Below are 111,458 nucleotides of genomic sequence, written 5' to 3'. Positions count from 1 at the left end.
CTGGGAAAAGGCGATGAACATCATTGGCGATTCCGTCCGCGTGATCGCGTCGAGGGAATATGCCCGGTTCCACGTGATCGACAAGGAAACCGGCAGTGAAACGCCGATCCGTCTCGATCTGGCGAACGCCTAAACGAATAGGGGATGCGGCATGAGCTACGATTACATTCGAAGCTATTACGGAATTGACGTCCCCGTCGGTCACATTGTCCAGCACGAGGTGACGGGCCGTTTCGGCACCATCCGCCCCGAGGGGCGCGAGAACCGGCACTATGTCCGTGTCCAGTTCGATGGCGACAAGTTCTGCCTGAACTGCCATCCGCAGGAACTGGTTTTCGATCCGGTCGGTGTTCGGGCAGGTGTGGCATGACGGATGCCCTGAAGAAGCGCATTTCGGCCCTGCGCGAAATGACCGTTGGCCGCGGTTGTACCGAGGCGGAGGCGCTTTCCGCCGCCGCCAAGGCTGCCGATCTGATGCGCGAACATGGCATCCGGCAAAGCGATCTGGCATTCGATCAAAAGTCGGTTTCGCGCAAGACCGAGGGACAGTCGCCACGCGATGCCCTCTGGCGACGGATCGCCTATTGCACCAACACCGCCAGCATCATGACCGTTGACGAAAATCGCCGCGCGGTTCGCGCCTATGTGGGCCGGGAGCCTGGTCCCGAGATCGCGACATATCTCTATATCGTTCTCGACCGGGCCATTGACAGGGCAATCGCGGACTTCAAGGCAGGCGAATACTACCGCCGCCGCAGGAACCTGAAGACGAGGCGGGCTGCCGTAGCCGAGTTCACGCAAACGATGGTGCGGAAGCTCGAAATTCGCCTGATCGGGCTGTTCCAGGCGTCCATTTCCCCTGAAGCGACCGCAGCGGCTAATGCCGTGCTTGAGGAACGGTTTCCGCATTCGGTGACCGTCACGCCCCGCACTCAGGCGACCGGAAAGGTCACCGCCGCGTCGATCGAGGGCTATCTTGCAGGGGAAGCGGTGACGCTCTCCCACGGCGTTTCCGGCGCGGGCGTCGCCGGCCTGATTGGGGGCGGGCAATGAACACGACCGCCATTATCAACATTGCCCGCCAGCAGCTCGGCCTGGACGAGGACGTCTATCGTGCGCTCCTCGTCCGCGTCACCGGGGAAAGCTCGCTCCGCCGTATGACGGTCCGCCAGAAGATCGCGGTGGTCGATGAGCTGAAGCGGAAGGGGTTCCGCGTTACGGCGGGCAACAAGAAGCTACCTGTCGCGGCCAAGCCGTATATCCGCATGATCCACGCGCTGTGGAAATCCTGCCACCGTTCCGGCATCATCGACAACGGGTCTCGGGAGGCTCTGCGCGTGTTCTGCCGCAATCTCCTCTTTCCGGGCAACTCATCGGTGGCAGTCGATCCGGACACGCTGTCGTTCGATCAGGCCAGCCCGATCATCGACGCCCTGAAGGCGATGGAAAAGAGGGGGCGTCACGCATGAGCGAGCGCCCGCCCGTACCCGCTGCCATAGAGGAGATTGCCGAGACCATTGGTGTCCGCCTCGCCCTGCGGATCGTTCAGACGTATGGCGGGTTGGAGATCAAATTTCCTAAACATCCGCATGACGATCACCCGGTCATTCTGGCTCTTGGCAAAGAGGACGGCTATGCGATATGCAAATATATGGGCGGATCGTTTCTATCGGTGCCACACTGCCGGCCGCCACGGAATGCAAGGGCCGCGATTGCGAGGCTTGAGGCCGAGGGGCTGTCACGAGGAGAGATCGCCCGCCGGCTCGGCCTGACGCAACGGCATGTGCGGCGAATGGCCAACGCCCCTCCGACATCTCAACTCAGCCTGTTTCCCGATGAATGACCGGACCTTATGTCCGGTCATTTTGTTTTTGTGCCCGCGCAATGGTCTCGCAGCATTCAATCCGCTCGCGAGGCACCATGTCACCGATCAAGAACCCCACGACTTTTTTCGCCTATATTCGCCGCGCGCCATTCGGCGGTCGTCTGACCCAGGGGCAGATTGACGGCATCAACGCCATTCTCGATGCGTGGGAGTATTTCAAGCTTACGGATCGCCGCTGGCTGGCGAACATCCTCGCGCAGGTTTTCCACGAGACTGGTGGCCGGATGCTGCCGGTGCGCGAGACCTTCGCCAGTTCGGACAAGGCCGCGATCGCCAACCTGGAAAAAGCCTGGAAGGCCGGCCGGCTGTCGTCCGTCAAAACGCCATACTGGCGCGATGGTTGGTTCGGGCGCGGTCCGATCCAGATCACCCATCAGCGGAATTACCAGAAGCTCGGCGACCGCTTGGGGGTCGATCTGGTGAAAATCCCGTCGAAGGCGCTCGATCCCGTCATCGGTGCGCGGATCGCCATCGTCGGCATGGCCGAAGGGCTCTTCAGCGGGCGGAAGCTCGGCGACTATTTCAGCCACAGTGTTGACGATCCGGTCGGCGCTCGTGCGATCGTCAATGGCACGAACAAGGCGAAGCTGATCGCCGGCTATCACAAGAATTTCCTCGACGCGATCGATGCCGCGCGTGAAGCCGTCGAGGCGGACGATGCGGTGCCCGAGGCCGCGACCGCCGACGACGTGAAGCCGGCCGAGAGTTCGACGGTTGTGAGTCTGCTCGGCGGCACCGTGGGCACGGCGGGTGCCTCTGCCCTTCTCGGCGTCAACAATCCGTGGGCGTTCGGTGTCGCGGCTCTCGTCCTGCTTCTCGGCGCGGGCGCGGGCTACATGTTCCTGTCCGGTCGCTGGTCGGTCAACCGCATCAAGGCTGCCGTATGATCGCTGCCTTGATACGTTGGTTGACCGGTGACCTGACCACCGCCCTAACGCGCGCTTACGAGCTGAAGTTGGCGGCGGAGACCGATCAGGCGCGTCTGGTCGCGGACGCCGCCATTGCCGACATCAACCGCCAGATCGACGCCGCCCGGAACGCGAAAGAGATTCGGACGGCCTCGGCCGGTTTCTGGGAAATGCGGCTGGTCACGGCCGTCATCGCCGGCTGCTTCACCATGCATCTGCTGCTGGTGACGCTCGATACCTGTTTTCAGCTCGGTTGGCGCATCCCGAAGTTTCCCCCGCCGTTTGATGAATGGCAGGGGGCAATCCTGCTTTCATTCTTCGGCATCCAGGCGGTCGGCAACGGTATCGCCGCCATTGCCGCCGCCATCAGAGGACGCCGATGACCGGACCGGAAACTATCTTTGGCCTGAAGGTCGCAACGCTGATTTCGTCCGGTGTCGCGGCCGTCATTTCGGTTGCGCTGGACTGGCGGTCCCACGACGCATTGACGGCGGTGGGCTCGATCGTCGCGGGCGTCTTCGTGGCGACCGTGGCGACGGAACTGACCCTCGGCCTGATAGGCGTCGCGGACAATCCCGGTTCGTGGGGTTATGCGGTGGCCGCCGCCTACGGGATCACCGGCCGCAATCTCATCCTCTGGCTCAAGCAGGCGTCGGCCAATCCGCCGCAGCTCATCAAAGACATATTCGGAATCGGAAAGGGCCCCGGCGCGAATGGCAAGTGATGCAGAAACCCGCCGTAAGGCCCGGTCCGACTATGTTTATCGCCGCATGTCGATGGCGACCATCGCCCTGACGCACAACGTCAGTCAGGCAACGATCGGTCGCTGGAAGAAGGCGAGCAAGGAGGCCGGCGACGATTGGGACATGGCCCGGTCCGCCGCGACCATCGCGGGCGAAGGTCTCGATGTCGTGGTCTCGTCCGTTACCGAGGATTTCGTGCTGCTCGCGCAGGCGCTGCTGGACGAGGTGAAGAACAATGCTGGCCTGACGCTGGATCAAAAGATCAAACACATGGTTGCACTCGGCGACGCCATGGTGAAGGTCACTGCGAGCGCGGGTAAACTTGCCCCGAAGATCAGTGAGCTTGGTGTCGCGCAAAGTGTCGTGCAGCACCTCATTGCGTTCGTCCAGGCGCAATTCCCGCAGCATATTTCCGTCGTGCAGGAAATCTTGGTTCCGTTCGGTGACCGGATCGCTACGGCGTTCGCTCCATGAGACGACCGGTACTGAAGGCCAAGGTTTCCGAACGGGACTTCCGCGAGTGGATCGAGGCGGAAGCGGACAAGCTTGCCCGATGGGTAGACTTGTCGGTTTCCGCGTTTCCGGCCGATCCGAAGGCCAAGGCCGAACGCCTGGCTAAACTGCGCGATTCCGCGACAGGCTTTCAGTTCTTCCTTGAAACGTACCTGCCGCACTATGTGAAGGGTGAACACAGCCTGTTTCACAAGACGGTTTTCGGCCGCGTTCCCGAAATTCTCGAAAGCAACAAGGGCGTTAGAGACCTGTTCATCGCGCCCCGAGGATCGTCCAAATCAACGCATCTTTCCCTTGGCTTTGCGCTCTATTGCATCTGCCTGGGCAAGAAGCGCTACATTCTCGAGGTCACCGACGTTTACGCACAGGCCGCGCTGCTGATCGAGGCGATCAAGGCCGAACTGACCGAAAACCCCCGATTGGCTACCGACTTCCCCGAGGCGACCGGACAGGGCCGCGTCTGGCGCGAGGGCGAGATCGTCACGGCGAACAACATCCGTGTCGAGGGCCTGGGCGCGCTGCAGAAGCTTCGCGGTCGTCGCCATGGTCCCTACCGTCCCGACCTGATGTTCTTCGACGATTTGGAGAACGACGAGGCCGTCCGCTCGCCCGAGCAGCGCAAGAAGCTCGAAACGTGGATCAAACGCGCGGCGCTGAAGGTCGGCCCGCCCGACGGCACCATGGATGTGGTTTGGGTCGGAACTGTCTTGCACTATGACGCCGTGCTGGTCCGCGCTGCCAAGTCGCCGGTGTGGCGGGTATTCGAATTCCAGGCCATCATGAAATGGCCCGACCGGATGGACCTCTGGGAACAGTTCGAAGAGGCGTTTCATAACGACGGCGAGGAAGCCGCCCGCGCGTTCTACGAGGCGAACCGGCCGGCGATGGATGTCGGGGCAGTTGTCAACTGGCCCGCGATACAGCCGCTTGTCTGGCTGATGCTGGAACGCGCGGCCGATCATGACAGCTTTGCCACCGAATACCAGAACAAGCCGATCAGCGCCGGAAGCCCGTTCGCCTCGCTGACCTTCTGGACCTTGCGTATTCCCGACCTGATCACGTTCGGCGCGGTCGACCCGTCGCTTGGCAAGAAGTCTCAGGGCCGCGACCCCTCGGCAATTCTGATCGGCGGGTTCAACCGGCTGCATGGCACGATGGACGTTCTGGAGGCGTCAATCCGTCGCCGACTGCCCGATATCATCATTTCCGACATCATCGCCCTGCAGCGCGAATATCGTTGCCTGCTCTGGTTTGTTGAGGCCGTGCAGTTTCAGGAGTTCCTGCGCACAACGCTGATGACCGCCGCCGCAAAGGTTGGCGTCGGCATTTCCGCCGTGCCGATCATTCCTCATTCGGACAAGGATCTCCGCATCGAGCGCCTTCAGCCGCCGATCGCGGCCGGCCTGATCCGGCTCAACCCGACCCAAACCACCCTGATTGACCAGTTGCAGCAGTGGCCGGACGCCGACCATGACGACGGTCCCGATACGCTCGACATGCTCTGGCAAAACACCCTGCATTATGGCGGTGGCCGTGCCGGATCGGCCGGCGCTGGCATCCAGACCGCCGCAGCAAGTGGCAGTGACCGACTTGGAGACTACCGCCTATGAGCCGCCGCAAGAACAAGAAGACATCATTTGCCGCCGCCACGGTTTCGGATCGCAAGAACCTGCCGGCCGAGGCCCGCACGCTGATCGCCGACGTTAGAAACGACATCACCATACCGTTTTACAGCGGGGCGCTTCAGCATGCCGACGACACGCTGATCCAGCGCGGCGGCGGCAAGGGCCTCAAGATTTATGATGAGATCAGGCGCGACACCTGGGCGGGGCCGTGCCTCGACAAACGCAACAAACACCTCGTCGCCCGCGAATGGGAAGTTGAGGCGGGCGGCGATCGTCCCATCGATGTCGAAGCAGGCGACTTCGTTCGGGAGGTTTTTAACGGCCTGCCGTTTGACCGGATTTGCGAAGACCTTTCCGGCGGTGCGATCCTGAAAGGGTTTGCGGTCTCGGAAGTGGTATGGATGCGCGACGGAAACCGGATCAAGCCGGAAAGGATCGTCGGGCATGACCAGCGGCGGTTCGCCTTCGGCTCCGATGGCAAGCCGCGCCTGCGCACCTGGGCAAACATGAATGACGGCATCGAGCTTCCGGACCGGAAGTTCATCGTTCATCGTCATGGCGTCGTGGGCAACAATCCGTATGGTCTTGGCCTCGGCAGCTCGCTCTTCTGGGCAGTGTTGTTCAAGCGGGAAGGCGTGGCCTTCTGGTTGCATTTTCTCGACAAGTTCGCGGGTCCGACGGCGGTAGCTGAAACGCCGTATGGCATGCTGACCGAGGAGCAAACCAAGTTGCTCAATCAGTTGGCGGAGATCCGGACCTCGTCAGCGATGACGGTGCCGGTCGGGACCAACGTCAAGTTCTTGGAAGCGGCTCGCGCCGGGCAGGTCTCCTACAAGGAGTGGGTCGAATATTGGGACAAGCAGATTGCGGTCTGCATCCTGGGCGAGAGCCTGACCACGGATATCGGGTCTGCCGGGTCCCGCGCCGCCGCCGAGACCCATGCCGGCATGCTGGATCTGCTCGTGGACAGCGACGCCGATCACCTGTCCGATACGTTGCATGAGCAGCTTGTGACTTGGCTGATCGAGTACAATTTCCCCGGCGCGGCGATCCCGCGCGTCTGGCGGGTCCGCCCCTCTAACGAAAAGGACAAGGCCGAGACCCGGAAGGCGCGAGCGGAGGCGGCAAGCTCGGAGCATGCCGCCCTGGTCGAGATCGTATCGACGGCAGCCATGTTCGATGATGATGATGCGGCCCGTGAGTTCATCGTTTCCTTCGCGCTGACGCATGCCCTGTCGGAGACCACGATCGACAGGATGGTGGAAGCCCGTTTCGCCTTCATGGAAGGCAGAAAGCGTGGCCGAGACATGCGCCAGTTGGCGAATGACAATCCCGCTTTCGCCGCCCTCTTCGGGCCGCTCGGCTCAAAAAAAAACTCTATGACACCGTAAGCTTCGCTAATGATCCCGATCCGGCCGCCGATCTGGTGGACCGTGTCGAGGAACTGACGGCCGGATATTTCACGCGGCGGATGAATGCGGTGCGCGCCGCGATCGACGGTGCGGCCGACCTGCCGGCTGCCGCCCGCGCCGTGCTCCAGCTCGCCGCGAAATGGGCTCCCGACACGTTAGGAAAGTTGCTCGGTGATGCGCTGGAGCTGGCGTCCCTGCAGGGACGTGAAGCGGCATTTCTCGACGGTGACGAGGAAGCGAGCTTCGCCGACGCGGACGTCTTCAATCAGCCATTCAAGGAACAGATCGAGTTTTTCCGGCAAAAGCGGCCGAAGGAGACCGTGAAATGGACCGACGCTATTCGCGGTGTTCATGATCGCGCCTTTGTCATTGCCGGCGCGACTGACACGGCCATGCTTTCGGATTTCCAGACGGCCATTGCCGACGCCATGGATAACGGCCACACGCTGGACCGGTTCCGCGAGGATTTCGACCGGATCGCTGCAAAATACGGCTGGTCCTACAAGGGAGAACGTGGTTGGCGCTCGCGGGTGATTTTCGAGACCAACATGCGGAACAGCTATATGGCCGGCCGCCTGAAGCAGATGCGCGATCCGGACGTGCTGAAGTTGCGCCCGATCTGGCAATACCGCCATGGCGAGACCAGGACACCGCGCCGTGCTCGCCCTCAACATAAACGCTGGCATGGGTTGTGCCTTGCCCATGACGACCCTTTCTGGCGGACACATTTTCCGCCGAACGGCTGGTTTTGCTCTTGTGGGGTCCGCTCGCTTTCGTGGCGCGACATGAAGAGGCTGGGCAAGGATAGGCTGGACGAGGCACCCGGCGACTTGATGGTGCCGGTGATCGATCCTGCCTCCGGAAAGCTTGTCGAGCACCCGCAGGGGATCGGGATCGGATGGGATTATATGCCGGGCGATCTCTGGGAACGCGGCCTGACGCCGTCGACGCTGATGGACGAGGGCCGCGAGCTGCTGGACAATCCCCGGATGGCAGTCGCGATAGACCAGGCGGAGCCCATGGCCGACCTCCTAAAGGCGGCGAAGCCGTTCCAGGCTAAGGCGATGGAGGATGGGCTCGAACCGGAGGAATATGTGCGGGCCTTCCTTCAGCCGTTCGGCGCGGACATTGGCAAGGCGGTGCTGTTTGAGGACGTAACGGGGACGCGCGTTCCGGTATCCGACCTGTTCTTCCGAAACCGTGATGGCGAATTCAAGCTGTTCAAGCGGGGTCGACACCGTCACCTCGCCATGATGGCCGAAACGTTGATAGACCCCGACGAAATCTGGATTGGTGTCGCGCGCAAGGCCGAAAGCGGCGACCTGGTCGTGGACCGCCGTTACATCCGCGTCGATCCGACGACTGCCGTGCAGATCGTGTTCGAGATCGGGGAACGGTTGTGGGAGGAGGTCACCAGCTTTGTGCCGACCGACAAGCGCGGCAATACCGATTTCGCCCAAATCGACAAACGCCGCGTCGGGAAGCTCGTCTATCAGCGTCCGAAAAAATGAATGGCCGGGAGCGATCCGGCCTTTCCGTCTCCGGGCTCGCTGGACCATCGCTCGGTCGCGCCCTTCAACTGGTCACAATATAGGCCCGACCACGGGAAAAGTCCAATGACAGGCATCAGCTACAAGACCACGATCAACGACGCCGACATGCGGCGGAAAACGGCTGATATCATCGACCGGATGGAACGGCCGCGCGGGTTTTACAAGAGTGTCGGCGAACACTTGCTGATCTCGGTGGATGAGCGCTTCGAAAAGGAGCAGGCACCGGACGGGACGCCGTGGAAGGAGCTGTCGGCCGTGACGGTCGAACGCCGCGAGGCGGCCGGCTACGGGCCGAGGCCGATCCTGCGCGTGACGGGCGCATTTCGCGGATCGTTCAACTATGAGGCCAGTGACGCTGACGTTAGGGTGGGCACGGCAGCCGTCCAGGGCGCGATGATGCATTTCGGCGGAGAATCGAAAGGCTACATGAAGGGGAAGATCGAGGCCCGCCCAATCCTTGGCCTTTCGCCCAATGATGAGACCGAGATATTTGCCATCGCCGAGGAGTGGTTGACGGTTGAATGAGCCTGCTCGAAATCCCGGCCGCTGGCGCGCGCGATGCGTCCGCAGGTCCGACGATAGCGAATTTTCGGGCGAGCCGCGTTAGACCCCCGTTAGAAATCGGCTGTGGGGCGGTCTCGGCGTCGTCGGGCGTTTTGGAATGCATCCGGGCTTGAAACTGCCGCGTGCCTGACGCATGTTGCAGCCATAGACCTCCTTGCTCTGACCGGACCTCATGTCCGGTCATTTTGTTTTCAGACGTGCCACATGGTCGCTCCAGATCAATTCCGGAGCAGACATGACCGCCTCTTCCGCTACCGCTCGCATCGAAGTTTTCCGCACCGGCACGTTCACGCCGATGGAGGGCGGGTCGCTGACCTACTCGGCGGCCGACCTGAAGGCGATCGCCGACGCTTACGACCCGGAAACCGCTCCGGCTCCCGTCGTGGTCGGTCATCCGAAGACAGACGCACCGGCTTATGCCTGGGCGCAGTCGTTTGACTATGACGCTAGCAATGACCGGCTCTATGCGACGGTCGGCGAAATCGACCCGGCATTCTCCGAAGCGGTGAAGAAGGGCCGCTACAAGAAGGTCTCTTTGTCCTTCTTCCGGCCGGAGGATGCCGCAAACCCGGTTCCGGGCCAGTGGTATCCGCGTCATATCGGTTTTCTGGGCGCGGCTGCTCCCGCCGTCGCCGGCCTGAAGAACGTCCAGTTCGCCGCGCAGAACGTTGTCACCTTCTCTGCCGATTTCGGTGATCGCGGTTTCGAGGAGACCGCCAGCCTTCTGCGCGGCTTGCGCGATTTCCTGATCGAGAAGTTCGGACTGGAGACGGCCGACAAGACCTTGCCGGCCTACCGGATCGACTGGCTGTCCGAAACCGAGATCACGCCACCTGAAGCGCGGCCGACCTTTTCTCTCCCTCTCAAAACCACCGAACCACCGAAACCCGCTGAACCCAAGGAGCCCGTAGTGACCCAGCCCAATGCCGACTTCGCCGCGCGCGAAGCCGAGTTTGCCGCCCGTGAGGAGCGGCTGAAGAAGCGCGAACTCGACATCGCGCATGAAGGTAATGTGTCCTTTGCTGAAGGCCTTGTGACCGAGGGCAAGCTTCTGCCCGCCATGAAGGATCGGCTCGTTTCGATCCTCGACGCCGTACCCGCCGAAACCGCCGTGTCGTTCGCAGCCGGCGAAGCGGCCGTTCCCGTTGCCAAGGCCCTGCGCGACCTGCTTGCCGCGCAGCCGAAGGCGGTGTCGTTCGGGGCGCTCGATCTTGGTGCCGATCCCGGTGCGGATGGCCGGTCGGCCTCGTTCGCCGCCGATGGCAAGGCTGTCGATCCGGCCGGCATGGAGCTGCACGCCAAGGCCGAAGCCTATCAGCGGCAGCATCCCGGCACGGAGTATCTCACCGCCGTGCATGCGGTTTCCTGATCGAAGGGGCGTATCATGCAGTTTTACCACTCGCTCTACAGCACTACCCTGACGGCGACCTCCGTTTTCGACGCCTTCGACCTCATCGACTTCAGCGACGGGAAAATCACCGCTGACGACGCCGCCGTGAAAGCGGTGGCGCTTCATCCGGCCACAGAAGTGGGCCTGGACGTCGCCGGCATGGTGATCGGCGAAGTCCGCGTCCGCGCGCGGGGCGCGATCGCCAAGGGGCAGAAGGTCATTTCGGCCGCAGCCGGGGGCGTCAAGGCAGCCGCTGTCGGCTCCGTCAACATGTTCGCCGTGGCGCTGACCGACGCTGCCGACGGCGAGTTCATCACCATCTTCGTAAAGTAAGGACCGGCCCCCATGACCACTCGCGCCTTGAACCAGCGTACCGCCGCCGTTGTCGACCCGATCCTGTCGACGCATGCGCGCGGGTATCGCAACTCCACCTTCATTTCCTACGCGCTGTTTCCGCGCGTCTCGATCCCGAACCGCTCGATGCTGACCATCAAGTTCGGCAAGGAAGCATTCCGCAAGCTGAATACGCGGCGCGCTCCCGGCACTCAGGTCAAGCGGGTGCAGTACGGCTATGCCGCCGATGCCGTGGCGCTCGTCCAGGACTCGCTGGAGGGCATCGTCCCGAGTGAGCATCAGCAGGAGGCCGAGAAGGTGCCTGGCATCGATCTAGGCGCTGGCGCCGTCAACATGGTGCTCGACGTTCTTGACCTCAATCTGGAGATCGATACGGCGAATATCGCTCGCAATTCCGCCAATTACGATGCAAACCACAAGCTGGTTCTCGCCGGTGGCGACCGCTGGGCCGATCCCGACAGCGATCCGAAGGCGGACGTGGATGCGGCCAAGGAGGCGATCCGCCGGTCGATCGGCCGCTATCCCAACACGTTCGCACTTGGTCCGAACTCGGGCAATGCCCTGAAAAACCACCCGAAGATCAAGGAGCAGTTCAAGTACACGTCGAAAGATAGTGTCACAGTCGAAATGCTCGCGGCGTATTTCGATCTCAAGCGCGTGGTGATCGGGTCGGCGGTCTACTTGCCGGAAACGGCTGCGGACGCTGAACTGGCGAACGATGTGTGGGGTGACGACGCCATCCTCTCCTACGTGCCGGAAACCGGCGACAATTTTCAGGTGCCGTCCTACGCCTATACCTATGAACTGTCCGGCTACCCCATGGTCGAGCAGCCCTATTACGACCGCTCCATCAAGTCGTGGGTGTATCCGACGACGGTCGAGCGCCGCCCGATCCTGACCGGCGCGGAAGGCGGTTTCCTCTTCCAGAACGCCGGCGCGGCTCCGGCCTGATAGGAGGCGACGATGGACGACAAAGTCAATGTCACGCTCACGGGGCCGGCCAAGGTCAACGGCGTTAGAGAACCGGCCGGCAAAACCGTGACCGTCAGCACTACGCTCGCCCTGCAGCTCGCGGCCTCCGGCGTCATCAATCCCGAGGCGGCGAAGGCCCTGTCCGTGGCGATTGCGGAACCCCCCCCGCTCGGATCGGACTTCGATGCGGCGGTGCGCGCGGCCGTCGCCGATCGCGAGGCGAACTGGGCCACGGCCATGGATCATTTCGAGACCATGGCTGAGGACACCCTGAATGCGGCGCTCGCGGATCTCCAGAACAAAAACGGCCTTCTGACTGAGGTCGAGGCCAAGGCCGACACCCTACAGGCTCTGCTTGCAGACGCGGAAACCAAGTTCTCCGATCTGGAAGCGAGGCTTACCGCCGAGGCCGCCCGTGCCGATGCAGCTGAGAAGGCCCTGATGGAGAAGCCGGCGACCGCAAAGCCAGCCAAGACCCCGAAATAAGGCCCGTTCCGAAGTCTCCCAAGCCGGGCCTTTCGGGCGGGGCAGTTTTTAACTCCGGGCTGCCCCGCCCGTTTCTCTCTCTCAATCGGATGCTTCCATGCCTCGCTTTCTAACGGTTGACGAATTTACCAACATGTTCGGCGTGGCCGAGGTCTCTCAGGTCGCCGGTATCGGCAACCTCAATGATCCGGCTGGCCGTACCATCGACGTTGCGAAGGTCGAGGCGGCGATCATGTTCGCGGAAGACCTGCTGATTGGCTACGGCCGCGCCCGTTATCCGGTGATCGAGATCCTGACGCCGGAGGCCACACCTCCCCTGGTCAAGGGGCTGGTCGGCGATGTTGCGCGCTATCGTATCCGTGACAAGTCGGCCGGGCAGGGGCAAGTTTCCGACATCGTCAAGGAGCGCCACGACGCGGCGCTGACGAACATCAAGGCTGTCGCCATCGGCAAGTTTGAGCTGCCGATCACGGGTGAGCCCGTGAACGGCGAGGCCGGTTCTGTCCGTGTCGACGCCATCATTCCGCCGTCCCGCGTGCCCGGCATGCTGCAGGGGTGGCGCTGATGTCCGAAGTTCTGCGCAACGCCCGTCCCCCTCTGGTTATCGAGCAGGTCGAAGATGCGCTTCTCGCCGTACTTAAGGCCGACGTTTCGGGTCAGTGCAAGGTTGAGGCCTTCCCGAACGATCCGACGTTGTACGATTTCGCCAACCTGCCGGCCGCACTGCTGATCCACTATGCGGGATCGCGCTATTCGGCCGCCAAGGGGCCGGCCAACACCGCGCAGCCCCGCGCGATGGAATGGGCATTGGTGCTGCTCTGCCGGTCGCTACGTGGGCAAGGCGGCGCGTATCTCCACCTCGAAGACATTCGTCTTGCCGTCCAGGGCCGCGCCTTCGCCGGTGCCGGTCCCGCGTCATTGGTGCGCGACCAGCTCATGGACGAGAAGGATGGCGTCTGGCGCTGGGAAATCCGGCTTTCCATGCCAATCCCGGCCGTCGCCCGTCATTACCAGACACCCGCGCCGCTGACACGGCCGGCGATTTCAACCACCTGAAGGAAGAGGACATGGCAAAGCAGCCCACCAAACAGGCCTATCTCTACAGCGGTCCGGTGACATCGTTCGATGTCGAGCCGGGAAAGTCGAAAATCCTCTTTCCGGGCAAGCCGTATACGGACCTGCCGGCGGACAATCCCATCATCGCCAATCTGATCGCCCGAAAGCTGCTGGTTCCCGAGACCAACGCAGCGGCGGACGAAACGGCCACGACATTGGCCGAAACTGCGGGAGCCTGACATGGCAGCAACCTTCCATCACGGCCCCGAGGTCGTAGAGCACAAGGACGGCGTAACCGTCGTTCGCGACGTGAAATCCGCCGTTACCTACATTTCCGGCACGGCTCCCATTCAGGACGTGCATGACACGGCCGAAAAGCGGGAGGCCTATATCAATGAACGCGTCATCATTCGTTCGCGGGCAGAGGGTGCCGCCGCGTTCGGTGCACACAGGGCCGGCTACACGATCCCGGCCGCACTGGATGCAATCTTTGACCAGGGCGACGGCGGGACCATCATCGTCAACAACGTGTTTGATCCTGACACCCACAAGGAAGGTGCCGTGCCCGATCCGTCCAAGGTGACGACGACGGAAATCAACGGTACGATCGACGCGACGGGCAAGGCAACCGGCTTCTCAGGCGCTTACGAGTGCTACAACCGTTTCGGCTATTTCCCGAAGCTGTTGCTGGCGCCTGGCTATTCACCCGTCTCGACGGTCCGCGCGGAAATGGATGTCGTGGCGTCACGCCTGCATGCCATGGCGATCTGCGATCTTCCGCTCGGCCTCACGAAACAGCAGGCCGTCGAAGCCCGCGGCGCAACCGGTTCGGCGAACACGTCAAGTGCGCGCACGGTGCTCTGCTATCCGCATGTCACCATTGAGGACACGACGGGTGCCGCAGAAACCCGGCTCGATCCGCTGTCCTCGCGTCTCGCCGGTCTCATCATCGCCACGGACCTGAACGAGGGCTGGCACAACTCGCCGTCCAACCGCGAGCTGAAGGGCGTCGTCGATACGGAGGTCGCGATCAATTTCTATCCGTCCGACTACCAGAACGACACCAATTTCCTCAACGAGGCCGGTATCGTCACCTGCATGAGGTCTTTTGCGACCGGTTTCCGTGCCTTCGGCAACCGGTCGGCTGCGTTCCCGACGTCGAGCCACGTCGAGAATTTCATCCATGCGCGCCGCATCCTCGACATGATCCACGAGGCCATCATCTTCTTCACGATGAATTATGTGGACCGGCTCGGCTCGGCTGCGAACATCGAGGCGGCCGAGGAGGGCGTGAACGCCTATTTGCGCTCGAAGACCGGGGAGGCCATTTACGGCGGCATCTTCCGCTTCGATCGCGAGAAGAACACGGCCGAGCAGATCGCGGACGGCCGGTTCTACTACAAGCTCTCCTGCCATCCGATGTCGGTCATGGAGCGCATCACCGTCGATTCCTATGTCGACACGGCTTTCATCACCGACGCCCTGTCGCTGGCGGCATAAGGAGGTATCGCAATGGCACGCAAAATTGGTCAGATCACGGCCGGCGACGTATACATCAACGAGGTCGACGTGGCCGGCCGTGTCGCCGAACTGGACATGGGCGAGATCGGCCATGCGGAGGTCGAACACCAGACGCTCGGCATGATCGCCGTGCTGAAACTGCCCGGTCGTCCCGTCCAGGCGATCGAAGGCAAGATCACCTTCGAATGGCTGGATGAGGAAGTCTCGCGCACCATCCTTAATCCGACGAAGGTGCACAAGCTACAGATCCATTCCTATGTCGATGTGTTCGACGCCGAGGGCAGGAATTCGGATCAGTCTCACACGCTGATTACCCATATCGGGTTCCAGACGATGAAAAAGGGCGGTTCCACGGCGAAGCTCGGCGAGAACGTGGGTGAAGAACTGGATATCTCCATCAGCTCGTTCAAGCAGAACGTCTATGGCGGCGAAACGCCGATCATCGAGTTCGATGCCTGGAACAACATCTACAACATCAACGGCGAAGCGGTCTGGCCGCGTTAGACGCGGCCCGATCACCACTCTTTTCTAACGTAGCAACGGAGTTTGAAACATGACCGAACTGACGGGCGTTCGCGCCAAGCTGAAAGCCAACAAGGAAGCAAAGGCCGGCATGCGCGATGTCACCCTCACGGAGAGCGGCGTGGTTTGCGCCGTGCCCAACTGGATTAATCATGGTGCCTGGATGAAGGCTCAGCGCATTGCCAAGGGTGATACCGCCAAGGCGCAGGCTGCGTTCGTTTGTGAAACAGTGCTTTTCGAAGGCGAAAAGCTGACGATCGCCGATCTGTCCGAACTGGTGGAGGCCGGTGACGTGCTTCAGCTGATCGGAGAAGTCTTCGGTAAGGACGATGCGAGCGACGACGCGGGAAACGGACAACCGACGAGCCATTGACGCTTTCCGCGCCCCCCCAGCATCTCTTCATGATCGGACAGGGCTGGACAGCGGACGCGCTCGATGCGATGACTGAGCAAGAATTCGGCTTCTGGTACTCAGAAGCCATAGCACTGGAAGAGGCGAAAGCGGAGGCGATCCGCGCTGCCTCGGGAAAATGAAACGACCGGACCTTGTGTCCGGTCATTTTGTTTTGTGCCGCCCGGCATGCTCGCCCTGACGTTTCGTGTGGGGCCATGCCATGAAGTTCATGATGATTTTCGAGGGGGTCGACCGGGCCTCCAAAGTCATGAACAAGATCATGGCGGCTGAAAAGAAGGTTGCCGCCTCCGCGAAAGCCGGCGCGCAGGCCTCTGATCGGGCCAATTCCGCCGCTGCACGTACTGCCGACAAACTCGCCTCGGCTTATGCCAAGGTCTCGGGTGGCACTCGCGCTGCCTTCAGTGCTGTTGTGTCTGGTGCTCAGGCGGCAGGACGCGCTACCGCTGCGCTTCATCGGCAAACAGTCCTGTTGGCGAAGGCAGGTATTGGGCAGGTGGGGAGCGGAGCCGGAAAGGTGCTTCGCGGCTTCACACTAGCGGCCGGCGTCGCCACTGCGGCTTTCGGTACGTCGGCACTGGCGGCCGGGCATCTCCTCGGCACGGCCACCGCCTTCGAGAGCTACAATATCCAGCTTGAGACGCTCGAAGGGTCCGCGACAAAGGGTCGAAAGGCCATGGAGTGGATCACGCAATTTGCTGTGCAAACTCCCTTGGAACTCGATCAGGTCGTTGAGAGCTACCGCAACCTGAAGACGTTTGGTCTCGACCCCACCAATGGCACACTTCAGGCGCTCGTTGATACCATGGCCGCGTCGGGCAAGGGTACTGAGCAACTGGAAGGACTGACGCTTGCCCTTGGGCAAGCCTGGACCAAAGGCAAGCTTCAGGGCGAAGAGGCCCTTCAGCTCCTCGAGCGGGGCGTTCCCGTGTGGGATGTCCTGTCCAAAAAATATGGGAAGAATGCCGCGCAGCTACAGGAAATGGCCTCAAAGGGAAAGCTAGGGCGTGAGGCGATCACCTTTCTGATCGAGGAAATGGGCCGGATGAACGGCGGGGCTTCGGAGAAGATGGCCCGTACATGGGACGGCATGCTCTCGAATATTAGTGACGTTTGGGGGCAGTTCCAGCTATCCATAATGAATGCTGGCCTTTTCGACTGGATGAAGGGCAAGCTTCAGATGGTGCTCGACACGATCAACCAGATGAAGGCCAATGGTACTCTGGACCAGTGGGCCAAGGTCATCTCCGATCGCATCATCTTTGTTCTCGACAACGCCTGGAAGTTCGCAACCGGCGTCTGGCAGATCATGGAAAAACTCGGCGTCTATCTCCAGATGGCGGCCGACTATGTAGGCGGATGGGAAAACCTCGCCATGGTGTTGGCCGGCCTTGCGTTCGCGCCCGCGCTGATCTCGACGGCTGCCGGCATCGTCCAGATCGCCATGGGTATTTCGATGCTGTCCGCCGCCCTGGTAGCAAACCCCATCGTCCTTATCATCGCCGCGATCGTGGCCGGCGCTGCGGCGATCTATATGAATTGGGGACCGATCAAGGCCTTTTTCATCGACCTGTGGAACGGCATTTCCTCGGCAGCAGCCGCTGCCTGGAACGGCGTCAAGTCGGCTACGACGGCAGCATGGGAAGGCGTTCGATCCGCAGTGAGCAATGCCGTTTCCGCTATCCCCGCTCTCGTGACGGAAGCATGGGAGCGGATCAAGACCGTATTCGCATGGCATCCGGCCGTCATTATCGTGCAGAACTGGGGGGCGATCTCCGGCGCAGCCGGCGACGCGATCGGCCGCGCTTTTGCTGCCGTCGATGCGGTGTGGTCGCGCATGAAGGCGCTGTTTGACTGGTCGCCGATCGAGGCGATCAAGCAGGCGTGGGCGGGCGTTTCCGACGCGGTCGGCGGGTTTATCGATGACGCGGCCGCCCGCGCCAGCGCCGCATGGAACCGGGTGAAGTCCGTGTTTTCCTTCGGCGGCGACGGAACAGCCACCGCGCCGGTCATGCCTGATCCCGTCAGCGTCCAGGCCGAAGCCGATGCGGCCATGGCCAAACTCGCCGCCCTCGATGCCGCCGCGCAGAAGATCGTCCCGTCCGTCACCGGCGCAGTCCGGGCTGCGCAAACCTTCCTTGCCGGTATTTCCTTCTACGACCAGGGCGCGGCTCTGATGGACACCATGGCGGCCGGAATGCGCGCGCGCGCCTTCGTCGTCATTCAGGAAATCCAGAAAATGGCGCAGGCGGTGCGCGATCACCTTCCGTCATCGCCTGCGAAAGTCGGTCCGCTTTCGGATATTCACCGCCTCAAGTTCGGGGAGACCATCGCGCAATCGATCCGGGCCGAGCCGATGGTCAAGGCTATGCGTGCCGCCTCGGCTGCCACTTTGGCTGCCGCCGCGATCGGCGCGCCGCAGGTCGCCGCAGCGAGCACCGGTACCGACGCCGCCAGGGCGCAGATTGCTAATGCTTCCGCGCATACCTCCGGCGCTGGAGGTGTGATGCTGAATTTCAACCCCTCCGTGACCGTGCCTCCTGGCGCGGCCGGCAATCCAGCCGACATCAAGGCGGCGGTGCTCCAGGCGCTTCGCGAGAGCGCCCGCGAGATGGCGGCAATGATGGCCGAGGAACAACGCCGTCAGGGAAGAAAGGAGTTCTGATGTATTGCACCTACTGCGGATCGCGCGCGCATCCATACGAGTATTGCCCCAAGACGTGGGGCGGCAGTTCGGCGCGGCTGCATCTCCGCTGCGCCTATTGCGGTTCCAATCGCCATAATTACGAGGCCTGCCCGAAGCTCCATGGAAGTCGTCCGGATGAGGGCGGCGTTCTGCTGAAGGACTGACGATGATCTATCTTCTCGGCTCCATCCCGTTAGGAATAGCGCCACTCACCGGGCCGACCGCGCATGATTTCAGCTACGCGAACACCTTCGCGCAGCATGCGACCACGCGGGGCAAGCCGGCGCTGCAAGAGATTGGCGAGGAGCTGGATGCCCGCAATATCACCTTCTTTTTCTCCGAGGAGTTCTGCACGCCTGCCACCGAGCTGGCGAAGCTCAAGGCGGCATTCCTGCTGAAGACGCCGTTGCCACTTGTCCTGGGCACCGGCGAGTATGATGGAAAGCGCTACGTTGTCGAAACCATGTCCGGGGCGATCCTAAAGACAAACAAGTCGGGCGCTGTGGTGCGCGTGGAGGCGACTATCGGCCTGCTGGAAGATCCTGTCGTCGGGGGTGTTGCTTCCCTGATTTCGTCGCTGGCTAAAACGCGGGCGGCCGGGCTGTCGGGTAATTCCTCTTCCAATCCCGAGGTGCGGAAATGACAACGCTGACCGGGGAGTACTTCGAATACGTGACGATTGCCGGCGATCGGTGGGACCTGCTCGCCTATCGCTACTATGGCGACCAGCACAAGCAGACGGTCATTCTGGAAGCCAATCGCCACCTGATCCTTGATGACCTCGGTGTGCCGCCGCTGATCCTGCCGCAAGGCGTGACGCTCAAAATCCCCGTCATTGAGGAAGAAGCCGGCAATATCGACCTGTTGCCGCCGTGGAAGCGCAGCAACCCTGACTATGGAGCGTGACGTGGCGTCCAGTCCGTATTTTTCACTCATTTATCAGGGCGTCGACATTTCCTCTGAATTGGACCCCATGACCACCTCCGTCACCTATACCGATCAGGCGCATGGCAAGGCCGATGAAATCGACGTGACCGTGCAGGACAAGGACGGACGCTGGAAAGGGGAATGGAAGCCGGAGCCAGGGGACATCATGTCCCTGACCATCTACGACGGCCTGGGCGGCAAGTTGAATTGCGGTGAGTTCGAACTGGATGAACCGGACGCGTCCGGAGACCGGGGCGGTGACATCATGACCATGCGCGGGCTGGCCGCGCCGATCTCAAAGCCGCTGCGCACGGAGAAGACGCGGGCTTTCGAAAAGCAGAACCTCCGCCAGATCGTGCAGAAGGTGGCCGGCGAAAACGGGCTGTCGGTCGAGGGGGACATTGAGGACCAGCGTTTCGAGCGGGTCACGCAACGCAAGGAACGCGATCTGGAGTTTCTAACGCGGCTGGCCGAGGACACGGGACATTATTTCAGTGTGCGGGGCAAGCGCGCGGTGTTCACGTCGTTCAAGTCGATGGATGGTCGCGCGGCGGCGCTGACGGTCTCCTACACGCAGCTGGGCACGCAACTGGTTTCGTATCGACTGACGCAGCAGACGGCCGAGACCTACTCGAAGGCGAAGGTGACGGCGTGGGACGAAAACGAAAAGCAGATGATCGAGGTGGAAGAGGAGGACGCCGACGTGAAAACGGGCGATACGCTGCGGATCTCGGGCGAGCGCGTCGAGAACGCGGCGCAGGCGAAAGCCTTGGCGAAAAGCCGCCTCCATTACGCCAACCGGAAATCAACCTACGGCTCGATTTCCATGGTCGGGACCGTGAGCCTGGTCGCCGGCATCGTCGTTGATATGGCCGGTTTCGGGAAGTATTCCGGCCCGCTGCTGGTCGATCGTTCCAATCATTCCATGTCGCGCGGCGGCTACACAACGGGGGCGGACCTTGTCAAAGCGAAGCAGTAGCGAGTACCGGCAGAACGCCACCAACCGGCGGGGCGTCGTGGTCGATCGCGACCCGAAAGCGATGCGGGTAAAGGTGCGGTTTGAGGACGAGGACGATGTTGTCACCCAGTGGATTGACGTCACGGGCGGGTCATCGAACGGCGTTTCGTTCTTCAGCATGCCCGGTATGGATGATGAAGTCTGGTGCGCCATGGACGCGCGAGGCGAAAGCGGATGCGTGCTCGGCTCGCGTTACAATGCGAAGGAGAAGCCGCCGCATGACACAAACGAGGACATCGCGATCCAGTTTCCGGGTGGCTTTATCCATCTGAACACGGGCAACGGTAGCCTGTCCGTGAAAACACCCGGTGATGCTGTTATCGAGGCGGGCGGCGACATTGACCTGAAGAGCGGTCGCCTCCTGCATAATGGCAAGAACGTCGGCTACGATCACAAGCACGGCGGCGTCATTCGAGGAGGTAATCTGACGGATGATCCCGTTTGAAGCCCTCCGTTTTGTGTGTGAGAGCAGGCTTTAGCTCATCAATTTTCATCGCGAGATGGTTTACTCCCAAGCCGTCTAGTTTCAGGTGGTATTTGGCGGAGAGACCGCGGCTGTCATTTGTAACCTTACGTAAGAGTTCCCGCAGCTTTGTGAGTCTCTCTAGATTCCAATGTGTTATTTCAAATTTTGTTTGGTATGCGTCGTGCGAGAGCATAACTCGATCAATGTTTCGAGCTACGAGGTGCATAATGTGCGGAATTTCGTCGGAACGCAGTTGCAAAGGGTCGCGGGTTAACAACTCAAACTCTTCGCCATTCGCCAGTTCGAGTAAAGTCTCATTAGTCGGGTCGGTCTTCGATTGTGGTACCAGATAGCCCCAGGCCAGGAGCGAAACGCCCCCCAACTGAGCCAAAGTGATCATCAGATTTTCGAGCCTCTGGTCGAATTCCTCATCGGCCTGTTTTTCGTCACGCTGTTTTTGCTCTTTCTCCAGTATTGAAGTTTGCTGTCTGAAGAGAGTAGTGGACGCTTCTGTCTCTTTCACCTGCTGCTTGGCTACCTCTAGCTGCTGTCTCATCACTTCTTGCGTCTCATTCAACTCCTCCCTCTGGGCTTCCAATTCCTTCGACTGGATAAACACCGCTCCGGCGAGCCAAAGAAAAGCGATCGGGGCAAAGGCTCCAGCGAGCGCGTCTCCCAACTCGTTAACGGACCGGCAGCCGAGGTAGCGATCCCAAAAGCCGTGGAACCAATGGTTCTGGATAGCGACGTCCTCGCAGACTTTCGTTTCCACGATCAGTAGGTAATACACCACGAAATATGCAATCGTGATGCCTGACAGCCACCAGAAAGCCTTCACCTTCCTGACTCTATTGCTTCGTCCCATCGCTTGCCTTGCCCTTTCCCCGATTTCCCGTTATGCGTTATCTCAATGGATAGCAGAAAAAGCTGATACCTTGCGATGACCGGACATCATGTCCGGTCATTTTCGTTTGTGCCGCGCCATAACTTGGCGGCATGATCGACAAGGACAAAATCACTCACCGCCATTGGTCCATGCTGGTCGGCCGCGCCGATCCGGAGACGGGCGTTTCGCCTGATACCTACGGCGCGATCGTCACTGCGATCGACGACCTATCGCAGTCGATCACCAACCTTATCCTGACCCCGAAAGCTTCGGTTCCCACTGAGCCGGAAAAGGGCGTCGATGTGCTCGGCGCGATCGACAAGCATCCCGACATCGGCATTCCCTACCTCACGCGCGAGATCTGGGATCAGATCACGATGTGGGAACCGCGCGCCACGGTGGAAAAGGTTGAGGTCACCACGCTCGCTTTCTCGCATTTCCAGACGCAGGTGTTCTGGAAGCCGGTCCAGTCGGTAATTGACGATATCTACGTGACGGAGGTCACCTATAATGGCTGATCCCGTCAAGCGCACCATTGAGGAACTGCGGGCGGCCGGTGCGCCGGAGTTTTTCGAGCGCGATCCGAGCGTGTTGAAGGCGTGGTTCAAGGCGAAGTTTGAGGCCGTCTCCGGGCGCACCCTCTATCCGGCGCAGACGGAAATGTTCCTGATAGAAGTTGCGGCCTATGCCATTTCGGTTCTGAACGAAGCGGCGCAAAACGGCGTCCTGCAAAACACCGTGGTTTTCTCCGAGGACATCCACCTGGAGAACCGCGCCGCCAATGTCTCGACCTTCAAACTGCTCGCGCAGGCCGCCGTTACCACGCTGGAATTCCGGCTGTCGGCCATCCGCCTGATCGACACGGTCATTCCGGCCGGAACCCGCGTCGGCGCGGGCAGTGCCGTGACGTTTGCGACCGATGCGGATCTCGTCATTCCGGCCGGCATGCTGGCGGCGACCGTTTCGGCCACGGCTGAGGAGACCGGCGCGGCCTGGAATGGTCTCAGCATCGGCGCGGTCACCGATATCCTCGATCCGATCGCCTATGTCACCTCCGCATCCAACACCACGGAAGTTGGCGGCGGCACCGACATCGAGGAGCAGGAGCGCTTTCGCCTTCGCGCCGCCAATGCCCTGCACACGATCAGCAAGGCGGGACCGCGCGACGGCTACCGGGAACATGTGAAGGCGGTCAATCCGGAGATCGTCGATGTCGAAGCGATTAAGCCGGAGCCCGGTTTTATCGAGATTTACCCGCTGATGAAGACGGGTCAGCCATCCGCCGAGCTGAAGGCGGAAATCCTCGCCTATCTCGACCCGAACACGCGCCGGCCGATGGGCGACCATGTCACCGTCCTTTCGCCGGAGCCGGTCGAATTCTCCATGGTTCTAACGGTTCGCGTCCGCGAGGCGGCGGCCGGCCAGCAGGCGTTGTTCGAGCAGACGGCCGCCGACGCCTTCTATCCCTGGACGCAGGAGCTTGGTGCGCAGATCGCACCGTCTGTTATCACCTCGGCGCTAAAGGCGCTGCCCCGCGTTGCCGACGCCGCGCTGGACGGCTTTGCCTTCACCGATCTGGAGAAGCATCAATATCCCGTTCTCATATCGTTGGTCGTAAACATCGTGGTGGTGCCGAATGAGTGATTTCATTGCCCCGATCCTCATCCCGCCCGGCGTCAACGATCAGCGCGACCGAGATTTCATCGCCGCGTTGTCTGCGGTGCTAGCGGAGTTCACGCCCTCGGCACTCGTGGTTCAGGACGCGTTTACGGCTCCGGCCGCGCTGCTGCCGATCATGGTCATAGAGGCGGGCCTGATGGATTTCGTGTCCGCTGACATGCGCGAAGACCTGTTGCGGACGATGATCGACGCCGCGCCAGAAATTCATGCCACGCGCGGAACCGTGGCGGGTGTGAAAAAAGCGTTAGAAACCATCGGCGTTTCGGCGCGCTGGACGCAATGGTGGCAGGAAGAACCGAAGGCCCATCACGACACGCACAAGGTCGTACTGTTCGTCAATGACACCGTCATCAACGGCCACGCGCCGCTCGATTTGCCGAACCAGCGGGCAGCGGCGCGGATCATTGCCGCCGCGAAACGGTGGAGCCAGGACATCGCCATCCAATACGGCGTTCGCGGCGAAGCGACGATCCGGCTCGGCGCTGCCAGCAGGCGCGGCCGAACGGTGAGGATCATGGCTCCGCAGCTCGGCGATGAGGCGTTCACCATCCCCTCCTACGCGGGCACGGGGGCATATGCCCTTCGGTCGATCCGCATCAACGCAAAGGCAGCCTGACCCATGGCGCAATCGTATTTCTCGCTCGTCACCACAGCTGGCAAGATCAAGCTTGCGGAAAGCGCCGCTGGCGGCTCTGCCGTCGTCATCACGCATTTTGCCGTGGGTGACGGCAATGGGGCGGAGACCAACCCGACTGCGGCAAGCACCGCGCTCGTTCACGAGGTGTGGCGCACGGCCGTCGAGAGCGTCGAGACCGATCCTGATAATCCGGCTGCTGTGCTTGTCACCGCCATCATCCCGACGAATAGCGGGGGTTGGTGGATGCGCGAGTTTGGCATTTTTGCCGACGACGGTACGATGATCGCGGTCGCCAAGCCCGTCAGCCAGTACAAGCCGACCGCGCAAGAAGGGCAGCTCGAAGACATTCGCTATGAGTTCCAGATCATCATTGGCGAAAACGCCAATGTGACGCTGCTGGTCGATCCCTCATTGATCTTTGCCACGCGTGAGTGGGTGTCGACGCGGAAGATCCCCATGGCGCAGATGATGCGCCTGCCTTGGTTGCCTGTCGTGTCCATGACGGTGACAGCGCCTCCGGCAGCACCGGCGCAGGGCGATACCTATCTCGTGCCGGCCGGAGCGACGGGCGTGTGGGCCGGGAATGTCGGAAGCATCGCGGAATGGACGGGGTCGGCCTGGTCATATGTTGCGCCTCCTAACGGTCACGGCATTGGCCTGCCGGACGGTCGCCTTTTCGAGCGGGTCGGCGGCGCCTATGTCGAGAAGGTCGCGAAGGATGCACAGTCCGGAAAATGGACGTACGCCGAGGCGGGCGGTACCGCAAACGCCCTGACGGCGGCGATTGCCCCGGTGCCGGATGCGCTCGTTGCCGGGATGGAGGTGTCGTTGAAAGTGTCGGCGGCCAACACCGCGTCGGCCGTGACGCTGAATGTAAACGGCTTCGGCACGAAAACGGTCTACCGGCCCTTTGAGGACGCGCTCAAGCCGGGCGATATCGGCATCGGCATCAACACATTCCGATATGACGGAGTATATTGGCGGCTCATATCTCCGGCGAATGTCATTTCAGGTGCGCCGGCATCCGGATGGACCAAGCTCTCCAACGGCTTGCTGATGCAGTGGGGGACAGTGACCACGTCGGCGAGCAACGTGGTGACAGTGACATTCCCCGTCACGTTCCCGACCGCGGTGGCATCCCTGGTTATCACCGATACGTCCGCGCCTGTGCTGGTCAGCCAGCTATCCGTATTTACGGCCGGCAGCATTACAACGTCATCATTCCAGGTTGTTTCTACGCGAGATTTTTCGATGGCGGACGCCGACGTCGGCAACTGGATAGCGATCGGATACTGAGGGATACTGACATGGACGGCTATTTCTTTTCCCCTTCGACAAATGGGTTTTACCATCGCGACATCAACGCTGACATTCCGGCAGATGCTGTTCCGATCACAGCGGCGGAACACGCAGCATTTCTTTCCGCACAGGCAGCCGGAGCGGAGATTGCCGCGGGAGATGGCGGTGCGCCGATAGTCGCAGTGCCGCATGTCGATCTCGACACACTCAAGACGACGGTCAAGCGCGCAATCGATGCCGCAGCCGAGAGGGAGCGGATGCGGCACGTCACCAGCGGCGCTGGACAGGCCATGACCTACCAGCGCAAGGCCGAGGAGGCCCGCGCTTGTCTGGTAGCAACCAATCCCGTGCCGGCCGAATATCCGATGCTCGCCGCCGAGATCGGCATTACGGCCGCCACGCTCGAAGGTGTCGCCCAGGTGGTCAATGCCGCATATGAGGTCTGGCTATCGATCGGTGCGCAGATCGAGGCTGCGCGCCTCAGCGCAAAGAATGCGATCAATGCGGCGCAAACCGCTGAGGAGGCCAAGGCAGCTGCCGAGGCCGTCGTTTGGCCGGAAAATTGAGGAAAAAACATGAGCGAACGCATCAACACTACAGCGGCTGAAGAGCATTGCGACGCATTCAGCCCGGAAGGAGATTTCGCTGTCCAGGCGCAATTTCCGATTAGGTCGCGAGCCCGCCTCTATATCGAGGGCCGTGTGGACCCGGCCGCCGAGTGGGAGGTGCTGGGCTCGATATCGCCGCGTGACAGGCCGTCGATCGCGCGGTTTGCCAAGTGTCCGCAAGTGCGGTTGCGCGTGAGTGACAATAAAGCTGGCGATAACGTGAAAGCGTGGAGCGGCGAGTAATGGCGAATCCGTTCAGCAAGCCGCTTCGGTTGTCGTCGCGAGGCTTGCTTTCGTTGTCCCTCGTCAATCCCGTGTCTGGCAGTGGCGGCAGATTGATGCTGTCCGGCGGCGCGGTCGATGACGACGCCGAGGCTGGGAGCGTCGTCGGGACACTGTCGGTTGTCGGGGCCGGCGAGGGTCCATGGGCCTATTCCCTGCTCGACGATGGAGGCGGCATGTTCGCCGTCACAGGCAGCGACATCGTGGCCGGGCTGACCCCGTTAGACCACGCGACCGCTCCAGCGCCGGTGGTAACGGTTGCCGCCACCAACGGCCGCCGCACGCTCCGTAAATCATTCGCCCTCAACGTCCGCCGTCCCCTGCCGGCGCTGCCTCTGGCGGCCGGAGCGAAGGTGGTCGGCCTCGGGCATTCCTTCATCCAGCGTGCGGGCTGGGGGATCATATCGGGCGGCAAACCGAAGGACCTCGCCACAAGCATCGTACGCGGCGTGCTCCCCTGGATCAGGATGCGCGACAATCGCTTCAATCTCGATGCATGGGCTGACATCACCCACTATCTCGGCGGCGACAATTACATCACCGGCGCATATCAGGGGTATGGCGGCGACCACATCGTCGCCGAGGGCGGGGCACCGGGCGTGATCGAGCGACTGCCCTACGTCATCGGACTGGAGCCCGGCATCGTCTACCTCGACATCGGCACCAACGACATCTCATCCGCACCCGGAGCGTCAACCGCCCTCGTCACTGCACGCCTCGACCGGCTGCTCGCGCTACTGCGCAACGAGGGCATCTGGGCGGTCATCCAGACCATCACCGACCGTGGATCGTGGGCGGAGGGCAGCGAGAAAGCGGCGATCGTCGCCGGTGTCAACGAGTGGATCAAGGCGCAGGCGACGCGGGACGGCGTGCGGGTCTGCGACCTGACGGAACTGGGCTTCAACCGGCCGGCATTCGATACGACCCTCTTCGGCGGCGACGTGCTGCACCCCAATCCCAAGGGGGCGGAGCGGATGGCGGACGTGCTGCTGCCGATCCTGCAGGACATGGTGGCGGCCGGCGACCATATGGATGTGACGCCGGCAGCGACCTATCTCTCGGCGTCCAATCTGTGGACCGATTCCCCATTCGCCGCGACGGCAGCGGCGGGCGGCACTGGTGCCTCGGGCACGCGGGTCAGCACACTCTCCATATCCCGCGCCAGCGGCGACAGCACGGCCGTCTGCTCGGTCGAGGCGGCCGGGGATCATCAAAGGCAGGTGGTCACGATCACGCCATCCGGCACGCTGACAGGCAACCGCTACGAAGAGTGGCGCATCGCCAAGACCGCAGCCTTGACGCTGTCTACGGTCGGGATCGTGCCCGGCACCGATTGGCTGGAATCCGGCGTCTATGTGGAACTGAACGCCTGGGAGGGCTGGCTCTCCGCCTATTGGCAGATGGAGTTCTACAACAGCTCAAACGCCCAGGCCTTCATCGCGCGCGGCGGCCTGCAGAACGCGGACTATACGACGCAGGACTTGCCGCTCACCACCGAGGGTTTCGCCGGCTGGCTGAAGATCCCGCCTTTCCAGGTGCCGGCGGGCATCGATGCGACGACGCTGCGCATCGCAACCCGCCCGCTGGTGGTCAACATCAATCGTCGGGTTTCGGGACAGGGCATCATCAAGATCTCGAAGCCGTTCCTGCGCAAATGCGCCGATCCGCGGCCGGCTTGGAACTTGGCGGGGTAATCATGGCAGTTATCTGGAATGAAGACGGGAAAAACCACAGTGTGGCCGGGTCGACGATATTTCAAAGGGGCATCATTGCCCCTTTGAAGGCAGTCTTGACATCGTGTCTCGATCGATGGGAGTGCATTCGCATTTGCTATTTTGTCTCATCTTCAGCGCGGGCCGCGATGCCGCACCCGTCATTGGCAAACTAAAGGGCTGCCCGATGAAACGTATGCTCATTCTCTGTTCGGCATTGATATTGATGACGCCAGCGCTTGCGGCGGAAGGTTCGCAAATGGACACACTTCTTGCATCGGTGCAAAGGGCCAGCGACAATGCGGCGGCAGCTACTTATCCGTCCGATATGCTGTCATCTACGTGGCAGGCTGGTGACGCGGCGGGCGAGCCTTATCGGTGGATGACCACAGGGCCGGGCAAACCCACCAGAATCGTGCTTTATCTCCACTCGTGGTCCGGCGACGAAGACCAGGTAACCCTGTTTCCCGATCTCCTTTCCATTCGGAATGCTATCATCATTGCCCCAAATTTTGGCGGCCCGAACAATACGACCGACGCGCTCGGCAGTCCTGACAGCACAGACCGCATAGCGCGAGTCGTCAAGGAGATCCGGTATAAGACCGGCTTGACGCGCATTTATCTCATCGGCGCGTCCGGTGGCGGCATGGCCGCGCTTCTACTGCTGGGGCGTTATCCCGATGTGGTCTACCGGGCATCGATTTGGGTTCCGATTTACGATCTCGCTGCGCTGTATGGCGAGACCAGTAACAATGATCTGAAGGCGGATATGGTGACGGTACTGGGGAGTGCGCCGACCGATCCGGATGACACGCGATATCTCGGGCGCTCGCCACGATCTGCGCTTCCCGACTTCAATGGCAGCGCGAGCAAGATCATTATCAATGTCGGCGCACTCGACACCGAGGTGCCGAAACATCACGGATACGAGGCGCAGGCCGCTATGCTGGCTGCCTCGCCGAGCGCTGACGTCACCGTCATCGAGTGGGCCACTATGGGGCATGAGTTCCGGGCTCTTGAGGCCGTTAAGCAGATCGCCCTGGAATAGATCTGAGGCATCCCGTGAGGTGTCATTCAATTTTGCCCTCTGCAGATCCTCAATTGACGAGCTTTCAAAGGGACAATGGTGCCGCTTTGAAATGGTTGTTCGACATCGTTGAAAGACCTATCCCATGACGGCCGCGATAATGCTCACCAGCGTGAGAACCGTTAGAAGCAACATCAGGGTTATGGCTACGATGCGCATCATCGCGGTGCAAACCGGTATGCTAGAAAGTTGCCTTTGGTGTTCTTGCAGCGCCGGCATCGGAGCAAGGCATTTGCTGTTGCCGTGGTTATCCCGGGATGCATTATCGCCAACCTCCTCACATCGACCGGCCGCCGCCAACCGCAGGGGCAAAAGCCGCTGACCTCATAGTATTGGGGAATATTAGCCAAGGATACGTCATCCAGGCGATAGGTGCCAACTGGCAGGCGGACCGGCTTTGGTGCACCGGAATCGGGGAGGTCGGTAAAAGACCTTCGGGCGAGATAGGCCATATTGCAGGCCTTCCATTTGTCTAGGCAGTCGACACGTTTGCAGCCTAGCCGACGGGCGACTATAGACGGAAACGATCGGACCGATACATCTCCCTCGCGCTCCAGAGCATCGTCAACCCTGAAGGCCTTTATCAATCGGCACCGGCTGCAATGTAGTTGGACGGCCTTGCCACGGTGGGCGGATAGCCATTCGACGTGGCTGGTCCAATGCGGGTACTGTTCATCCATGTCGTTCTCACGAGGATGACCGGCCGCACGCGGTCTAGTAAATTGCCACGCCCCACCGCCGAGGGACGTTAGATCAATTGTCGCGGCACGCCGCCGCCGTCAAGTTTTTTTGTTTTTGTGTGCCAAAGCTAGCGCTAATTTGTGCCAAAGGAAGCGCCGCGCCACAAGAATGAAAGCCGGGGGTGGCGCGTCTGCGGCATGGCGCGCACGGAGGCATGGCTGGTGAGCCGTCACGATGGCGGTCCGGCCTATGGCGGCACGCCCGACGATATGAGCGTGGTCGAGGCGATCCGGGATCTGAAGGCGCGCGGTCTGAAGGTGACGCTCTATCCATTCCTGATGATGGACGTACCGGTTGGCAACGGCTTGCCGGACCCCCATGGCGGCGCGGAACAGGCGCCCTATCCCTGGCGCGGGCGTATCACCTGCCATCCGGCGCCGGGGCGGGCAGGCTCGCCTGACAGGACGGCAGCCGCGCGGAATGCCGTTGCGGCATTTTGCGGTTCGGCTGAGGCTGGCGATTTCACGGTTTCGGGAACTTCCGTTGCCTATGCCTGCGAGGACGAGGGCTATCGGCGGCTGGTGCTGCACTATGCGCTGCTGGCAAAGGCGGCGGGCGGTGTCGACGGCTTCCTGATCGGATCGGAACTGAGAGGGCTGACGACGCTAAGGGACGGGGTGGACGCCTTTCCCTTCGTAGAGGCGCTGGTGGAACTGGCGACAGATGTCAGGGCGATCCTCGGGGCCGGCACGAAGATCACCTATGGCGCGGACTGGAGCGAATATTTCGGCCATCATCCGCAGGACGGGACGGGAAACGTCCATTTCCACCTCGATCCGCTCTGGGCCAGCCCCGCGATCGATGCGGTCGGCATCGACAATTACATGCCGCTCTCCGACTGGCGCGATGGCGATCTGGAGGCCGGCAATCCCGATGGTTTTGCCACGCCCGACGATGCATCGGCGATGGCCGTGCAGATAGCGGGCGGAGAGGGGTTCGACTGGTATTATGCGAGCGATGCCGACCGGGCCGCGCGCATCCGCACGCCTATTACCGACGGGTTGGCCGGCAAGCCCTGGGTCTTCCGCTACAAGGATATCGCCGGCTGGTGGGCGAACCGGCACTATGACAGGGTGAACGGTGCGGAGAAAGCTTTGCCGACGGCATGGACGCCGGGGATGAAGCCGGTCTGGTTCACCGAACTCGGCTGTCCGGCAATCGACAAGGGCGCGAACCAGCCGAATGTCTTCGTCGATCCGAAATCGGCGGAAAGCGCCTTGCCGTATTTTTCGGGAGGGCTGAGGGCCGACAGCCAGCAGCGGCGTTTTCTGGAGGCGCATCTTGGCCATTGGCAAAGCGCTGGCGTGCCGGCCGGCATGGTCGATCCCGACAAGCTTTTTCTCTGGTGCTGGGATGCACGGCCGCAGCCGGCCTTTCCGCTCGACACCGGGCTCTGGGCCGATGGCGGCAACTGGCGGACGGGCCACTGGCTGAACGGGCGGCTGGGCACGGCGACACTTGCCGATACGCTTGCCGCAATCCTCGACGACCACGGTTTTTACGACTACGACGTGTCGGAAGTGGCAGGCGATCTCGGCGGCTATGTGCAGGGTGATCTCGCTTCCGCCCGCGGCCTGATCGAGCCGCTGGCCGAGGACTTCCTGATCGACGTGATCGAGGACGGCGCTGTCCTGCGTTTCCGTTCGCGGGCGGCCGCCGGGCTGGCCGCAACGGCAATGCCGGTTCTTGCCGATATCGAGGGCGAACCGCTTTGGCGGGAAACGCGCGGCCATGACAGCGATTTCGCCGCCGAAGCGATGCTGACCTTCTACGACCCGGCGGCCGATTACGCCGAGGCGAGCGTTCGCTCGCGCCGGGTGGAAGCAGCGACGACGCGCCAGCTCGCCCGCGATCTCGCGGCCGTCATTCCCGAGGAAACGGCGCTCGCGGCAGCGGAATCCATGCTGCGCGACCACCGTATCGGGCGTCGGCGGCTGGAACTTTCACTCGGACCGGGCGAAATCGAGGTGCAGCCAGGGGACATCCTGGCCTTTCCCGAGGGACCTACACGACGCTTCCTTGTCGAAGAAATCGACGACGGTGCGGCTCGGCGGCTGACGCTGCGGGAGGTGGCGGCGGCGACATCCGCGCTCAGGGTCTCGGCGGCGGACGGGCGCGTTCCGGACAATCCGGCATCGGCGGGCTTTGCACCGCTTCTCGCCTTCATGGACCTGCCGCAATACGCGGCGGGAGAGGCGTCGGGCTTCGCGCGGGTCGCGGGCTTCTGCCGGCCATGGCGGAGCATCGCGATATCCGCTTCCGCCGAGGCGGAAGGCTATGGGCTGCGCACCGTTCTCGAACGCCCGGCGACCATGGGCGTGCTGGCCGCTCCGCTGCTGCCCGGGGTCTCGGGGCGCTTCGATATGGCGCGGACGCTGGAAGTGACGCTTTCCTTCGGCGGTCTTTCCTCGGCAAGCCGGCTCGCAGTGCTGAACGGCGCGAACCGGCTGGCGGTGCGTTCGAACGACGGGAGCTGGGAAGTCCTCGCCTTTGCCGACGCAAAAGAGGTTGCTCCGGGACGCTGGCGACTGACTGCCCTGCTATGCGGTCTTGCCGGCACGGAGGATGCGATGGCGGCGGGGGCCGAGGAAGGCGCGGCGGTCGTGCTGCTGGACGAGGCGGTGAAGCCGGTCGGCCTTGCCGGAGAGGAGGCGGGGCTGGCGCTCAACTATATCGCGGAAGCCGTGGGCGGAGCGGGACCGGCCAGGGGACCGTTCGTCTTTGCCGGCGGCACGAGGGCGCAAACGCCTCTCGCGCCGGTGCACCTTCGGGCCGCGAGAGCGCCGGAGGGCGATATCGCACTCGGCTGGGTGCGTCGCGGTCGCGTCGACGCCGACAACTGGTTGGGTGCCGACATTCCGCTCGATGAGGCGGAGGAGGCCTATCGGATCGAAATCCTCGACGGGGGTGCAGTGGTGCGCACCGCGGAGGCCGATGAGGCGCGCTGGATCTATCCACGGGCACTGGAACTTGCCGATTTCGGGGTGGCGCAGACGTCGCTCAGGTTTCGCGTCCGGCAGATCGGGCGGCTGGCGGCAGGTGTCGCTGCCGAGGCGGCGGTGACGGTTGGGTGATGCCCATGCAGCCGTCATGCCGGATCAAGTCCGGCATGACGGAGGTCGGGCGGGCCTTTCTCGATGGAGCGGCCCGATAGCGAACAACCGAAAACAATCAACCAAGCAGCAAAAAGGAGCATGGCATGAACGACCTGAAACAATGGTATCAGTCGAAGACGGTGTGGGGCGCGCTGATCGCAATCGGGGCTTCGACGCTTCGGCTCGCCGGCTTCGAACTCACTGCCGCCGACCAGTTGCAGCTTGCCGATATCGCGGTTTCCGCCGCCGGCGCGCTCGGCGGCCTGCTTGCGATCTACGGGCGCTTGAAGGCCACGCAGGGCATCGAAACACGCAAGATGAACTGATCGTAACCAGCATTCATTTGCCATTCAGACGTCATGCGATACATAATCGGGCAACAGTAAAAGTAGTCCGGAAGAATTAGCTATGGCATCACTGATGGTCATCACGGGTCTGGCGGCGGGCCTCGCGGTTCCCTCGTGGCCCTATTTCGCGTCCGATGCCACGACGCCGGCCCCCGTGCTCGTTCAGTCACAGGACGACAACAACCGCGCAAGAACCGATTGCCGTGCGGCGGCCGCAAGGGCGGTCTCCGAGATCGGCGGGCAGCTTCTTTCCGTCCGCCAGTCCGGTGGCCAGTGCATCATCACCGTGCTCGTGCCCGGCAACGGCAACGAGCGTCCACGCAAGGTCACGATGCAGGTTTCGGAATAACCGAGCTTTCGAACAATGGACCGTCCCGGCGCAGGACCGTGCCGGGACGGATGCAGGCAGGCAGGGGGCAAATCTGATGCGCATTCTCGTCGTCGAGGACGATGTCAATCTCAACCGGCAGCTCGTCGAGGCGCTGCAGGAAGCAGGCTACGTTGTCGACAAGGCCATGGACGGCGAGGAGGGGCATTTTCTCGGCGATACCGAGCCCTACGACGCCGTCATCCTCGATATCGGCCTGCCGGAAATGGACGGCATTACCGTTCTCGAAAAATGGCGGGCGGCGGGCCGGGTCATGCCGGTGCTGATCCTGACCGCGCGCGACCGCTGGAGCGACAAGGTGGCCGGCATCGACGCCGGCGCCGACGATTATGTCGCCAAGCCCTTCCATGTCGAGGAAGTGCTGGCACGCATCCGCGCGCTGATCCGCCGGGCGGCGGGTCACGCCTCCTCGGAAATCGTCTGCGGCCCGATCCGCCTCGACACCAAGAGTTCCAAGGCAACCGTCAACGGCGTGGCGCTGAAGCTGACCTCGCACGAATACAGGCTGCTCTCCTACCTGATGCATCACATGGGCGAGGTCGTATCGCGCACCGAACTCGTCGAGCATCTCTACGACCAGGATTTCGACCGCGATTCCAACACCATCGAGGTCTTTGTCGGACGGCTGCGCAAGAAGATCGGCATCGACATGATTGAGACGGTGCGGGGTCTCGGCTACCGCATCCAAGCGCCCTGACATGGCGCTGAAATCCCTCACGGCAAGGGTTCTCCTGCTGGCGACGCTCTGGTCGGCGGCGGCGCTCGTCACCATTGCCGTGGTGATCTCGGCCCTTTATCGGCAGGGTGTCGAACGCGGTTTCAACAACCTGCTGCGCGCCCAACTCTACAACGTCATCAACTCGGTCTCCGTGAGCGACGGCAACAGCCTCGCCGGCAGTCCGGCACTCGGTGACCTGCGCTTTTCCCAGCCGGAAAGCGGCTGGTACTGGCTGGTCGAGCCGCTCGGCAGCTATGGCGCGGCCCCGCTCGCCTCCACCTCGCTCGGCATGGCCAACCTGCCGGTGCCGGGGCTGGAGGAATATCCCTTCGACGAGCATTACGAGCGCTTCTATCCGATGGAGGACGCCGCCGGAAACCGGCTGAGGGTGGCCGAGACCGAGGTCGTGCTCGACGGCGAGGGGCGCGCGGCGCGTTTTCGCGTTTCCGGCAATCTCGAAGTGGTCGAGGAGGAAATTTCCTTCTTCTCGACCAGGCTCTATGCAGCTCTCGCTCTGTTCGGCTTCGGCGGGCTCGTGGTCAACGGCCTTGCCATTCTCTACGGCCTGAAACCGCTCGACCGGGCGCGGCGGGCGCTGGAAAAGATCCGCGGCGGCGAGGCGGAGCGCATCGAAGGCGAGTTTCCGCGCGAGATCCAGCCGCTCGCCAACGAGATCAACGCGCTGATCGACAGCAACCGGCGCATCGTCGAGCGCGCCCGCATGCAGGTCGGCAATCTCGCCCATTCGCTGAAGACGCCGATCGCCGTCCTGCTCAACGAGGCGAGGACGCTCGACAAGACCCATGGCGAGGTGGTGGTAAGCCAGGCCGAGGCCATGCAGGGCCAGGTGACCTCCTATCTCAACCGTGCCCGCATCGCCGCCCAGAGGGACTCGGTGCTTGCCCGTACCGAGGCGGAGCCGGTGCTCGAACGCCTCGTCAGGGTCATGCGGCGGCTCAATCCCGAGACCGAATTCCGCCTCAGCGTCGCTCCGGGGCTGACCTTCGCGATGGAGCAGCAGGATGTCGAGGAAACCGTGGGCAACCTTCTCGAAAACGCGGCGCGCTTCGCCAAGAAGCTGGTCACAGTGCGCGCCGTGCATACCGATTCCGGCGCGGGCGGAACCGACGCCTCCCGGCGCAATTGGATCGAGGTCACCGTGGACGACGACGGGCCGGGGCTGAAGCCGGACCAGATCGGCGAGGCATTGAAGCGCGGCAAGCGGCTGGACGAGAGCAAGCCGGGAACCGGACTCGGCCTTTCGATCGTCAAGGAGATTTCCAGCGAATATCAGGGGGCTTTCGGCCTCTCCCGTGCGGAAATCGGCGGATTGAAGGCGAGACTTGTGCTGCCGGCCGTGACAAGAGACACTGCATGATCGATATTTTCCATGAAAAAACAATGCCGGCCATAAAGATGCCATGTGCATGCCGCAGCAGAGCGAGGATTGACGTGACAATCGGATGTTTCGACGAGACCTGGGCTGGATCGATGGGAGATACGCGCATTCGTTCGGTGGCGCTGGCGGCGCTGACGGCGCTGGCATTGACCGGCTGCTCCACCACAGGGGGATCGCGCGGCGGCCTCGTGTCGTCGGGCAAGGCGGACGCCTCGGCCCTTTATATCTCCGCGCTGCAGGGCGGCATTGTGTCGCGGTCTGGCGTCAAGCTTTCCAATAGCGAGCGTCAGCGGGCGCTCGAAGCCGAATACCGCGCGCTGGAGGCGGCTCCCGGCGGCCAGCCGGTGGCCTGGACGAGCGACGGCGTCAGCGGGCAGGTGGTCGCGGCGGCGCCCTATCAGGTCGGCCAGCAGAACTGCCGTCAATATACCCACAAGCTGGTGGACAACGGCAAGCAGATCGAGGCGAGGGGCGCGGCCTGCCGCAACAGCGACGGCACCTGGACGCCCTTGACATAAGTCAAGGCTTGCTGGCGTTCTCTCCCTTACTGCTCGGCTTGCGGCCAAACGCCTCAACTTTGCGTCATCGGCCGTTTGTCTGTTGGAATGAGCTTCGGCTTGAAGTAATTGGGCGCCATGCTGTACTGGATCATTTCCGCTCTCCTGACGGTTGCCGTCGCCGTCGTCCTGCTGCTGCCCCTGCTCAAGGAGTCGGTCGCGGAGCCGGATGACGACAGCGGAGAAGCGGCCGTTTACCGCGACCAGTTGCGAGAACTCGAGCGCGACAAGGGCCTTGGGCTGATCTCCACCGAAGACGCCGACTATGCTCGCGCCGAGATCGGACGCCGGTTGCTGTCGGTGTCCGCGGGCAAGCCGCAGGCCGACGCTGCGAAGGCCGTTCGAAAGAGCCACCATCCGCTGGCGCAAGCCTTCGTCATCCTCTGTCTTCCCGCGATCGGGCTCGGGCTCTATCTGCTGACCGGCAGCCCCGGCACGCCTTCGGCACCGCTTGCCGAGCGTCTGGAAAACCCCGGCAACAATCTCGAGCTTCTGGTCGCCAAGGCCGAGCGTCACCTGGCGGAAAATCCCAATGACGGGGCGGGCTGGGACGTGCTGGCGCCGATCTATTTCAAGAGCGAACGCATCGGCGACGCCGAACTCGCCTACCGCAATGCAATCCGGTTTCTCGGGCCGAACCCGGCGAGGATGAGCGGTCTCGGCGAAGTGCTTGTGGCGGGCAATGGCGGTATCGTCACCGAGGATGCCCGCTCGGCTTTCGAGGAGGCGCTGCGCCTCGATGCCAACAATCCGCGCGCCGAATTCTATCTTGCGCTGGCGCTCGAACAGGGGGGCAAGCGGGCGGAGGCGAAGGCCGCCTTCGAAAAGCTTCTGGCTGCCTCGCCCAAGCAGGCGCCGTGGGTGCCTCTGGTCAGCCAGCACATCGCCGCCAACAGCGGCGAAGTACCCGCAGCCGCACCGGCGGCGCCCGGAAATCCGACGGAGGCCGAAGTGGCGGCCGCCCAGGACATGTCCGCCGGCGACCGCATGGCGATGATCCGCGGCATGGTGGAAAGCCTGGACGCCAAGCTCAAGCAAGACCCGAAGAACTTCGAGGGATGGATGCGCCTCGTGCGCTCCTATGCGATGCTCAAGGAACCGGAACGCGCGGTCGGCGCATTGAAGGACGGACTTGCCACCTTCCCCGCCGACGGGGCGGAAGGCAAGCAACTGATCGCCATGGCCCGGGAACTCGGCCTGCCGGTTGAGGAGGCACTGAAATGACCCGCAAGCAGAAGAGACTGGCCGTGATTGCCGGCGGCATGAGCTTCATCATCGCAGCCGTGCTGCTGATGATGTTCGCCTTCGGCCAGTCGGTCGCCTATTTCTACATGCCCGCGGACCTCGAAAAAACGGCCGTCGGCCCGGGCACCCGCATCCGTCTCGGCGGCCTCGTGGCCGAGGGATCGGTGGTCCGCGGGGAAGGCTCGACCGTCAAGTTCTCCGTCACCGACGGGACCGGCACGGTGCCCGTCACCTATACTGGCATCCTCCCGGACCTCTTCCGCGAGGGACAGGGCGTGGTGACCGAAGGCGTCTTCGACACCTCCGGCGGTTTCGTCGCCGACAGCGTGCTTGCCAAGCATGACGAGAACTACATGCCGAAGGAAGTCGCCGACCGGCTCAAGAAGGACGGCGTCTGGGAAGGCGAGGGGAAGACCCAATGATTATCGAACTCGGACACTATGCCCTGGTGCTGACGCTGGCGACGGCGCTGATCGTGTCCGTGCTTCCGGTGATCGGCGCGCGAAAGGGCGACAAGGCGCTGATGTCGGTCGCCGTCACCGGCACGCTGGCGGAATTCGCGCTGGTCGTCTTCTCCTTCGGCGTATTGACCTGGGCCTATATGGTCTCCGACTTTTCGCTGCAGAACGTATGGGAGAATTCCCATTCGCTGATGCCGGCGATCTACCGTTTCTCGGGCGTCTGGGGCAATCATGAAGGCTCGATGATGCTCTGGCTGCTGATCCTGAGCCTGTTCAGCGCCCTCGTCGCCTTCTTCGGGCGGAACCTGCCGGAACGACTGAAGGCCAATGTGCTGGCCGTGCAGGGCTGGATTACAACGGCCTTCACCCTGTTCATCCTTTTGACCTCGAACCCGTTCATCCGCATTTCGCCGGTGCCGGCGGAAGGCAAGGATCTGAACCCCGTGCTGCAGGATGTCGGCCTCGCCATCCATCCGCCGCTCCTCTATCTCGGCTATGTCGGCTTCTCGGTCTGTTTCTCCTTCGCCATCGCCGCCCTGATCGACGGACGGATCGATGCGGCCTGGGCCCGCTGGGTGCGGCCGTGGACACTCGCCGCCTGGACTTTCCTCACCGCCGGCATCGCCATGGGTTCCTACTGGGCCTATTACGAACTCGGCTGGGGCGGCTGGTGGTTCTGGGACCCGGTCGAAAACGCCTCCTTCATGCCCTGGCTTGCTGGCACGGCGCTTCTGCATTCGGCGCTGGTCATGGAAAAGCGCGATGCGCTGAAGATCTGGACCGTACTGCTTGCCATCCTGACATTCTCGCTGTCTCTGCTCGGAACCTTCCTCGTGCGCTCGGGCGTTCTGACCTCGGTGCATGCCTTCGCCACCGATCCGAGCCGCGGCATCTTCATTCTCTGTATCCTGACGCTCTTCATCGGCGGGGCTTTCACGCTGTTTGCGCTTCGCGCGCCGATGCTGAAGGCGGGCGGCCTGTTCCAGCCCATTTCGCGCGAAGGGGCGCTCGTTCTCAACAACCTCATCCTGACGGTCTCGACCGCCACGGTGCTGATCGGCACGCTCTATCCGCTGCTGCTCGAAACGCTGACGGGCGAGAAGATTTCGGTCGGCGCGCCGTTCTTCAACCTGACCTTCGGCCTTCTGATGACGCCGCTTCTGGTGGCCGTGCCGTTTGGGCCGCTCCTGGCGTGGAAGCGTGGCGATCTGCTCGGCGCCATGCAGCGGCTGTTCGCGGCCGCTGTCATCGCCTTCCTGTTCGCCATCCTCGTCTACTACGTCGAAAACGGCGGGCCGGTGCTGGCCGTGTTCGGGCTTGCCGCCGGTTTCTTCCTGGTTTTCGGGGCGCTTTCCGATCTCTGGTATCGCTCAGCCTTCGGCAAGGTGCCGTTCAAGGTCGCCCTTGGCCGCCTGAACGGCCTGCCGCGCTCGGCGATCGGCACGGCGCTCGCCCATCTCGGCTTCGGCGTCACCGTGCTCGGCATCGTCGCCGTCACCACCTTCGAGACCGAAACCGTCCTCGAGATGAAGCCCGGCATGACGGCCGAGGCCGGCGGCTACACCATTACCTTCGACGGCATGAAGCAGGCGGTCGGGCCGAACTACACCGAGGATCGCGGCCACTTCACCATCCGCCAGGGCGGCGTCGACAAGGGCGATTTCTGGTCCTCCAAGCGGCTCTACACGGCGCGGCGCATGCCGACGACGGAAGCCGGCATCCGCACCTTCAACCTCGTCAGCCAGCTCTATGTTTCGCTCGGCGATCCGATGGACGACGGCGGCATCGTCGTCCGCGTCTGGTGGAAGCCCTATATTCTCTGCATCTGGTACGGCGCGCTCATCATGATGGTCGGTGGCTTCGTCTCGCTCTCCGACCGCCGCCTGCGGGTCGGTGTGCCGAAGCGGGCAGCCAAGGTCGTGGCGCCTGCGGCGCTGGGAGCGGCGGAATGAGGACGGTAGCTTCTTCTCGGATAAACCCCTCTCCAACCCCTTCCCACAAGCGGGAGGGGCTTAACCGCCTCACTTGGCTGTCAGGGTGGGCGCAAGACCTTGCCGCGCGTTTTCTCCCCCCTCGTGGGGGAGAGGGCCGGCAGGCCAGAGGGGGACTTGCTTCATTCCTTCTGATTTTTCTCCTCCTAGCCCCCCTTCCGGCGCTGGCCGTCAATCCGGACGAAATTCTGCCCGACCCGAAGCTCGAGCAGCGGGCGAGGGATCTTTCGGCGCAATTGCGCTGCATGGTCTGCCAGAACCAGTCGATCGATGATTCGAATGCCGAGCTTGCCCGCGACCTGCGGCTCCTCGTGCGCGAGCGGATCGTCAACGGCGACAGCGACCAGCAGGTGATCGACTACGTCGTGTCGCGCTATGGCGAATTCGTGCTGCTGAAACCGCGCCTGTCCATGCACACGCTGCTGCTCTGGGGGCTTCCCGGAGTGCTCTTCGTCATCGGTCTCGGCGTTGCTTTCGGTTATGCCCGCGGCCGGGCAAAACCCGTTCCGCAGAAGCTTTCCGCCGACGAGGAAGCGCGTCTCGGCAAGCTGCTCGACGAGTGACGGAGGCCGTCCGGCCCGCGCGTACATCGCGTTTTCGGGCCTTTCGGAAAGATTACCAAGTTTTCATCCTCCGTACAGTTCGCAGTAAGGTGACGCGGCCTATATCTCCTTCATCCACCGCTTCCCGCCGGGTTCTCCCGGTCTCCAGCAAGAAGAACAGATGAAGGTAACATCCATGTCTGAAAAGAACGGTCGCTCCAACCTCAAGACGATCCTGAAGAACTCGACCGCAGCCGGCCTTGCCGCGCTGATGTTGGCCGGCGCTCTTCCGGTCGCCGTCAATTCGGCCTATGCGGAAGCCGTCAGGGTTCAGGCCGCACAGGTTCCGAGCTTCGCCGACGTCGTGGCCGCCGTTTCGCCGGCCGTCGTTTCCGTCCGCGTTCAGTCCAACGTCCAGAACACTTCCGACGAGAGCAACTTCTCGTTCAACTTCGGCGGTCGCGGCTTCGACGATCTTCCCGACGACCATCCGCTGAAGCGCTTCTTCAAGGAATTCGGCATGCCGGGCCCGGACGGCAGGGACCGCGGTCCGAATGCCGACCCGCGTGAACACCGGGAAGGCAAGGGCCGCCTGCGCCCGACCTCGCAGGGCTCCGGCTTCTTCATCTCCGAAGACGGCTACATCGTCACCAACAACCACGTCGTCGACGACGGCGCCGCCTTCACCATCGTGATGAACGACGGCAAGGAACTCGATGCCAAGCTGGTCGGTAAGGACAGCCGCACCGACCTCGCGCTGCTCAAGGTCGACAATCCCAAGCAGAAATTCACCTATGTCGACTTCGCCGATGACGAGGCGATGCGCGTCGGCGACTGGGTCGTTGCCGTCGGCAACCCCTTCGGTCTCGGCGGAACGGTGACGGCCGGCATCATCTCGGCCCGTGGCCGCGATATCGGCTCCGGCCCCTATGACGACTACATCCAGATCGACGCCGCCGTGAACCGCGGCAATTCGGGTGGCCCGGACTTCAACCTGGCCGGTCAGGTGGTCGGCATCAACACCGCCATCTTCTCGCCTTCCGGCGGCAATGTCGGTATCGCCTTCGCCATCCCGGCATCGGTCGCCAAGGACGTGATCGCCAAGCTCAAGGAAGGCGGCAGCGTGCAGCGCGGCTGGTTGGGCGTTCAGATCCAGCCGGTAACCCAGGATATCGCCGACTCGCTCGGCCTGTCCGAAGCGAGCGGCGCGCTGGTTGTCTCGCCGCAGGCCGGTTCGCCGGGCGACAAGGCCGGCATCAAGCAGGGCGACGTCGTGACCGCCGTCAACGGCGAGCCGGTCAAGGACCCCCGCGATCTCGCCCGCCGTATCGCTGCCTTCGCACCTGGAACCCAGGTCGACGTATCCCTGTGGCGTGAAGGCAAGGCGGTTTCCGTCAAGGTCGATCTCGGCACCCTGCCGAGCGAGCAGGCGCTCGCCGGCGAAGGAAGCGAGGGCAGCAGCCAGGCTCCGGCCACCGAGCAGGCGCTCGCCAACATGGGCATCTCCGTTGCTCCGGCCGAAGATGGCAAGGGCCTGTCGATCATCGATGTCGATCCGGACTCCGACGCCGCCGACAAGGGCATGAAGGCCGGCGAGAAGATCACCTCCGTCAACAACCAGCCGGTCGCCTCGGCGGCCGACGTGATGAAGGTGATTGACCAGGCCAAGAAGGACGGACGCACCAAGGCGCTGTTCCAGATCGAATCGGACAACGGCAGCCGCTTCGTGGCCCTTCCGATCAACCAGGGCTGATGCCCCTCGGCACTGACTGACCGCGGGGCGCCGAAGATCGGGTCTTCGGCGCCCCGTTTGTCTAAACGGAAAACAAGGACGAGAGCATGAATTCCGGAGGAAGCGGGACTGTGGGACCAGCCGATTCCGGTTGTGCCGATGGCATGGCCGGCGGTAATGTCGCGCACATGAAGATATTGGTTATTGAAGACGACCTGGAAGCCGCCGCCTACATGACGAAGGCTTTCCGTGAGGCGGGCATTGTCGCCGATCATGCCAGCGATGGCGAAAGCGGCCTGTTCATGGGGTCGGAGAATGCCTATGACGTGATGGTCATCGACCGCATGCTGCCGCGCCGCGACGGGCTTTCCGTCATCAGCGAACTGAGGAAGCGCGGCATCGATACGCCGGTGCTGATCCTCTCCGCGCTCGGGCAGGTCGACGACCGGGTGACCGGCCTTCGCGCAGGCGGCGACGACTACCTTCCCAAGCCCTATGCGTTTTCAGAATTGCTGGCCCGCGTCGAAGTGCTCGGCCGCCGCAAGGGCAAGCCGGAACAGGATATGATGTACCGTGTCGGCGATCTCGAACTCGACCGGCTGTCCCACGAGGTCAAGCGTGCCGGCAAGGAAATCCTGCTGCAGCCGCGCGAATTCCGCCTTCTCGAATACCTGATGAAGAATGCCGGCCAGGTGGTGACCCGCACCATGCTGCTCGAAAACGTCTGGGACTATCATTTCGATCCGCAAACCAACGTCATCGACGTGCATGTCTCCCGGCTTCGCTCCAAGATCGAGAAGGATTTCGACAAGCCGCTGCTGAAGACCGTTCGCGGCGCAGGTTACATGATTAAGGACGAAGGCTGATATCGGGATGAGCCGCGCCAAGCTCCTGTTCAAGTCGACGGCCGTCCGGCTGTCGGCGCTTTACATCGGTCTCTTCGCCCTGTGCGCGGCGCTGCTCGTCATCTATGTGACGGCGCTTTCCGAGCGCATCCTCTACACCCAGACGCGCGACTCGCTGAAGGAAGAGGTTCAGGAAATCACGACGGCCTATGAGCGTGGCGGCATCAATCGCCTTCTCGCGATCATGGAGCGCCGCGCCCGCCAGCCGGGCGCCAATCTTTACGTGATCGCCGGACCGAATGGCGAGATCCTCGCCGGCAACGTCGCCTCGGTTCAGCCCGGCGTGTTCGATCACGAGGGCTGGACGGACTTTCCCTTCCGATATGAGCGTTACAACGAGAGCGGCGATGTGCAGCGGCACGTGGCGGCGGGTCATGTCTTCTTCCTCGACAACAGCCTGAGAGTGCTGGTCGGCCGGGATCTTGGCGAACCCACAAAACTGCGGCTGCTGGTGCGGCAGGCCCTGATGGTGGCGCTCGCGATCATGGGGACCGGCGCGGTCATCATCTGGTTCGCGATCGGCCGCAATGCCCTGAAGCGCATCGACCGCGTCTCGGCCGCCAGCAAGAAGATCATGGCGGGCGATCTCTCGGAGCGGCTGCCGGTGTCCGGCTCCGGCGACGAGTTCGACCGTCTCTCCTCTTCGCTGAACGAGATGCTGGGCCGCATCGAGAAGCTGAACGAGGGCCTGCGCCAGGTCTCGGACAATATCGCTCACGACCTGAAGACGCCGCTGACCCGTCTGCGCAACAAGGCCGCCGACGCGCTGAGCGAGGACGACGACGCGACCCGCAGGACGGCTCTGGAAGGCATCATCGCCGAATCCGACCAGCTGATCCGCACCTTCAACGCGCTCCTGATGATCTCGCGCGTCGAGGCGGGCTCGATCGCAGCCGAACTGACGGACATCGATCTTTCGGCCATCGCCGCCGACAGCGCGGAGCTTTACGAACCGGTGGCGGAGGAGGCGGGGCTGACGCTCGAAACCGAGATTGCGCCGGGTCTCTCCGTAAGGGGAAATCGCGAACTCGTCGGCCAGGCAATCTCCAACCTCATCGACAACGCCATAAAATACGGCGCCGAGGGAGATCGCGACCGCAAGGTGAAGGTGACCGTCGCCAAGACCGGCGCCGGCGTGGAACTCCGGGTTTCCGACAGCGGGCCGGGCGTTGCCGCCGACAAGCGGGAAGAAGTGGTCAAGCGCTTCGTCCGCCTGGATAAGAGCCGATCCAAGCCCGGAACGGGTCTTGGTCTCTCGCTGGTCTGCGCGATCATGGCGCTGCATGGCGGTCGCCTCGAACTTTCCGATACCCATCAGGACGACGCCCCCGACAAGGGCTTGACCGCGGCCATGGTCTTTCCCGGCCAGAAGCCCTAACTTTGCCTCGCGAAACGGGATTCGGGGGAGAGGACCCCGGCAATTTCGCCCGGAGGGAGGCCTGTGAGATGAGGCAAGCAGAGACGACACGTCTGGCGGAGGTTGCGGCGGATGTGATCCGGCCATTCAACCAGGCGGAGCTGAAATCGGTCCTATCGACGCTCAAGGATGCGGGCAGGAACGAACCGGCCATCGCGGATCTGCTGGCGAATGAAGGGCCGCTGAAGAGCTTCGTCACGGCGGCGCTGACGCTTTCCCCTTACCTGCGGGAGGTTGCGAACCTTTCGCCGTCGCTGCTCGCCGATGCCATCGAAAAGCCGATCGTGCCCATGCTGGAGACGCTGGTTGCCACGGCGCGCGATGCCTGGAAAGGCGAGCCCGGCGGACCGCCGGCCACCGAGGCGCAGGTGATGTCGCGGCTGAGGGTCGCCAAGCGCAAGGCAGCCTTCCTGACCGCGCTTGCCGATCTGGCGCGGATTTTCGACGCACGCGACACCACGCGCTGGCTGAGCGCCATTGCGGACGCATCGGTGGCAGCCGCAATCGACCATCTGCTCGTCGCAGGCCAGGAGGCGGGCAAACTGACCCTCAAGAACCCTTCCGAGCCTTCGATGGGAAGCGGCCTGATCGTGCTCGGCATGGGCAAGCTCGGCGCCTGCGAACTCAACTATTCCTCCGATGTCGATCTCGTCGTCTTCTTCGAGCCGGAAGCGGGCATCCTCGCCGCGCCCGAGGATGCGACGGAGACCTATGGCCGGATGATGCGCCGGCTGGTGCGCATCCTGCAGGAGCGCACGGCCGACGGCTATGTCTTCCGCACCGATCTTCGCCTGCGTCCTGATCCGGGTTCGACGCCGCTTGCCGTGCCCGTGGAGGCGGCGCTTCTCTATTACGAGGGGCGGGGGCAGAACTGGGAGCGCGCCGCCTATATCAAGGCCCGTCCCATCGCCGGCGACCTTGTGGCCGGCGAGCAGTTCCAGCGGGAACTGGTACCCTTCGTTTTCCGGAAATATCTCGACTATGCGGCGATTGCCGACATTCATTCGATCAAGCGGCAGATCCACGTCCACAAGGGCCACGGAGCGATTGCGGTCAAGGGACACAATGTCAAGCTCGGCCGTGGCGGCATCCGCGAGATCGAATTCTTCGCCCAGACGCAGCAATTGATCGCCGGCGGGCGCATGCCGGAACTGAGGGTGCGGCCGACGGAAGCCGCTCTTCGCGCGCTTGCCGGCGCGAACTGGATCGACGGCGAGACCTGCGAGGAACTGATCGCCTGTTACTGGTTCCTGCGCGATATCGAGCATCGAATCCAGATGGTTCATGACGAGCAGACTCATCTTCTGCCCGATACGGAGGCGGAACTTCGCCGCATCGCCTTCATGACCGGCTTTTCCGACACGGCGGGTTTCTCCGCCAGGCTGGAAAACGTGCTGAAGACCGTCGAGCGCCGTTACGCGCGTCTGTTCGAGCATGAGGAAAAGCTGTCGACGGCGACGGGAAACCTGGTCTTCACCGGACAGCAGGACGACCCGGACACGCTGAAGACGCTGAAAAGCCTCGGCTTCGAGCGGCCGGAGGATATTTCCCGCGTCATTCGCACCTGGCATTACGGCCGCTATCGCGCCACGCAATCCGTCGAGGCGCGAGAACGCCTGACAGAACTGATGCCCGAGCTTCTCAAGGCCTTCGGCGAAAGCCGCCGTGCGGACGAAGCCCTGCTGCGCTTCGATAATTTCCTCTCAGGCCTGCCTGCCGGCATCCAGCTCTTCTCCTTGCTCGGCAACAATCCGGCATTGCTCGACCTGATCGTCAACATCATGTCGTCGGCGCCGAGGCTTGCCGAGATCATCGCCCGGCGTCCCCATGTCTTCGACGGCATGCTCGATCCCGGCCTGATGGTGGAACTGCCGACCCGCGACTACCTGGCGAAAAGGCTCGCCTCCTTCCTGAACGGCAGCCGCTTCTACGAAGAAATTCTCGATCGCCTCCGGATCTTCGCGGCTGAACAGCGGTTCCTCATCGGCATACGCCTGCTCACGGGGGCCATCGGGGGCACACAGGCCGCCCATGCCTTCACCGATCTCGCAGGCCTAGTCATCGGTGAGACGCTGAAGGCCGTGGTGGAGGAAATGGAGGCAAGCCACGGGCGCATCGAAGGTGGCACCGTGGCGCTTGCGGGCATGGGCAAGCTCGGCAGTTTCGAGCTGACGGCCGGGTCGGACGTCGATCTCATCCTTCTCTACGAACATGCGGACGACGCGGGCGATTCCGACGGGCCGAAGCCGCTCGACCCGGTCCGCTATTTCACCCGGATGACGCAGCGCCTCATCGCCGCCCTTTCGGCGCCGACTGCCGAGGGAGTTCTCTACGAGGTGGACATGCGGCTCAGGCCCTCCGGCAACAAGGGGCCGGTCGCGACCCGTTTGCGTGCCTTCGAGAAATACCAGCTCGAGGAAGCCTGGACCTGGGAACACATGGCGCTGACGCGCGCGCGGCTTATCTGCGGTGACGAGGATCTTGCCGAGCGCACGAGGGCCATCATCGAGACCGTGCTTGCAAGGCCAAGAAAAGAAGCCGGCATCGCCGCTGACGTGGCGGAAATGCGCGCCCTGATCGAAAAGGAAAAGCCGTCGCGCGACATTTGGGATTTCAAGCTCATCCCGGGCGGGTTGATCGACATTGAATTCATCGCGCAATACCTCGCCCTGATCGCCAAGGGCAGAGGCGTCGATGTGCATGTGAACGGGCATTCGACGGCGGATGCCCTCAGGCAGTTGGGCGGCGTCCTGCTCGATCCGAACGATCTTGAAACCTGCCTGACGGCGCTCCGGCTCTATACGGATCTCTCACAGGTAATCCGTCTTTGCATCGACGGTCCCTTCGATCCGGACAACGTGCCCGCCGGCCTCGCCGATCTCGTCTGCCAGGCCGGTGACTGCCCGGATCTGAAGACGCTGGAGGCGGAGGTGAGGCGGCTCTCGAAGGCGACGCGGAAGGTGTTCCAGAACATCGTGAAGACTTGAGCGCGTCGGCGTTTCAGGCCGCGCAATCCTGCCGTTCCACAGATATCCGGTCCGGAATTCTGACCGAGACCACCGTACCGCGGCCTTCGCAGGAACGTATCCTGAGGTCGCCGCCGTGCATGCCGACGAGCGAGCGGGAGATGGCGAGACCAAGGCCGGAGCCGCCATTGCTCTTGGCGTACTGACTCTGCACCTGTTCGAACGGATGCCCGATCTTCGACAGGGCGGATTTGGGGATGCCGATGCCGGTGTCGGCGATGGTGATCGTGACCGCATCGCCGATCCTGCGGGCGCGCAGCGCGATGCGGCCGCCGGCTTCCGTGAATTTCACCGCATTCGACAGGATGTTGAGCAGGATCTGCTTCATTGCGCGCCGGTCCGCGTTCATCGTCAGGCTGGGCGAAACGCGCTGCCGGATCAGTATGTTCTTCTCGTCCGCCGGGATGGCGGTAAGCCGCATGCTTTCCTCGATCAGCGCGTCGAGATCGATGGTCTCGCGGCGGATCTTCATCTGTCCCGCCTCGATCTTCGACATGTCGAGGATATCGTTGATGAGGTTCAGCAGATGCTTGCCGCTGTCATGGATATCGCGTGCATATTCGGAATATTTCGGCGAGCCGATCGGGCCGAACATGCCGGCGACGAGGATTTCCGAAAAGCCGAGGATGGCGTTGAGCGGAGTTCTGAGCTCATGGCTCATATTGGCGAGGAATTCGGATTTCGCCTTGTTGGCGGCCTCGGCGCGTTCCTTTTCCGCGAGGTAGTTGGTGTTGGCGACGGAAAGTTCGGCCTTCTGACGCTCCAGCTTCTTCTGCGAGGCGGAAAGATCGCCGATCGTCGCCATCAGGCGCCGTTCCTGGTCACGCAACCGCTCCTGATGGCGCTTCAGGAGGGTAATGTCGGTTCCGACGGACACGAGGCCGCCGTCGCGTGTCCGGCGTTCGTTGATCTGCAGCCAGCGCTCGTCGGCAAGTTGCACCTCGGTAGTGCGCGAATTGCTGCCGAGATCGGGGTCGGCGATGCGGCGCTGGATAATCGGCCGCGCAGCCGCGGCCTGCACCACCGCGCGCTCGGTACCGGGCACAAGGATGCTGTCCGGCAGGCCGTAGACTTGCTGGAAATGCGCGTTGCACATCACCAGGCGGTCGTTCTTGTCCCACAGAACGAAGGCCTCGGAGGTGCATTCGATCGCGTCTGCGAGCCGCTGGTCGGCTTCGGCGTAGCGCTGGGCAAGGCGATGCTGCTCGGTGACGTCCATGGCGATGCCGATGACGTGCAGGCAGCCGGTGTTGGAACGGATGACCTGGGCGCGGGCGCGCATCCAGACATAATGGCCGTTGGCATGGCGCATGCGGAAGACCTGATCGATCTGCCGGGAATTGCCTTTGCCGATGGCGCGGGCAAGCGCATAGAGATTGCCGTCGGCCGGATGCATGAGCCTGGCGGCGTCGGCAAAGGTCAGCATGTCCTCGGACGGTGAAAGTCCAAGCATCTCGTACATCGAGCGCGACCAGAAGAGCTTGCGCGAGGCGAGGTCGAAGTCCCAAAGGCCGCAGCGGCCGCGCGACAGCGCCGTCTCCACCCTGACATTGGTCTCGAGAAAGATCTCGTCCGCGTCGCGGGCGCGCTTCACCTGCTGGAAATAGGCGTAGAGGATGACAAGCAGGATCAGGGAGATGCCGGAAAACAGCGTGACGTTGAGCGAGATTTCGCTGCGCCAAAATGTCGTGGCACCCTCAAGCGAATGGGCCGCCAGAATGAGTGCGCCCTCGGCTCCGACGGGCGTGACCACGGCGAAATGACGGATGCCGCCGATATCGGTCTCGATTGCGCCGCTGCGATCGGTAAAGCGCCGGATGGTGGTGACCTCCGGCAGGAGTGCGCCGAGCGGCAGGCCGACATAGCCGGAGCCGGCCGAGGTGGCGGCATAGATGCTTCCGCCGGCATCGACGAGCAGGACGAAGGCGCCATCCGCCATCCGCTCCTGCGGCAGGAAGCGCGCCAGCGCCGCCTCGGAGCCTGATCGGTCGGCCTTGGTGAAAAGTTCCGGCTGCGTCGTTAGCGCGGCGTTGGCAGCCGCCGATATCAGTGCCGTCGACTGACGCACCGCACTTTCGATGCGTGCATGTTCGGAAAGAATGCCGGCCGTGCGTGCAAGTGCGACGACCGCGAGAAACGCCAGGATGAGCACCGGAATGGAGCGTCGAAGGATCGTCTCCACCCGTCGGGACGCCCCGACGTCTGCGCCGGCAAGCGTCGCGATCCCCGTCGAAAGGGTTTCCAAAAGAGCCGAAAACACGGTAGTTTTAAGCCGCAACCGTTCATCGGCTGCGGTTGCCCGCTGCGCGTTCGACATCGTCCCCTGCCTCGATTTCCTCGTGTGATTCGAGACGCCGCCGCCCGAATCTGACTTAATGAATCATTGCTGATTCGCCTTGTCCAGACCGGGGTGATGAACAAAATCTTAAGCCATTATTCCGAATCGTCTTTTTTTCTGCGAGACGCGCCAAACGCTTGAATCTGATTGGAAAGACGGCGGTGTCCCGTCCGTATCCGAGGGCGGGCGGGGCGAGGCCAATATGCGGGCCGCAACCCGATCTGCTGGAAGACGAGGTCCAGCGGGAAGAAATGCCGGGAGCGCCAGCCTCGGCAGAGAGGTCTATCGGCGATCCCGATGGGAAAGCCCGCCGGCGCAGCGCCGGCAAGGAGAGGCGCGGCAGTCCGGTGTCCGCGCCCATGCTCCGTTTTCGCGTTCGATCAGCCCTTCAGCGTGCGATCGACAATGTCGCGGACATCGTTGGACAGCGAGCCACTACGTTCGATGGTCATCAGGGCCTCGCGCGCGTGATCGGCCCTGCCGGGTTCGAGCAGGCGCCAGGAGCGCAAGGCGGTGAGCAGCCGGGCCGCAAGCTGCGGATTGCGCTTGTCGATGGCCAGAACCTGTTCGGCGAAGAACGTGTAGGCCTTGCCGTCAGCCCGGTTGAAGCCCGTCGGGTTGCCGAAGGCGAAGGTGCCGATCAGCGCGCGCACGCGATTGGGATTGGAGGCGACGAAGTGCGGGTTCTGCATCAGCCGCATGACGCGGTCGAGCGCGCCTTCGCCCGGTATGGTCGCCTGGATCTGGAACCACTTGTCGAGCACCAGCGCATTGGACGAGAAGCGCTTTTCGAATGCCGCCAGCGCTGCATGGGTCTCCGGCGCATCGGGGAAGCGGTGGGCAAGAACGGTCAGGGCCTGCGACAGGTCGGTCATGTTGTCGGCCTTGGCGAAAGCCGCAGCAGCTGTCCCCGGAGCGTTCTCGCTGAGGGCGAGGTAACCGAGGGCGCAGTTGCGAAGCGCGCGGCGGCCGGCGCTTGCGGCATCGGGGCTGTAGGCGGCGTCCGATGCCAGACCCTTGTACAGCGCCTCGAAGGTTGCCGCGCCCGCGGTCGCGATCTCCTTGAGGATCGCCTGCCGGCCGGCATGGATCGCGTCCGGATCGTTGTTCGCCCCGAGTTCGCGGGCGATATCGGATTCGCTCGGCAGCGTCAGCGCCTGCGCCCGGAATGCAGGTTCGAGGCTGTCGTCGGCGGCAATGGCGAGAAGGGCGTCGAGAAGGCCCTTGTCGCAGGAGACCGGATCGCCCTTGCCAGCGGCGGCAGCCGCCGCCGTCAGGTTCGGCAGGGCGAGATCGGTAAGCGCCTGCCAGCGCGAGAAGAGATCGCTCTCGAAACGCGCGATGAGGGCGAGATCCTCCGTCGCCTGCGCAAAATGCAGGGTCACCGGCGCGGAGAAGCTGCGGTTCAGCGAAATGACCGGGCGGCTGGCGATGCCGGAAAAGACGAAGGTCTGGCTGCGCTCGGTCAGATGCAGGACGTCGCCGGTGACCTCGCCGCCAGTGACGGAGGAGGGGTTCTGCTCGTCGCCATTGGCACCGATCAGCGCGAAGCGCAGCGGTATGTGCATCGGCTCCTTGTGCGTCTGGCCCGGTGTGGCCGGAATCATCTGCTCCAGCGACAGGGTCAGCGTCTTCGCCGCGGCGTCATAGGAGGACGAGACGGTGATCTGCGGCGTGCCGGCCTGATTGTACCACAGCGAAAACTGCTTGAGATCGCGGCCGTTGGCATCCTCGAAGGACTTGACGAAGTCCTCGACGGTCGCGGCTTCGCCGTCGTGGCGCTCGAAATAGAGATCCATGCCCTTTTTGAAGCCGTCGCGGCCGAGAATGGTCGCAATCATCCGGGTGACCTCGGACCCCTTCTCATAGACGGTCGTCGTGTAGAAGTTATTGATCTCTCGATAGGCGGTCGGGCGGACGGGATGGGCAAGCGGCCCCGCATCCTCCGGGAATTGTTCCGAGCGCAGGTGACGCACTTCGGCGATGCGCTTCACCGGACGGGACCGCTGGTCGGCCGAGAATTCGTGGTCGCGGTAGACGGTAAGGCCTTCCTTCAGGCAGAGCTGGAACCAGTCGCGGCAGGTGATGCGGTTGCCGGTCCAGTTGTGGAAGTATTCATGGGCGATGATCGCCTCGATATTGGCGTAGTCCTGGTCCGTTGCGGTTTCCGGATCGGCCAGCACGTATTTATCGTTGAAGATGTTGAGGCCCTTGTTCTCCATGGCCCCCATGTTGAAGTCGGACACGGCGACGATCATGAAGATGTCGAGGTCGTATTCGCGGCCGAAGACCTCCTCGTCCCATTTCATCGAGCGCTTCAGCGCGTCCATGGCATAGGCCGCGCGCGGCTCCTTGCCGTGCTCGACATAGATCTTCAGCGCCACCTCGCGGCCGGACATGGTGGTGAAGGTGTCTTCGACCACGCCGAGGTCGCCGGCGACGAGCGCGAACAGATAGGAGGGCTTGGGATGGGGATCGAACCAGGCGGCGAAGTGCTTGTCCGGACCGTAGCCGGCGCCGCCGAGGAAGTTGCCGTTCGACAGCAGCAGCGGGTTGGCTGCCTTGTCGGCGATGATATTGACCGTATAGACGGCCAGCACGTCCGGACGATCCGGGAAATAGGTGATGCGGCGGAAACCCTCGGCCTCGCACTGGGTGCAATAGACCCCGTTTGAGCGATAAAGGCCCATCAACTGCGTGTTTGCCTCGGGATTTATCAGCGTCGTGACGGTGATTTCGAAAGGCGTGCTTTCAGGCAGGTCGCGGATGGTGAGGCTTTCGGGCGTTGCCGTGTAGCGCTCCGGGGCCATCTCGATCTGGTCGAACAGGAGGCTTGTCATGGTGAGGTCGTCGCCGTCCAGCACCAGCGGCGCCGCCGGATCGACACCCTCGCGACGGTGGAAGATCAGACGCGCCTCGACCTTTGTTTCGGTCGGATCAAGCTCGAAGGTCAGGTCCACCCGTTCCAGCACGAAGTCGGTGGGGCGGTAGTCTGCCAGATGAATGATCCGGCCCGTATCTGTTCGCATGATTTGTCCTGATCGTAAGTGAATGCCCGCCTTGCGGCACCGGCATACGACATACGCCCGCAGGATCACCGCCAGATTATTGTGGATGATTACATTAATTTCTGAACGATTGTTAAAACACCGATCAATTTAATACCCATTTTTGGACGGGCTCCAGTCTCTTCCAGGCGTCATTTCAGCCCGAAAGCCGCCCGAATGGCATCGTCGCTTTCCATCTGCTGGGCGATGACGCCATACCAGCCGAGCCCGTCATAATCCTCGTAGCCGAGCGTCTTGGCGAAGGCGACGATCGAACCCTTGCCGTCATAATAGCTGCCACGCATCAGTCCCTCGGGATTGTGAAGCGCAAAATGCGTGTAGCGGCGGGCCGGATTGCTCGAGGCAATCACCCGCAGCGCGCCGTCGAGCAGCATGACTTCCGTCTTCTCCGCCACCTGGGGCGGCAGGTTGGCTTCCTTCTCGACAATCGCCTGGCCCTGCGCCTGCCAATCGAAATAGACGCCAAGGGTGCCGACCAGCGCGCCATCGGAGCGGCCGCCGGCCCGGATGCCCGTCGCATAGACGAGCACGTCGCGATTATCGTGGGAAAGGCTGGGCTTCACCTCGTCGACGGCATAGTCGTCACCGCTCGCGCACTGGCGCGCCGCCGCAAACCATGGCTCGCCGGCGAAGCTGCGGTCTTTGAGCCCCTTTTGGAACCTGGGATTGGCGGATGCGACGACACGACCGTTCGCATCGGTCATCACCAGGTCGAGATAGACAGTGTAGAAACGGTTGATGACGCCGAGCCGTTCGGCCGCATAGGCGAACCGGTCGCTGGTCGGGTCCTCAAGCGCCTGCCAAAGGGCCGGGTCCGTCGCCCACCAGCGCACATCGGCGGTGCGTTCGAACAGGTTGCGCACGATGAACTGCACCAGCGTCTGGGCGAGATCCGTGAGACGGACGCCTTCCATCTGCTTGACGAGGTCATCGGCCATATTGCGGCCGACGCCGATACGGCCAAGCACGTTTTCCTGGAAACGGTCCGCGATGTCGGCCGCGGCCTGGGCAAGGCGCTGCACTTCATTGGCCACGACCGCAAAGCCCTTGCCGGTCTCTCCAGCCCGTGCCGCCTCGATGAGCGCATTGATCGCCAGCAGCCGGATCTGTTTCACCACATGCGTATTTTCCGCGCTGAACCGCTCCAGATCGACGCCTATGCCCTCCGTCACCAGGCGCATCGAGCGGGGAGTGGCAACGAGGGGGGCTGTGCTTTTCAACTTCGGAACGGCTTCGCTCATGGACAACTATCCAGAAAAGGAGTGGCTCTTGCAGTGTCCGCCTGTAGCGTTGCAACCGATGGCGGTACTGTGGAAATGTATGGGTATTGAACGAAGGCGAGTATCCGTAAAATTGGTTAACTGAGAATAAAGTATATTTCATCAGTTCTATTGTGCATATCGCTCCTCGCAGCCTCTTCCACGGTCACAGTGGCGATATGTTCTTGCTTCCCTCCTCCGTAAGCGACTATCGTCCGATCAAAGCTTCGCCGTCGAACAAGCAGTCTCGTCCGGTTGCCGCATCTCCTGTCTCTCCGCATCCGGAGCCTTATCGATGGCTGTCGCCTCTTACGATCCCCTTCGTGGCATTCTTCTCAAGGTGGCGTCTGTCACCGTCTTCGTCGGCATGCAGAGCTGCATCAAGCTTGCGGGCAGCGATCTCCCGACGGGACAGATAACCTTCTATCGCTCCGCTTTCGCAATCGTTCCCATTCTTCTTTATCTCGCCTGGAAAGGCGATCTGCGCCATGCCTTTCGAACGAACAATCCGTTCGGCCATCTCAAACGTGGATTGATCGGCGTGGCAGCGATGACGGTCGGCTTTTACGGGCTCGTTCTCCTGCCGTTGCCGGATGCGATTGCGATCGGTTATGCGATGCCGCTGCTGGCGGTGGTCTTTGCCGCCGTCTTCCTGCGGGAGACGGTCAGGGTCTATCGATGGAGCGCCGTTTTCGTCGGCCTGATCGGCGTGTCGATCATTTCCTGGCCGAAACTGACGCTGTTCGGCGAGCAGGGTTTCGGCTCCCAGGCGGCGGTGGGTGCCTGTGCGGTGCTTCTGTCCGCCGCATTGGGCGCGGCCGCCATGCTGCAGGTGCGCCAGTTGGTGCGGGAGGAGCGAACGGCGACCATCGTGCTCTTCTTCTCGCTGACGGCTTCGTTGTTGTCGGCGGTGAGCTGGTTCTTCGGCTGGCAGGTCTTGTCCTGGCAATCGCTCGGGCTGATGGTCATGGCCGGATTCTTCGGCGGGCTCGGTCAGATCTTGCTGACCGAGAGCTATCGTTTTGCCGATGTCTCGACCGTCGCACCCTTCGAATATTGTTCGATCATCCTCGGATCGATCATCGCTTTCCTGCTGTTCGACGAGGTTCCGACGCTGACGACGGTCATCGGAGCGGTCTTCGTCGTCGGAGCCGGCATCTTCATCATCTTCCGCGAACACCAGCTCGGTCTCGAGCGCCGCGCCGCGCGCAAGGCTTCGACGCCGCAGGGATAGCGGCGTTCCGTGGGCTTCTCAGGAGACCTGGTCGCCGATGCCACCCGACGGGTCCGGCCCCTGCATCGGCAGCGGCTTGGACTGGAAGTCGGTCTTTTCGGCCGGTCCCTCGCTTGAGGGGCGGCGCAGCATGCGGAATCCCGCATAGCCGGCATAAAGCGCAAAGGCCGTGGCGAGGAACCAGATGAGCCCGTTCGGGCCGAAATATTCCATCAGCGTTCCCCCCATCAGCGGCCCGGTGACCGTGCCGAGACCGTAAAGGATCATGATCGCGCTGGAAATCTTCACATATTCGTCCGGCTCCGCCATGTCGTTGGCGTGGGCGACATTCAGCGCATAGACCGGATAAAGAACGGTACCGACGAAGAAGCCGGCGATATAGAGCGCCACCGGACTGCCGCCGAAGATCATCATGGCAAGGCAGGCCGTCATGCCGAAAATACCGGAGCCGATCATGACCAGCCGGCGATCGATGAAGTCGGAAAGACGTCCGAGCGGCATCTGCGCGATTGCGCCACCGGCAAGCAGGGCCGCAAGCAGGGTGGCCCCTTGCGCCGTGGTCATGCCGACATTCTGCGAATAGACGCCGCCGAGGCTGCCCCAGGTGCCGGAAAGCGCGCCGGACAAAAGCGATCCGAAGAAGGCGACCGGCGAACGGGTGAGCAGCCTTTTCAGGTCAAACTTGGCTTCAGCAATCGGCGCCGGCGACTGCGCCGTCGAAAGGGCGGTGGGAAACAGCGCTAGGCAGAAGAGCAGGGCGCAGACGATGAAGAGCTCCGTCCCGCGCGGATCACCGAGCGGCACGAGATACTGCCCGCCGATCGATCCGGAGAGACTGGTAATCATGTAGACCGAAAAGATCGCTCCCCGGTTCTCGTTGGTTACGCGCTCGTTGAGCCAGCTTTCGATCAGCAGGTAGGCGCCGGCGATGGCAAAGCCGGCGAGGCCGCGAAACAGCATCCAGGCGCGCCAGTCCACCAGCAGCGAGCACAACAGCACGGAGACCGTCAGAAGGGTCAGAAGCGCGGTGAAAACCCGTACATGGCCGACGCGGCGCACGAAGATCGGCGTAACGATGCACGAAAGCGTGAAGCCGAACGTGTATGCGGTCGCGATGACCGAGATCGTAAAGGTCGACCATCCCTCGTCGATCGAGCGGATCGGAAGAAGGAAGTTCATCAGACCGAACCCCGCCATCATCAGCAGGGTTGAGAGCATGAGCGAAGCGATCGAGGCGAGGCTGGCCAGCATCGGATGACCCTGAAATGAAGAAACCGGATTGTGCCTTTAATCCAACCGCGACGGACTGTCGATTGCGACAGGTTTCGGCGCAAAGTCGTATTGGGTCGTATACTCAATTTTTCGTCAGCCGACCGGTAATAAGGTTGGAACTGTCCGGCATTTCATTTAGTTTAAAAGAACTGCGGCTAATCTACGATGTAACAGGCACGGGAGCACGCCGGGCGACCGTTGCCTATGTTGGTATTATGAATTGCATATCTACCTTATTCCATTTGCGACCTGACCGTCGCGGCTCGTGCTCTGGCGGTATCGGGGAGGCGCCGGGAGCGTATCGTTGCGGCCTTGACCTGCGATCCGAAAGGAGGCCGGCCCTTGGCGTTTTCCACTGAACAACTGGCTTCCGATCCGCGCTTCGTCGAGGCGTTGAGAGCCTTCGCCATAGAGCTTCGCGGCCGCTATGACGAACATCCCCGACTGGCCCGTCTTCTGGCCTCGCATCAGCGCTGGCTTTTGAGCCAGGCCGCCTTCGCGCTCCATCTTGAATACGATCCTTCCGAACCGAATTCCGGCCTGACCACCACGCGGCTTCGCGATCTGGTCACCACGGTGGGAGCCGCCAGCCGAAACACGGTGCTGAACTTCCTCGATCAGCTGACAAGCTATCGTTTCATCCGGGTCGCTGGCGATCCGGCCCGCCGTCCCCGGCGGTTCGAGGCGGCCGACGTGACCACGCAGGCCATGTTCGACTGGCTTCTCGCCAATCTCGCCACCCTGGACCGGCTGGACGGCGGCGTCCGGGCGGAGACGCTGGCGACACGGCCGGAACTGTTTCGCCTGATCCAGCCCTGGGTGGCGCGCAAGTCGTTGTCGGACCCATGCTGGCGCGAACCGCCGCCGCGCGTCGCGATGTTCCTCTGGACCGAGGCGGGCGGACTGGTGATGGATGAACTGGTCCGGCGCATACGTCCCGCCGAGAACCATGAAGGCCGATTCGACATCGGCAGGATCGACGCCCGGCAGATGGCCGAGCAGTTCATGATGTCGCGCACGCACCTTCAACGGCTGCTTCGCAAGGCGATCGACGAAAACTGCCTTCAGTGGCAGGACGAGACCAAGAAGGCCGGCCTGTGGTTCTCTGCCGATTTTCTCTTCGAATATTGCAGCTGGCAGGCCGTGAAGTTCTCGATCGTCGACCAGGCCTTCGAGGAGGCATGCGCAAAAACGGCGGTGGAGGCGGACGTTTCCGCGTCCCAGCGCAACGCTGCCGGCGGCGAGCCCTGAAGCGTATCGCGATCCTTCGGATTCGCCATGCGGGCCTTAAGTCATTTTTTTATCGATTATCTCTGCGGCAAATCCGCGCCGCACTTTTGCGCGGCAGTCCCAAATCATGGTTCTGCGATCTGCCGGCCGGTTAAGGATGTCAGAGCGGGATTTGTCGGATCAATGCGTTTTCGCGCGCGGCGGGGCCGGTCTTGCCGCGAACTTCGTTGGAATAGGCTTCCGACGCGCTGACGGCGCTGCCGATCTGGAAGACCGCAGCCTTCAGGCTGCGGAGCGGATGAAGCATCAGGGTCATGGTATTCGCTCCTTGCACTCTTACATTGGGCGCGGTGATCGTGCACTTTCCCGTTTAAGTTTAGGAGAACGTCGCAATTGTGCAATGCACAATATCGTCGGGCTGCAATGCAGTTGACACAGGGCTGCTTGCGGAAGTCTCAGCTCTGGCGGAAATCGGCGAAGACGGCAGCCGGACGTGTCGCATGGCTCATGCGGGTGAAGACACGTGCGGTGAGCTGTTCGTTGGTCGCCGAGCCGAAATTGTGATAAGGCTGGCCGGAGCGCACAGGCTCGCTGGCGAGACGCAGGGTCTCGAACTTGCAGTGAATGGGACGGGCGCGCATAGACATCGCTGTGATTCCTTGTATGCCGAATCCTCCCACAACTTGGCTCTATATTGCAGCGCAACATGATTTCGGCAAGGCGGGCGCATGCGTCGCTGCATTGCGCCAGATGCATGGCTCCCTTCATATTCTTTTAACGGATGTCACTTTTTTGATCGTCTGTCGCGAATCCGGACCCGGCCAGGCCGGGAACGAGCCGGATCGCCATATGCTTTCAGGCGGGCTGTTTCAGCGCTGCTCCAGCCGTGCCTTGAATGCCAGAAGGTCCTGCCAGGCCAGTGCCTTGCTGGCCGGCGCGGTCAGCAGTTCCTGCGGATGAAGCGTGGCGATGGCCGGGACGGCATGATTGCCGCCGGCGATATCGCGCCACTGTCCGCGCAGGGCGTGGATGGTGCCGGTTTCGCCGAAGAAGAAACGCGCGGTGAAATTGCCCAGGAGAAGGACGGTTTTCGGTTCGGCGAGCTCGATCTGCCTTTCGATGAAGGGGCGGCAGATGGCTGCTTCTGGCTGCGAAGGCGAACGGTCGCCGGGCGGCCGCCACGGCATGACGGTTGTAATCATCACGCCATCGCGCGAAAGCCCGATGGCCGCCAGCATACGGTCGAGAAGAAGCCCGGCGCGGCCGGAAAAGGCCGCTCCCTCGCGGTCGTCGTCGCCGGAGGGCATCGGCCCGATAACCATGATCCCGCTTGCCGGATCGCCGTTGGCAAATATCGTCGAGCGTGCTGATGTCTTGAGGTTGCATCCGCCGAACGCTTCGAGCGCCGTCCTGAGTTCGGCGAGCGAACGCGCGCTCTCGGCGGCAAAACGTGCTTCGGTGACGGCATGCTCGTCGGGAATGGCGGGCGCCGGAACAACGGCGGCGGGCCTCGGGGCCGGGCGTTCCGCAGTCGGCCGAGCGCGCCCCTCGGGTGCAGCCTGGGCCGGTGCGGCCTGGCTGGCGGGCGCGGTCGCTGCCGAGGCCCTGGGCCCGCGGGCACGCTGTTCCGCAAATTCGGCGACACGATCTACCGCATCGTCCTCGACGAGCCAGTCGACGCCCGCTTCCGCATAAAAATGCAGGAGCGCAGCCAGTTCGGCAGGCATCATGTCGCGGGCAGGGGTCATGATCGGGTCTTAGCGCAAAGCGCGCCGGACAGGAAGGCCGATTGAGCGGCGATTGTCCGGCCGACCTCAGGCGTCAACGGTTTTTGCCAGGCGGCCGTTCGGGGAGGGTGGGCGTCGAGCGGCGCGTCCCGTCGCTTTCCCGATCGCGTCTTTTTGCCAGGGGATGAGCGGCCTTACGCCGTCCATTGCTCGATATCGTCGCGCTCGCCGATCAGCGAGAGACCGTGGGCAATCGATACCATTTCGCCGCCGGTCTCGATCCGGTCTGCATCGAAGCGGTTGGTGAAGATGCGGCGAACGGCCGGGACGAACGAGGTGCCGCCCGTCAGGAATATCTTATCGATATCTTCGGGCGCGGTGCCGGTGCTTGCCAGCACCTCGTCGAGCGCGCCTTCGATGCGGGCGAGATCGTCGGCGATCCAGTTTTCGAAGTCGTTCCGCTTGACGCTCTTGTGGCCGGCCGGCCCGAGCGGGGCGAAGTGGAATTCGGCCTCCTCTGCACTCGATAGTGCCATCTTGGTGGCCGACACCGCCTGATAGAGCGGATAGCCCTCGTCATGCTCGATGAGTTCGATGAAAAGCTCCAGCTTGTCCGGCTCGGTGGCCTGGCGCACCAGCGATTGCAGGTCGGCAAACTCGCGCGAGGTCTTGAACACCGAAAGCTGGTTCCAGCGCGAGAAGCTGAGATAGTAGTTGCTCGGCACGTCGAGCAGCTTGCCGAAGCTCTTGAACTGGCTGCCCTTGCCGATTTCCGGCGCCACCACATGTTCGATGATGCGGGCGTCGAACTGGTCGCCGGCAAGGCCGACACCGGAATGGCCGACCGGCGTGGCGCTGATACGGCCCGCATTCGTCTCGAAGCGGATCAGCGAATAGTCGGTGGTGCCGCCGCCGAAGTCGGCGACCAGAACGGTCGCATCCTTCTTCAGGTTGCGGGCGAAATAGAAGGCGGCCGCCACCGGCTCGTAGACATAATGCACTTCCGGAAAGCCGAAGCGGGAGAGCGCCTCGTTGTAGCGGGTGATGGCAAGCTGCGGGTCGGGATTGGAACCGGCAAAATGCACGGGACGGCCGGCGACGATGCGTTTTGCCTCCGAGGGCCAGCCCTCGCCGGCATAGGTTTCGAGCCGACGCAGGAAGACCTCCATCAGATCCTCGAACTGGAACCGGCGGGCATGAATGAGCGTGCCCTGGAACAGTGCCGAGGCCGCAAACGTCTTGATCGACTGCAGGAAGCGGCATTCGCCCGGATTGTCGATGAACTGGCGGATGGCCGCCTGTCCGGCCTCGACCTTGAGCGCGCGTGCGCCGAGTTGCGCATCCTTCATGAAGGAGAGTGCAGTGCGCATGCTGTCGGTCACGCCCGCCGACGAGGCAAAGGATACCGATTGCGTCGTGCCGTCCGCATCCGCAAGCGCCATCACCGTATTGGTCGTGCCGAAATCAAGCCCCAGCGCGTGAGCCATCGCTGCCGCTCCCTTTTGATATGTCTGTCTCTGGAATCGGGCCGTGCCCGAACATGAAAGGGGCGCAGTCGATGCGCGCCGCAATGAAGAGCGCGCCTAATGGCATGGATGACAGGGCGAAGGCAAGGCCCTTTCGGCTCAGCCGTTCGCCTCTTTCGTCTCCTGCGCCATGGCCATCATCCACGCGCCGAAAGCCTGCATGGCGGGTGTCACGCTGCGGGATTTCAGCCGGGTGAGCCAGTAGCAGCCCTTGGAGACATGGATCGGAAAGGGCTGTTCGATGGCGCCACTGGCGAGATGGCGGGAAAACATCAATGGCGGCGCGAGCGCCACGCCGGCGCCCTGCAGGGCTGCCTCCACCATGATGATCGAGGAATCGAAGACGGGGCCGCGTATCTGCGGCGGGTTGACCCCGGCTGCCTCGAACCAGTCCGGCCATTCGTCATGTCGATAGGAACGCAAAAGGTTCTGGCGCGCGACGTCCTCGGGCTTTTCCAACTGGCGGGCGATCTGTGGAATGCAGAGCACCGAAAGCGGCGCTTCGAACAGGGCTTCCGCCTCGATATCGTGCCATGCGCCGTTGCCGAAACGGATGGTGTAATCCAGCCCTTCGGCGGCGATGTCCACCCGGTTGTTGTTGGTCGAAAGCCGGACGTCGATATAGGGATATTGGCGGCGGAAGTCGCCGAGGCGCGGCAGGAGCCATCCGACCGCAAACGTGCCGACGGCGCCGATGGCCAGCACCTCCTGCACATGCCCGCCCTGAAACCGCTCCAGCATGTCGGCCATGCGGTCGAAGCTCTCCTGCAGCGAAGGCAGGAGCGCCAGTCCCTCTTCGGTAATCATCAATCCACGCGGCAGGCGGCGGAAGAGCGTCACCCCGAGCCGCTGTTCGAGCAACTTCACCTGGTGGCTGACGGCGGCCTGCGTAACGCGGAGTTCGATGGCGGCGCGTGTGAAGCTCAGGTGGCGGGCGGCGGCCTCGAAGGCGCGCAGCGCATTGAGCGGCAGATGCGGTCGAACCATGGAAGGCCTTATTTTTCTAATGGCTCTCCGCAGTTATCATCGTTTGTGCGCGGCTCGCAAGCCGGACTAGAAATGCCGTGTTCAACCACGGGAGCATTCCATGGCATTTTGCAGACGCATGTTTCTTGGCTTTTCATTCGGCGTCACCGCCCTTTTTACCTCAGGATATCCGGCATTCTCGGCGGAACCGGTCCATTGCACCGTTGTCATCGACGAAGCGAGCGGTGATACGCTTTACCGCAAGGGGCTCTGCGACGAGCCTTTCTCGCCGATGTCGACGTTCAAATTGCCTTTGGCCATGATGGGCTATGATGCGGGCATCCTCGAAGACGAGCGCAATCCCCGCTGGGACTATCGCGCGGAACTCGACCGTCCGAAACGAGAACAGAAGGCGACCGATCCGACGATATGGGAGAAGGAGTCTATTGTCTGGTATTCGCAGGAGATCACCCGCCGGCTCGGTGAGCGCCGGTTTGCCGATTATGTGCAGCGTTTCGGCTATGGCAATCGCGATGTGTCCGGGAATGCCGGCAAGAAGGATGGTCTCACGCAGTCCTGGCTGATGTCATCGCTGAAGATCTCACCGGATGAGCAGGTGGCGTTTCTGCGCCGTTTCCTGACAGGTGGCCTTCCCGTCTCTGAACATGCGGCGGACATGACGCTTGCCATCGTGCCGCATTTTTCTTCCGCAGACGGCTGGGATATCCAGGGCAAGACCGGCAGCGGCTTGATGCGGGACAAGGCGGGGAAAGCGGATCGTTCGCGCCCGCTCGGCTGGTTCGTCGGCTGGGCCACGAAGGGCGACCGGCGCGTGATCTTCGCCCGGTTGAATATCGCCAACCGCCCGGCCGATGAGCCGCTCAGCCTCATGACGCGCGATAGCCTGATTGCGGACTTTCCGCAAATCGCGGCCGGTTTCTGATCGTTCGGGCGGGGGCAACCGCCCCCGTCAGTTTTCACGCATATAGTTTTGCGCGGCCCAGATGACGCCGAGGCCCGCGATCATGGCCACGAGGCCGTAGGCGATCCATTCGTCCTGGTTAATCATGAAACTCGTTGCCGGATAGGGAAACAGTCCGGTTCCCTGTCCGACCCACACGAGACCGGTCAGACCCAGGATGAGCCCCATTGCCGTAAACAGCAGACGTGCGGTTGCAATCATTGCCTTCCTCCCGATTTCCTCCTCTGGATCAGAGGCTTGGCATCTGCGCCAGAGAGGTGCTTCTTGCACTGTTCAGCGCCGCCGGCCTCCCGGTCCAGTTGCGCTACTTCTCATGTCGAGCATGGAGCGGTCAGGCGGACGGCTCGTGATCGCGCGGAAGAAGGAAGCGTGCCCCGACAAGCACGATCAACCCGAAGATGGCGACGAGCGAACCGTTGACGGTCCAGACGCTGTCCTTGGGCATGAAGTCCGTGCCGGGCAGGCTCACCATATGAGTGCCGTGCGCGACCCAGGCCGCGCCGACGACGATAATCAGGCCTCCGACGATCGTCAGTAGCTGTCGAATATGCTCCATATTTCTCCTCCCATGGAACAAATTGTCGCATCTACTATAGTCGAAAAACCGGCGAAATCCAGCGTTTTCAGGGGTTTGAAAACGGCGGCGGAAGCCGGAAAACCCCGCGCACCCTGAGATGCGCGGGATCGTCAATCTCAGGGTCGCGGGTCTCAGATCGAGCGGGCCGCGCCGCCATCGACCCTCAGCATCGTGCCGGTGATGTAGCTGGCGGGCTGCGAGCACAGGAATGCGGCGGCGGCGGCAAATTCCTCAGCCGTGCCCAATCGTCCGGCCGGAATGGTCCTGATCGATGCGGCGCGAACCTCCTCGATGGTGCGGCCGGTCCGCTGGGCATTGGCGCTGTCGAGTTCCTCGATGCGGTCGGTGTGGATGCGGCCGGGCAGGATCATGTTGGCGGTCACGCCATAGGAAGCGACTTCCGTGGAGATCGTCTTGTTCCAGCCGACCAGCGCCGAACGCAGGGTGTTGGAAAGCGCAAGATTGGGGATCGGCTCGAACACGCCGGAGGAGGCGACGGTGACGATGCGGCCGAAGCCCTGCGTCTTCATCAGCGGCAGCAGTGCGTTGGTCAGCGTGATGACCCGGACCACCATGCTCTGGAAGAAGTTGTAAAGCTTTTCCGGCGTCATTTCCTCTGCGGTTCCGGGCGTCGGGCCGCCGGTATTGTTGACGAGAATGTCGATGCCCCCGAGTTTCTGGTGAACGGCGGCCAGCATGGTGTCGACGAAATCGGCATCCGAAAGATCGGCCACGACATGATCGGCCTTGCCCTGGCCTGCGGCATTGATGGCCTCGCAATTGTCCTTCAGCTTCTCGCCGCTGCGGCCGCACAGCAGCACATGCGCCCCCTCCGCCGCCAGCGCCCTGGCGATGCCGAGGCCAAGTCCGCGCGAGGAAGCCAGTACCAGTGCCCGCTTTCCCTTGATGCCGAGATCCATGTGTGAGTCCTTCCCGTGACGTGATTGCTTTGATCCCACGTTAGCAAGGGCGCGGTGCGAAAGGAAAGGCCTCCGGGATTGTCGGAGGGGAGGACTTTGCCCGCTGCCTTGTCGAGCGCCGGGATGGAGCGGGCTCCGGCGTTTCGGTACCGCTTGCCGCCGGCGGGGCTCGGTTGAAAATGTCACAAAGGTTACATTTAACTTTGGGATAACCATTGACGAACGGGAAAACGCCCGGTTCCGCCCCAAAATTAGCTCGTCATGGTGATTAAATGTCAAAAATCTATCATAATCATATGAAAAATATGGCAGCCAGTCTTTCGCGCCGCCGCCTTGGTGTTTTGCTCTGTGGAGCGGCCTTCCTCGGAGCTTCGCTCGGTTCCGCCCATGCCGCGGATGAAGGCACTTTCCGGGTGCTGTCGCTCAACACCTGGCTCGACCGCTTCAAGCCAGACGCTTCCCAGATTTCCGATTTTCTCATCAACGGGGCCTACGACATCATGGCCTTCCAGGAACTGCGGGCCAACAGCACCTATTCGGCGCAGATCCCCGGCATTCTCGCAAATGCCGGGCTCGGTACCTATACGAGCACGCAGACGAGCGATGTCGGCGTCACCTATCGCCTGCCCGGAACCTCCGGCAACACGACGCTTCCGAATGGCGGACCGGCGGTCAGCTACGTTACCCTTGACAACCAGAACGGCGTGCCGACGACCATCGTCGGCTCGGTTCACCTGAACTATTACGACGAGGCCGACAATCGCGTTACCCAGGCGAAGGCGCTCAACGAATGGGTCCTCTCGACGGATGCGCCGGTCATGATCGTCGGCGATTTCAACGCCGGGGACCTCTCCGAGCGTGGCCTCCACAATGCCGAACAGCAGGCTTATCTCTTCGCGCGCACAATCATCGATGGCGGCAGCTCGGATCTGTGGCTGGACCTTGCAAGCGAATACACGCCCGAGGGCCGGGAAGCCGAATTCCAGGCCTATGTGGACAGCATGAAGGCGACCGACGGAAACGGCAGCGAGCATTATCGCAATGTGATCCAGGCCTATTTCGATGCGCACCGGAGTGATTATCCGGGGCTGACCAGCATCTCGCAGATGAGCTGGCGCCAGTGGGAAGAAATCGTCGCCAAGGACATGGCCGATAATGGCCTGACCTTCGAGGACGAGACATATCCTGTGACCTCGAACACGCCGCAGACCATGAACCTTCTGAAGAAGCAGTATATTCTTCTGCAGAACGAGAGCGAGCGGGAAACCTACGCGCCGCACGACCTGAACGACGGCAGCACCACATGGCCTTCCCATGGCGAGGATGCGACCAACACCTGGACGAGCTGGGACCGGGTCAAGATCGACCACTTCCTCGTCTCTCGGCCCTACGGCAAGTGGTGGATCATCGCCGACGATCCTTCCGATCCCTATGTTGGCGTTCTGGACGATGTCGGTTATGCCAACGACGGCACCACCCCGCTTTCGGACCACGAGCCGGTAGCCCACACCATGAAGTGGATCGGCCCGGCGCTCGAGAAATACACCGATGCTGCCGGCGTGACCGGCCAGACGCGACTGGTCTGGGGCACGGATGCCCCCGTTTTCGAAGAAAACGGCAAGGTCTTCTATCTGACCCGCAACAACATGCGCACCGACCTTTATCTCGGCCAGGTCTCCGACGATGAAGGCATGCCGATCCTGACCGGCCTGACCACGGCCGAAAAGAAGACGCTCCTCGATTGCAAGAGCACGGATCCGCGTTTCCAGCAGGCCATCCAGGAATACTGTATCGACGACCACAGCTTCATCGACGAGACGCTCGTCACGGATGGCGGCACGGTCATCGTCGACGAGGATGCGGCCCTCGGCACCTCGGCGGCGGAACTGCGCCTCGACGACGGTACTTTGAAGATCGCCGGCACGGCCATGACCGCACTCGACCGTTCCGTGATCCTCGAAGCGGGCGGCGGCACCATCGATGTCGACGATCCCGCCAACAGGGTGACGATCGCGCGCGAGATTTCCGGCATCGGTTCGTTCACCAAGGCCGGCGCCGGCGCTCTGAACCTCACCGCCGACAACAGCTACACAGGCGAAACCATCGTTGCCGAGGGGCGTCTGGCCGTCAACGGTTCGATCGAGGACTCCGTCCTGACCACTGTTCTGAATGGCGGCATTCTCGGCGGCAACGGCACTGTCGGCGATCTGCTGGTCGCGTCCGGCGGCACGGTCGCGCCCGGCAATTCCATCGGTCGGCTGAATGTCGCAGGCGACGTGACCTTCGAGGCGGGCTCAACCTACGAGGCCGAAGTCGACGGCAGCGGCAATTCCGACATGATCGCGGCGTCCGGCTCGATCTTTATCAATGGCGGCTCGCTCTACTTCATCGCGGCCGGCAGCGATTTCGATCCGATGACTGACTACCAGATCCTCTCCGCCGGCGTCGGCATTTCGGGTCAGTTCGACAGCGTCGGGTCGGATTTCGCCTTCCTGTCTCCGGACCTGCTTTATTCCGCCACGGGCGTAACCTTGCGGCTTGAGCGCAACAACCTCGGCTTCGGCAGCGTCGCCACCACGCGCAACCGTATCGCCACCGCCGGCGGCATCGAAAGCCTCGGCAGCGGCAACGACCTCTACGACGCCGTCCTAAGGCTGGACGCGGCAACGGCCGACGAAGCCTTCCATCAGGTATCCGGCGAAATCTATCCCTCGATCGCCGGTGCACTCGCCGACGATAGCCGCTTCGTCCGAGATGCCGTCGAGCAGCGGCTGAATGGCATGGGTCCCGCCGAGGGCGCTTCGGGTCAGTCGGGCGACAACGCCTCCGGATATCAGGCCTGGAGCCAGGGCTTCGGTTCCAGGGGGTCGACCGATGGCAACGGCGTGGATCAGCTCGACCGCAGCACCGGCGGCCTCTTGATGGGCATCGACGGCATGGTGTCGGAAGACCTGCGCCTCGGCATTCTCGGGGGGTATGGCCGCTCCTCCTTCTCCCAGGCCGGCCAGCCGGCTTCCGCCGACGCCGACAGCTACATCCTCGGCTTCTACGGTTCCTCCCAGTTCGGTGCACTACGCCTGAATTTCGGCGGCAGCTATGGCTGGAACGCGATCGAGGCCGACCGCGACATCGCCTTTGGCAATTTCACCGACAGCCTGAACGCCGATTACGATGCGGCAACCGCGCAGCTCTTCGGCGAGGCGGCCTATCGTATGCAGCTTGGCGAGGCGGTGTTCGAGCCCTTCGCCGGTCTGGCCCAGGTCCATGTCTCGACGGACGGCTTCACGGAAGACGGCGGCGCTGCGGCACTCTCCGTCGATGGCGCCACCTACGACGTGACCTTCGCCAACATCGGTCTGCGTGCGGCAACGACGTTCGACATCGGCGGCACGATGGTTCGCCTCAAGGGACAGGCCTCCTGGCGGCATGCCTTCGGCGATATCACGCCGGAGACGTCCATGGCGCTGGCCGGCGGCTCGGTCTTCGACATCGAGGGCGCTTCCGCCAATCGCGATGCAGCCGTCGTCAAGGCCGGTGTCGACTTCGATGTAGCGAAAAACTCCTCGGTCTTCGTCAACTACGTCGGCGAGTTCGCCGCCGAAGGAGCCGATCACGGCATCAACGCCGGCTTCAAGCTGAAGTTCTGATTTGAAACAACCATCTGGAAAAGTGAAGGCGGGTTTAGGCCCGCCTTCGTTGTTTCTGTTGGTGACGCGTTGCGGTTGCTTGCATTTTGCCGGCGATATGGTTCCCTCGCGATAAATCGAAATCCGGGCAGGGGCGGACAGCCGGAGGGTACGAAAAAGACAATGGACAAAAAGACACGCCGTCAGCACAGCCTGATGCAGCATCTCGAACAGTACCGCTACATCTCGCTCGAGGAGATCGCCACGCGCTTCTCCGTCACGACACAGACGGCGCGAAGGGACATTCAGGAACTGGAGATGGCCGGCAAGGTGCGTCGCCTGCATGGTGGCGCAACGGTCGCCCATCCGATCGACCCCGGCGTCCTGCGCGCCCGGCGCGTCGAAAATGCCGAAGCCAAGGAGCGCATCGGTGCAGCCGTCGTCGAGCGGATCAAGGATGGTTCGGCAATCTTCATCGACACCGGAACGACGTGCGAGGCCGTCTCCCGCGCTCTTCTCGGGCACAAGGGCCTCAGGGTCGTGACCTATAGCCTGCGCGTCGCGACGGTTCTGAGCGAGGGCGCGGATTTCACGGTGGCGGTACCGGGTGGTTTCGTCCGTCGGGTGGATGGCGGCGTGTTCCGTCAGGATACGCCGGAATTCATCAGCAAGTTCAAGTTCGATACCGCCATCATCTCGGTGAGCGGGATCGATTCGGCCGGCGATATCGGGGACGACGACCATGCCGAAGTGGCGGCCGTCCAGGCGGCGATGAAGCAGGCGGAAACTATCATCCTCGCCGTCGACAGCAGCAAGTTCGGCCGCCGCGCCCTGGTGAAGCTCGGCGGACTGGCTGATATTCATGAACTGGTCTGCGACGCGCTGCCGGATGCCGATCTGCTGCGCAAGCTGAACGATGCGGGTGTGCGTCTCTTCGTTGCGGGTAGGTGAAGGCGCGGAAACCGCAAGTCAGGCGAAAGGCACTTTCCCCGGATTGAACATAGCCTTCGGGTCGAGCGCCTGCTTGATCGCACGGGCAAGCGCCCGTTTTTCCGGCGATATGCAGGTTTCGTAGCCGTGACGCTTCTCGAAACCGACGCCGTGCTCGGCGGAAAAGCTTCCGCCCGCTTCCTGCACGCCGAAATAGACTGCGCCTTCAACGGCGAGCAGCTCGGCTTCCGTCAGCGGTCCCCGCCTGATGAGGGTGATATGCAGATTGCCGTCGGCGATATGGCCGTAGACATAGGCGTCATAGGTCGCATCGATGGCTCTCAACCGCGCATGAAGGCCGGCGACATAGGCGTCCAGACCGGTTGGTGGCACGGAAATGTCGAAGGAGGCCGCGCCGGGAATGTCCGCATAGTAGAAACCGGAGTCCTCGCGTATATCCCAGAACCTGCGGGCCTGCTCGAGCGACTGGGCGATGATGCCGCCCTTGAGATCCGCCGGTTCCCAGAGCGTTTCGAGGCCTTCTTCCAGTGCCGCCGTCGCCCGTTCGACCGTCTCCGCGGAAACTTCGATCAGCAAGGCGCCGGCATCGTCTTCGAGCCATGAGAGATCGAAATTCTTCAGTTTCGCATGGTCGCGGATATAGCGCGGCCACATCATTTCGGCGCCCTCCAATGTAACGGCCGGCAGCGAGCGGAAATGCCTGATGACCGAAAGCGCCGCGGCCGCGTCCGCAACGCCGATGAAGGCCGTGGCGCGGTGAGGGCGAAAGGGCTCCAGTTTTAGCACAACCTTGGTGACGAAGCCGAAGGCGCCTTCACCGCCGATGAAGAGATGCTTGAGATCGGGTCCTGCGGAAACCTTCACCACCCGCGTCATGTCCGAATAGATTTCGCCGGAGGGCAGGATCGCCTCCAGCCCGAGAACCTGATGGCGCATCACGCCGTTGCGGAAGGCGAGAATGCCGCCGGCATTGGTGGAGACCATGCCGCCGACGGTGGCGGTGCCGCGCGAGCCGAGGTCGATCCCGGTCGTCAGGCCATGGGGTGCCGCCGCCTGCTGCAGCGCCTCGAGCGCCACCCCCGCCTCGACCTCGGCCGTCATTTCGTCGGCATGGATCGCGAGGATGCGGTTCAGCCGCGCGGAGGAAAGGATCACGTCGCCGGCACGGCTGACATTGCCGCCGACGAGGCCGGTGAGGCCGCCCTGCGGTACGATCGCGACGCCGTTTTCGGCGCACCAGCGGACGAGCGCCGCAGCCGCCGCGCTCGAGCCGGGCTGGGCCATGACGCCGCCGGCAAAATTGTCGGGACGCTCGCCAGGATGGCGTCCGGCAAGTTCCGAGGGACCGAGAACGGTAAGTTCGGGATGAAGGCCGGACAGGCGTTCGGCGAGGTCGGCTGGCGAGAGGCGGGGAGCGGCGGGCATGATGGCGGAATCCGGACGATGGGCCCTCTGCGGGAGAGGCGGAGCTTTTCCGATTGCCATGCACCCATGCGGCTTTTTTGGCAAGCGCGCGTGCCTTCCGTCCTGCATCTCGCCTGCTTCGTTAAACTTTCGCAATGCGGAATTTTGGGCTTGATCCTGCCGCGATTTGGGATCATCTGATGTGCGTCGCGACAGGATCGCGTCTCAACCCGAGGATATCGCAATGGATCCTTCCAGTCGAAGTTCGAACCAAACCCGCCGTTCCCTCCGGTAACAGGTCCGATCTTCGCGCCTGCTCCGGATGGCAAAAAGCCCTGAAGGAGCATGTCCATGCTGCGCATCTATCTCCGCGAAGCAGAACGCCTTGTTCTGCGTGACAATTCCGAAATCGACATCATCGAAAACAACGCCACCGAGGCCGCCGCTCCGGTCCTCTGGTACGATCTCGTAAGCCCGACTCCGGAGGAAAGCCGGCATGTCGAGCAGGCCCTTCAGCTTTCCATCCCGACCCGCGACGAGATGGAGGAAATCGAGCTTTCCGCCCGCCTCTACCAGGAGGATGGAGCCGAGTTCATGACGCTGACGGCGCTGACCAATCTCGACAATGGCGAGCCGACGAAGACGCCGATCACCTTCATTCTCAAGGGAGCGACGCTGGTTACGGTGCGCTATGCCGAGCCGAAGCCCTTCGTCGCCTTCGTCCACCGGGCCTTGCGTGTCAATGCCCAGGCCTATGGCTGCGGGGAGGAGGTCATGATCGGTGTGATCGAGTCGATCGTCGATCGCATGGCGGACGTGCTGGAGCGCATCGGCAACGAGATCGACGGTATCTCGCGCGAGGTGTTCCGCAGCAAGGCGTCGCCTTCCACCAAAAAGACCCAGGACCTGCAGTCGCTGATCGAGCACCTCGGGCAAAAGGGCGATTTCCTGAGCGGTGTGCGCGAAAGCCTTGTCAGCATCTCCCGGCTGGTTGCCTATCATGCCGCGCTGGAGACGCCGCAGCGCAAGCCGAGCAAGGAAGTTCGCCAGCGGGTGAAGATGGTCCAGCGCGATGCCTCCTCGCTCGGGGATCATGCGGCCTTCCTGTCGGGCAAGGTCAATTTCCTGCTGGATGCGACGCTTGGGCTCATCAATCTCGAGCAGAACCAGATCATCAAGATCTTCACGGTCGCCTCGGTCGTCTTCCTGCCGCCGACGCTGGTTGCCTCGGTCTATGGCATGAACTTCGAATCCATGCCGGAACTGCGCTGGGATATCGGTTATCCCTGGGCGATGATGCTGATGGTGGCGTCGGCTGCCCTGCCGTTCCTCTATTTCAAGCGGCGGGGCTGGCTGTAAGACCGGCCACCGCCTCATGTCGGGGAGGGGGTGTGTGGAATACGCGCCCTTTTCATTCGATGCTCTCGGTCTCCATGGCTGACACCATCGACGGATCGATGGGGCACGCGGTCACGAGCATGGCGCGTCAGGATGGCGCAGCGCATATAATTGACGTGAACGTAAACGGTAGATATTCTGTGCGGGAATGATCCCGTACCATAATTTCGGGCCAGAGCGTGTCGCATCCCGGCTCGACAAGCCGCTTGTGTTTTGACAAGGAAGAAGCCGGATAAAAGGGGATCGGTCGAGCGGAGAGGACAATGAGCGAAGCGATGGAACTGCCGGAACGCGAAAGCATGGAATTCGACGTGGTGATTGTAGGGGGAGGGCCGGCGGGCCTTTCGGCGGCGATCCGGCTGAAACAGGTCAATCCCGAGCTTTCCGTCGTCGTGCTGGAAAAGGGCGCCGAAGTCGGAGCCCACATTCTCTCCGGTGCCGTCGTCGACCCTGTTGGTATCGACCGCCTGTTGCCGGAGTGGCGCAACGAAGCGGACCATCCGTTCAAGACGCCTGTGACCGACGACCACTTCCTCTTCCTCGGGCCTGCCGGCTCCGTCCGCCTGCCGAACGCCTTCATGCCGCCCTTGATGAACAATCACGGCAACTACATCGTCTCGCTCGGCAATGTCTGTCGCTGGCTGGCGACCCATGCGGAAGCCCTCGGCGTCGAGATTTATCCGGGCTTTGCTGCGACCGAAGTGCTCTACAACGACGAAGGCGCCGTGATCGGTGTCGCCACCGGCGATATGGGCATCGAGAAGAACGGCGAGCCGGGTCCGAACTACACGCGCGGCATGGCGCTGCTCGGCAAGTATGTACTGATCGGCGAGGGCGTGCGCGGTTCGCTCGCCAAGCAGCTCATCGCGAAATTCGATCTGCAGAAGGATCGCGAGCCGCAGAAGTTCGGTATCGGTCTCAAGGAGCTCTGGCAGGTCAAGCCGGAGAACCACAAGCCCGGCCTCGTTCAGCATTCCTTCGGCTGGCCGCTCGGCATGAAAACCGGCGGCGGCTCTTTCCTTTACCATCTCGAAGACAATCTCGTGGCGGTCGGTTTCGTCGTCCACCTGAACTATAAGAACCCCTATCTCTTCCCGTTCGAGGAGTTCCAGCGGTTCAAGACCCATCCGGCCATCGCTCCGACCTTCGACGGCGCGAAGCGCCTGTCCTACGGCGCCCGCGCGATCACCGAGGGCGGCTACCAGTCGGTGCCGAAGCTCTCCTTCCCGGGCGGCGCGCTGATCGGCTGTTCCGCCGGCTTCGTCAACGTGCCGCGCATCAAGGGCTCGCACAATGCGGTGCTGTCGGGCATGCTGGCCGCCGAAAAGATCGCCGAGGCGATTGCTGCCGGCCGCGCCAATGACGAGCCCGTCGAGATCGAGAACGAATGGCGTTCGACCGATATCGGCAAGGATCTGAAGCGCGTCCGCAACGTCAAGCCGCTGTGGTCGAGGTTCGGCACGGCGGTCGGCGTGGCTCTCGGCGGTCTCGATATGTGGACCAACCAGCTCTTCGGCTTCTCTTTCTTCCGTACGCTGGGCCATGGCAAGACCGACGCCCAGTCGCTGGAACCGGCGTCCAGGCACAAGCCGATCGCCTATCCGAAACCGGACGGCGTATTGACCTTCGATCGCCTGTCCTCGGTGTTTCTATCCAACACCAACCACGAGGAGGACCAGCCGGTCCACCTCCAGGTGAAGGACATCGCCCTGCAGAAGTCGTCCGAACTCGGCGTCTATGCCGGTCCGTCGACGCGCTACTGTCCCGCGGGCGTCTATGAATGGGTCGAGAAGGATGGCGAGATGAACTACGTCATCAACGCGCAGAACTGCGTGCACTGCAAGACCTGTGACATCAAGGACCCCAACCAGAACATCAACTGGGTGCCGCCGCAGGGTGGCGAAGGGCCGGTTTATCCGAACATGTGACAGGCCTTGTCCTCGGATATCCGGCAAGGTTTCCGAGCGCGCGAGATTTCAGCACCCGACGATCCTGCACCCGACGTCCCGCCAGACGTCGGGTGCAGTCGTTTTGAGCCGCGGCATGCGCGCTGCTGCGGGCGCCCGTGCGTGGGCATTGATACATATCAATGTTTATATGAGTTGGGAATGTAATATGCGACTTGTCCGATGGGACCGGGAGCGGTCCGTCGGCCTGACCCTTGCACCGGATTTTCGGAGGAATGAGCGGATGGTACGGAAGCTGAAGATATTTGTGACCCTTTCCCTTGCCGCAGCTCTTGCGGCAGGTGTCGCCGAAGCACAGTCCTATGGAGCTGGCGGGGGTCCCGGTTGGGGCCGTGGCGGCATGATGATGAATGCACCCGGGCGTGGCCGGTTCCCGATCATCGACGCTGACGAAAACGGCGTCATCAGCGCGGAAGAAGCGGCCTCGGCGGCGGAAGATGTGTTTGCCGCAATGGATTCGGACGACAACGCCGAACTGACCATGGAAGAGTACATGGCCGTCCGCATGGGTCCGCAGAATGGCTGGAACAAGAGCCGGCAGGCTGAGCGGGAAAAGCAAAAGAGTGACCGCTTCGGCACCATGGACACGGACAAGAACGAGAGCGTTTCTCAGGCCGAGTTCATTGCCAATGCCAAGGCACGTTTCGAGGCCGCGGATGGTGACAAGGATGGCAAGGTCACTCCCTGGGAGTGGCGTAGCCAGCAGTGGAACTAGCAGCCGCCGCACAACGCATATCTGACCGGCATCCGTGAAAGGACCGGGAAGGACGGCAGGCAAGCGCCTGTGCATCAGGCCGCCCGGTATGGCGGCTCGATGAAATTACCGGTTTGTCCAACTTTCCCTGTTTGAATGACGCCGCAGTTTTCCTAGATAAAGGGTGTGACGGCGCGCGGTTGCGCTCGGTATCGGTTTGCGGAGCGAAATGATGACGATCCTGGATGGTGCGCGGTTGACGTCGCGGCGGACTGCAGCATGGGCCGCGATGCTGCTGCTGCTGTCGGTTGCGGCCGGCGCCGGCGAGGCGAAGGCCGGGGATTGCCGCAGTTACGCGCAGCCGGGCGCCGACTGGAGCGGTTGCAAGAAGTCGATGCTCATCATCACGGAAAGCGAGCTTGACGGTGCCAATCTCGCCAAGGCCGATTTCAGCTTCACCGATCTGCGTGGCTCCTCGATGAAATCCGCCAATCTCGAAAAGGCCAAGATGGTCCGGACATCCTTCGTCGCCGCCAAGCTCGAGGGCGCCAACTTCAACAAGGTCGAGGCCTACAGAAGCAATTTCGCCCGCAGTGCCGCCGACGGCGCTACCTTCGTCAATGCCGAGATCCAGCGCGCAGACTTCCGTGAGGCGCAATTGATGGGCACCGATTTCACCAAGGCCGAACTCGGCCGGGCCGATTTCCGCGGGGCGACGATCACAGGCAGCCGCTTCACCATGGCCAATCTGGCGCGTGCCCGCCTGAACGATGCGGTCTTCACCGGGCCGCTGGATTTTCGCAACGCCTTCCTGTTGCTGGCGCGCATCGAGGGTCTCGATCTTTCTGCCGCTACCGGTCTGGAGCAGGAGCAGGTCGACCTCGCCTGCGGTGACGCCTCCACCCGCCTGCCGCCCGGACTGAAGGCTCCCGCCGGCTGGCCATGTGCCGACGATCCGGACGACAGCAACGATCCGTGACCGGCCGCCGGACCTCGCTCGACCCGTGTAGCGCGATGGTTGGGCGCGGCCGGCATGACTTTGCCCCGTTCTCACGAAATGCCTTGAAAAATCCCGGCCGAAGCGGCAGTTTGCGCCACCTCCAAGATCACTTGAAAGATCATCGTCCATGCAAGCCGAAACGCCCCGCCTTACCTTCGATATCAAGCCGAATACCAGTCCGATGCCCGAAGCCGATCGCCTCAAGGCCTTCGAAAGCCTCGGTTTCGGCACGCTCTTCTCCGACCACATGGCGGTGATCCGCTGGAGCGAGGGCAAGGGCTGGCATTCCGCCGAGGTGACGGCGCGCGCACCGTTCCCGATCGATCCGGCATCGAGCGTTCTGCATTACGCCCAGGAAATCTTCGAGGGCATGAAAGCCTATCGCACGGCCGACGGTCGCGCCGTGCTCTTCCGCCCCGAGGAGAATGCCCGCCGCTTCAACGAGTCGGCCCGCCGCATGGCCATGCCGGAACTGCCGGAGGAGGCCTTCCTCGAAGCGGTCGAAAAACTCGTTCGCATCGACGCCAGGTGGATACCGCAAGGCGAGGGCGCAAGCCTCTATCTGCGCCCCTTCATGTTCGCCAGCGAGAACTTCCTCGGCGTGCGCCCGTCGAAGGAATACATCTTCTGCGTCATCGCCTCGCCGGTCGGCCCCTATTTCAAGGGCGGCGCCAAGCCGGTCAGCATCTGGGTTTCCGAACATTATACCCGTGCGGCTCCCGGCGGAACCGGCGCCGCGAAGTGCGGCGGCAATTATGCTGCAAGCCTCGTCGCCCAGGCCGAAGCCTATGCCAAGGGTTGCGATCAGGTCGTCTTTCTCGATGCCGCCGAACACAAGTGGGTCGAGGAATTGGGCGGCATGAACGTCTTCTTCGTCTTCGAGGACGGATCGATCGTCACCCCGCCGCTTGGCGGCACGATCCTGCCGGGCATTACCCGCAAGTCGCTGATCTCGCTTGCCCGCGAGGAGGGCGTCACCGTTCATGAAAAGCCCTATTCCTTCGAGGAATGGAAGGCCGATGCGCAGAGCGGCAAGCTCAGGGAGGCCTTTGCCTGCGGCACTGCCGCCGTGATTGCCGCCATCGGCACGGTCAAGTATCCGGAGGGTGAATTCAGCATCGGCGGGGGCGAGACCGGCCCGCTCACCACGAAGCTTCGCGACACGCTGGTCGGCATCCAGCGCGGCCAGAGCAATGACAGGCATGGCTGGCTCCATGCCATCGACGGCATCTGAGGGCGGAACTCTTTCCAGCCGATGACACAGGGCCCGTCATTCCGGCGGGCCTTTTTTCTGGTTGCTGCGCATTTGCGATGGGCTCGTTCCGGTCAGTCGCCGGAACATGGCGATGAAGGCCGATGTGTTGCCATAGCCCAGCCGGTGCGAAACCGATTGGACGCTGTGTCCCTCCTCGAGCAGGGAAAGCGCCGTGACCAGCTTCAGCCGTTGTCGCCAGTCGTTGAACGGCATGCCGAGAAGGTCCTGGCATCGTCTCGCCAGCGTGCGCTCCGTCGTGCCGCTGAGCCGGGCCCATTCGGCGGCCGAGCGACGATCGCCCGGATCGTCTTGCAGGGCGCGCAATACGGGGGCCAGCAGCGGGTCGTCCGTTGCGGGCAGATAATGCAGGAAGCGCGGCGCGACCCGGACCTGATCGACGATTACCATGGCGAGCCTGAGATCGGCGTCACTGCGGGGATGGCGCACGCCCCGCGCATCGAAATCCGCGAAAATCGCCTTCAGCAGCGGGCTGAGGCCGAGGGTGCAGGGTTCCTGCGGCAGGTCCGCGCATAACGATGCCTCGATATAGGCGGTGGCATAGCGGATGTCGTGACGATTGACCGCCTGATGGCTGAAACCCGCCGGAATCCAGATCGCATAATGGGGCGGCGACAGAAATGGCACCCCCTCGATGGTGATTTCGGAGACGCCTTCGAGCGCGTAGTTCAGTTCGGCCCAGGCCTGCCGGCGCGACGGGAAGACGGTTCCCGCACGATAGTACTCGGTGCGCAGGAAAACCGGCCGGGGCGGCTCCCCGTCGATGTGGCCGTACTGGATCGGCATGGCGTCTCCTCGTAACATTTTGTCTGATATTCGTTATATTGCGAGATTTAGACATTTGCTAGAGAGATGCCGAGCGTAACAATGCGAGGCGGCCATGGCGAAGTTTCAGCAGCGGGAAAGTGGATCGGACAATGGCTTGCCGATGATGCCGGTTGTGCTGGCGCTTGCCACCGTCGTCATCTGGTCCGGCAATACCATTGTCAGCAAGGCCGCGATCGATGTCATTCATCCGGCCTCGATCGCCTTCTATCGCTGGGTCATCGCTTTTCTCGTGCTGGCGCCCTTCGTGCTGCGTTCCGCCTGGAGCGAACGGCACGTCAGCCTGCGTTATGCTCCAAAGCTTGCCTTCCTGGGATTGATGGGCATGGTTGCCTATCAGAGCCTTGCCTATGAAGCGGCCAAGACCACCACCGCCGTCAACATGGGTGTGCTGATCGCCCTCGTTCCCCTGATTTCAACCTTTCTGGCGGCGCTCATCGCCGACGAGAGGCTTGCCGTGACCCGCATCATCGGAGGTATCGTCTCCTTTGCCGGCCTTCTCTACCTGACCGCGCGCGGGGACATCTCCAATCTGATTGAGGGCGGTGTGCATGTCGGGGATGGGCTGATGATCGTCGCGGTCTTTTCCAGCGCGCTTTACGGGGTGCTGCTCAAGCGTTGGCGTATTCCGATATCCACCTGGCTGCAGCTCTGGTGGCAGATCGGCGCGGCGGTGTTGATCCTCCTGCCGTTCTGGCTGGCCAGCGAAAAGAGCCCACTCACGGCCGCCAATCTGCCGCTGGTTCTCTATGCGGCGCTGCCGACCTCGCTGCTCGGCCCGTTCATGTGGATGATCGCCGTGCGCGAGCTTGGCGCCGCCCGCTCCTCGATGTTCTTCAATCTCTTTCCGGTGCTGGTCGCAGCGTTGGCGATGATCCTGCTCGGCGAGCGGCTGGAGAGCTTCCATGTCATCGGCGGAGGACTGGCGCTCCTCGGCGTGATGATCGGACTGCGTCAGCCCGCACAGCTCGCGGCGGGAACGTGAATGTCCTGAACGGCGGCGGACGCTCTCCGCGTCGTCCCGCCGACCGGCCTCACCTGCCTGCTTTCCACGCAGCGACCATCAGGCCGCCGATCACGGTGATATGCTCCATCACCAGGTAGAACTCAACGGTCTTCAGCGGCTCCTCCATCCTCCAGAACGTGTGGGCGATCGGAATGGTGAGCGCGGTGAAGACGCCGAGCGCACCCGCCCCGAGCCAGGTCCATCGGTTGAGAATGACCAGCAGGGAGCCGGCGAGCTGTACGAAAATGGTTGCGACCGCAAAGAAAGCCGGTGGATTGAGACCGAAATGCTGCATCTCCGCAACCGCTGCTGGAAAGTCCACGAGCTTGGAGACGCCGCTTGCCCAGAATATGTAGGTGAGCAGGATGCGTGCCACATAGCCGAACCATGTGGTCGCAGTGATCGATGTAATGACACTGTTCATGTAATCTCGTCCCCCAGGTTAACGACTGGCGAGTTTGCGCATCTTTCAAATATTGGCAATTATCAAAATTCGCCGTTCTGTATGTTTTTCTTCCCGTTGAGCTTGCGGGCCAAAGAATTTCAGGGAAATCTCTCTTTATAGTCTGGCAATCAGGGCTGATCGGGGGCGAGTGATATGAGCGACCATATCGAAAACGGCAAGCCACAGTTTCGAGCCCAGACCATCGAACTCTTCTTCGATCTGGTCTTCGTCTACACGATTACCCGTATCACCCATCTCGTCGAGCATGCCCATGGTGCGGTTGACTATCTGCATGCCTTTGCCGTGCTGATGCTCGTCTGGTGGATGTATGGCGGCTATATCTGGCTCACCAACCATGCCCACACGCCCAAGACGATGCGGCTCGTTTTGATGGCGGCCATGGCGGGCTTCATGGTGATGGCCCTGAGCTCTTCCGCCACCGAGGGAGAAGGTCTCCTGACCTTCGGGCTGGCCTATCTCTTCATCGTCGTGCTGCATTTCGTCGCCTTTGCTGCGCAAGGCGGACGCGCAGCCGCGCTGGCCATGCTGCGCATCGTGCCATTCAATCTTCTCGCGGCCCTGCTGGTGCTTGCCGGAGGAGTGATCGATGCGGAATGGAGCTGGGTTCTGCTTCTCGCGCCCGCAGCCCTCTATCTGTCGGTGGCGGTGATGAACACCGGCGAGGGGTTTGCGCTCGACCCCGCACATTTCGTCGAGCGCCATGGTCTGCTGCTCATCATCGTGCTTGGGGAGACGATCATCGCGGTGGGTGCCGGTATCGGCGACGGCCCGCTGAATGCCGCGACGATAATGCGCCTCGCCCTCGGGATCGCTCTCATCGCCCTGTTGTGGTGGAGCTATTTCGATGCGGATGACGAGCGCGCCGAACACATCATGCTCGCGGCCGACAACCGGCGGCGGACACGCATTGCTCTGTTCGGTTATACGATCGGCCACCTTGCGATGATCGCGGGCCTCATCCTCGTGGCAGCCGGTCTCAAGGCGGCCGTGGGCGCTCCGGGCGGAGAGGAAGGACACGGTTCGGAAATGCTGCTAGCGCCGGGTGTTGCCGTCTATCTGGCTGCGGATGCCTTCTTCCGCCGTCTGGTCGGGCTGGCACCGGTGGCGGTGCGCCTGGTCGCGGCGCTTTTCTTCGCGCTGGTGCCATTGCTGCATCTGCCCTTGCACGGGGCTTTCCTGATTGCGGCTCTTGCGGCCGGAATTCTTCTCGCCTTGTTGGCAGAGGCAGGCCTGTCCAGAACTCGTGCCGCCTTGCTGCGTGCGGAGTAAGTAATTCCCGCAATTCAGGGATAGTATTTACCGGTTTTTCCACCGATTAACTCCGCATTAACCATGATTTCCTTAATTTGCCGTCATTCGACGAACACATTGAGGACATCAAAATGACGATTTCGCGCCGTGGTCTGCTGATTGGATTGCCGCTCTTCGTGGCGGGCTGCCAGTCGGTTCCGAACCAGCAGGCGATGTATGGCGATCGTCCGGAAGAGCCTCATCCGCTGAAGAAGATCCCGCTCGAGAAGATCAAGCCGGAACTGCGGCGCCAGGAAGTCGCTTACGAAACCGCGGAGGCCGCGGGAACCATCGTGGTCGACACGCCGGCACGGCGGCTCTACTACGTTCTGGGCGAGGGCCGCGCCATGCGTTACGGCGTCGGCGTTGGCCGCAATGGCTATGCACTGGCCGGCACCGCCTATATCGGCCGCAAGGCCGAATGGCCGACCTGGACGCCGACCGGCAACATGATCCGCCGCGATCCGGAAAAGAACCTGAAATATGCCGGCGGCCTTCCGGGCGGCATCAACAATCCGCTCGGCGCGCGCGCCATCTATCTTTACCGCAGCGGCGACGACACCATGTTTCGCATTCACGGCACCAACCAGCCATGGTCGATCGGCCAGGCCATGTCGTCCGGCTGCGTCCGCATGATGAACCATGACGTCATCGACCTCTACGAGCGTGTCAAGGTCGGCGGACGGGTCGTGGTGCTGCAGGCTTGAAGGCCCGAATTTCAGCTTCGCCTTGAGAGGATGCCGGTCGAAAGAAGCACGCCGGCGCCCGTGACCAGCGTTGCGGCAATCGTCAGCGCGCCGAGGGGTTCGCCGAGCAGGACGGCGCCGCCGAGGGCGGCTGCAACCGGAGTGACGGCGGTATAGGCGGCGGCCTGCGTGCCGCCGAGCGCCCTGACGGCATTGCCGTAAAGGATCGTCGCCAACAGCCCTGACAATATGCCCTGGGTGAGAACCTGCAGGCCGGTCTCGCTGACGGGAGCATCGAAGAGATGCGTGCCCAGGAAGGGAACAAGCGCAAGGTTGATGATCGTCGACCAGGCGCAGATCAGCGCACCGCCCTCATAGGCCGAGAGCCCGGAGTGCCGGAAGGCATGGGTGTAGACAGCCCAGAGCGTTGCGCCGATCGGCAGGACGACATAGCTCTTCCAGCTCAGGACGCCGGTGGAAAGGCTGCCGAGCAGCAGAAGAACGCCGCCGCAGAAGATCGCGGCCATGCCGAGCCTGCGCATCCGGTCCGGCCTTTCCCCGAGAAGCACGATGCCGATCAGCGCCACGGCAAGTGGCATGACGCCCGGCAGCAGGACGCCTGCCGCAGAAGCCGGCGTTGACTTCATCCCGAAACCGACCACCTGGAAGAACGGCGCGCCGGAACCGAGAACCATCAGGATCAGCGGCAGTTTGGGTGTCTTCTTCGGCCAGAGCCCCGTTCTGAGCCAGACGGGAGCAAGTACCAGAGCCGGCACGCCGTAACGTAGCAGGCTGAGGTCGAGCGCGGAAAGGGAGGTGCCGACGCTGTGGCGCGTCGAAATCAGCCAGGAGGCCCAGATCAGCACGACGGACAGCGCCGAGATGGCGCCGAGGCCGGCGGAAAGCGGCGGTCGGGTGGCGTTGCTGATGGTGGTCATGGCGGCTCTCCTGATGCAGTCGCATGAAGATAGCGCGATATGCAGCAGTGTGTCCTTGCCATTTATGCCTGTAAAGGACACAATATTGGCAGAAAGATGCATCATTCTAGGTTTGGAGTTTCGAATATGCCAAAAATTGATAAATTCGACCTGGCCATTCTCGAGGCGCTCCAAAAGGACGCCCGCGCGACCAATGTCCAGATTGCCGAGCAGGTAAACCTGTCGCCGTCGCCCTGCCTTCGCCGAATACGGCTCCTCGAGGAGAGCGGTGTCATTCGCGGTTATCGTGCCGATATCGATCGCGGAACGGTTGGTCTGGAGCTCACCGTTTTCGTAACCTTCAAGGTCGCCCATCACACGCGGGAACATGCCCAAGACTTCCAGCAGGCGCTCCAGGCGTTGCCCGAGGTCGTCGGCTGCTACATGATTTCGGGCAATTCCGATTTTCTTGCCGAAGTGGTGGTCGAAAACCTTGCGGCCTACGAAGCGCTTTTGACCGACAAGTTGCTGGTTCTGCCACATGTTACCGACATCCAGTCGAACTTCGCCATCCGCAGCGTCAAGACGAGCGGACCGCTGAAACTGCCGGCGGCGAAGACCTAGCCCCGCCGCCATATCCTTTTTGCCTCAGAAACCTTCCAGCACGACCTTGCCGGTGGTGCGGCCGCTCTCGATCAGCGTGTGGGCCTTCTTGAGGTTTTCCGCATTGATGGTCCCGAGCGTCTGCGACAGGGTGGTGCGGATCTTGCCGGCGTCGACGAGATCGGCGACGTGGTTGAGGAGCTTGTGCTGCTCGATCATGTCGGCGGTCTGGTGGACGGGACGGGCGAACATCATCTCCCAGTGGATGGAGACCGCCTTGCCCTTGAAGGGCATGATGTCATAACCGTCCTTCATGTCGTCGATCAGCACCACGCGGCCCTGCGGGGCGATCAGTTCGGCGATCTGCAACCGGTGCTGGGCGCTGCCGGTGACGGAGAATACGAAGGCCGGAGCGCCGATCCCCAGGGCTGAATATTCAGCCGCCAGTGGCTTCGAGTGGTCGATCACGTGGTGGGCGCCGAGCGCCCTTGCCCATTCGGCGGATTCCGGACGCGAAGCGGTGGCGATGACGGTCAGGTCCGTCAGGACGCGGGCAAGCTGGATGGCGATGGAACCGACCCCGCCGGCGCCGCCGGTCATCAGGATGGCATTGTTGGCGCCCGGCACCTTGTCCTGGACCTTGAGCCGGTGGAAGATCGACTCATAGGCCGTGATGGCGGTGAGCGGCAGGGCCGCGGCCTCGGCGAAGCCGAGCGAGGAGGGCATCCGCCCGACGATCCGTTCATCGACCAGATGAAACTCGCTATTGGTGCCGGGCCGGTTGATGGCACCGGCATAGAAAACCCTGTCGCCGGGCTTGAACAGCGTGACCTTCTCGCCGACCGCCTTGACCACACCCGATGCATCGAAGCCGAGGATGCGATATTCGCCCTCCGGCGGCGTTGCACCGGCCCGGACCTTGGTGTCGACCGGATTGACGGACACGGCCTTGACCTCGACGAGCAGGTCATGGCCGGCCGCCACCGGTTCGGGCAACGTGATGTCGAGAAGGGAATCGTCGGACAAGATGGGGCCTGACTTCAGGTAACCGACTGCGCGCATGGAAATCTCCTTGGGATTGTGAGCACGCCATTCAATTGATACATATGTCCTGACTTCGCAAGAATGCACATTTTCTGTCCGTAGCGACATAAAATGTAGGTAGTATCAAAAAGGATACTGTTGATGTCCCGACCCCGCGCCAAGCTCACGAACAATTTTCCCGGCTGCCCCGTCGAATCGACGCTCAGTCTTCTGGATGGAAAATGGAAGGGCGTGATCCTCTATCACCTCATCACCAGCGGCACGCTGCGCTTTTCGGAACTGCAGCGCAAGCTGCAGAGCATCACCCAGCGCATGCTGACCAAGCAGCTCAGGGAACTGGAGGACAGCGGTATCGTCGAGCGGACGGTCTTTCCCGTCGTGCCGCCCCGTGTCGATTACAGCCTGACCTCGCTCGGACGCAGTCTCGGGCCGGTGGTCCTCGCGCTGGAGCAATGGGGCCAGCGTCATGTCGTCTGCCGCGACGGCAAGAAATACGTGGTCACGCCGGACGATCCCTCGGCGGAGACGGAACTTGAGTTGGGTGGCGAACGCTCGGCTGCCTGAGACGACCCGCTCAGACGCTCGCCTTGTTGGCGACTGCCTGCGGTTTCCGTTCTAGCGCGATCGACATCAGGAACACCATGAGGCCGAGGAACGAGAGCACCGATCCGACATAACCGGTGGCGCCATAGCCGTATCCATGGGCAATCACGAGGCCGCCGAGCCAGGCACCGAGGGCGTTGGCGATGTTGAAGGCGGAGTGATTGGAGGCGGCGGCAAGCGTCTGGGCGTCGGCCGCGACGTCCATCAGCCGGGTCTGCACGGCGGGGCAGGCGGCAAAGCCGCAGCCGGTGAGGAAGACGCAGATGCACAGCATCACCGGATCGGCCGCCGTCAGCGAGAAGATCGCCATCAGCACCACGTTGAACGCCAGCATGCCGCCGATCGTGCCCTTCAGTGAATAATCCGCCATGCGCGATCCGACGACGTTTCCGACATTCATGCCAATGCCGAACAGCGCCAGCACGATCGCCACCATGCTGGCCGGCAGGCCGGCGGTATCGGTCGTGGTCTTGGCAATATAGCTGAAGATCGAGAACATGCCGCCGAAACCGACGGCGGCGATGGCGAGCGTCAGCCAGACCTGAAGACGGCCGAAAGCGCCGAGCTCGCGCCGGATGCTGGCGCCTTCCGCGACCTTGTCCTTTGGCAGATAGAGCGCGATCAGGACGACGGTAAGCCCGCCGATGGCGCCGACCATGAGAAAGGCCGCCCGCCAGCTCATCAACTGGCCGAAAAAGGTCGCGATCGGCGTGCCGATCAGGGTGGCGATGGTAAGCCCCAGCATGACGCGGCCAACGGCGCGCGCCCGCCTGTGCGGTGGCACCATGGAGGCGGCAACCAGGGCCGCCACGCCGAAATAGGCGCCATGCGGCAGGCCGGTGACGAAGCGCAGGGCCGTAAAGCTCAGGAAATCGGGCGCCAGCGCCGACAGGATATTGCCGAGCGCAAAGACGCCCATCAGCGCAAGAAGCAGCGTCTTGCGGGGGAGCTTGGCCGCAAGAACCGCGATGATCGGCGCGCCGACCACGACGCCGAGCGCATAGGCGCTGATGACCCGACCCGCCTCGGGAACGCTGACGCCGTAGGTGGTCGCCACATCAGGCAGGAGACCCATGATGGCGAACTCGCCGGTGCCGATGCCAAAGCCGCCGGCGGCAAGCGCGAGCTCGATCAGGAATACCATCATCGGTGTCAACGTCGGCGATGCCTGGGCGCGGTCTGAGGGTGTGGAGGGCAGGGCGGTACAATCGGTCATGGAGCCACCTGAGGCAGGCCGCAGGCTGCGGCCCTGGCAAGGGAGATGAAATTCTGGAGGGTCAGAGATGCCCGGGCAAACCGCGCGGTTCTCTTCGAATGCGATTTGATACTTATCATGTGTTTGTGCGTCGCCGCAAAGCCCTTTCGCTTTCCGGCTTGAATTTTGGGCGCCGCATCATGATTTCTCCGGGACGAAACCAATACGCCACAGCTGCGTTGGATATCGGCGGCGGCGCATGCCCCTCCGGCATCCGAAAGACGAGGAAAGATGAAGGTCAAGGCAGTCTTCAACCGTGATGGCGGGACGTTCAGGACCATCGACATGACGGAATACTGCGCCCGCGCGACCGAGGCGTTCAGGGCCGCAGGCCACGAGATCGAATGCCGTGTCACCCCGGGGAACGAGGTTGTCGATGCCCTGGAGCGCGCGGTCGGCGAACCGGGCGTGGACGCGCTGGTGGCAGGCGGCGGCGACGGCACGATTTCGGCAGCGGCGGGGATCGCCTGGAAGGCTGGCCTGCCGCTCGGTGTCGTTCCGGCGGGCACCATGAACCTCTTTGCCCGTTCGCTGAAGATCCCGCTTGATATTCACGCGGCCCTCGACGTTCTGGCGGGCGGAGAAGTAAAGGCTGTCGACATCGCCACGGCCAACGGCAAGCCCTTCGTGCATCAGTTTTCGGCCGGCCTGCACGCGCGCATGGTGCGCATGCGCAATTCGATGAACTATGCTTCCCGCTTTGGAAAAATGCGGGCGAGCATACGCGCAGCGCTTGGTGTCATGCTGCGGCCCTTACGCTTCGAGGTCGTCTTTGACATCGACGATGATGGCCGCGCCGAGCACCGTGTTGTCGCCGCCATCTCGGTGTCCAACAATCCCTTCGGCAACAATCCGCTGTTCTTCGCCGACGACCTGACGACCGGCAAGCTGGGGGTTTATTTCGCAGATCCGTTGCAGCCCCCAGGTGTCGCCAGACTGGCGGTCGATATCCTGCGGGGAAGGCTGAAGGAGAACGAGGCGGTGACGGCCGCGACTGCTGAGACGGTCCGGCTGCATTTTCCCAAACGCCGTCACGGCGCGCTGTGTGTCATCGACGGCGAGCTTGTGCGCATGCCGCGCGACGTGGAACTGCGCCAGCATCCCGGAGAGTTGAAGGTGCTGGCGCCGATCTTGTGACGGCGCCCCGCACTTGCGCAAAAGACGGGCGGCGGCTCAGATGCGCGGCAGATAGGTCTGGTAGTCGAAGCTCGAGACGGTGCGCAGGTAGGTGATTGCTTCCTTGCGCTTGGTGTCGCCGTAGATGCGCTGGTATTCGGAGCCGAAGATATCGGCGATGAACGGGGATGCCCTGAAGCGATCGACGGCCGTCAGGAAGTCGTGGGTCAGGATTTCGGGGTTTTCCGGCGCGCTGTCCGGGCTGGTGACTGGGCCGGGGTCGAGCGTTTCGTCGAGGCCGAGCAGCATGCCGCCGAGGATCGCCGCAAGCAGCAGATAAGGATTGGCGTCCGCGCCGGCCACGCGATGCTCGATGCGGGCCGCGGGTCCGTCCTTGTCGGGAATGCGGATCGCCGTGCCGCGATTGCCGAACCCCCAGTCGATCTTGTCGGGCGCGAATGAACCCGGCTGGAAGCGGCGGAAGGAATTGGCGAAGGGGGCGAAGACGAGCTGGGCTTCCTGCATGGTCTTCAGCATGCCGGCGGTGATCGACTTCAGCTTCACCGGATCGCCGCCCTTTGCGTCGAGGATGTTCTTGCCGTCCCTATCGATGATTGACGCATGCACATGCAGGCCGGAACCGGCCTGATCGCTGTATGGCTTGGCCATGCAGGTGGCCTTCAGGCCATGACGGCGGGCGGCGAAATCGACGACGCGCTTCAGGTAGACGCAGTCGTCCGCGGCCGCCAGCGCGTCGGGCCGGTGCAGGAGGTTTACCTCGAACTGACCGGGGCCGAATTCCGCCGTCGTCGCATCGACCGGAAGTTTCATCGCGTCGCAGTAGCGGCGCACCGTGTCGAGATAGTCCTCCATCGCGGCGGTCGCGCGCATGTCGTAGAGTTGGAAGCCCTCGGCCTCGCCCTGCATTACCAGTTCCTTCGGCGGCAACGGCTTGCCGGTTTCACGGAAATTGGGCTGTATCACATAAAATTCGAGTTCGGTGGCAACGACCGGGGTGAGGCCGCGCTCTTCATAGCGTTTCAGCACATTCGCAAGGATCGCGCGCGGGCAGATGTAATGCGGATTGCCGTCCAGCGTGTGCATGGTGGCGAGCACCTGCTTGGAACCGGCCGGCCCCCAGGGAAGGGCGGTGAGGGATCGCCTGTCGGCGACGCAGATGCCGTCGGGATCTCCGAGCGTGAGGGAAATGCGGGTGATGTCGTCGTTGTCGTCGCCCCATATGTCCAGCGACTGGGTGGAGGCCGGCAGGCGCACGGCATTTTTCCAGACTTTATCCTCGGCCTTTATTGGGATCATCTTGCCGCGCAGGTCGCCGCTCATGCCGACGAGCAGGACTTCGATGCGCGCGGACGGGTCGGCTGCGGGATTTTCGGCGGCCTTGGACAAATCGGTCATGAAAATGCTTCTCGCTGGCGAATTGAGGGGCAATTTGGCCGCAGGAAGTGGGAAATCGACGCCCTTGCCAAACGCATTTTGGAAGGTCATGTTCGTAGCCGATAAACTTCCGCCTTTCAATCTGGCAAGGCAGACGACCCCGCGGATCAGCCTTTACCGGCGCGTCCGGCCCCGTCGTTCGTGCTTGCTTCGGGGAATAAATGCCATGACGAAAAATGCTGCTGCGCTTTCCAATCTCGGCGCCATCGACGCCGCCCATCACCTGCATCCCTTCTCCGACATGAAGAAGCTGAATGCAGCCGGCACCAAGATCATCAACCGTGCGGAGGGCGTGCATATCTGGGATTCGAATGGCAAGCAGTATCTCGACGCCTTCGCCGGCCTGTGGTGCGTGAATGTCGGCTATGGCCGCAACTCGATTGCCGAGGCGGCCTATGCCCAGATGCAGGAACTGCCCTACTACAACACCTTCTTCGGCACCACGACACCGCCGACCACGCTGCTCGCCCAGAAGATCGCAAGCTTCACCGGGCCGACGCTCAAGCATGTTTTCTTCACCAATTCCGGCTCCGAGGCCTCCGACACCTGGTTCCGCATGGCGCGCGTCTACTGGAAGGCGCTCGGCCACGAAACCAAGACGATGGTGATCGCCCGCAAGAACGCCTATCACGGCTCGACCGTTGCCGGCGCCTCGCTCGGCGGCATGAAGTGGATGCATGAGCAGGGCAACCTGCCGATCCCCGGCATCGCCCATATCAACCAGCCCTATTGGTATGCCGAGGGCGGCGACCTTTCGCCGGAGGAATTCGGCCTCAAGGTCGCGAAGGAACTCGAGGACAAGATCCTCGAACTCGGGGAAGAGAACGTGGCCGCTTTCGTTGCCGAGCCGATCCAGGGGGCCGGCGGCGTCATCGTCCCGCCGTCCACCTACTGGCCGGAAATCAAGCGCATCGCCAGGAAGTACAACATCCTCCTGGTCGCCGATGAAGTGATCTGCGGCTTCGGCCGTCTCGGCACCTGGTTCGGCCATCAGTATTACGATTTCGAGCCGGATCTCGCACCGATTGCCAAGGGCCTGTCTTCCGGCTACCTGCCGATCGGCGGCGTGCTCGTTTCCGAGCGGGTCGCCAAGGTGATGACCGAGGAACTCGGCGACTTCTATCACGGTTACACCTATTCCGGTCATCCGGTTTCCGCAGCCGCAGCCATCGAGAACCTGCGGATCATCGAGGAAGAGCGTCTCGTCGAACGTGTGCGTGACGATGTCGGTCCCTATCTCGCCCAGGCGCTCGCCTCGCTTACCGATCACGACCTCGTCGGCGAAGCTGTCAGCGTCGGCCTGATGGGCGCGGTCCAGATCGCCGCCGACAAATCGACCCGCCGCCGTTTTGCCAAGCCCGACGAGGTCGGCACGCTGGTGCGCAACCAGTGCGTATCGAACGGCGTCATCCTGCGCGCCACCGGCGACCGCATGCTGTTCTCGCCGCCGCTCGTCATTTCCCGCTCGGAGATCGACCAGGCGGTCGACACGCTGCGCAAGGGTCTCGACTGGTTGAAGGACAACCACAAGGAATAGGCTGACAGCAAAAAGGCCGGCGAAACGCCGGCCTTTTTCGTTCTAGAGCAATTCCAGCAAAAGTGGGAACCGGTTTTGCGTCCGGAATTGCGTGAAACCAAAGAGATAGAGCATTGGAGGCGATTCCGTTTTCACCGGAAATGCTCTATTGGCCGCCGGTCGCTCAGGCGGCCTTCCATTCGAAGGGAAGCGGCGCCTCGCGGAACGCGAAACGGTCGAGATGGCTCGACACCACGCCCTTCATCCGCTCCAGAACCTCCGGGGAGACGGCTTCGAGTTCGACCGTCAGCCCGGTATCATCGGCACGCATTGTCGCGACCGCCTCGGAGAAGCGGACGATCCCGCTCTTTTCGCCGAGTTCGACCTCGAGCTTGTGTGCCCAGTGCTTGCAGAGCTGCTGCAGGTATTTCCAGCCGTTTTCGGTCGGCACGATGGCTATTGCCTTGGTCATGTTCAGATCCTTTCGATCCGGCTTGCTGCTTCATCGAGAATGCGGGCGACTTCGAGCTGCGTTTCGCGGCTGACGCCGTCTTGTGACAGGCGATCCTGCAGGGCGGCCTTGAGGTTTTGCATGGCGCGGCGCACGGGAGCGGCATCCGTGCGCTCGCTGACCTTCGCCAATGCTTCGAGGCGGGCCATCGCGACCGTCACCTCGTCGGCCCGCTCCGAAAGATGCTGACGCCCTGCTTCGGTGATGGCGAGCAGCTTGCGCGGGCCTTCGCTGGTTTCTTCCTCGGCAAGCCCCATGTCGAGGAGCAGAGTCATGGTGGGATAGACCACGCCGGGGCTCGGCGCATAAGCGCCGCCGGAGCGGTTCTCGATTTCCCGGATGAGGTCGTAGCCATGGCGGGGCTGTTCCTCGATCAGCTTCAGGAGCACGAGCCGCAGCTCGCCGCCTTCGAACATGCGGCGGCGTTCTCCGCCACGTCCGCGTCCGCGCGGACCGTCCGGCCCGCCGCCGAAGAAGCCGTGCCGCATGGCATGCCAGGCATGTTCGTGACCATGCCGTCCGAAATGAAAGTGTTTCATGATGTCTGGTTCCTTTAGACCGTATTTAATTGCATCTAAGATATATCGTAAATCTATCGAAGCAAGAGGCGTCCGGAAATTTTTCCGGTGCAGCGATCCGCAGGCGGGATCATTGCCGGCTTGGAGGCGTGAGCGCGTTGACATATCGTCACCCGCAACGAGACATTGGGAAGGCGTTGAAAACATGGCTGGCAAGCAGCACGAATACCGCGTCACTGTGACATGGCAGGGCAATCTCGGAACCGGCACGTCCGGCTATCGCGAATATGGCCGCGATCATGTGATTTCGGCGGACGGCAAGCCTGACATTCCCGGATCGTCCGACCCCGCCTTCCGCGGCGATGCGGCGCGCTGGAACCCCGAGGACCTGCTCGTCGCTTCGCTCTCAGCCTGTCACAAGCTCTGGTATCTGCACTTCTGTTCGGTGTCGGGCGTGATCGTGATTGCGTATGAGGATCATGCCGAGGGGACGATGGTCATGGACGAGGATGGCGCCGGCCGCTTCACCGAGGTCGTGCTGAAGCCGCGCGTGACGATCAAGGCGGGCACCTATCCGCAGATCGCGGCCGAACTCCATGACGAGGCGCACGAGAAGTGTTTCATCGCCAATTCGGTGAATTTTCCGGTCCGGTGTGAGCCGGTCATCATCGAGGAATGAAGGAAGGTCTCACTCCGCCCTGGGATAAATATAGCTGTAGGCGAAATGGTAGAGATCGCCCGCTCGGCCGAAATGATAGGGCAGGGCGACAGTCCGGATTTCGGAGACCTTGAGGCCCCCATGGGTCGATAACCATCCGGCAAGTCCGTCCGGCAGGGGCAGGTCGGCTTTTCCGCGATTGCGCCAGACGACCATGACCGGATGGGTGCCGTCGAAAGCGAAGGGCTTGAGGAAGGCTTCGTATTCCGGAAGCATTACCGGAACATCCGGGGCCTGAAGGCGGATGTTTCCGGCCAACTGCTGGTCCGAGGCGACGACCAGCGACGGAGGGTTCGCTTCGCTCGCCAGCATTCTATGGACAGCCTCGGCATAAGGCACGTTGTTCTTTTCATAGTGGCCGGTCATGCCGTGAACCGGGATGCGTACCAGCAGGATGAGCGGGATCAGCACCATCGCCCCGATGCCGATCGGCAGGAAGCGGGGCAGCAGCCGCTCGCTCGCAAGGCCGGCCGCTTCGATCTTCAGGCAGAGATAGAGCGGAAGCACGAGAAAAAACGGCGTCAGCCAGCGGTCCTTGATCTGCGTCGCGCCGCCGAAGACCACGAGCAGCACGACAACCGCCGCCGAGATCAGCATGATCCGCCCGGTCAGCCGGCTCCACGGGCTGGAGGCCGAAAACGCCCGGGTGAGGTCGCGTCCGAAAGCGATGGCGAAGACCGCAAGCGTAATGATCGAGAAACCGATGGTGGCGGCAACAAGGGAAAAGAGGCCCGTATTGATCTGCCCGATCCTGCTTGTCGCGCCTGCCGACGTCAGCTTTCCGATCGTCCGTCCGGTGGCGATATCGAGGTGATCGAGGAACCAGAGCCCGTGCGGCAGGGCGACAAGGGCAGCGACGGCGACCATCAGGACAACGCGCCAGTCGAGCACGCGGCGACGGAATTCCGGCTCCATCAGCATGGCCAGCGCCGCCGCCGCCGGCAGCAGCACGAAATTGTACTTGGCGATGAAGCCGAGCCCGATGGCAAGGCCGGTCAGCGCATAGTTCGCGATGGTCGGCGATTTGATCGCCCTGACCAGCGCGAAGAGGAAGAGGCAGGCGGTGAAGATCACGGCGACGGTATGGGTCAGGTCGCGCTGCGCCTCGAAGCTGACCTGCGGCATGGTCAGGAGACCGAGCGTTGCGACGATCGCGAGATCGCGTGAACGCAGCACCGTCGCCGCCGTCACGGCAAACAGCGAATAGGACGCGAAGAGCATCAGGTTTTTAAGGATCGACAGGGAGGCGAGCGTCGGCCCCAGCACCTGTTCGGCGCCATATTGCAGCCAGTTGTAGAGCGGCGGCTGGCTGTCATATCCGACAGCAAGCCACTGGGCGAGGAACAGCTGCTGCCCCTCGTCGAGTTCCAGTTCGTGCGGCAGGACGAGCCGCACGGCGACATTTACGATGAAATAGATCGCCAGCAGCAGGAAGAGGAGCTGCGGCCGCTGCCGGAGCGCGGCGACCACGTTCACGCGTCCTTCTGATAGGTCTTGCGCACCACGTAGTTCTTCGGCGTGTCGTAGGATCGCGTCAGCATCTCGGCGAGAATGCCCGTGGTAATCATCTGGATCGAGGTGAGGAACAGCATCACGCCGATGAGAAGCAGCGGACGGGTGCCGATATCCTGGCCGAGACCGAACTTCACCCAGAAGAGATAAAGCAGGATCAGCGAGCTGATGGCGCCGATGACAAGGCCGATCGTGCCGAAGAAGTGGCCGGGCCGCTGCTTGAAGCGCATGAAGAACAGCACCGACAGAAGGTCGAGGAACACGCGGATGGTGCGCGAGATGCCGTATTTCGATTCGCCGAACTGGCGGGCGTGATGGGTGACGACCACTTCGCCGATCCGCGAGGAGGGCACCACCGAGGCGACCCAGGCCGGAATGAAGCGGTGCATGCCGCCGAGAATGCGGACCTGCTTGATGACGGCGGAGCGATAGAGCTTGAGCCCGCAGCCATTGTCATGAATCTTGACGCCGGTAACCGAGCCGATCAGATAATTGGCGCACCAGGACGGGATCTTGCGCAGGACCAGCGCGTCCTGCCGTGCCTTGCGCCAGCCGCAGAGCAGGTCGAGGTCGCGGGCGTCGAGTTCGGCCACCATCGACGGGATGTCGTAGGGGTCGTTCTGCAGGTCGCCGTCGAGCGTCGCGATCAGCCGGCCGCGCGCTGCGTCGAAACCGGCCTGCAGGCCGGCGGCCTTGCCGAAATTGCGCTGGAACTCGATGATTCTGAGATCCAGGCCCTCCCGGCCGAGATAGGAGCGCGCATAGGACAGCGTGCGGTCGGTCGAGCCGTCGTCGATCAGGATCAGTTCCCAGCTCTTGTCGAAACCCTTCATCGCGTCGCAAATGCGGTCGACCAGCGGGCCGAGGCTCTCCTCTTCGTTCATGACGGGCACGACGAGCGACAGCTCGACCGCATAGGAGGCACCGTCTTCAATGGGCAGGGCGAGGCGTTCGAACGACACGGGGGAAGGACTCCGGAAAATACTGGCTTTTGTTGGGGCGTTTGTTATAGGAACTACGCATTGAGCGCAATTCGGAAGTTTTGATACCGCCATGAAGAGCGATGCGGCCATGCGCCGCCCTTCGGCATTCGCCCGTCATCGGCTTTCGCTGATCGCGCTGGCCGCCATTCTCGCCTACGCCGTCTTCGTACATTACATCTGGGGCTGGTCGACGATCTTCGCCGAATGGCAAGCGATCGGCTACGGCACGGTGGCGCTCGCCATCGGACTTCTGGTCTCGACCTATTTCGTTCGCGCCTGGCGGCTCTATGACTACTTTCCGCGCCAGACCGGCGGACGCTTCATCGAGCTCTTCCATCTTGCCCAGGTGCATAACCTCTTGAACATCATGTTGCCCTTCCGCAGCGGCGAGACCAGCTTTCCGCTGCTGATGCGCACCGAGTTCGGCGTGCCGCTGCTGCATGGAACCTCGGCCCTTCTGGTGATGCGGCTTCTCGACCTGCATGCACTTCTGGCGGCGGGTGGCTTAGGGCTGGTTCTGGAAGCCGAAAACAAGCTCTGGCCGGCGTTGTCGTGGCTTGCTTTCTTGCTGGCCCCCATTCCGGCCTATCTCATCAAGGGACCGGTTCTCCGGCTCCTGCGGCCGAAGCTCAAGGGCAAGCTCGGCCGTATTCTCGACGGTATCGAAGACGGGTTGCCGGCAACGCTTGGCGGGCTTCTGCGCGCCTGGATCGTGACGGTCATCAACTGGGGCGTCAAGGTTCTGGTCTTCGCCTGGGCGCTCGGCCTCATGGGCGTCGGACCGCTGGCGGCGAGCTTCGGCGGCGCTCTCGGCGGGGAACTGTCTTCCGTTCTGCCTTTTCACGCCCCCGCCGGTGTCGGCACCTATCCGGCAGGCATCGTTGCCGGCGCGCTGGCGCTGGGCGCTCCGGCCGACAAGGCCGCGGTCGAACTGCTCGGCAAGGCGGCGGTCAACATGCATCTTATCATCATGCTGGCCGCTCTCATCGGCGCGGCCGTCTCGCTGGCGCTGAACGGCCTCCGCAAGCTGGCTGCCGGCCGCTGAGAACAGCCGGTGCCGGGCGTCTTACTGGAACGCGGTTTCGAAGAAGCTGCGAAGCTTGCGGGAATGCAGGGTTTCCTTCGGCATGGCGCCGAGCTTCTGCAGGGCGCGAATACCGATCTGCAGATGCTGGCGGACCTGCGTCTTGTAGAAGGCGGTCGCCATCCCCGGCAGTTTCAGTTCGCCGTGCAGCGGCTTGTCGGAAACGCACAGCAGCGTGCCATAGGGAACGCGGAAGCGGAAACCGTTCGCCGCGATCGTCGCCGATTCCATGTCGAGGGCGATGGCGCGGGCCTGCGAGAGCCGCTTGACCGGTCCGCGCTGGTCGCGAAGCTCCCAGTTGCGGTTGTCGATCGTGGCGACAGTGCCGGTGCGCATGATCCGCTTCAGCTCGAAGCCTTCATAGCCGGTGATTTCCTCGACGGCATCCTCAAGCGCAAGCTGCACCTCGGCCAGCGCCGGGATCGGCACCCAGACCGGCAGGTCGTCATCGAGCACGTGGTCTTCGCGCATGTAGGCGTGCGCCAGCACGTAGTCGCCGAGACGCTGGCTGTTGCGAAGGCCGGCGCAATGGCCGAGCATCAGCCATGCGTGCGGCCTCAAAACCGCGATATGGTCGGTGATCGTCTTGGCGTTGGAGGGGCCGACGCCGATGTTCACCATGGTGATGCCGGCATGCCCCTTCATCTTCAGGTGATAGGCGGGCATCTGCGGCAGGCGACCGACGGACACGCCGCCCTCGGGCTCGCTGTGGCCCAGCAGCGTGACGACATTGCCCGGTTCGACGAAGGCTGTATAGCCGCCGCCGCCCTCGGCCATCAGCTTGCGGGCATAGGCGCAAAACTCGTCGATGTAGAACTGGTAGTTCGTGAACAGCACGAAGTTCTGGAAATGCGTCGCGCTGGTCGCCGTGTAGTGCGAGAGGCGGGCCAGCGAATAATCGATGCGCTGGGCGGTGAACGCGGCCAGCGGATGCGGTTCGCCCGGACGCGGTTCGTATTCGCCGTTGGCGATCTCGTCGTCCGTGGTGGTGAGATCAGGCGTGTCGAAGAGGTCGCGCAGCGGCATGTCGACGAGGCCGCTTGCCGCGGCCTCCACATGCGCGCCTTCGCCAAAGGCGAAATGCAGCGGGATCGGCGTTTCCGACTCGGAGACCACCACCGGAACCTGATGATTGCGCATCAACAGGTTGAGCTGTTCCACCAGATAGTGCCGGAAGAGCTGCGGCTTGGTGACCGTCGTCGTGTAAAGGCCGGGTGAGGTGACGTGACCGTAGGAGAGCCGGGAATCGACATGGCCGAAGCTGGTGGTCTCGATGCCGACTTGCGGATAGAAGGCCCTGTAGCGCCCGGCGATCGGCGCCCCCTTGGCGAGCCCCGAAAAGGCGTCGATCAGGAAGGCGGTATTGCGCTCGTAGAGTTCGATCAGGGCAGCGACCGCAGGCTCTGCCTCGTTGAATACCCTGGGCTCATAGGACTCAGGCAGGATGAAATTGACGGGTGATGGGATATGGATTCGCTTGTTCATGCTTCATTATAGTGGAGCTTGCTTGACAAGCAAACGACGCGACCGGCCGCTGGGCGGGAAAAAGATGCCGGCGCATGGTCGGGCGCAAGGACGGCTTTCCTTCAGCTCATCGACTGGCGCTGAAGGCTGACGAAAAGCACGAGCCCGGCGCCGCGCTTTTCGGCGCGAAGTTCCTGCGAATGCGCAATCCCGATGGCCATGACCGGGCCGAGCATGAGCGTTGCGATCAGGACCGGGCGCAGGAGGCAGGAGGCGAGGGCGGTCATCGAGGCGGTCATCGGTCGTCCTCTCTCAGAGCGCCGCGACGCAGAGCGGGCTTGCCGGATTGATGCAGGTGGTGGCGATGCCGACCTGCATGCGGCGAGGGCTCCCGGCGGCTGAAACGACGAGTTCGGCAAGCAGAATGGCGAAGATCGCCATGAACAGCGTGATGATGGTGATTCGTCTCGAAAGCTTGGCCATTGTCGTCGCCTTTCCTTCTGGGTTGTCGCCTTTATGACGGCAACGCCCTGAATGGCGCCTGAGACGGAGGTTCATCCATGGTTCATTTCAGTTAACGATAGTGCCGGTGTGTCTCTCCGGACACTGGACATTCCCTCTTGCGTTAACATAATTTAACATAACTTGGCTGGACATCGCGTTTCGTGACCGGAACGCGAACCGGTTGAATTGTGGTTTCGGCGGCGCCTCGGTGGCCGCACAGGGGGATGCATGGACGGTCGGCTTGCTGCGTTGTTTTGGCTGATGAGCCTGCCTTCCGCCGAGGTGCAGGGCGAAAAGTTCTCCATCCATCGTCCCGAACTGACGGACCGACTGGCGATCTCCATGGGCACGACGCTCTATCAGGAGGAAGCCAAGAGCTTCGAAACCCGCCTCTCCTATATTTACGGCGAAAAACTGTTCGACCGTCTGCACCCGATGATCGATCTGTCGGTGACGAGTTCCGGCGGCGCCTGGATCGGCGCGGGCTTCTACCAGCAGATCGATTTTTCCATCAACGATATCGATCTTTTCGCCGGTTTCTCCTTCGCTCCCGGCCTCTACATGCAGGGCGACGAAGTCGATCTCGGCCATCCCATCGAATTCCGTTCCGGCGTTGAACTCGGCTGGAAGGCGCCCAACGACTGGCAGTTTTCCGTGCTCTATGACCACCGTTCCAATGCCGATCTCGGCAAGAAGAATCCGGGCATGGAGACGTTGCAGTTCCGCATTTCGAAGCCGATCACCTGGTAGGCGCAGGCCAGACACACCGGGCGCCGCTCGGCGCTTGAATATCGTTTCGTCATCTCCACTTCTTGAGAACGCGGTTTTCGCAGGCGGCACGCTGTCTGCGGGCCGCGATTGCTTTCAGCACGGAGAATTTGAATGACCGGACCGATCGAACTCTATTACTGGCCGACCCCGAACGGCTGGAAGATCTCCATCATGCTCGAGGAACTCGGCGTTCCCTATGAGGTGAAATACGTCAATATCGGCAAGGGTGAGCAATTCCAGCCGGACTTCCTCAGGATTTCGCCCAACAACCGGATGCCGGCGATCATCGATCCGGACGGACCGGGCGGCGAGCCGATCTCTGTTTTCGAATCCGGAGCCATCCTGCAATATCTCGGACGCAAATACGGCAAGTTCTATCCCTCCGAAGAGCGCGCCCGTGTCGAGGTCGACCAGTGGCTCTTCTGGCAGATGGGCGGCCTCGGTCCGATGGCCGGTCAGGCCCACCATTTCCGCCAGTATGCGCCGGAAAAGATCGAATACGGCATCAACCGCTATACCAACGAGGTGAACCGCCTTTACGGCGTGATGAACAGGCGGCTTGCCGACCGCGACTTCCTTGCCGGCGATTACTCGATCGCCGATATCGCCTGCATCGGCTGGGTTATCCCCCACAAGAACCAGGGACAGGATCTCGACGATTTCCCTAACCTGAAGCGTTGGTTCGAGACCGTGATGGCCCGTCCGGCGGTGGAGCGCGGCATCGCCGTCGGTCAGGAGCGGCGCAGCAACATCGCTCAGGACGAGGAAGCCAAGAAAGTGCTGTTCGGCCAGAAGGCGCGCTGAACCCTCCTTTCGCGGCACCGTTACCAGCCCGGCGGAGACGCCGGGTTTTTCGTGTTGACCGATTAGGGCAATTGTCCTAATTATAAATTAGGTCAATCGTCCTAATCGAATTGTTTGAAAGTGGTCGCATGAGCCGGAAGAACACGCGGGAAACGATCGTCGAAATGGCTGACAGGCTTTTTTACGAGCGCGGCTATGAACACACCTCGTTTGGGGATATCGGCGACGCCGTTGGGATATCCCGCGGCAATTTCTACTATCATTTCCGGACCAAGGACGAGATTCTCGAGGCGGTCATCGGGCGTCGGCTGGAACAGACCGCGGCCCTGCTTGCGCAGTGGTATCAGGAAAGCCTGACGCCTCGGGAGAGGATCGCGCGTTTCATCGAAATCCTGATCCTCAACCAGGCGAAGATCATGCGGTACGGTTGCCCGGTCGGTACCCTTTGCGGCGAATTGGCCAAGCTCGACCATCCGTCCCTTCCGATGGCCAACCGGTTGTTCTCCTTGTTCCGGGACTGGCTCTCCCGGCAGTTCGTGGCACTCGGGCGCGCGGATGCGGACGACCTTGCCATGCATTTGCTTGTCCGCAGCCAGGGCGTTGCCGTTCTCGCCAATGCCTTTCGCGATGAAGCCTTCGTGCGCCGGGAGGTGCGGATGGCTTGCGATTGGCTCGATGGCGAGTTGTCGAAGGAACCGGTGGAGGTTCGGGCCTCCGCCACGTCGCCCACCGTTTGAATCAGTTTTCCGATGTCCCTCAGTCCGCCGAAGGAGGATTCCCGGTGTTTGTCGTGCAGTTGAAGTTTACAGAAGCCCGCGCCCGCGCGCCGCAATTCATGGAGGCACATAATGCCTGGCTGAAACGCGGCTTCGATGACGGGATATTCCTGCTGGCCGGCAGCCTGCAGCCCAGACTGGGTGGCGCGATCCTTGTTCATGGCGTGTCGCTCGATGCCCTGCAGCAGCGCCTGGAAGACGATCCCTTTGTCGCGGAAGGGATTGTTTCCACGGAAATCATGGAAATCGATCCCGGCCGTGCCGACGAGCGATTGCAGTTCCTGGTCGCTTAGGAGGGGCAGCCCATACTGCGGCAAAGTCCGGTTCAGATCTGCGCGGTGGCGAAGATGCCGGACACCCAGTCGAGGAACGCGCGAACTCTCGCCGATGTATGTCGGTTCTGCGGATAGAGCGCCGAGAGCGGTGTAGGCGAGGGCGGGAAATCCTTGAGTACCTCGACCAGCGTGCCGTTTTCGAGATCCCGTTCCAGCCGGTAGCGCGGCGCCTGTATGAGGCCGAAGCCGAGCCGGGCAAGATCGGCCATGGTGTCGGAATCGTTGACGGTGACGCGGCTCGGCAATGGTACGAGCCGCGGCGCGCCGTCGATCATGAATTCGAGCGGTATGACCTCGCCGGTGCGAGACGAAACGAAACCCACGCAGACATGGCCCTCGAGGTCCTTGGGTGAGGAAGGCATTCCGTGCCGGGCGATGTAATCGGGACTGGCGCAGGTGACTTCCGAAATGAAGGCGAGCCTGCGGGCGATCATGCCGCTATCGGGGAGTTCGCCCGCCCGGATCGCGCAGTCGATGCCTTCGCGCACGAGATCGACCAGCCTGTCTCCCTGTCCGATATGCAGATCGAGTTGCGGGTTGCGGGCAAGAAATTCCGGGAGACGCGGCAACAGGAAGGTACGGGTCAGCAGCGGATGGGCATCGATCCTCAGCAGCCCGCGCGGCCGGGCGTCGCGGAAGACGTTGTCGGCCTCCTCCACCTCGGCAAGGATGCCGACGCAGCGTTCGTAATAGGCGCGGCCGTCCAGCGTCGTCGTCACATGGCGCGTTGTCCGCTCCAGCAATCGCACCCCGAGATCCGTTTCCAGCTGCTTGATCGCTTCGGTTGCGGTCGATCGCGATATGTAGAGATCGGCCGCAGCAGCCGAAAAGCTGCGGCGTTCCACGACACGAACGAACAGATGCATGCGGTCAAGGCGATCCATGACGATTGTTCGGCATAGCCGAATTCAAATGTCAATTATCCGCCGATTGTTTTTGAATGTCGGCGGCGCGATTTTCCTCTCAGACGCAAACAAGGAGTGTCGTCATGATAGGAAACATCAACAGGACAGCCATCGTAACGGGTTCGTCCAAAGGCATTGGGGCGGCGATCGCCAGACGCCTCGCGGCAGACGGCTTTGCCGTTATCGTCAATTACGCAAGCGGGGTCGAAGCCGCCGCCGCGGTGGTGAAGGAGATAGAGAGCGCCGGAGGGCGCGCTGTCGCCGTCAAGGCCGACATTGCCGCGACCGATGGCATGAAAGCGCTATTCGATTCGGCCGAACAGGCCTTCGGCGGGGTGGACGTGCTGGTCAACAATGCCGGCATCATGCAGCTCTCCCCCATCGCCGATACGACGGATGAAGCCTTCGAACGGCAGGTCGCCATCAATCTCGGCGGTGTCTTCCGCGGTGTTCGCGAAGCGGCGCAGCGACTGCGCGAGGGGGGCCGTATCGTCAATTTCTCATCGAGCGTCGTCGGTCTCTACCAGCCGGCCTATGGTGTCTATGCCGCCACCAAGGCGGCGGTGGAAGCGATCACCCACATCCTCGCCAAGGAACTCGGACCGAAGGGCATCACCGTCAACGCCGTGGCGCCGGGGCCGGTCGAAACGGAACTCTTCATGAAGGGCAAGTCGGACGATCTGCTGAAGGCGATCATCGGCATGAACCCCTTGAAGCGCCTGGGCCAGCCGGAGGATATAGCCGGCGTCGTCTCCTTCCTTGCCGGACCGGATGGCGGCTGGGTCAATGGCCAGGTCCTTCGCGCCAATGGCGGCGTGGTGTGAGGAGGGGGGCCATGGAAAAGACCGTTCTGATTACCGGTGCCTCGAGCGGCTTCGGCGCCATGACCGCGAGGTCGCTCGCCCGCGCCGGCCATCGGGTCTACGCCTCCATGCGTGACCTCAAGGCCCATGGCGGAGCGCCGGTCGCCGAGATCGAGGCTTTGGCAAGGAGCGAGGGTTTGCATCTCTTGCCGATCGAGTTCGATGTCACCTCCACTTCTTCGGCTGAGAGCGCCGTTGCCCGCATCATCGGGGAGACGGGCCGGCTCGATGTGCTGGTCCATAATGCCGGCCACATGGGTTTCGGCCCGGCGGAGGCCTTCTCGCCGGAGCAGCTTGTCCAGCTCTATGACGTCAATGTCGTCGGTGCGCACCGCCTGAACCGGGCGGCCCTGCCGTTCATGCGCAAGTCGGGTGGAGGCCTTATGGTCTGGATCGGCTCAAGCAGCACGCGCGGCGGCACGCCGCCCTTCCTTGCCCCGTATTTCGCGGCCAAGGCGGCTATGGATGCGCTTGCTCAAAGCTATGCGCTGGAACTTGCCCGTTTCGACATCGAGACCACGATCCTCGTGCCTGGTGCCTTTACCAAGGGCACACAGCATTTCGCCCACGCCATGCAGCCGGCCGATGCCGAACGTTCGGCCGCCTATTGGCAAGGTCCCTACGCCGGTGCCGATGAGACGGCTTTGCAGGGCCTTGCCAGCCTCGAGCCGGCGGAGGCGGACCCGTCCGCCGTGGCGCGGGCCGTGGCCGATGTGGTCGCCATGCCGCATGGGAAGCGTCCCTTCCGCGTCCACGTGGACCCGTCCGAAGATGGCGCGGAGGTCGTCAATGGTGTCGCCGATCGGGTCCGCGCGCAGCTTCTCGAGCGCATCGGCCTCAAGGACCTGCTTCATCCCACACGAGCCTGAAAGGAGAAGATCATGCCGTTCGTGAACATCAAGACGCCTGAGGGCGCTCTGTCCAGACTGCAGAAAGAGGAAATCGTCCACCGCACCACCGACATGCTGGTGGAATATTTCAGCGAGGCCGCGCGGCCCCATACCATGGTGCTGATCGAGGAAGTGCCGGATGGCGGCTACGGCCGCGCCGACGAAATCTTCGTCATTCCGGAAGCCTATCGGGCAAGGGATTAATGATTATCCGCCCGCTGGTCGACGCCAGCGGGGGCGCAGACCCTGCAACCGGCTTCTTATTTCGGAGCGGCGAGCCCGAGGCTCAACCGCTCCGCCCCACCCCTGGGTTCAAAGCCGGGTCCAGGTCTGCGACTTGCAGAGGACCGCGAGAACGCAGCCCTTCATCTTCAGCGAGTTTCCGGAAACCGTGCCCGAGCCGGAATAGGTCTTGTCGGCCTCCGGATCGGTGATCTCGCCCTTATAGATGCCGCCGGTGCCGGCCATCTTGCCGATCTGCTTGCCGGCATGCTTGCCCGATTTCAGCGTTACGCAGAAGCTGCCGCCGCAGGGCGCAATCTCGGCGGTTGCGCCGCTGGCGGTCTTCCAGTTGCCCTCGATCGGCTCGGCAGCCTGGGCGGTGACGGCCGCAAGGGCCAGTGCTGCGGCGATGATGATGCTACGCATAGTGATGTCTTCCTCCCGAAAAGAACCAGAATGTCGATGAGGCCTCCGCCGTCCTCTCCGGCCGGACGCTCTCGTCCCCCAGGCAGCCTCATCAGCGAGGGGAAATTATCTTACGCAAACGTAAAGGTAAATAGCCGTTATGCGGTCCAGGCAGCCCTCGACCCCGCCTCTTTTGATGTGGCGCCGGCGGAACAAGCGATTCTCATGGTTATCGTTCGGTTTAAAAGCAAATCTGAATCCTTTGTAAATTTTAGTCGAAAGTCCTTAATACGCAGGCAAAGTGATGTTTAACAAAAACCCAAGTTTACCAAGCGTTTGTACTTTGTTTTCAGCAAATTAAGCATGCATTTTAAGCGCATGTTGAAAAGCGTTTGGCATAGTGGGCTCATCAAACGAGCAGGGGAAAACCCGCCGGCCGGAAGGATCTTAACAAAGCCGCGAAAGAGACGGCAGGGGTCCGGAAGGAGCTCCGAAAGGGGCAAAACAGGGACAGTACAAACCGTTAGGCTAGACAGGGACAAAACCGATGGCACGCTTTGAAATGCACAATTCCGGAATGGCCACGATGGGTGGCGAAACCCGCGCCGATGTCTTCTGCGACATGGGTCTGATGTATGCAACCGGCCGCGGTTGCCCGATCGACCTCGTCTCGGCGCACAAGTGGCTGAACATCGCAGCCATCAAGGGCTGCGAACGCGCCGCCGAGCTGCGCGCCGATCTGGCCCAGACGATGAGCAAGCCCGAGCTGGCAGCGGCACTTCGCGCCGCCCGCGAATGGATGACGATGCACTGAGTATTTTACCGACCAGAGCCGGCGTAACCGCCGGCCGGGGGCGACAAGAAAAACCCTGGGAGAGGGGAACGTGGCGGGGGTCTTTTGGACGGGGCCGATGCCAACACATGAGAACCGCGACCGGCAGGGACAAGGCCGGCGCGGTTCTTTTTATTGTGGCGAAGCAATAGGGCTCAGAGACAAGCAAGCACCTTCGGCAGTGCTTCCTCGAAAAGATCGAGCGCTTCGGGAAGACCGGTCGAGACGCGGATACAGCGGTTGAGCGGCGCCACCCCCGGCATGCGGATGAACACGCCATGCTGCATCAATCCATCGACGATCGAGCGGGCGTAAGCGCCGTCGCGGCCGCAGTCGATGGCGACGAAGTTCGTTGCCGAGGGCAAGGGCTTAAGGCCGTTCGCGACCGCGATGGCCGCAATCCGCTCCCGCGCCGCTCGGATCTTCCCGACGACCGCCTTCAGATAGGCCTGGTCCGCAAGCGCTGCCAGCGCCGCCTCGGTGGAAAGCCGGGGCATGCCGAAATGGTTGCGGATCTTGTCGAAGGCGGCAATCGTCTCCGGCGCGCCGAAGGCATAGCCGACGCGCGCGCCGGCAAGCCCGTAGGCCTTGGAGAAGGTGCGCGTGCGGATCACGTTCGGCAGGTTGACCAGCGCGTCGGCGGCGGGCGTCGAGCCTTCCGGACCGCATTCGCTATAGGCTTCATCGAGGACAAGCAGCGTGGTCTCGGGCAGCGCGCGGGCGAAAGCCACAACGCTTTCGGCATCCCACCAACTCCCCATCGGATTGTCGGGATTGGCGAAGTAGACGAGGGCCGCATCCTCCCGCTTGGCAGCGGCCAGGAGCCCCTCCATATCCTCGCGGTCGCCGCTGTAGGGCACCGTCACCAGCCGGCCGCCGAAGCCGCTGACATGGAAGTTGAAGGTCGGGTATCCACCGAACGAAGTGACAACAGGCATGCCCGGCTCGATCACCAGCCGGACGATCAGCCCGAGCAGGTCATCGACGCCCTCGCCGACCACGATATTGGCCGGCGCAAGCCCGAGATGGGCGGCAAGAGCCGTCTTCAGCGCGAAGTTTTCCGGATCGTTGTACTGCCAGATGTCGCCGGCCTTTTCCCGGATCGCGGTAAGAACCGAGGGAGCGGGTCCGAAGCCGCTTTCATTGGCGCCGATGCGCGCCTTGACCGCAAGGCCGCGGCTTCTCTCGATGGCCTCGGGGCCGACGAAGGGAACGGTTGCTGGAAGGGCATCGACGAGAGGCGTGAATCGGGTAAATCCGGGCATTGCTGAATGGGTATCCTGGGCAGACGTGAAAATCGGCCCAACATAGGACGTTGCGCCGAAGGCGCAAGGGCAAGCTTCCGGCTCTTCCGCAGCGAGGAAACGGAAAAACGGAACGGTCCGGACATGGTCAGCGCCGTTTCGGCTTTTCGATCTTTTCGCCCATCATGAAATCGGCGCGCACGATGGTATGCAGGAGCGCCTCGGGAATGATGGATATGAACTTCACGCCGACGCGATTGCCGTTTCGATAGACTTCCGCGCAGCCGATACGATCGGCGAGGCCGAGAATCTGCAGATAATAATGGGCGGAAAGGCCGATCGTCGTGGTGATCTCCATCGCCGCGCCGCCTTGCGAGATATCGACGACCTCACAGCTTCGCATGGTGATGCCGCTGAGGCCCGGGCTCACGGCCATGATGCGCGCCGGTCGGCGTACATAGAAGCGCTCCCACTTGCGCTCGTACATCTCCGATCTGACCGATGCGAGATGCGTGGCACCCAGCATCTGTCCCTGTGCACTTTCCATTTCTCCTGCCTCCTCGGAACGGCGATGAAAAGGACTGTCCGCCAAAACAATTGTCCTGACGTCAAAAGGAAGGTTACAGTTTTACCGATCCTTCGGTTTTGCCCTGTTTTTTCGCTGAAATAACGTCTCTGCACACCGTTTTTTGACACAGGTCATGAAATCCGGCGGCGAACTCCTATACTTAAGAGGGTACCGAGCGGGGGGGCTTGGGCCGGCGATAAAAACAGAGACGGAGGAAAATGATGGAACGCATTGTTATCGGCCGCGAGGCCTGGGTTGTCGTCTGCGATGGCGCAAAGGCCCTGTTCCTGCGCAACAATGGCAACGCCCAGCTTCTGGACCTGGCCGTTGTCGAAACCGTGACACAGTCCGACGAGCCGAGCCGGGAACAGGGAACCGATCGTCCGGGCCGCGCGCACCAATCGATGGGCGAGGCGCGCAGCGCCATGGAAGAGACCGACTGGCATGAACAGGCGGAGGCCGACTTTCTCAAGGAAATCGCAGAGAGGCTCGGTCGGATGGCCCAGAGCGGCGAGATCGAGAACCTCGTGCTGGTGGCTCCGCCCAAAGCGCTCGGCATCCTTCGTCCGCAACTGAGTGCCGAGGTCGAGGCGGTGCTTCGTGCGGAAGTGGCGAAGGACTATGTGAAGATGCCGGTCCCGGAGATCGAAAAGCTCCTTGCCGCATGAATGGCGCCTCTCGAAGCGGGAGCCATGATCCGGCCGCCGAGGCGGCCGGCATCCGTTACTGACCGAGTTCGAAAGACAGTCGGACGACGTGGTGCAGGAATTCCGCGTTAATCAGCATGTTGAAACCGACCGTCACCTTCTCCGCCTCGCGACGGATCAGGGTGCAGCCGATCTCGTCGTGAATGCCCAGGATTTCGAGAAAGAAATGGTCGGGCAGAGAGATATGCGGGCTCACCTCGAGTTCGGCGCCGTAAAGGGAGATGGTGCGGATCAGACAACGCAGCTTGGTTTTCGTGCTGAGGTGGCGGCCGACGAAGATGATCTTGCCCGGCCGGTCGACCGTGAATTTCTCGTAGACACGGTCCGGCGGTATGTTCTGTTTCGCGTCCGGTATGGCCTGCAAGGGCATGACACCCTCCCTCGATTGTCTTTTGGTCTCAATATAGCGCAACTTCCCTTATGCTTTCTCAACGGGATGCGTAAAATACGAGCGGTCTGTGCCGTTCGGCCGCAGTACGACACGCCTGAACGGAGTTTGAGCCGCGGCTCTTGACAGCGGCGGCCGGTCTTTCCATAAGTGCCACCGGTTGAGGCACCGGCCGCCCGCGGGCAAGAGCCCTTGGTGAAGTCCTCTGGAAACATGGAAGAACCCTCGTCAGCGCATGCGCGTCAGGGGCAATGCGGGTCCCCTTCGATTCTTGCATGCGGTAAGAAGAGAGGTTGCCATGTCCATGGCCACATTGACGATCGATGAACTGAAATCCCAGGCGAAGCGTTTGCGCGATGCCATGGCAGGCAGCGGTACGCCTGTCAGCCACGGGGCCGCATTGGAACTGGTGGCGAAGAGCCACGGCGTTCGCGACTGGAACACGCTGTCGGCCCTGGCGGCCCGCAGCGACAATGCCGAAGCGGCCCCGGCCGCCGTCGGAGCGCATGTCAGCGGCGAATATCTCGGACAGCGCTTTACCGGATGCGTCCTCGCATTCTCCCGCCTTTCGCAGAGCGGTTATTATACGATCACGCTGCATTTCGACGAACCCGTGGATGTCGTGACGTTCGACAGCTTTTCGGCCTTCCGCCAGAGAGTGAACGCCACCATCGACGGCAAGGGTGTTTCCCCGCGCCAAACGTCGAATGGACGTCCCCATCTGGTGCTGGATCTCTGACAAGGCAGCGATGCTCCGGCCTTACCTACACGGGAAGGTCGGAGTACCGACCGGTGCGTCTGGCTGCTTGACGGGTTGATGCCGCCGCGCTACCCCTTGGCCATCCTTCCGCGCGGCCAGAAGCGGCCATCGGCGCGATCTCCAGACAGGCACGTCGCGCAGAAGCGGGCAGCGCTTTTGCGGGAACGGCATGCGAGGAAACAAGACATCGGGAGAATGATGTGACGGGCAGACTGGTCATCATCGGGGCGGGGCAGGCCGGTTTTGCGCTTGCGGCGAAACTCCGGACCCTGAAGGACACGCGACCGATCACCATTCTCGGCGCCGAGGATGTGCTGCCTTATCAGCGCCCGCCGCTTTCCAAGAAGTATCTGCTCGGCGAGATGAGCTTCGACCGCCTCCTCTTCAGGCCGGAGGCCTGGTATGGAGAGAACGACGTGGAGATCCGCTTGTCCACGCCGGTCGAGGAGATCGACCGGTCTAACAAGACCGTGCGGCTCTTCAATGGCTCCACACTTGCCTATGAAACCCTGGCGATCGCCACGGGATCGACGCCGCGTCGTCTGCCGGCGGTGATCGGCGGCGATCTAAAAGGTGTCTATACGGTCCGCGACAAGGCGGATGCGGACCGGCTGGCGGAGGAGATGAAGCCCGGCCGGCGGCTCTTGATCGTCGGTGGCGGCTATATCGGCCTGGAAGCGGCCGCGGTTGCGCGTCATCTCGGGCTCGAGGTGACATTGATCGAGATGGCGGACCGCATTCTCGCCCGTGTCGCCGCGACCGAGACGGCGGACGCCATGCGCGCCATCCATCAAACCCGCGACGTCGTCATCCGCGAAAAGACCGGTCTCGTTCGCCTCATCGGGCAGGATGGCCGGGTCAGGGCGGCGGAACTTTCCGACGGTTCCGTCGTCGATGCCGATATTGTCATCGCCGGGATCGGCGTGACGCCCAATGACCGGCTGGCGGCCGATGCCGGCATCGAGACCGCCAACGGCATTCTCGTCGACGCTTTCGCCCGTACTTCCGATCCTTCGGTCTATGCCATGGGAGACTGTGCCGTCTTCGACTGGAAAGGGACGAAGATCCGGCTGGAATCGGTGCAGAATGCCGTCGATCAGGCGGAAGCCGCCGCAGCGGTCATGGCCGGAGGCAGCGATCCCTATCGGCCGAAGCCCTGGTTCTGGTCGGACCAGTATGACGTCAAGCTTCAGATCGCCGGTTTCAACCTCGGTTATGACGAGACCGTCGTCAGGCCCGGTGCCCGCGAAGGAAGCATGTCCATCTGGTATTTCGCCGGCGGACAATTCATTGCCGTCGATGCGATCAACGATGCCAAGGCCTATGTCACCGGCAAGAAGCTGCTGGAACTCGGAAGGAACGTGGACAAGGCCGTGATCGCCGATCCCGCCGCAGACCTGAAACCGCTGCTGGCCTGAACAAGCCGACGCCGAATGGGCCGCATTTTCCGCCCTGTGAGCTTCGCCTGTCTCCACTTTATATATAGCAACGCAACGACGTCATCGAAGGCCGGGCCCCAAAGGGTCCGGCCTTCATGGTTTGGCGGAGTGGTCTGCTGCTTTGTTCATCATCCCGATCACGAAGCGATCACGAAGATGTTAGCGCTAACATTTTCCCCTCAAAAAAAAGGGGTGGTCAGCAGGCGGCAGCGCGCTCCAGAACCGGTACGCACATATCGAGATCATGCGAGGCAAGATGCGCGTAACGCATGGTCATCGACAGGGTCTGGTGGCCGAGCCACATCTGCACACGACGGATGTCGATCCCGCCCTGCACCAGGCGCGACGCGCAGGTATGGCGCAGCACGTGTGGGACCACGTCCTTGTCATCGCCGAGGCCGACAGCCTCCTTCGCCTGGTGCCAGGCGATGCGGAAGCGCTGCTGGTCGATTTCGCAGAACGGGCCGGGTTGGCGCTTGCTCGACTTGGCGATTGCCTCGGCAGCCCGGTGGGTGAGGGGGACCGAGCGACTGCGTCCGGATTTCGTCACCCAGAAGGTGACGCGCGTGGAGTTCATGTCGCCCCAGCGCAGGTTCAGGCCCTCGCTCAGGCGGGCGCCCGTATCGACGAGGAAGATGCAGAATCTGTAGTAGAGATCGGAATGGGCCCTCATTTCGTTGAAGAGCGCGTTTTCCTCGTCCTTGTCGAGAAAGCGGATTCGACCGGCCTTCTCTTTCTGACGTTTGAATTCGGGCAGGCTATAAACGTCTCCCATCTTGAACGCCTTTCGCAGTAGTTTGCTTAAAGCCGCCATCTTTCTGTTGATGGTGGCATTGCTGTTACCGCGTTTGCGCAACTTTCCAATCAGTTCATCGAGCATGTCGTCGGAGAACGTCGAGAAGCTCGGGCAATCCAGCAGATCGTGCAGTTCGGCAATGAAGTTGGTGACGTTGTATTTGTGGCTGCCATTCAGCCAGAGGATATCACCATATTTGGCGAACAGCGCACGGAGGGATGTGTCACGAACTTCGTTTAGCCTGCTCGTGGAGCCGTATTGGTAATGAACGGAATAAAAAGGCACTTCGACGCCTGCGTCGAATGTCTCCCTGTTTTCCGATACCATGCTGTTCACGCTTGCCTCACTACAATCCCGGCCCCTCTTGGGCCTTGCGGGATCGAATATGGTTATGATGCATAAAAAGTATAGTTCATAAGTTGCGCAATGCCGCGGAAGATCGAGTTTTCGTCACATAACGTTGCGGGCCGGCAACAGTCGTCTCAACTGGCCAGCTCGAGGCATTTCAGACATTTGACATACAAAACCGCTGAATATCAGGGCTTTGGGGGTGGGATCCGGCCGCAAGGCCGGATCCCCGATCCGAAAGATCGGATTAGAACGAACGCTGCAGGCGGACGAAACCTTCCCAGGAACCGTCGTCGTCGGCCTGGTCTTCGTCGAAGTACTGAACCGAAACCTTGGTGGTCAGGCCTTCCGCGATTTTGTAATCGAGGGTTACGCCGGCCTTCCAGGCTTCGTTGTCTTCGTCGAATTCGTCGACGCTGACGAGGCCGTAGTTCCACCAGTACTGGAAGCCGGGGGTCAGGCTGATCTTGTCGGTCAGCTTGGCTTCGTACTGAGCGGCAACGGTCCACTCTGCGAGGTCGTAGTAGGCGTTTGCGCCGGAGGAGTAGATCGCTGCGAGGCCGAGGGTGCCCGGGCCGATGTCAGCAAGCAGCTTGGCGCGAACGGCGCCGTTTTCAGCTGCGAAGTCGTAACCGCCGAGCAGTTCGCCGGTGACGACGCCGAAGGTGGCGGCGATCTGGGCGTCGATACCGACATTGTCGTTATCGCCGTAGAAGGACTCGTCGCCGCTGTAGGTCTGGGTCAGTTCTTCAGCGAAGACGCCGACCGAGAACGCGTCGGAAGCATATTCGTAACCGATGGCGTTCAGGCGGTTCGAACCGAGGTCGTCGGTTTCGCCGGACAGGTCGTTATCCCAGTAGTTATACATGTAACCGACCTTGAAGCCGGCTGCAGTGATGTAGGCTTCGTCGATTTCGAGTTCGCCACCGTCGTAGTCGCCTTCAGCCCAGGTGCGGATCGCGATGTAGGAACCGATGGTGCCGATTTCGGAGTCGTTCTTGGCTTCGAAGTTGACCTTGGCGCGGGTACGGGCGTTCCAGTCGAAATCGTCGGAGCCGTCGCCGCGGTCACGGCTGGACCACTGCAGTTCGGTACGAACGTAGCCGCTGATCTTGAGGCAGGTTTCGGTGCCGGGGATGTAGAAGTAGC

At 62.3% G+C, this 111,458-nt stretch carries 115 protein-coding genes and 1 pseudogene (1 of these 116 running past the window's edge); 82 read left to right on the top strand and 34 right to left on the bottom strand.

The window, feature by feature from the left end:
* The 30 genes from J5N58_RS16865 to J5N58_RS16725 form a co-directional block, all read left to right on the top strand.
* Positions 1-133 carry the 3' end of a DUF3164 family protein gene (locus J5N58_RS16865; RefSeq protein WP_244711810.1) on the top strand. 518 nt of this gene lie to the left of the window's left edge, so only the last 133 of its 651 coding nucleotides appear in the window; its start codon lies beyond the left edge, outside the window; it ends in the stop codon at positions 131-133.
* A gap of 18 nt (positions 134-151) precedes the next feature.
* The gene (locus J5N58_RS16860; protein WP_244711808.1) at positions 152-370 is read left to right on the top strand and encodes a hypothetical protein; all 219 of its coding nucleotides are present in this window, start codon (positions 152-154) and stop codon (positions 368-370) included.
* Positions 367-1,053 carry a DUF7168 domain-containing protein gene (locus J5N58_RS16855; RefSeq protein WP_244711806.1) on the top strand — a complete coding sequence of 229 codons (687 nt, stop codon included), beginning with the start codon at positions 367-369 and terminating at the stop codon, positions 1,051-1,053. The genes J5N58_RS16860 and J5N58_RS16855 overlap by 4 nt, the downstream gene beginning before the upstream one ends.
* Entirely contained in the window at positions 1,050-1,469 is a 420-nt protein-coding gene (locus J5N58_RS16850; protein WP_244711803.1) for a regulatory protein GemA, read from the top strand. The genes J5N58_RS16855 and J5N58_RS16850 overlap by 4 nt, the downstream gene beginning before the upstream one ends.
* The gene (locus J5N58_RS16845; protein WP_244711801.1) at positions 1,466-1,843 is read left to right on the top strand and encodes a helix-turn-helix domain-containing protein; all 378 of its coding nucleotides are present in this window, start codon (positions 1,466-1,468) and stop codon (positions 1,841-1,843) included. Before J5N58_RS16850 ends, J5N58_RS16845 begins: the two co-directional genes overlap by 4 nt.
* 77 nt (positions 1,844-1,920) lie before the next feature.
* A complete protein-coding gene (locus J5N58_RS16840) occupies positions 1,921-2,772 on the top strand; it encodes a glycoside hydrolase family 19 protein (RefSeq protein WP_244711799.1) in 852 nt (283 codons plus the stop codon).
* On the top strand, positions 2,769-3,176 hold the full coding sequence (locus tag J5N58_RS16835) for a hypothetical protein (protein ID WP_244711796.1): 408 nt from the start codon (positions 2,769-2,771) through the stop codon (positions 3,174-3,176). The genes J5N58_RS16840 and J5N58_RS16835 overlap by 4 nt, the downstream gene beginning before the upstream one ends.
* Positions 3,173-3,517 (top strand): hypothetical protein, encoded by a 345-nt coding sequence (locus J5N58_RS16830; RefSeq protein WP_244711794.1) that lies wholly within the window; start codon positions 3,173-3,175, stop codon positions 3,515-3,517. The genes J5N58_RS16835 and J5N58_RS16830 overlap by 4 nt, the downstream gene beginning before the upstream one ends.
* Positions 3,507-4,010: a DUF1804 family protein gene (locus J5N58_RS16825; RefSeq protein WP_244711792.1), complete on the top strand. Its 504-nt coding sequence runs from the start codon at positions 3,507-3,509 to the stop codon at positions 4,008-4,010. Before J5N58_RS16830 ends, J5N58_RS16825 begins: the two co-directional genes overlap by 11 nt.
* Entirely contained in the window at positions 4,007-5,659 is a 1,653-nt protein-coding gene (gene terL / locus J5N58_RS16820; RefSeq protein WP_244711789.1) for a phage terminase large subunit, read from the top strand. The genes J5N58_RS16825 and terL overlap by 4 nt, the downstream gene beginning before the upstream one ends.
* Positions 5,656-7,065 (top strand): phage portal protein family protein, encoded by a 1,410-nt coding sequence (locus tag J5N58_RS16815; protein ID WP_244711787.1) that lies wholly within the window; start codon positions 5,656-5,658, stop codon positions 7,063-7,065. The genes terL and J5N58_RS16815 overlap by 4 nt, the downstream gene beginning before the upstream one ends.
* Before the next feature lie 80 nt (positions 7,066-7,145).
* Positions 7,146-8,597: a PBECR2 nuclease fold domain-containing protein gene (locus tag J5N58_RS16810; RefSeq protein ID WP_244711964.1), complete on the top strand. Its 1,452-nt coding sequence runs from the start codon at positions 7,146-7,148 to the stop codon at positions 8,595-8,597.
* Positions 8,598-8,702: 105 nt separating this feature from the next.
* Positions 8,703-9,164 carry a phage virion morphogenesis protein gene (locus tag J5N58_RS16805; RefSeq protein ID WP_244711785.1) on the top strand — a complete coding sequence of 154 codons (462 nt, stop codon included), beginning with the start codon at positions 8,703-8,705 and terminating at the stop codon, positions 9,162-9,164.
* A 274-nt stretch (positions 9,165-9,438) separates the two neighbouring features.
* The gene (locus J5N58_RS16800; protein ID WP_244711783.1) at positions 9,439-10,572 is read left to right on the top strand and encodes a hypothetical protein; all 1,134 of its coding nucleotides are present in this window, start codon (positions 9,439-9,441) and stop codon (positions 10,570-10,572) included.
* Positions 10,573-10,587: 15 nt separating this feature from the next.
* On the top strand, positions 10,588-10,926 hold the full coding sequence (locus J5N58_RS16795) for a capsid cement protein (protein ID WP_244711781.1): 339 nt from the start codon (positions 10,588-10,590) through the stop codon (positions 10,924-10,926).
* Between the two features lie 12 nt (positions 10,927-10,938).
* Positions 10,939-11,898 (top strand): major capsid protein, encoded by a 960-nt coding sequence (locus tag J5N58_RS16790; protein ID WP_244711779.1) that lies wholly within the window; start codon positions 10,939-10,941, stop codon positions 11,896-11,898.
* 12 nt (positions 11,899-11,910) lie between these two features.
* On the top strand, positions 11,911-12,405 hold the full coding sequence (locus tag J5N58_RS16785) for a hypothetical protein (RefSeq protein WP_244711776.1): 495 nt from the start codon (positions 11,911-11,913) through the stop codon (positions 12,403-12,405).
* A 97-nt stretch (positions 12,406-12,502) separates the two neighbouring features.
* Positions 12,503-12,970 (top strand): phage protein Gp36 family protein, encoded by a 468-nt coding sequence (locus tag J5N58_RS16780; protein ID WP_244711774.1) that lies wholly within the window; start codon positions 12,503-12,505, stop codon positions 12,968-12,970.
* On the top strand, positions 12,970-13,461 hold the full coding sequence (locus J5N58_RS16775) for a Gp37 family protein (protein WP_244711772.1): 492 nt from the start codon (positions 12,970-12,972) through the stop codon (positions 13,459-13,461). Before J5N58_RS16780 ends, J5N58_RS16775 begins: the two co-directional genes overlap by 1 nt.
* A gap of 11 nt (positions 13,462-13,472) precedes the next feature.
* Entirely contained in the window at positions 13,473-13,700 is a 228-nt protein-coding gene (locus J5N58_RS16770) for a hypothetical protein (protein ID WP_244711770.1), read from the top strand.
* A 1-nt stretch (position 13,701) separates the two neighbouring features.
* Positions 13,702-14,961, top strand: a complete 1,260-nt coding sequence (locus J5N58_RS16765; protein ID WP_244711767.1) for a phage tail sheath family protein — start codon at positions 13,702-13,704, stop codon at positions 14,959-14,961.
* Between the two features lie 12 nt (positions 14,962-14,973).
* Positions 14,974-15,486: a phage major tail tube protein gene (locus tag J5N58_RS16760; protein WP_244711765.1), complete on the top strand. Its 513-nt coding sequence runs from the start codon at positions 14,974-14,976 to the stop codon at positions 15,484-15,486.
* Positions 15,487-15,535: 49 nt separating this feature from the next.
* Positions 15,536-15,877, top strand: a complete 342-nt coding sequence (locus tag J5N58_RS16755; protein ID WP_244711763.1) for a hypothetical protein — start codon at positions 15,536-15,538, stop codon at positions 15,875-15,877.
* A gap of 29 nt (positions 15,878-15,906) precedes the next feature.
* Positions 15,907-16,038 (top strand): hypothetical protein, encoded by a 132-nt coding sequence (locus J5N58_RS25985; protein WP_280520010.1) that lies wholly within the window; start codon positions 15,907-15,909, stop codon positions 16,036-16,038.
* Between the two features lie 80 nt (positions 16,039-16,118).
* A complete protein-coding gene (locus J5N58_RS16750) occupies positions 16,119-18,581 on the top strand; it encodes a tape measure protein (protein ID WP_244711761.1) in 2,463 nt (820 codons plus the stop codon).
* Positions 18,581-18,766, top strand: coding sequence for a hypothetical protein (locus tag J5N58_RS16745; RefSeq protein WP_244711759.1), 186 nt, complete (start codon positions 18,581-18,583; stop codon positions 18,764-18,766). The genes J5N58_RS16750 and J5N58_RS16745 overlap by 1 nt, the downstream gene beginning before the upstream one ends.
* 2 nt (positions 18,767-18,768) lie before the next feature.
* Positions 18,769-19,245, top strand: coding sequence for a phage tail protein (locus J5N58_RS16740; RefSeq protein WP_244711757.1), 477 nt, complete (start codon positions 18,769-18,771; stop codon positions 19,243-19,245).
* On the top strand, positions 19,242-19,508 hold the full coding sequence (locus J5N58_RS16735; RefSeq protein WP_244711755.1) for a tail protein X: 267 nt from the start codon (positions 19,242-19,244) through the stop codon (positions 19,506-19,508). The genes J5N58_RS16740 and J5N58_RS16735 overlap by 4 nt, the downstream gene beginning before the upstream one ends.
* A gap of 67 nt (positions 19,509-19,575) precedes the next feature.
* Entirely contained in the window at positions 19,576-20,508 is a 933-nt protein-coding gene (locus tag J5N58_RS16730; RefSeq protein WP_244711753.1) for a phage late control D family protein, read from the top strand.
* Between the two features lie 37 nt (positions 20,509-20,545).
* Positions 20,546-20,992, top strand: coding sequence for a hypothetical protein (locus tag J5N58_RS16725; protein WP_244711751.1), 447 nt, complete (start codon positions 20,546-20,548; stop codon positions 20,990-20,992).
* Here J5N58_RS16725 and J5N58_RS16720 read toward each other — a convergent pair.
* Entirely contained in the window at positions 20,955-21,851 is an 897-nt protein-coding gene (locus J5N58_RS16720) for a hypothetical protein (protein ID WP_244711749.1), read from the bottom strand. The genes J5N58_RS16725 and J5N58_RS16720 overlap by 38 nt on opposite strands.
* Positions 21,852-22,009: 158 nt before the next feature.
* Here J5N58_RS16720 and J5N58_RS16715 point away from each other — a divergent pair, with 158 nt between their 5' ends.
* From J5N58_RS16715 to J5N58_RS16610, 22 genes and pseudogenes are all read left to right on the top strand, one after another.
* A complete protein-coding gene (locus tag J5N58_RS16715; RefSeq protein WP_244711747.1) occupies positions 22,010-22,417 on the top strand; it encodes a baseplate in 408 nt (135 codons plus the stop codon).
* A complete protein-coding gene (locus J5N58_RS16710; RefSeq protein ID WP_244711745.1) occupies positions 22,410-23,543 on the top strand; it encodes a baseplate J/gp47 family protein in 1,134 nt (377 codons plus the stop codon). Before J5N58_RS16715 ends, J5N58_RS16710 begins: the two co-directional genes overlap by 8 nt.
* Positions 23,536-24,195, top strand: coding sequence for a phage tail protein I (locus J5N58_RS16705; RefSeq protein ID WP_244711743.1), 660 nt, complete (start codon positions 23,536-23,538; stop codon positions 24,193-24,195). Before J5N58_RS16710 ends, J5N58_RS16705 begins: the two co-directional genes overlap by 8 nt.
* A 3-nt stretch (positions 24,196-24,198) precedes the next feature.
* Positions 24,199-25,512: a phage tail-collar fiber domain-containing protein gene (locus J5N58_RS16700; protein ID WP_244711740.1), complete on the top strand. Its 1,314-nt coding sequence runs from the start codon at positions 24,199-24,201 to the stop codon at positions 25,510-25,512.
* Positions 25,513-25,523: 11 nt separating this feature from the next.
* Positions 25,524-26,081, top strand: a complete 558-nt coding sequence (locus J5N58_RS16695; RefSeq protein WP_244711738.1) for a hypothetical protein — start codon at positions 25,524-25,526, stop codon at positions 26,079-26,081.
* A gap of 9 nt (positions 26,082-26,090) precedes the next feature.
* Positions 26,091-26,366 carry a hypothetical protein gene (locus J5N58_RS16690; protein WP_244711736.1) on the top strand — a complete coding sequence of 92 codons (276 nt, stop codon included), beginning with the start codon at positions 26,091-26,093 and terminating at the stop codon, positions 26,364-26,366.
* Positions 26,366-28,099 (top strand): SGNH/GDSL hydrolase family protein, encoded by a 1,734-nt coding sequence (locus tag J5N58_RS16685; RefSeq protein WP_244711734.1) that lies wholly within the window; start codon positions 26,366-26,368, stop codon positions 28,097-28,099. Before J5N58_RS16690 ends, J5N58_RS16685 begins: the two co-directional genes overlap by 1 nt.
* 205 nt (positions 28,100-28,304) lie before the next feature.
* Positions 28,305-29,165, top strand: a complete 861-nt coding sequence (locus J5N58_RS16680; protein ID WP_244711732.1) for an alpha/beta hydrolase family protein — start codon at positions 28,305-28,307, stop codon at positions 29,163-29,165.
* Between the two features lie 869 nt (positions 29,166-30,034).
* Positions 30,035-33,019 (top strand): annotated as a pseudogene (locus tag J5N58_RS16675) (baseplate multidomain protein megatron); the annotation flags it as partial.
* A gap of 125 nt (positions 33,020-33,144) precedes the next feature.
* Entirely contained in the window at positions 33,145-33,366 is a 222-nt protein-coding gene (locus tag J5N58_RS16670; protein ID WP_112827455.1) for a hypothetical protein, read from the top strand.
* Between the two features lie 82 nt (positions 33,367-33,448).
* Positions 33,449-33,736 carry a hypothetical protein gene (locus J5N58_RS16665; protein WP_112827454.1) on the top strand — a complete coding sequence of 96 codons (288 nt, stop codon included), beginning with the start codon at positions 33,449-33,451 and terminating at the stop codon, positions 33,734-33,736.
* 76 nt (positions 33,737-33,812) lie between these two features.
* Positions 33,813-34,472 (top strand): response regulator transcription factor, encoded by a 660-nt coding sequence (locus J5N58_RS16660; RefSeq protein WP_112827453.1) that lies wholly within the window; start codon positions 33,813-33,815, stop codon positions 34,470-34,472.
* Between the two features lies 1 nt (position 34,473).
* Entirely contained in the window at positions 34,474-35,871 is a 1,398-nt protein-coding gene (locus J5N58_RS16655) for an ATP-binding protein (protein WP_112827452.1), read from the top strand.
* Positions 35,872-35,984: 113 nt separating this feature from the next.
* Complete coding sequence (locus J5N58_RS16650; RefSeq protein WP_112827491.1) at positions 35,985-36,410, top strand: hypothetical protein; 426 nt, start codon at positions 35,985-35,987, stop codon at positions 36,408-36,410.
* Positions 36,411-36,527: 117 nt separating this feature from the next.
* Positions 36,528-37,673, top strand: a complete 1,146-nt coding sequence (ccmI, locus tag J5N58_RS16645; protein ID WP_244711729.1) for a c-type cytochrome biogenesis protein CcmI — start codon at positions 36,528-36,530, stop codon at positions 37,671-37,673.
* The gene (ccmE, locus tag J5N58_RS16640) at positions 37,670-38,116 is read left to right on the top strand and encodes a cytochrome c maturation protein CcmE (protein ID WP_112827450.1); all 447 of its coding nucleotides are present in this window, start codon (positions 37,670-37,672) and stop codon (positions 38,114-38,116) included. Before ccmI ends, ccmE begins: the two co-directional genes overlap by 4 nt.
* Positions 38,113-40,107, top strand: a complete 1,995-nt coding sequence (locus J5N58_RS16635) for a heme lyase CcmF/NrfE family subunit (protein WP_113338859.1) — start codon at positions 38,113-38,115, stop codon at positions 40,105-40,107. Before ccmE ends, J5N58_RS16635 begins: the two co-directional genes overlap by 4 nt.
* A gap of 170 nt (positions 40,108-40,277) precedes the next feature.
* Positions 40,278-40,709 carry a cytochrome c-type biogenesis protein gene (locus J5N58_RS16630; protein WP_244711962.1) on the top strand — a complete coding sequence of 144 codons (432 nt, stop codon included), beginning with the start codon at positions 40,278-40,280 and terminating at the stop codon, positions 40,707-40,709.
* Positions 40,710-40,884: 175 nt separating this feature from the next.
* Complete coding sequence (locus J5N58_RS16625; protein ID WP_244711727.1) at positions 40,885-42,441, top strand: Do family serine endopeptidase; 1,557 nt, start codon at positions 40,885-40,887, stop codon at positions 42,439-42,441.
* Positions 42,442-42,584: 143 nt separating this feature from the next.
* Complete coding sequence (locus J5N58_RS16620; RefSeq protein WP_112827490.1) at positions 42,585-43,286, top strand: response regulator transcription factor; 702 nt, start codon at positions 42,585-42,587, stop codon at positions 43,284-43,286.
* 7 nt (positions 43,287-43,293) lie between these two features.
* Positions 43,294-44,703: a sensor histidine kinase gene (locus J5N58_RS16615; protein ID WP_112827446.1), complete on the top strand. Its 1,410-nt coding sequence runs from the start codon at positions 43,294-43,296 to the stop codon at positions 44,701-44,703.
* 68 nt (positions 44,704-44,771) lie between these two features.
* Positions 44,772-47,729, top strand: a complete 2,958-nt coding sequence (locus tag J5N58_RS16610) for a bifunctional [glutamine synthetase] adenylyltransferase/[glutamine synthetase]-adenylyl-L-tyrosine phosphorylase (protein WP_244711723.1) — start codon at positions 44,772-44,774, stop codon at positions 47,727-47,729.
* 13 nt (positions 47,730-47,742) lie between these two features.
* Here J5N58_RS16610 and J5N58_RS16605 read toward each other — a convergent pair whose 3' ends face one another.
* From J5N58_RS16605 to J5N58_RS25980, 3 genes are all read right to left on the bottom strand, one after another.
* Positions 47,743-50,085, bottom strand: coding sequence for a PAS domain-containing sensor histidine kinase (locus J5N58_RS16605; protein WP_112827489.1), 2,343 nt, complete (start codon positions 50,083-50,085; stop codon positions 47,743-47,745).
* Positions 50,086-50,486: 401 nt separating this feature from the next.
* Complete coding sequence (gene pepN, locus J5N58_RS16600) at positions 50,487-53,135, bottom strand: aminopeptidase N (RefSeq protein WP_112827444.1); 2,649 nt, start codon at positions 53,133-53,135, stop codon at positions 50,487-50,489.
* Positions 53,136-53,305: 170 nt separating this feature from the next.
* Positions 53,306-54,415, bottom strand: a complete 1,110-nt coding sequence (locus J5N58_RS25980) for a methyl-accepting chemotaxis protein (protein WP_113426448.1) — start codon at positions 54,413-54,415, stop codon at positions 53,306-53,308.
* Positions 54,416-54,728: 313 nt separating this feature from the next.
* On the opposite strand from J5N58_RS25980, the gene J5N58_RS16590 reads away from it, so the two are divergent.
* Positions 54,729-55,667, top strand: a complete 939-nt coding sequence (locus tag J5N58_RS16590) for a DMT family transporter (RefSeq protein ID WP_112827442.1) — start codon at positions 54,729-54,731, stop codon at positions 55,665-55,667.
* 18 nt (positions 55,668-55,685) lie between these two features.
* Here the strand turns inward: J5N58_RS16590 and J5N58_RS16585 are convergent, their stop codons facing one another.
* Entirely contained in the window at positions 55,686-56,918 is a 1,233-nt protein-coding gene (locus J5N58_RS16585) for an MFS transporter (RefSeq protein WP_112827441.1), read from the bottom strand.
* Positions 56,919-57,281: 363 nt separating this feature from the next.
* Between J5N58_RS16585 and J5N58_RS16580 the strand changes: the two genes are divergently transcribed.
* Positions 57,282-58,190 (top strand): hypothetical protein, encoded by a 909-nt coding sequence (locus J5N58_RS16580; protein ID WP_112827440.1) that lies wholly within the window; start codon positions 57,282-57,284, stop codon positions 58,188-58,190.
* A gap of 139 nt (positions 58,191-58,329) precedes the next feature.
* Here the strand turns inward: J5N58_RS16580 and J5N58_RS16575 are convergent, their stop codons facing one another.
* The 5 genes from J5N58_RS16575 to J5N58_RS16555 form a co-directional block, all read right to left on the bottom strand.
* Positions 58,330-58,485, bottom strand: a complete 156-nt coding sequence (locus J5N58_RS16575) for a hypothetical protein (protein WP_162708156.1) — start codon at positions 58,483-58,485, stop codon at positions 58,330-58,332.
* A gap of 139 nt (positions 58,486-58,624) precedes the next feature.
* Positions 58,625-58,816 (bottom strand): hypothetical protein, encoded by a 192-nt coding sequence (locus tag J5N58_RS16570; RefSeq protein WP_112827439.1) that lies wholly within the window; start codon positions 58,814-58,816, stop codon positions 58,625-58,627.
* 222 nt (positions 58,817-59,038) lie between these two features.
* Positions 59,039-59,917 carry a uracil-DNA glycosylase gene (locus tag J5N58_RS16565; RefSeq protein ID WP_244711721.1) on the bottom strand — a complete coding sequence of 293 codons (879 nt, stop codon included), beginning with the start codon at positions 59,915-59,917 and terminating at the stop codon, positions 59,039-59,041.
* A 173-nt stretch (positions 59,918-60,090) separates the two neighbouring features.
* Complete coding sequence (locus J5N58_RS16560; protein WP_244711719.1) at positions 60,091-61,383, bottom strand: Hsp70 family protein; 1,293 nt, start codon at positions 61,381-61,383, stop codon at positions 60,091-60,093.
* A 138-nt stretch (positions 61,384-61,521) separates the two neighbouring features.
* Positions 61,522-62,409, bottom strand: a complete 888-nt coding sequence (locus tag J5N58_RS16555) for a LysR family transcriptional regulator (protein ID WP_244711717.1) — start codon at positions 62,407-62,409, stop codon at positions 61,522-61,524.
* A 100-nt stretch (positions 62,410-62,509) separates the two neighbouring features.
* Between J5N58_RS16555 and blaOXA the strand changes: the two genes are divergently transcribed.
* Entirely contained in the window at positions 62,510-63,331 is an 822-nt protein-coding gene (gene blaOXA / locus J5N58_RS16550) for a class D beta-lactamase (RefSeq protein ID WP_244711715.1), read from the top strand.
* A 27-nt stretch (positions 63,332-63,358) separates the two neighbouring features.
* Here blaOXA and J5N58_RS16545 read toward each other — a convergent pair whose 3' ends face one another.
* From J5N58_RS16545 to J5N58_RS16535, 3 genes are all read right to left on the bottom strand, one after another.
* A complete protein-coding gene (locus tag J5N58_RS16545; protein ID WP_244711713.1) occupies positions 63,359-63,571 on the bottom strand; it encodes a hypothetical protein in 213 nt (70 codons plus the stop codon).
* A 130-nt stretch (positions 63,572-63,701) separates the two neighbouring features.
* Complete coding sequence (locus J5N58_RS16540; RefSeq protein WP_112827434.1) at positions 63,702-63,926, bottom strand: hypothetical protein; 225 nt, start codon at positions 63,924-63,926, stop codon at positions 63,702-63,704.
* A gap of 152 nt (positions 63,927-64,078) precedes the next feature.
* Positions 64,079-64,867: an SDR family oxidoreductase gene (locus tag J5N58_RS16535; RefSeq protein ID WP_244711710.1), complete on the bottom strand. Its 789-nt coding sequence runs from the start codon at positions 64,865-64,867 to the stop codon at positions 64,079-64,081.
* A gap of 305 nt (positions 64,868-65,172) precedes the next feature.
* On the opposite strand from J5N58_RS16535, the gene J5N58_RS16530 reads away from it, so the two are divergent.
* The gene (locus J5N58_RS16530) at positions 65,173-68,514 is read left to right on the top strand and encodes an autotransporter domain-containing protein (protein ID WP_244711708.1); all 3,342 of its coding nucleotides are present in this window, start codon (positions 65,173-65,175) and stop codon (positions 68,512-68,514) included.
* A gap of 162 nt (positions 68,515-68,676) precedes the next feature.
* Positions 68,677-69,444, top strand: coding sequence for a DeoR/GlpR family DNA-binding transcription regulator (locus tag J5N58_RS16525; RefSeq protein WP_113338847.1), 768 nt, complete (start codon positions 68,677-68,679; stop codon positions 69,442-69,444).
* Between the two features lie 18 nt (positions 69,445-69,462).
* On the opposite strand, the gene J5N58_RS16520 is transcribed toward J5N58_RS16525, so the two are convergent.
* A complete protein-coding gene (locus J5N58_RS16520; RefSeq protein WP_113442658.1) occupies positions 69,463-70,869 on the bottom strand; it encodes an FAD-binding oxidoreductase in 1,407 nt (468 codons plus the stop codon).
* Between the two features lie 330 nt (positions 70,870-71,199).
* On the opposite strand from J5N58_RS16520, the gene corA reads away from it, so the two are divergent.
* From corA to J5N58_RS16495, 5 genes are all read left to right on the top strand, one after another.
* The gene (corA, locus tag J5N58_RS16515; RefSeq protein WP_113442657.1) at positions 71,200-72,207 is read left to right on the top strand and encodes a magnesium/cobalt transporter CorA; all 1,008 of its coding nucleotides are present in this window, start codon (positions 71,200-71,202) and stop codon (positions 72,205-72,207) included.
* 302 nt (positions 72,208-72,509) lie between these two features.
* On the top strand, positions 72,510-74,174 hold the full coding sequence (locus tag J5N58_RS16510; protein ID WP_244711706.1) for an electron transfer flavoprotein-ubiquinone oxidoreductase: 1,665 nt from the start codon (positions 72,510-72,512) through the stop codon (positions 74,172-74,174).
* A 262-nt stretch (positions 74,175-74,436) separates the two neighbouring features.
* Complete coding sequence (locus J5N58_RS16505; RefSeq protein ID WP_244711704.1) at positions 74,437-74,928, top strand: EF-hand domain-containing protein; 492 nt, start codon at positions 74,437-74,439, stop codon at positions 74,926-74,928.
* A gap of 211 nt (positions 74,929-75,139) precedes the next feature.
* Positions 75,140-75,886, top strand: coding sequence for a pentapeptide repeat-containing protein (locus tag J5N58_RS16500; RefSeq protein WP_113442651.1), 747 nt, complete (start codon positions 75,140-75,142; stop codon positions 75,884-75,886).
* Positions 75,887-76,034: 148 nt separating this feature from the next.
* Positions 76,035-77,141, top strand: coding sequence for a branched-chain amino acid aminotransferase (locus J5N58_RS16495; RefSeq protein ID WP_112827426.1), 1,107 nt, complete (start codon positions 76,035-76,037; stop codon positions 77,139-77,141).
* Between the two features lie 36 nt (positions 77,142-77,177).
* Here the strand turns inward: J5N58_RS16495 and J5N58_RS16490 are convergent, their stop codons facing one another.
* A complete protein-coding gene (locus J5N58_RS16490) occupies positions 77,178-77,966 on the bottom strand; it encodes an AraC family transcriptional regulator (RefSeq protein WP_112827425.1) in 789 nt (262 codons plus the stop codon).
* Between the two features lie 94 nt (positions 77,967-78,060).
* On the opposite strand from J5N58_RS16490, the gene J5N58_RS16485 reads away from it, so the two are divergent.
* Positions 78,061-78,990: a DMT family transporter gene (locus J5N58_RS16485; protein ID WP_244711702.1), complete on the top strand. Its 930-nt coding sequence runs from the start codon at positions 78,061-78,063 to the stop codon at positions 78,988-78,990.
* A gap of 49 nt (positions 78,991-79,039) precedes the next feature.
* Here J5N58_RS16485 and J5N58_RS16480 read toward each other — a convergent pair whose 3' ends face one another.
* On the bottom strand, positions 79,040-79,435 hold the full coding sequence (locus tag J5N58_RS16480; protein WP_112827424.1) for a DoxX family protein: 396 nt from the start codon (positions 79,433-79,435) through the stop codon (positions 79,040-79,042).
* Between the two features lie 174 nt (positions 79,436-79,609).
* On the opposite strand from J5N58_RS16480, the gene J5N58_RS16475 reads away from it, so the two are divergent.
* Together J5N58_RS16475 and J5N58_RS16470 are read left to right on the top strand one after the other, a co-directional pair.
* A complete protein-coding gene (locus J5N58_RS16475; protein WP_112827423.1) occupies positions 79,610-80,746 on the top strand; it encodes a low temperature requirement protein A in 1,137 nt (378 codons plus the stop codon).
* A 113-nt stretch (positions 80,747-80,859) separates the two neighbouring features.
* Complete coding sequence (locus tag J5N58_RS16470) at positions 80,860-81,474, top strand: L,D-transpeptidase (RefSeq protein WP_112827422.1); 615 nt, start codon at positions 80,860-80,862, stop codon at positions 81,472-81,474.
* An 11-nt stretch (positions 81,475-81,485) separates the two neighbouring features.
* Here the strand turns inward: J5N58_RS16470 and J5N58_RS16465 are convergent, their stop codons facing one another.
* Positions 81,486-82,391, bottom strand: a complete 906-nt coding sequence (locus J5N58_RS16465) for a DMT family transporter (RefSeq protein WP_112827421.1) — start codon at positions 82,389-82,391, stop codon at positions 81,486-81,488.
* Between the two features lie 126 nt (positions 82,392-82,517).
* Here J5N58_RS16465 and J5N58_RS16460 point away from each other — a divergent pair, with 126 nt between their 5' ends.
* Positions 82,518-82,994, top strand: coding sequence for an Lrp/AsnC family transcriptional regulator (locus J5N58_RS16460; protein ID WP_112827420.1), 477 nt, complete (start codon positions 82,518-82,520; stop codon positions 82,992-82,994).
* Positions 82,995-83,018: 24 nt separating this feature from the next.
* On the opposite strand, the gene J5N58_RS16455 is transcribed toward J5N58_RS16460, so the two are convergent.
* Positions 83,019-84,035, bottom strand: coding sequence for a zinc-binding alcohol dehydrogenase family protein (locus J5N58_RS16455; RefSeq protein ID WP_113341102.1), 1,017 nt, complete (start codon positions 84,033-84,035; stop codon positions 83,019-83,021).
* 123 nt (positions 84,036-84,158) lie between these two features.
* On the opposite strand from J5N58_RS16455, the gene J5N58_RS16450 reads away from it, so the two are divergent.
* Positions 84,159-84,581, top strand: coding sequence for a winged helix-turn-helix transcriptional regulator (locus tag J5N58_RS16450; RefSeq protein WP_244711700.1), 423 nt, complete (start codon positions 84,159-84,161; stop codon positions 84,579-84,581).
* A 10-nt stretch (positions 84,582-84,591) separates the two neighbouring features.
* Here the strand turns inward: J5N58_RS16450 and J5N58_RS16445 are convergent, their stop codons facing one another.
* On the bottom strand, positions 84,592-85,767 hold the full coding sequence (locus tag J5N58_RS16445) for an MFS transporter (protein ID WP_244711957.1): 1,176 nt from the start codon (positions 85,765-85,767) through the stop codon (positions 84,592-84,594).
* A gap of 339 nt (positions 85,768-86,106) precedes the next feature.
* Between J5N58_RS16445 and J5N58_RS16440 the strand changes: the two genes are divergently transcribed.
* Positions 86,107-87,012, top strand: a complete 906-nt coding sequence (locus J5N58_RS16440) for a diacylglycerol/lipid kinase family protein (protein ID WP_113466621.1) — start codon at positions 86,107-86,109, stop codon at positions 87,010-87,012.
* A 36-nt stretch (positions 87,013-87,048) separates the two neighbouring features.
* On the opposite strand, the gene J5N58_RS16435 is transcribed toward J5N58_RS16440, so the two are convergent.
* Positions 87,049-88,407 (bottom strand): glutamine synthetase family protein, encoded by a 1,359-nt coding sequence (locus tag J5N58_RS16435; RefSeq protein ID WP_244711697.1) that lies wholly within the window; start codon positions 88,405-88,407, stop codon positions 87,049-87,051.
* A 205-nt stretch (positions 88,408-88,612) separates the two neighbouring features.
* Here J5N58_RS16435 and J5N58_RS16430 point away from each other — a divergent pair, with 205 nt between their 5' ends.
* Positions 88,613-89,983, top strand: a complete 1,371-nt coding sequence (locus tag J5N58_RS16430; protein WP_113341105.1) for an aspartate aminotransferase family protein — start codon at positions 88,613-88,615, stop codon at positions 89,981-89,983.
* Between the two features lie 163 nt (positions 89,984-90,146).
* On the opposite strand, the gene J5N58_RS16425 is transcribed toward J5N58_RS16430, so the two are convergent.
* Both J5N58_RS16425 and J5N58_RS16420 read right to left on the bottom strand, forming a co-directional pair.
* The gene (locus J5N58_RS16425) at positions 90,147-90,434 is read right to left on the bottom strand and encodes a DUF2218 domain-containing protein (protein ID WP_244711695.1); all 288 of its coding nucleotides are present in this window, start codon (positions 90,432-90,434) and stop codon (positions 90,147-90,149) included.
* Positions 90,435-90,436: 2 nt separating this feature from the next.
* Positions 90,437-91,012, bottom strand: a complete 576-nt coding sequence (locus J5N58_RS16420; protein WP_113341106.1) for a PadR family transcriptional regulator — start codon at positions 91,010-91,012, stop codon at positions 90,437-90,439.
* Positions 91,013-91,196: 184 nt separating this feature from the next.
* On the opposite strand from J5N58_RS16420, the gene J5N58_RS16415 reads away from it, so the two are divergent.
* The gene (locus J5N58_RS16415; RefSeq protein WP_113426429.1) at positions 91,197-91,670 is read left to right on the top strand and encodes an OsmC family protein; all 474 of its coding nucleotides are present in this window, start codon (positions 91,197-91,199) and stop codon (positions 91,668-91,670) included.
* Positions 91,671-91,679: 9 nt separating this feature from the next.
* Here the strand turns inward: J5N58_RS16415 and J5N58_RS16410 are convergent, their stop codons facing one another.
* Together J5N58_RS16410 and J5N58_RS16405 are read right to left on the bottom strand one after the other, a co-directional pair.
* On the bottom strand, positions 91,680-93,185 hold the full coding sequence (locus J5N58_RS16410) for an ArnT family glycosyltransferase (RefSeq protein ID WP_244711693.1): 1,506 nt from the start codon (positions 93,183-93,185) through the stop codon (positions 91,680-91,682).
* A complete protein-coding gene (locus tag J5N58_RS16405; protein ID WP_342346007.1) occupies positions 93,182-94,183 on the bottom strand; it encodes a glycosyltransferase family 2 protein in 1,002 nt (333 codons plus the stop codon). Before J5N58_RS16405 ends, J5N58_RS16410 begins: the two co-directional genes overlap by 4 nt.
* A 91-nt stretch (positions 94,184-94,274) precedes the next feature.
* Here J5N58_RS16405 and J5N58_RS16400 point away from each other — a divergent pair, with 91 nt between their 5' ends.
* Positions 94,275-95,249 (top strand): lysylphosphatidylglycerol synthase domain-containing protein, encoded by a 975-nt coding sequence (locus J5N58_RS16400; RefSeq protein ID WP_112827412.1) that lies wholly within the window; start codon positions 94,275-94,277, stop codon positions 95,247-95,249.
* 21 nt (positions 95,250-95,270) lie between these two features.
* On the opposite strand, the gene J5N58_RS16395 is transcribed toward J5N58_RS16400, so the two are convergent.
* From J5N58_RS16395 to J5N58_RS16385, 3 genes are all read right to left on the bottom strand, one after another.
* A complete protein-coding gene (locus J5N58_RS16395; protein ID WP_244711690.1) occupies positions 95,271-96,773 on the bottom strand; it encodes an AMP nucleosidase in 1,503 nt (500 codons plus the stop codon).
* A gap of 101 nt (positions 96,774-96,874) precedes the next feature.
* A complete protein-coding gene (locus tag J5N58_RS16390) occupies positions 96,875-97,051 on the bottom strand; it encodes a hypothetical protein (RefSeq protein ID WP_162708153.1) in 177 nt (58 codons plus the stop codon).
* 13 nt (positions 97,052-97,064) lie between these two features.
* On the bottom strand, positions 97,065-97,235 hold the full coding sequence (locus J5N58_RS16385) for a hypothetical protein (RefSeq protein WP_244711688.1): 171 nt from the start codon (positions 97,233-97,235) through the stop codon (positions 97,065-97,067).
* A 249-nt stretch (positions 97,236-97,484) separates the two neighbouring features.
* Here J5N58_RS16385 and J5N58_RS16380 point away from each other — a divergent pair, with 249 nt between their 5' ends.
* The 4 genes from J5N58_RS16380 to J5N58_RS16365 all read left to right on the top strand — a co-directional run bounded on the left by J5N58_RS16380 (position 97,485) and on the right by J5N58_RS16365 (position 99,900).
* Entirely contained in the window at positions 97,485-98,006 is a 522-nt protein-coding gene (locus J5N58_RS16380; RefSeq protein ID WP_244711686.1) for an acyloxyacyl hydrolase, read from the top strand.
* A 132-nt stretch (positions 98,007-98,138) separates the two neighbouring features.
* Complete coding sequence (locus tag J5N58_RS16375; protein WP_112827410.1) at positions 98,139-98,831, top strand: glutathione S-transferase family protein; 693 nt, start codon at positions 98,139-98,141, stop codon at positions 98,829-98,831.
* Between the two features lie 128 nt (positions 98,832-98,959).
* Entirely contained in the window at positions 98,960-99,568 is a 609-nt protein-coding gene (locus J5N58_RS16370) for a TetR/AcrR family transcriptional regulator (RefSeq protein WP_113341111.1), read from the top strand.
* A 44-nt stretch (positions 99,569-99,612) separates the two neighbouring features.
* Positions 99,613-99,900 (top strand): YciI family protein, encoded by a 288-nt coding sequence (locus tag J5N58_RS16365; RefSeq protein ID WP_113438670.1) that lies wholly within the window; start codon positions 99,613-99,615, stop codon positions 99,898-99,900.
* Positions 99,901-99,932: 32 nt separating this feature from the next.
* Here J5N58_RS16365 and J5N58_RS16360 read toward each other — a convergent pair whose 3' ends face one another.
* Positions 99,933-100,826: a LysR family transcriptional regulator gene (locus tag J5N58_RS16360; protein ID WP_244711684.1), complete on the bottom strand. Its 894-nt coding sequence runs from the start codon at positions 100,824-100,826 to the stop codon at positions 99,933-99,935.
* 104 nt (positions 100,827-100,930) lie between these two features.
* Between J5N58_RS16360 and J5N58_RS16355 the strand changes: the two genes are divergently transcribed.
* The 3 genes from J5N58_RS16355 to J5N58_RS16345 are packed head-to-tail and all read left to right on the top strand — an operon-like array spanning position 100,931 to position 102,804.
* The gene (locus tag J5N58_RS16355) at positions 100,931-101,671 is read left to right on the top strand and encodes an SDR family oxidoreductase (protein ID WP_244711682.1); all 741 of its coding nucleotides are present in this window, start codon (positions 100,931-100,933) and stop codon (positions 101,669-101,671) included.
* Positions 101,672-101,682: 11 nt separating this feature from the next.
* Positions 101,683-102,579, top strand: a complete 897-nt coding sequence (locus J5N58_RS16350) for an SDR family oxidoreductase (RefSeq protein ID WP_244711680.1) — start codon at positions 101,683-101,685, stop codon at positions 102,577-102,579.
* 12 nt (positions 102,580-102,591) lie between these two features.
* The gene (locus tag J5N58_RS16345) at positions 102,592-102,804 is read left to right on the top strand and encodes a tautomerase family protein (protein WP_112827404.1); all 213 of its coding nucleotides are present in this window, start codon (positions 102,592-102,594) and stop codon (positions 102,802-102,804) included.
* A gap of 108 nt (positions 102,805-102,912) precedes the next feature.
* Here J5N58_RS16345 and J5N58_RS16340 read toward each other — a convergent pair whose 3' ends face one another.
* Positions 102,913-103,248, bottom strand: a complete 336-nt coding sequence (locus tag J5N58_RS16340; RefSeq protein ID WP_113457526.1) for a DUF2147 domain-containing protein — start codon at positions 103,246-103,248, stop codon at positions 102,913-102,915.
* Between the two features lie 526 nt (positions 103,249-103,774).
* Between J5N58_RS16340 and J5N58_RS16335 the strand changes: the two genes are divergently transcribed.
* Entirely contained in the window at positions 103,775-104,041 is a 267-nt protein-coding gene (locus J5N58_RS16335) for a sel1 repeat family protein (RefSeq protein WP_112827402.1), read from the top strand.
* A gap of 173 nt (positions 104,042-104,214) precedes the next feature.
* On the opposite strand, the gene J5N58_RS16330 is transcribed toward J5N58_RS16335, so the two are convergent.
* Together J5N58_RS16330 and J5N58_RS16325 are read right to left on the bottom strand one after the other, a co-directional pair.
* Positions 104,215-105,324, bottom strand: coding sequence for a pyridoxal phosphate-dependent aminotransferase (locus J5N58_RS16330; RefSeq protein WP_244711678.1), 1,110 nt, complete (start codon positions 105,322-105,324; stop codon positions 104,215-104,217).
* Between the two features lie 127 nt (positions 105,325-105,451).
* Positions 105,452-105,829 carry a PilZ domain-containing protein gene (locus J5N58_RS16325; protein ID WP_112827480.1) on the bottom strand — a complete coding sequence of 126 codons (378 nt, stop codon included), beginning with the start codon at positions 105,827-105,829 and terminating at the stop codon, positions 105,452-105,454.
* A 263-nt stretch (positions 105,830-106,092) separates the two neighbouring features.
* Between J5N58_RS16325 and J5N58_RS16320 the strand changes: the two genes are divergently transcribed.
* Positions 106,093-106,539 (top strand): host attachment family protein, encoded by a 447-nt coding sequence (locus J5N58_RS16320; RefSeq protein ID WP_112827400.1) that lies wholly within the window; start codon positions 106,093-106,095, stop codon positions 106,537-106,539.
* Between the two features lie 55 nt (positions 106,540-106,594).
* Here J5N58_RS16320 and J5N58_RS16315 read toward each other — a convergent pair whose 3' ends face one another.
* Positions 106,595-106,948, bottom strand: a complete 354-nt coding sequence (locus tag J5N58_RS16315; protein WP_113341118.1) for a hypothetical protein — start codon at positions 106,946-106,948, stop codon at positions 106,595-106,597.
* 316 nt (positions 106,949-107,264) lie between these two features.
* Between J5N58_RS16315 and J5N58_RS16310 the strand changes: the two genes are divergently transcribed.
* Both J5N58_RS16310 and J5N58_RS16305 read left to right on the top strand, forming a co-directional pair.
* Positions 107,265-107,705 carry a glyoxalase superfamily protein gene (locus J5N58_RS16310; RefSeq protein ID WP_112827398.1) on the top strand — a complete coding sequence of 147 codons (441 nt, stop codon included), beginning with the start codon at positions 107,265-107,267 and terminating at the stop codon, positions 107,703-107,705.
* A 221-nt stretch (positions 107,706-107,926) separates the two neighbouring features.
* Positions 107,927-109,144 carry an NAD(P)/FAD-dependent oxidoreductase gene (locus J5N58_RS16305; protein ID WP_244711676.1) on the top strand — a complete coding sequence of 406 codons (1,218 nt, stop codon included), beginning with the start codon at positions 107,927-107,929 and terminating at the stop codon, positions 109,142-109,144.
* 217 nt (positions 109,145-109,361) lie between these two features.
* Here J5N58_RS16305 and J5N58_RS16300 read toward each other — a convergent pair whose 3' ends face one another.
* On the bottom strand, positions 109,362-110,288 hold the full coding sequence (locus J5N58_RS16300) for a tyrosine-type recombinase/integrase (RefSeq protein ID WP_113341121.1): 927 nt from the start codon (positions 110,286-110,288) through the stop codon (positions 109,362-109,364).
* A gap of 268 nt (positions 110,289-110,556) precedes the next feature.
* The coding region (locus tag J5N58_RS16295) for a porin (protein WP_244711672.1) at positions 110,557-111,458 on the bottom strand (902 nt) is incomplete at its 5' end.

The sequence above is a fragment of the Paenirhizobium cremeum genome (genome assembly GCF_022884085.1).
Taxonomy (GTDB): Bacteria; Pseudomonadota; Alphaproteobacteria; order Rhizobiales; family Rhizobiaceae; genus Allorhizobium; species Allorhizobium cremeum.
The sequence above is the reverse complement of the archived record's forward strand: the minus strand, read 5'-3'. Positions and strand labels throughout refer to the sequence as shown.

Bases quoted from the DNA above. Each gene is read 5' to 3' on its own strand.
- J5N58_RS16855 (WP_244711806.1), top strand. From the start codon at position 367: ATGACGGATGCCCTGAAGAAGCGCATTTCGGCCCTGCGCGAAATGACC.
- J5N58_RS16615 (WP_112827446.1), top strand. From the start codon at position 43,294: ATGAGCCGCGCCAAGCTCCTGTTCAAGTCGACGGCCGTCCGGCTGTCG.
- terL (WP_244711789.1), top strand. From the start codon at position 4,007: ATGAGACGACCGGTACTGAAGGCCAAGGTTTCCGAACGGGACTTCCGC.
- J5N58_RS16420 (WP_113341106.1), bottom strand. From the start codon at position 91,012: ATGAAACACTTTCATTTCGGACGGCATGGTCACGAACATGCCTGGCAT.
- J5N58_RS16710 (WP_244711745.1), top strand. From the start codon at position 22,410: ATGGCTGATCCCGTCAAGCGCACCATTGAGGAACTGCGGGCGGCCGGT.
- J5N58_RS16465 (WP_112827421.1), bottom strand. From the start codon at position 82,391: ATGACCACCATCAGCAACGCCACCCGACCGCCGCTTTCCGCCGGCCTC.
- J5N58_RS16475 (WP_112827423.1), top strand. From the start codon at position 79,610: ATGAGCGACCATATCGAAAACGGCAAGCCACAGTTTCGAGCCCAGACC.
- J5N58_RS16480 (WP_112827424.1), bottom strand. From the start codon at position 79,435: ATGAACAGTGTCATTACATCGATCACTGCGACCACATGGTTCGGCTAT.
- J5N58_RS16300 (WP_113341121.1), bottom strand. From the start codon at position 110,288: ATGGTATCGGAAAACAGGGAGACATTCGACGCAGGCGTCGAAGTGCCT.
- J5N58_RS16765 (WP_244711767.1), top strand. From the start codon at position 13,702: ATGGCAGCAACCTTCCATCACGGCCCCGAGGTCGTAGAGCACAAGGAC.
- J5N58_RS16320 (WP_112827400.1), top strand. From the start codon at position 106,093: ATGGAACGCATTGTTATCGGCCGCGAGGCCTGGGTTGTCGTCTGCGAT.
- J5N58_RS16380 (WP_244711686.1), top strand. From the start codon at position 97,485: ATGGACGGTCGGCTTGCTGCGTTGTTTTGGCTGATGAGCCTGCCTTCC.
- J5N58_RS16330 (WP_244711678.1), bottom strand. From the start codon at position 105,324: ATGCCCGGATTTACCCGATTCACGCCTCTCGTCGATGCCCTTCCAGCA.
- J5N58_RS16785 (WP_244711776.1), top strand. From the start codon at position 11,911: ATGGACGACAAAGTCAATGTCACGCTCACGGGGCCGGCCAAGGTCAAC.
- J5N58_RS16310 (WP_112827398.1), top strand. From the start codon at position 107,265: ATGTCCATGGCCACATTGACGATCGATGAACTGAAATCCCAGGCGAAG.
- J5N58_RS16850 (WP_244711803.1), top strand. From the start codon at position 1,050: ATGAACACGACCGCCATTATCAACATTGCCCGCCAGCAGCTCGGCCTG.
- J5N58_RS16755 (WP_244711763.1), top strand. From the start codon at position 15,536: ATGACCGAACTGACGGGCGTTCGCGCCAAGCTGAAAGCCAACAAGGAA.
- J5N58_RS16530 (WP_244711708.1), top strand. From the start codon at position 65,173: ATGGCAGCCAGTCTTTCGCGCCGCCGCCTTGGTGTTTTGCTCTGTGGA.
- J5N58_RS16665 (WP_112827454.1), top strand. From the start codon at position 33,449: ATGGCATCACTGATGGTCATCACGGGTCTGGCGGCGGGCCTCGCGGTT.
- J5N58_RS16590 (WP_112827442.1), top strand. From the start codon at position 54,729: ATGGCTGTCGCCTCTTACGATCCCCTTCGTGGCATTCTTCTCAAGGTG.
- J5N58_RS16455 (WP_113341102.1), bottom strand. From the start codon at position 84,035: ATGCGCGCAGTCGGTTACCTGAAGTCAGGCCCCATCTTGTCCGACGAT.
- J5N58_RS16660 (WP_112827453.1), top strand. From the start codon at position 33,813: ATGCGCATTCTCGTCGTCGAGGACGATGTCAATCTCAACCGGCAGCTC.
- J5N58_RS16535 (WP_244711710.1), bottom strand. From the start codon at position 64,867: ATGGATCTCGGCATCAAGGGAAAGCGGGCACTGGTACTGGCTTCCTCG.
- J5N58_RS16440 (WP_113466621.1), top strand. From the start codon at position 86,107: ATGAAGGTCAAGGCAGTCTTCAACCGTGATGGCGGGACGTTCAGGACC.
- J5N58_RS16680 (WP_244711732.1), top strand. From the start codon at position 28,305: ATGAAACGTATGCTCATTCTCTGTTCGGCATTGATATTGATGACGCCA.
- J5N58_RS16810 (WP_244711964.1), top strand. From the start codon at position 7,146: ATGAATGCGGTGCGCGCCGCGATCGACGGTGCGGCCGACCTGCCGGCT.
- J5N58_RS16510 (WP_244711706.1), top strand. From the start codon at position 72,510: ATGAGCGAAGCGATGGAACTGCCGGAACGCGAAAGCATGGAATTCGAC.
- J5N58_RS16790 (WP_244711779.1), top strand. From the start codon at position 10,939: ATGACCACTCGCGCCTTGAACCAGCGTACCGCCGCCGTTGTCGACCCG.
- J5N58_RS16695 (WP_244711738.1), top strand. From the start codon at position 25,524: ATGGACGGCTATTTCTTTTCCCCTTCGACAAATGGGTTTTACCATCGC.
- J5N58_RS16560 (WP_244711719.1), bottom strand. From the start codon at position 61,383: ATGGCTCACGCGCTGGGGCTTGATTTCGGCACGACCAATACGGTGATG.
- J5N58_RS16730 (WP_244711753.1), top strand. From the start codon at position 19,576: ATGACCACCTCCGTCACCTATACCGATCAGGCGCATGGCAAGGCCGAT.
- J5N58_RS16470 (WP_112827422.1), top strand. From the start codon at position 80,860: ATGACGATTTCGCGCCGTGGTCTGCTGATTGGATTGCCGCTCTTCGTG.
- J5N58_RS16520 (WP_113442658.1), bottom strand. From the start codon at position 70,869: ATGCCCGCCGCTCCCCGCCTCTCGCCAGCCGACCTCGCCGAACGCCTG.
- J5N58_RS16525 (WP_113338847.1), top strand. From the start codon at position 68,677: ATGGACAAAAAGACACGCCGTCAGCACAGCCTGATGCAGCATCTCGAA.
- J5N58_RS16655 (WP_112827452.1), top strand. From the start codon at position 34,474: ATGGCGCTGAAATCCCTCACGGCAAGGGTTCTCCTGCTGGCGACGCTC.
- J5N58_RS16485 (WP_244711702.1), top strand. From the start codon at position 78,061: ATGGCGAAGTTTCAGCAGCGGGAAAGTGGATCGGACAATGGCTTGCCG.
- J5N58_RS16335 (WP_112827402.1), top strand. From the start codon at position 103,775: ATGGCACGCTTTGAAATGCACAATTCCGGAATGGCCACGATGGGTGGC.
- J5N58_RS16325 (WP_112827480.1), bottom strand. From the start codon at position 105,829: ATGCTGGGTGCCACGCATCTCGCATCGGTCAGATCGGAGATGTACGAG.
- J5N58_RS16620 (WP_112827490.1), top strand. From the start codon at position 42,585: ATGGCCGGCGGTAATGTCGCGCACATGAAGATATTGGTTATTGAAGAC.
- J5N58_RS16715 (WP_244711747.1), top strand. From the start codon at position 22,010: ATGATCGACAAGGACAAAATCACTCACCGCCATTGGTCCATGCTGGTC.
- J5N58_RS16350 (WP_244711680.1), top strand. From the start codon at position 101,683: ATGGAAAAGACCGTTCTGATTACCGGTGCCTCGAGCGGCTTCGGCGCC.
- J5N58_RS16860 (WP_244711808.1), top strand. From the start codon at position 152: ATGAGCTACGATTACATTCGAAGCTATTACGGAATTGACGTCCCCGTC.
- J5N58_RS16745 (WP_244711759.1), top strand. From the start codon at position 18,581: ATGTATTGCACCTACTGCGGATCGCGCGCGCATCCATACGAGTATTGC.
- J5N58_RS16830 (WP_244711794.1), top strand. From the start codon at position 3,173: ATGACCGGACCGGAAACTATCTTTGGCCTGAAGGTCGCAACGCTGATT.
- J5N58_RS16400 (WP_112827412.1), top strand. From the start codon at position 94,275: ATGAAGAGCGATGCGGCCATGCGCCGCCCTTCGGCATTCGCCCGTCAT.
- corA (WP_113442657.1), top strand. From the start codon at position 71,200: ATGCTGCGCATCTATCTCCGCGAAGCAGAACGCCTTGTTCTGCGTGAC.
- J5N58_RS16460 (WP_112827420.1), top strand. From the start codon at position 82,518: ATGCCAAAAATTGATAAATTCGACCTGGCCATTCTCGAGGCGCTCCAA.
- J5N58_RS16415 (WP_113426429.1), top strand. From the start codon at position 91,197: ATGGCTGGCAAGCAGCACGAATACCGCGTCACTGTGACATGGCAGGGC.
- J5N58_RS16545 (WP_244711713.1), bottom strand. From the start codon at position 63,571: ATGATTGCAACCGCACGTCTGCTGTTTACGGCAATGGGGCTCATCCTG.
- J5N58_RS25985 (WP_280520010.1), top strand. From the start codon at position 15,907: ATGATCGGACAGGGCTGGACAGCGGACGCGCTCGATGCGATGACTGAG.
- J5N58_RS16795 (WP_244711781.1), top strand. From the start codon at position 10,588: ATGCAGTTTTACCACTCGCTCTACAGCACTACCCTGACGGCGACCTCC.
- J5N58_RS16815 (WP_244711787.1), top strand. From the start codon at position 5,656: ATGAGCCGCCGCAAGAACAAGAAGACATCATTTGCCGCCGCCACGGTT.
- J5N58_RS16825 (WP_244711792.1), top strand. From the start codon at position 3,507: ATGGCAAGTGATGCAGAAACCCGCCGTAAGGCCCGGTCCGACTATGTT.
- J5N58_RS16760 (WP_244711765.1), top strand. From the start codon at position 14,974: ATGGCACGCAAAATTGGTCAGATCACGGCCGGCGACGTATACATCAAC.
- J5N58_RS16605 (WP_112827489.1), bottom strand. From the start codon at position 50,085: ATGTCGAACGCGCAGCGGGCAACCGCAGCCGATGAACGGTTGCGGCTT.
- J5N58_RS16700 (WP_244711740.1), top strand. From the start codon at position 24,199: ATGGCGCAATCGTATTTCTCGCTCGTCACCACAGCTGGCAAGATCAAG.
- J5N58_RS16565 (WP_244711721.1), bottom strand. From the start codon at position 59,917: ATGACCCCTGCCCGCGACATGATGCCTGCCGAACTGGCTGCGCTCCTG.
- J5N58_RS16690 (WP_244711736.1), top strand. From the start codon at position 26,091: ATGAGCGAACGCATCAACACTACAGCGGCTGAAGAGCATTGCGACGCA.
- J5N58_RS16540 (WP_112827434.1), bottom strand. From the start codon at position 63,926: ATGGAGCATATTCGACAGCTACTGACGATCGTCGGAGGCCTGATTATC.
- ccmI (WP_244711729.1), top strand. From the start codon at position 36,528: ATGCTGTACTGGATCATTTCCGCTCTCCTGACGGTTGCCGTCGCCGTC.
- J5N58_RS16355 (WP_244711682.1), top strand. From the start codon at position 100,931: ATGATAGGAAACATCAACAGGACAGCCATCGTAACGGGTTCGTCCAAA.
- J5N58_RS16670 (WP_112827455.1), top strand. From the start codon at position 33,145: ATGAACGACCTGAAACAATGGTATCAGTCGAAGACGGTGTGGGGCGCG.
- J5N58_RS16845 (WP_244711801.1), top strand. From the start codon at position 1,466: ATGAGCGAGCGCCCGCCCGTACCCGCTGCCATAGAGGAGATTGCCGAG.
- J5N58_RS16840 (WP_244711799.1), top strand. From the start codon at position 1,921: ATGTCACCGATCAAGAACCCCACGACTTTTTTCGCCTATATTCGCCGC.
- J5N58_RS16705 (WP_244711743.1), top strand. From the start codon at position 23,536: ATGAGTGATTTCATTGCCCCGATCCTCATCCCGCCCGGCGTCAACGAT.
- J5N58_RS16625 (WP_244711727.1), top strand. From the start codon at position 40,885: ATGTCTGAAAAGAACGGTCGCTCCAACCTCAAGACGATCCTGAAGAAC.
- J5N58_RS16750 (WP_244711761.1), top strand. From the start codon at position 16,119: ATGAAGTTCATGATGATTTTCGAGGGGGTCGACCGGGCCTCCAAAGTC.
- J5N58_RS16495 (WP_112827426.1), top strand. From the start codon at position 76,035: ATGCAAGCCGAAACGCCCCGCCTTACCTTCGATATCAAGCCGAATACC.
- J5N58_RS16445 (WP_244711957.1), bottom strand. From the start codon at position 85,767: ATGATGGTATTCCTGATCGAGCTCGCGCTTGCCGCCGGCGGCTTTGGC.
- J5N58_RS16650 (WP_112827491.1), top strand. From the start codon at position 35,985: ATGGGAGATACGCGCATTCGTTCGGTGGCGCTGGCGGCGCTGACGGCG.
- J5N58_RS16390 (WP_162708153.1), bottom strand. From the start codon at position 97,051: ATGACCGCCTCGATGACCGCCCTCGCCTCCTGCCTCCTGCGCCCGGTC.
- J5N58_RS16505 (WP_244711704.1), top strand. From the start codon at position 74,437: ATGGTACGGAAGCTGAAGATATTTGTGACCCTTTCCCTTGCCGCAGCT.
- J5N58_RS16685 (WP_244711734.1), top strand. From the start codon at position 26,366: ATGGCGAATCCGTTCAGCAAGCCGCTTCGGTTGTCGTCGCGAGGCTTG.
- J5N58_RS16805 (WP_244711785.1), top strand. From the start codon at position 8,703: ATGACAGGCATCAGCTACAAGACCACGATCAACGACGCCGACATGCGG.
- J5N58_RS16430 (WP_113341105.1), top strand. From the start codon at position 88,613: ATGACGAAAAATGCTGCTGCGCTTTCCAATCTCGGCGCCATCGACGCC.
- J5N58_RS16385 (WP_244711688.1), bottom strand. From the start codon at position 97,235: ATGGCCAAGCTTTCGAGACGAATCACCATCATCACGCTGTTCATGGCG.
- J5N58_RS16610 (WP_244711723.1), top strand. From the start codon at position 44,772: ATGAGGCAAGCAGAGACGACACGTCTGGCGGAGGTTGCGGCGGATGTG.
- J5N58_RS16575 (WP_162708156.1), bottom strand. From the start codon at position 58,485: ATGACCCTGATGCTTCATCCGCTCCGCAGCCTGAAGGCTGCGGTCTTC.
- J5N58_RS16735 (WP_244711755.1), top strand. From the start codon at position 19,242: ATGACAACGCTGACCGGGGAGTACTTCGAATACGTGACGATTGCCGGC.
- J5N58_RS16345 (WP_112827404.1), top strand. From the start codon at position 102,592: ATGCCGTTCGTGAACATCAAGACGCCTGAGGGCGCTCTGTCCAGACTG.
- J5N58_RS16585 (WP_112827441.1), bottom strand. From the start codon at position 56,918: ATGCTGGCCAGCCTCGCCTCGATCGCTTCGCTCATGCTCTCAACCCTG.
- J5N58_RS16775 (WP_244711772.1), top strand. From the start codon at position 12,970: ATGTCCGAAGTTCTGCGCAACGCCCGTCCCCCTCTGGTTATCGAGCAG.
- J5N58_RS16740 (WP_244711757.1), top strand. From the start codon at position 18,769: ATGATCTATCTTCTCGGCTCCATCCCGTTAGGAATAGCGCCACTCACC.
- J5N58_RS16315 (WP_113341118.1), bottom strand. From the start codon at position 106,948: ATGCCCTTGCAGGCCATACCGGACGCGAAACAGAACATACCGCCGGAC.
- J5N58_RS16835 (WP_244711796.1), top strand. From the start codon at position 2,769: ATGATCGCTGCCTTGATACGTTGGTTGACCGGTGACCTGACCACCGCC.
- J5N58_RS16425 (WP_244711695.1), bottom strand. From the start codon at position 90,434: ATGACCAAGGCAATAGCCATCGTGCCGACCGAAAACGGCTGGAAATAC.
- J5N58_RS16500 (WP_113442651.1), top strand. From the start codon at position 75,140: ATGACGATCCTGGATGGTGCGCGGTTGACGTCGCGGCGGACTGCAGCA.
- J5N58_RS16435 (WP_244711697.1), bottom strand. From the start codon at position 88,407: ATGACCGATTTGTCCAAGGCCGCCGAAAATCCCGCAGCCGACCCGTCC.
- ccmE (WP_112827450.1), top strand. From the start codon at position 37,670: ATGACCCGCAAGCAGAAGAGACTGGCCGTGATTGCCGGCGGCATGAGC.
- J5N58_RS16490 (WP_112827425.1), bottom strand. From the start codon at position 77,966: ATGCCGATCCAGTACGGCCACATCGACGGGGAGCCGCCCCGGCCGGTT.
- J5N58_RS16395 (WP_244711690.1), bottom strand. From the start codon at position 96,773: ATGAACAAGCGAATCCATATCCCATCACCCGTCAATTTCATCCTGCCT.
- J5N58_RS16555 (WP_244711717.1), bottom strand. From the start codon at position 62,409: ATGGTTCGACCGCATCTGCCGCTCAATGCGCTGCGCGCCTTCGAGGCC.
- J5N58_RS16450 (WP_244711700.1), top strand. From the start codon at position 84,159: ATGTCCCGACCCCGCGCCAAGCTCACGAACAATTTTCCCGGCTGCCCC.
- J5N58_RS25980 (WP_113426448.1), bottom strand. From the start codon at position 54,415: ATGAGCGAAGCCGTTCCGAAGTTGAAAAGCACAGCCCCCCTCGTTGCC.
- J5N58_RS16635 (WP_113338859.1), top strand. From the start codon at position 38,113: ATGATTATCGAACTCGGACACTATGCCCTGGTGCTGACGCTGGCGACG.
- pepN (WP_112827444.1), bottom strand. From the start codon at position 53,135: ATGCGAACAGATACGGGCCGGATCATTCATCTGGCAGACTACCGCCCC.
- J5N58_RS16770 (WP_244711770.1), top strand. From the start codon at position 13,473: ATGGCAAAGCAGCCCACCAAACAGGCCTATCTCTACAGCGGTCCGGTG.
- J5N58_RS16370 (WP_113341111.1), top strand. From the start codon at position 98,960: ATGAGCCGGAAGAACACGCGGGAAACGATCGTCGAAATGGCTGACAGG.
- J5N58_RS16375 (WP_112827410.1), top strand. From the start codon at position 98,139: ATGACCGGACCGATCGAACTCTATTACTGGCCGACCCCGAACGGCTGG.
- J5N58_RS16340 (WP_113457526.1), bottom strand. From the start codon at position 103,248: ATGCGTAGCATCATCATCGCCGCAGCACTGGCCCTTGCGGCCGTCACC.
- J5N58_RS16800 (WP_244711783.1), top strand. From the start codon at position 9,439: ATGACCGCCTCTTCCGCTACCGCTCGCATCGAAGTTTTCCGCACCGGC.
- J5N58_RS16360 (WP_244711684.1), bottom strand. From the start codon at position 100,826: ATGGATCGCCTTGACCGCATGCATCTGTTCGTTCGTGTCGTGGAACGC.
- J5N58_RS16570 (WP_112827439.1), bottom strand. From the start codon at position 58,816: ATGTCTATGCGCGCCCGTCCCATTCACTGCAAGTTCGAGACCCTGCGT.
- J5N58_RS16780 (WP_244711774.1), top strand. From the start codon at position 12,503: ATGCCTCGCTTTCTAACGGTTGACGAATTTACCAACATGTTCGGCGTG.
- blaOXA (WP_244711715.1), top strand. From the start codon at position 62,510: ATGGCATTTTGCAGACGCATGTTTCTTGGCTTTTCATTCGGCGTCACC.